Here is a 112,647-nt window from a genome sequence, read left to right as displayed (position 1 = left end):
GCACCGGACCGCGGCACGGACGAGCAGCAACCGACCGATCGTCCCGCCGACGGCGAGAAGCTCGACCAGGCCTGGCTGGATCATGTCCTGGGTCGGGATCCGTCGCGTGGCGCGCCGGCGCGGCCGCCGCGTGACCGACAGGCGCCACCGCCGTCAGATCGTCAGGATTCGCGCCCTACCCAGTGAAGCGCCGCGCCGTTCGCGCGCAGCCACGCATGCGAGCGCGCGGGATCGGTTTCGTCGAGCAGCGCGACGACCCTGTGAAACTGCGGCCCGTGGTTCATGTGCAGACGATGCGCGACCTCGTGCGCCACCGTCGACCGCCGAACGAACCGCGGCATCAGGATCAGGCGCCAGCTGTACCGGATCGTCCCGCTCGAGGCGCAACTTCCCCAGCGTGTCCTGGGATCCCCGACCGCCACCTTGGTGACGACGACACCCGCCCTGGCGGCAAATTCGGCTGTTTCCTCGCTCAGCACGCGAAGGGACTCGCGCTTCAGCCAGAGTTCGACCCGTCGTGACAGACCGTCGCGCGGACCGCCACACCGCAGCACCCCGCCGTCGCGGACGATCCGCCGGCTCGCGCCGTCCTGCCAGGCGATGGTCACCATGCCGTCATCGAATGGAAAGCTGGCGCCGGGCGCGAACGGCATGGGTTTTGGCAGGCGTTCGCGCTGCGCTGCGATCCAGTCGGACTTGCCGGCAGCCCAGGCCAGGGCCGTCTTCAGCGAAGCGCGTGGTGGCAACACCAGCCGCACCCGCCCGGTTGTGCTATCGACCGACAGACGCGCGCGACGCGCACGCGCGTTGCGGACGACCTCGGGCTGGTCGCTCACAGCTCGCGATCTACCAGATGATATTCCAGCTCGCCCGCATCGTCCTCGGAGATCGTCCATCCCCGCACCGACTGCCCTGCGCGATGGACCGCCTCGCGGTCGCCGCAGACGAGATAATGCCACGCGTGCAACGGCTCGTCCGCGGCGCGCAGCCGATAGGCGCAGGTCGAGGGCAGCCAGTCGATCGTACGCACGTTATCGCGGCTGAGCCGCACGCATTCGCTGACATAGGCATGGCGATGCTTGTAGTTCGAACACAGCGCCGTCGCCCGGTCGAGCAGGCGACAGGACACGTTGGTCGGCAGCAATTCGCCCGTCTCGTCATCCTCCAGCTTGTGGACGCAGCATTTGCCGCACCCGTCGCACAACGCTTCCCATTGTCCGCGGTCGAGCGTGTCGATCGGCTCTTCCCAAAACTTGCCGCTCATTTCACCCACCGTTCAAGCTCGGTTGCGACCGCCTGTGGGGTCTGGTCCTGTGGCAGCAGCGCCACGGGCTTGCCCGCCGGGTCCATCAAGAAGGCAAAACGCCCATGCGCGACGAGATATCCACCTTGCGCATTGGGCTTGTCCGCCTGGACCGCCACGCCATAGGCCTTGGCGAGCGCAAGCACGGCGGCAGGGTCGCCCGTCAATCCGACCATGCGCGGATGAAACGCCGTCACGAACGCCTTCAGTACGGCGGGCGTATCCCGCTTGGGGTCTACCGTGACGAAGATGGGCACGACCTTCGCGGCGCGCACGGCATTTTTTGCTTCAAACACCCGCAAGCCAGCGCCTATCGTCTGCATGTCGGTCGGGCAAACGTCGGGGCAGAAGGTATAACCGAAGTACATGATCCGATACCGCCCCGCGAAATCGCGGTCGCTGCGGGGCTTTCCGTCCTGATCGGTCAGCTGGAACGGTGCACCGATCCGAGCCCCGTCAAGCGGGGCGTGGTCGGTCGTTATGGGGCTGCTGCAGGCGATGGGAAGCGCGGCTAGCAGTAACGCGGACAGCGCGCGGGCGATCTGGTTCATGGCGCGGTCCGTCATGATCTGTTAGGGGGCAGGGCGCAAGCATTGCGCCGGTTTCGCCTTCTGTCAGGACATCTATCCGATGACTCTTCGCTCGTTCGCCACCATGCTCACGCTCGTCGCCGCCCCCTTCGCGCTGGTCGCGACCCCGGCGATCGCGCAGCTTGGACAGTCCGAGGGGTACAAGTTTCTGCAGGCGGTCAAGGACGGCAAGGGCGACGAGGTCACCAAGTTTCTCGACAAGCCGGGTGCCACGGTGATCAACACGCGCGATGTCACCAATGGCGATGGCGCACTGCATATCGTCGTTCGGCGCCAGGATTCGACCTATCTGAACTACTTGCTCGCACGAGGCGCCGATCCCAACCTCAAGAACAGCCGGGGCGAAACCCCGCTGCTGATCGCGTCGAGCCTCGGTGCGACCGACATGATCGAAAATCTTGCCAAGCACGGTGCGAACGTCAATCTCGGCAATGCGAGCGGCGAGACCGCGCTGATCCGTGCCGTGCAGCGTCGTGATGCGACGATGGTGCGCAGCCTGCTCGATCTCGGCGCCGATCCGGATCAGAAGGACCTGCTCCAGGGATCCTCGGCGCGCGACTATGCGCATCAGGACACGCGAACGCCCGCGATCGCGGCATTGATCGACGCTGCGCCCAAGAAGGTCCGCAAGGCCGTGTCGGGGCCCAAACTGTAAGACGGGGCCGCTGATCGCCGTCCTGCGCCTCAACCCGCGAAAGACAACCCGTCCGCTTCGGGATCGGTGAGCGCGATCATGCGCCGCGCCGCACGTCGCGCGAACGCGAGCGTAACGCGCTTCCGGGTCGCGGCTGACAACGGATCGGTATGCGCCTCCCGCAGGATCGCGGCGTCATACCGGTCGGCGACGATGATACCGGTCCGTGCGGGCAGGAACCCCTCGCGGTCGAGCGGGCTGGCATCGAACCCAGCCGGAACCGCCCAATAATAGCGGTCGCAACAGCCAAGATATTCGGTCCACTTGGCGTCACCGAGCAAGTCGGCACGTGACACCTTGATCTCCACGATGACGATCTGTCCGCGCGCGTCGATGGCCATCACGTCTGCGCGACGATTCCCGTCGAGGGGAACTTCTGTCAGCGCGACCAGATCGTGCCGCAGCAACATCCGGATCGTACCACGCGCGACGTCTGCCGCGCAAAGCGGGGAGCCGGGCGCGTCGACACAGGATTGCGGAGGGGTTTCGGGCGCATCGCGTAACATGCGCCGATCCTAGAACATTTCACGAACACGTCAAACCCGACGCGCCGCGATGCTCAGCGATAGAAGACGTGGTTGCCGATCGCGGCGACCTGCTGGCGATGCCAGCCCGGAGCTGCGCGCTTCGCATGGAAATACATCGCGTCGGCAGCGGGGCTGTCCCAGCTGTCGGCGAGGGCGACGCGGGCCACCGCTACGGCGGTGCGATACTGGCGGTTGTACGGGACTGCCGGAACGTGACCGCCGCGTACGAACGAAAACTGGCCGGGCTGGGTTACGACCGAGCAGACCGATTTCGGGAAGTGGCCGGATTTGGAACGGTTGAGGATGACTTCGGCAACGGCGAGCTGACCGCTGAGCGGTTCGCCCTTGGCTTCGAAGTAGATCGCGCCAGCCATGCACTGCAGCTCGTCACCCATTTCGTCAGGAACCGACTGTGCCGCGACCGCAGCGTCCAGCGTGCCGAAAGCCACGTCATCGCCATCCTGCAACTCGTCGCTGGCCATCGGCTCCTTGATATCCACTGCCTGGACGACACCCGCTTCGGGAACCGAAGCAACGACCGGGGCGTTGATGGCCCGGTCGAGTTGCTGAGCGAAGCCCGGCGTGCCCGCGCCGATGATGGCGGCAGCGGTAAGGATCATGGTCGCGCACGTGACGACCCGGTTGGCAAACGACATTCAAACTACAAAAATGCGGTTGGTGCGCGGACATAAACGACCTTGCGATCGTTCACCCGGACATCCCCCCGACTGCGTAACCTAACCGGATCGCACCCGGTACGGCACAACGCCTAAATCGATAAATTCGCTATCGAGGGGTCGAACCCAAGGGTCAACCGTCGAGGATTGTTTCTGCGGCGAATCGTTCCGGCGACGCGATGTCCAGTTCGATCACCCACAAATCCGGATCGCGCGACCGTCGCCGCCGCCAGTACGACTCGCGTGCCGGACCATCCGAGGCATCGGCTGGCCCGGCCGGAATCAGCGCGGTTTTGCCGCTGGGATCCAGGGCACGCTCGACCATGTGCGTGGATCCATTATTGTCATTCAAAATGAGTAATATGGCGCCTGAACTGGGCTCACCGCGAGCGCGGACCATGCCCATGCCCCCGGCATCATTGACGCGCTTGAGCAGGGCAGACACCAGCAATGCGGTCGGAAGCGCATGGCTCACGTCGGACGGTATCCCGGCAGCGTGGCGAGCGGCATCTGGGACCGCATGAACGTGCCGGTCCCCCGGGCTGCCTCGTCACCCGCCGCATCGACCAGCCGAGCCTCGGCGACGAACACCCGTCGGTGCCCGGAGACCCACCGGCCCTCGGCAATGACGGGTCCTTCCCGCAAGGGCTTGGTCAGCAACAGGTTGAAGGCGGTGGTCAGCAGGAAACGATCCGTCACCAGGCTGTTCGCGGCATAAAAGGCGGCATCGTCGAGCATCTTGAAATAGCTCGTGCCATGGGCCGCACCGCCGGCGTGAAAGACTTGTGGCGCGATCGTGAACCGAATTCGTGCGACCCCTGCTTCGGGGATTTCCAGCACTGAATCGAACAACTGGTTGATCGGCGCCGCCGCATACAGGTTTTCGAGTGCGCGGAAATGCGCTGCTTCGCCCGAGGGGGCGGGTTCAGGCGGCGTCACGCGCTTCATCCGCCATCAGGAGCGCAATCATCGCGTCGCGCGATCCGGCGCCCCGCAGCTTGTCGACGAAACTGGCATCGCGCAGCATCCGGGATACACGCGCCAAGGCCTTGAGATGTTCGGCTCCGGCGTCGGGCGGCGACAACAGCATGAAGACGATATCGACGGGAAGGTCATCGACCGCGGCAAAGTCGATCGGGTTGGCCAGACGGGCGAAGACCCCGCAAACCCTGGGAAGTCCGGCCAACCGCCCATGCGGCGTCGCGACGCCACGACCGAAACCGGTCGACCCGAGCTTCTCTCGCGCAACCAGCGCTTCCGCCGCGGCGGCGGCATCGATCCCGTAGACCTTGGCGGCGACGCCGGCGAGATGCTGGAACAACAGTTTGCGCGTGCCAGCGCTTTCGCGTTCGAGCACCGCGTCGGCGCTCAGAAGATCGTGCAAGTCAGTCATCGCAATCCTTGGGCCCGCGACAGGCACGGGTGCTTGCGCGGGCCCATAGCGCCGATCAGTGATCGGCGAAAGCGGAGCGAAACATTATGAAACGCGCTGTGGCTCCACCCAACCGATCGTACCGTCCCCGCGGCGGTACACCATGTTATAGGTACCCGAGCCCGAATTGCGGAACAGCAATGCAGTCGTGTTGCGCAAATCGAGCATCATCACTGCATCCGAAACGGTCGCATCGGGGATATCGACGCGCGTCTCGGCAACGATCAACGGGAAGTCCTCGACTTCTTCCTCGGCAGTATTTTCCTGGAACAGCGTGTAGCCGGCATCACCCGACGCCAGATCGGCCGCCGCACTGGATGCCGCGCTGTTCGCAACGGCGCTGCGATCCTTGAGACGGCGCATGTACCGGCGAAGCTGCTTTTCGATCTTGGTCGATGCCGAGTCGAACGCGGCGTGCGCGTCGGTAGCGTCGCCGCTGGCCTTCAGGATCAGGCCCTGCATGACGTGGCAGACGATGTCGCAGGTGAAGCGGTTGTCGTGCGGTCCCTTGCCGAAGGTCACCTGCGCCGAAATCGTCCGAGCGAAATATTTGGTCGCGATGCCCTGGAGCCGCTCGTCGACATGGGTCCTGAGCGCGTCGCCCGTTTCGACCTGGTGGCCGGAAACCCGAATATCCATGAGCACTTCTCCATACTGTATCGCCGGATCCCGCTTTTCGGGTCTTCCGGCTGGTAGATGACGTCTGTCGGACGCCTCGACCCCCCAATAGGTTGAATCAGTTGGCCGTCTCGCCTCCCCACAAAGGATTGACCACCGACTTCATAAACGCTGCGTGACGTACAAGATCCGCCTCCGGCACCGTAAAAACCCGCGGCGGGCGGGGCCTGGCGGGGGCTGCCGGAGCAGACGCCACCGCCACCTCGATCGCCTCGCTGACCAGACCAAGCCCGATCTGCCGACCACCGGTCAGCTCGACATAGACTTGCGCCAGCAGCTGGGCGTCCAGCAGAGCGCCGTGGAGCGTGCGGTGACTGCGATCGATGCCATAGCGGCTGCACAGCGCGTCGAGGCTATGCTTGGCCCCCGGGTGGCGTATGCGTGCCATCGCGACGGTATCGACCATTCTGTGCATTTTGATCGGCGTGCGGCTGCACCGGGTCAGCTCACCGTTGAGAAAGCCGAAATCGAAGCTCGCGTTGTGCGCGACGAGGGGGCTGTCTTCGAGAAATTCGAGAAGCGCTTCGGCGCCGTGGTGGAACAGGGGCTTGTCCGCGAGGAACGCGTCGCTGAGGCCGTGCACGCGCTGCGCCTCGGGCGGCATGGTGCGCTCGGGGTGGAAATAGGCGTGGAAGGTTCGACCGGTTTCGACCCGGTTGATCATCTCGACACATCCGATTTCGACCATCCGGTCGCCATCGGAAAAACTGAACCCCGTGGTCTCTGTGTCGAAGACGATCTCTCTCATAGACTCAGGATAGTGGGGTTTTGCGCGCTGCGAGGCAAGCGATGATGCGGTGCACCGCATCACGCGTCGTATCGAGCGAACCGCCTGTCGGAACGACGAAATCTGCACGTGCGGTCTTTTCTGCATCGGGCAGCTGCCGGCGCAGGATGGCATCGAGCTTGTCCGCCGTCATGCCAGCACGGGCGAGCACGCGCGCGCGTTGCACCGACTCGGGCGCAGAAACGACCACGACGGCATCGACGCGCGACTCGCCGTCGGTTTCGAACAACAAGGGAATGTCGAACACGACCATCGGCGCATCGGCGTTTTGCGCAAGAAACGCCGCGCGTTCGCTGCCGACGGCGGGATGGACGATCGCCTCGAGCCGCTTGAGCGCAACGGGGTCGCCGAGGACCATCGGCCCGAGCTTTGCGCGATCGACGCCGCCCGGGCCGGTCGATCCCGGGAAGGCCGCCTCGATGGCGGTCACCAGGGGACCGGCTGTGGCCTGTAACCGGTGCACCGTTGCATCCGCGTCGAAAACCGGCACGCCGGCATCGGCGAACATCGCCGCGACGGTCGACTTGCCCATGCCGATCGACCCCGTAAGGCCAATCGTGATCATGCGGTCAGCAGGGCGCGCAGTTTCAGGTCCTGTTCCTCGTCACGTGGCGGGGCGGCGCCAAAGAACAGCTCGAAGGCAAGCGCAGCCTGACCGATCAGCATGTCGAGACCGTCGATCGTATCGAGATCGCGCGCGCGTGCCGCGGCGAGCAGCGGCGTTTCGAGCGGTGCATAGACCACGTCATAGACCACAGCATCTTCGGGGAGCGGATCGAGATCGAGGTCGAGCGGCGGCTGCCCGGCCATGCCGAGCGCGCTTGCATTGACCACGAGCGCCGCCGGAGGGAGCGATGCCGTCAGCGGCAGCGCCTGGCCCTTCAGTCCGAAAGACGACAGGAGGGCGGCAGCCTTCAGCACGTTGCGGTTGAGGACGGTGACCGGGCCGACGCCGAGCTTCGCGAGCGCGAACAGCACGGCGCGCGCGGCGCCCCCGGCACCGATCACCACGACCGGCGCTCCGGTCAGGTCCATTCCGGCGAGCGGAGCGTAAAAGCCCGCTGCGTCGGTGTTGGTGCAAAGAAAGGCACCGTCCTCACCGCGAAACACGGTGTTCGCCGCGCCGATCGACCCGCGCACGCTACCCGGGTCGGCGATATGATCGAACACTGTTTGTTTGTGCGGCAAGGTGACATTGCACCCACGCCAGGCGGGATCGGCCGTCCGCTCGGCGAAATAGGCGTTCAGGCCCTCCGGCGCCACATGGCACGCGCGATAGCTGCCCTCCAAACGCAACGCTTCGAGCCAGAACTCGTGGATCAGCGGCGATTTGGAATGGGCGATCGGGTCGCCGATCACTTCTGCATACATCATGACGGCATCACTCCGCGAACCCGTAGATAGTCGAGTACCTGCAGCAGCGGCAGGCCGAGGACGGTGAACTGGCTTCCCTCGATCCGCGTGAACAGCTGCGCGCCAGGGCCCTCGATCCGATAGCACCCGACGCATCCCGCAATTTCGGGCCACTCGAGATCGAGGTAGGTTTCGATGAAAGCCTCGCTCAACGGGCGAACATGCATCCGCGCGCGATCGACCACGCGCCACACCGGCTGTCCGCCCTCGGCGATGACTGCACCGCTGATCAAATCGTGCCGTTTGCCCGACAGGCGCCGCAGATGGTCTGCCGCCTCATCGCGCGATCGCGGTTTGTCGAGCATCGATCCGTCCTCCAGCGCGACAACCGAATCACACCCCAGCACCAGCGCCTGGTCGTTCCCCGCCGATACCTTGACTGCTTTCAATTCAGCGAGCGCATCCGCGAGATCCCGCGGTCCCACGCCGTCGGCAAGAAGGGCGGCTTTCGCGGTATCCTCGTCCACCCCGGCCGATACCGCGCTGAAAGGAATACCCGCGGCGGCTAGCATTGCGCGCCGTGACGCACTTTGCGAAGCGAGGATCAGTCTCATGCTTCGCCCCGCTGCGCGCCGACGCGTTCGCCGACGAGCGCGATGATCGCCGCTGCTGTTTCCTCGATCGACCGTCGCGTGACGTCGATCACCGGCCAGCCGTTGTCCGCGAACATGCGCCGCGCAAAGGCGACCTCGCGCGTCACGGCTTCCTGATCGACATAGGCGGTCTCGGTCTTCTGGTTGAGCGACAGCAACCGATTGCGACGAACCTGGATCAACCGGTCAGCGCTCGTGGTAAGCCCGACGACGATCGGGTTCTTGAGTGCGAACAGGCTGCGGGGCGGCGGGCTTTCGATTACGATCGGGATGTTCGCGGTCTTGAACCCGCGATTGGCGAGATAGATCGACGTTGGGGTCTTGGACGACCGCGAAACCCCGGCGAGCACGATGTCGGCCTCTTCCCAATCCTCGGACAAGATGCCGTCGTCATGCGCGATGGTGAACTGGATTGCGTCGACACGCGCGAAATAGGCGGCATCAAGGACGTGCTGACGCCCCGGGCGCGCCTTGGCCGCCTGTCCAAGCAAACCCGACAGGGCACCGGTCACTCCGTCGAGCGGCGCGACCGCGGGCAAGCCGAGCGTACGGCACCGTGCCTCGAGCGTCTTGCGCGTCTCGCTGTTCACCAGCGTGAACAGCACGAGCCCCGGATTTTGCGAAATTTCCTGGAGGATCCGCTCGAGGTGCGCCTCGGTCCGCACCATCGGCCAGAAATGCCGGATCGTCTCGACGTCGTCATATTGCGCGAGCGCCGCCTTGGCGATGTTCTCGAGCGTCTCGCCGGTCGAATCCGACAGGAGGTGGAGGTGAAGCCGCATCAGCCGTGTTCCCGGGAAAGGCCTGTGGATAACATGGGGATAACCGCTAGCGTAACTTCGCAACCGCGCAAAGCCGCCCGGACCGGTGGAAAACGCCCGAGTTTTCCACAACCGCGTGCACAGCCGCCGGATTTATCCACAGGCTGTGAATCATGGGGATGGAATCGCCGATCGTCTCGGGGAATCGGCTCTGCGATTCAGCACGGAGTGTTGGCAATTCGGGGACAATTGCATAAGCCCCGGCTTCCACCGGCCAACAACTGCTAATACCTTTTAAGAATCTAGACTCTTATTGAAGAGGGGACAGCGATCCTGCCTGCATCGACTCCATCGGAACCCCTGTCTCAGGTACCGTTCAAACCGCTGCTCGCGACGCTGAAAGGCGCGCGCCAAGCCGTTCCGCCGATCTGGCTGATGCGCCAAGCCGGGCGGTACCTCCCCGAATACCGCGCGTTACGCGCCGAAAAGGGGGGGTTTCTGGCGCTGGTCAACGACAGTGACGCCGCCGCGGAAGTGACGATCCAGCCGATCCGCCGGTTCGGGTTCGATGGCGCGATCCTGTTTTCGGACATTCTGATGGTCCCGGCAGCCCTTGGGCAGGGCCTGACCTTCGGGGTCGGCGAGGGCCCCGCCCTGACGCCGCCGCTGGTCGACCACGCGCTTGGAGCGCTCGAACAGGCGCCAGAACGGCTGGAGCCGGTCTATGAGACCGTGCGGCGGGTCGCGACGCTGTTGCCTGCCCAGACAACCTTCCTCGGCTTTGCAGGGAGCCCCTGGACGGTTTCGACCTATATGGTCGCGGGCAAGGGCAGCCGTGATCAGAGCGAGACGCGTCGGTTCGCTTATGCCGACCCACAGGCCTTTGGCGCGATCATCGATGCGATCGTCGGCAGCACTATCGATTATCTGTCGAAGCAGATCGAGGCAGGGGTCGAAGCGGTGCAACTGTTCGACAGCTGGTCGGGCAGCCTCAGCCCCGCACAATTCGAGCGCTGGGTGATCGCCCCCAACGCGGCGATCGTCGCGGCGCTCCACGCGCGGCATCCAGGGGTGCCGGTCATCGGCTTTCCGAAAGGGGCGGGCGAGAAACTGCCGATCTACGCGCGCGAAACCGGGGTCGATGCGGTGGGCGTCGACGAGACGATCAACCCGGAATGGGCCGCGGCGAACCTCCCTGAAGGCATGCCGGTCCAGGGCAATCTCGACCCGCTCGCGCTGATTGCCGGCGGGGCCGACCTCGAAGCGGCAGCGGCGCGGATCCTTGCGGCGTTCGCTGGCCGTCCCCACGTCTTCAATCTCGGCCACGGCATCTTGCAGGACACGCCGATCGCGCATGTCGAGCAACTGCTGGCCTTCGTTCGGAACGCATGATGGCTGGAATGCTCGGCAACGCCTACCTCTGGGTCAAGGCAGCGCACGTGATCTTCGTGATCTTCTGGATGGCGGGACTGTTCATGCTGCCGCGCTATCTCGTCTATCATCAGGAGGCGCTTGCCGGGGCGGGGGGTGATGCCGCGCTGTGGGTCGAGCGAGAGGCGAAGATCCGCACCATCATCCTGACGCCGGCGATGATCGTCGTCTGGGTCCTCGGGTTGCTGTTGGCGGCGAACGCAGGCCTGTTCTCGGGTCAGGCGGGGCTTGGCTGGTTGCATCTCAAGCTGTTGCTCGTGGTCGTCCTCAGCGGGTATCATGGCTGGGCGGTCGGCTATGCACGCAAGCTCAAGGCAGGCAAACCAACCCTGACCGGGCGGCAGCTCCGCATGATCAATGAGGTTCCTGCGGTCCTGGTGACCTTCATCGTGATCCTGGCGATCGTCCAGCCGTTCTGAAGGACAGGCGCCGCGGCTACGTCGCCATCCCGGTACGCCACGCCTTGACGCGTTCAGGCGCGCGTCGTATCTGAGGCCGGTATTGTAGTGCGACGGCCTTGCGCCGTTCGGCTGCCTTATCCTTCCTCAAGCATCGTCGCGTACCCTTCGCCGACCGAAGCTCCTCCTCCGCATCTTCATGCCCCGGACGCCCGAAATGCATCTTAAAGATCTCAAGAACAAGAAACCGGCCGAGCTGGTCGCGATGGCCGAGGAGCTCGGGATCGAGAGCGCGTCGACGCTGCGCAAGCAGGACCTCATGTTCGCGATCCTCAAGGTCCAGGCCGAGCAGGGCGAGCAGATCATGGGGCTCGGCACGATCGAAGTGCTGCCCGACGGCTTCGGCTTCCTCCGCAGCCCCGAGGCGAACTATCTCGCGGGCCCCGACGACATCTACATTTCGCCCAACCAGGTCCGCAAGTTCGGCCTGCGCACCGGTGACACGGTCGAGGGCGAGATCCGCGGACCGAAGGATGGCGAACGTTATTTCGCGCTGGTGAAACTGACCGCTGTCAATTTCGACGATCCCGATGCGGTCCGCCACCGCGTCAATTTCGACAATCTGACGCCGCTGTATCCGGAAGAGAAGCTCACGCTCGATCCGTCCGACCCGACCGTCAAGGACAAGTCGGCGCGCGTCATCGACATCATCTCGCCACAGGGCAAGGGCCAGCGCACGTTGATCGTCGCGCCCCCGCGCGTCGGCAAGACGGTGATGCTCCAGAACATCGCCAAGGCAATCACCGACAATCACCCCGAGGTGTTCCTGATCGTCCTGCTGATCGACGAGCGCCCCGAGGAAGTCACCGACATGCAGCGCTCGGTCAAGGGCGAGGTGGTCAGCTCGACCTTCGACGAACCCGCGACGCGCCACGTCCAGGTCGCCGAAATGGTGATCGAAAAGGCCAAGCGCCTGGTCGAGCACAAGAAGGACGTGGTGATCCTGCTCGACTCGATCACGCGTCTCGGCCGCGCCTACAACACCGTCGTACCCTCGTCGGGCAAGGTGCTGACCGGCGGTGTCGACGCGAACGCGCTCCAGCGCCCGAAGCGCTTCTTCGGTGCCGCGCGCAACATCGAGGAGGGTGGGTCGCTCTCGATCATCGCGACCGCGCTGATCGATACCGGCAGCCGCATGGACGAAGTGATCTTCGAGGAATTCAAGGGCACGGGCAACTCGGAAATCGTGCTCGACCGCAAGGTCGCGGACAAGCGCATCTTCCCCGCGCTCGACGTCGGCAAGTCGGGCACGCGCAAGGAAGAGTTGCTGGTCGACCAGAGCAAGCTCTCCAAGATGTGGGTCCTTCGCCGCATCCTCATGCAGATGGGGACGATCGACTCGATGGAGTTCCTGCTCGACAAGATGAAGAATTCGAAGACCAACGAAGACTTCTTCGAAAGCATGAACCAGTAATAAAACTGACGGTGCAAGGTCTGGCGCGGAAACGCGATGATTGGGTTTGCGCAGAGTAACGCGGTTTGAAATGGCCGGGATGGGGGTGAAGCCCGATCCCGGCCATTGCCGTGCGGGGGTAGGACCATGTTCGATATAGCCGATGTCTTCACCGCCGCAGGGCTAGCCACGCTGGGCCAGGTGATCCTGATCGACCTGATCTTCTCTGGCGACAACGCGATGGTCCTCGGCACTCTCGCGGCGGGTCTCCCGGCGAAGCAGCGCAAGCAGGTCCTGGGCTTGGGGGTCATCATGGCCCTCGTCTGCCTGATCGGTTTCGCGCTGATCGCGACGCAATTGCTGCATGTCGTGGGTTTGCTCCTGGCCGGCGGGATCCTGCTGCTGTGGGTTGCATGGAAACTCTTCAGCGAGATCCGGTCGCACAATGCGCCCGCGCTCGACGCTACCGCAGGGCTGGCGCCCAAGGCGCAGAAGACGTTCGCCCAGGCGGCGGTTCAGGTCGCGATCACCAATCTGTCGCTGAGCCTGGACAACGTCCTGGCGGTTGCCGGTGCTGCGCGGGACCATCCGTCGGTATTGTTCTTCGGGTTGGCCCTGTCGGTGACGTTGATGGCGGTTGCGGCCAATTACATCGCACGGATCATCGGCAAGCACCGCTGGATCGCCTATGTCGGCCTGCTTGTCATCCTGTTCGTTGCCGGGCGGATGATTTACGACGGGATCATCGATCACGATGTCGGCGTTCTGACGCTGTTGCCCCACAAATAAGCTATAGAAGGCCGCGTCGGTCCCGCGCTTCGAAGTCGAGCAGCCATGCCTTGGTGCGACTGCCGGCGCCGGCGGAATAGGCGCCGAGCGTGCCGTCGGCGTTCGTGACGCGGTGGCAGGGGACGACGATCGGATAAGGGTTGCGCGCGCATGCCTGCCCGATGGCGCGGGCGCTGGATCCGGCAGCGGCGGCCAGCCGTCCATAGCTCCAGGCCGCGCCGTAAGGGATGGCGCACATTGCCGCGCGGAGCGCTCCCCCGCGGGGCGAGACGGCGGGCTGGAGCGGCAGATCGAAGTCTCGGCGCGTGCCGCCAAACCATTCCTCGAGCTGCACGGCGGCGGCGCGAACCGCGCGCGCTGATCCGCCATTCAGCGGGAGGTCGGCAGCATCGATCGTGATCGATTCCACGGCAACGTCGTCGCCCCACACCGTGACGGTGCCGACAGGCGTTGCGATCCTGGCCATATCGCGCGCATACATAGCGGCATCATGCAGCGCGGCGCCCGCCCGCTCAAGGGGAGAAGCCGCGATGAAAATCAACGTCGAAGTCGATTGCACGCCGGAAGAAGCACGCCGCTTCATGGGACTGCCCGACATGGCGCCCGTGCACGCGAAGTATCTGGCGATGCTGACCAATTCGATGGACGGATCGGTCGCGCCCGAGATGATGGAAACGGTGATGCGCAGCTGGATGCCGATGGGGGACGCCGGCATGGCAATGTGGCGGCAGATGTTCGACACCGCGAAGAAGTAAGCATGCCGCACCGCGACACCATCTACGCGACCTCCAGCGGCACTGCGCCAGCGGCGATCGCGATTGTCCGCGTCAGTGGCGCCGCGGCGCGCCGGGTGGTGGAGAGGCTGGCAGGGTCCGTTCCGGAAGCGCGCCGTGCATCGCTGCGCGCGTTGCGCCATCCGGCGACGGGTAGGCTGCTCGATCGGGCGGTCGTTCTGTTCTTCCCGGGACCTGCGACCGCGACCGGCGAGGATCTGGTCGAGTTTCACATCCACGGCGGACGAGCGGTGATAGCAGCGGTCGCGGCTGCGATCGGCTTAGTCCCCGAAACCCGGCTGGCGGAGGCGGGCGAGTTTACGCGACGGGCACTCGCCAACGGCCGGATCGACCTGACCGAGGCAGAAGGGCTGGGGGATCTCCTTGCGGCGCAGACCGAGACCCAGCGCAAGGCGGCACTGCGCGTGGCGGAGGGCGGGCTGCGCGCCGAACTCGATCGCTGGACCGATCAACTTGTCGCGGTCGCGGCGGAGATCGAGGCGGCGCTCGACTTTTCGGACGAGGACGATGTCAGCGAGCAGCCGATCGCAGCCGTCACTGCAAAGATTGCGAACGTTGCACAAGCGATCGATCGTCTGCTCGGCGAACCGCCGGTCGAGCGGCTTCACGATGGCATTCGGGTGGTGATCGCCGGGCCGCCCAACAGCGGGAAGTCGACGCTGCTGAATGCGCTGACCGGACGCGACGTTGCCATCGTATCGGCCATTTCGGGGACGACCCGGGATCGCATCGAGGCGACGGTGGTCCGGGGTGGGGTTGCCTATGTCCTGACCGACACCGCCGGTCTGACGGACCAGCCCGGCGACGAGATCGAGCAGATCGGGATCGACCGCGCGCGCTCCGCGATGGCCGGCGCCGACATCGTGCTTTGGCTCGACGATGCCGCACCGATCGACGATAGTTTTCTTGCCGTGCACGCGCGTGCCGATGTGGCGGGACGGGAAACACCGCCGACCGGCAGGACTGCCGTTGCCGCAAAGGATGGCCTTGGCATCGCGGCGCTGTGGGACCAGATCGATGCCCGGGCCAGGCGACTGCTTCCACAGGAAGACGCGCTCACGGTCAACAGTCGGCAACGCGGATTGCTCACGCAATGCGTCACCTATCTGCACGCGGCCCGGCACCATGACGATATGCTCGTCGTAGCGGAGGAGCTTCGCGGCGCTTTGCGTACGCTCGATGCGGTGGCTGGACGGAGCGGCATCGAGCATGTTCTCGGCTCGATCTTCGCGCGATTCTGCATCGGAAAATGATGTTCCACGTGGAACGTTTTGACAGGGTCGGCGTAGCGACCTAGCGGTATCCGCATGGAACAGTTCGATGTCATCGTCGTCGGCGGCGGTCACGCCGGCACCGAGGCGGCTGCCGCGTCGGCCCGTCGCGGCGCACAAACCGCGCTGATCAGCTTCGATCCGGACAAAATCGGCGCCATGTCCTGCAACCCCGCGATCGGTGGATTGGGGAAGGGGCATCTCGTCCGAGAGGTCGACGCGTTCGATGGCGTGATCGCGCGCGCAACGGATCGTGCCGGTATCCACTATCGGATGCTCAATCGCAGCAAGGGCGCAGCGGTCCAGGGGCCGCGGGTTCAGGCTGATCGCAAGCGTTATGCCGCTGCCATCCAGGATATGCTGCAGGAGCAGCCCAACCTCGATATCGTTGCGGGTGAGGTGGCTGCCCTCATTATCGACGAAGGGATCGTCACGGGCGTGGTCCTTGCGGATGGCCGGATGCTGCGGTCGCAGGCGGTGATCCTTGCGACGGGCACGTTCCTCGGCGCCCGGATGTTTTGTGGCGAGGAACGGAGCATCGGTGGACGACTGGGCGAGGCTGCGGCATCCGCGCTGGCGGCGCAGCTCTATGCGGCGAACCTGCCGATGGCGCGGCTCAAGACCGGAACGCCGCCACGGCTCGATGGACGAACGGTCGATTGGGCGATGCTCGCGCAACAGCCAAGCGACGAGGATCCCTGGACTATGTCCCCGTCGACCGTGGCCCGGATGCTGCCACAAGTACATTGTGCGATCACCCGCACGACGGCGGCGACGCATGACGCTATTCGCGCCGGGTTGGACCGATCGCCGCTTTTCGGGGGTGATATTGCGGGCCAGGGACCACGCTATTGCCCGTCGATCGAGGACAAGATCCATCGGTTCGGCGATCGCGACGGCCACCAGATCTTCCTCGAACCGGAAGGTCTCGACGATCACACCATCTATCCGAACGGGATTTCCACGTCGCTCCCGGTGGATGTCCAGCATGCGATGATCGCGTCGATCCCCGGGCTCGAGCAGGCCCGAATCCTGGCACCTGGCTATGCGGTGGAATATGACCATATCGATCCACGCGCGCTGGCGTCCACGCTGGAAGTGCGGGCGATGCCGGGCCTGTTTTGCTGCGGCCAGATCAACGGGACTACCGGTTACGAGGAAGCTGCCGGGCAGGGGTTGATCGCCGGGATCAACGCCGCGGCGCGGGCGCTTGGCGCGGACATCTTGGTGCTTGACCGCGCGTCCAGCTACCTGGGGGTGATGATCGATGACCTCGTACTACAAGGCATCACCGAGCCCTATCGCATGCTGACCGCTCGGGCAGAGTTCCGCTTGCGTCTCCGTGCGGACAACGCCGAGACGCGGCTCTCGCCGATCGCGGAACAGCTCGGCTGTCTCGGTCCGGACCGTCGTGCCCGGCTGGCGCGGCGAACGACGATGCTGGCGCAGGTCGCTGCAGCGCTGGAACAGCCTGTGTCCAGCGCAACCTTACGGGCACGCGGCGCGCCGATCGAGCCCGATCCGCATCCGCGCCCGGGTGCCGAATGGTTGCGGGTCGCGGGCGTGACGCTTGACATGGTCGCTCCGAAGCTCGCGACGACTATGGATCACGACGTATGCAGCGAGGGTGCGGAGGACGCGCGCTACGCACCCTATGTCGCCCGACAGGAAGACGAGGTTCGGGCGCTGCGTGCGAACGACACGATCCTCCTGCCGCCTGACGTGGCGTTCGATACGATTGCGGGGTTGTCGACCGAAATGATCGAGCGGTTGGACACCGCACGCCCACTAACCCTGGGCGCGGCTGGCCGGATACGCGGCATCACCCCGGCAGCCCTGACCGCCATCTTGTTACATGTGCGCCGGCGCGCCGCATGACCGAGGATGAGGCAAAGGCCTGGATCGCGGATCGCCATGGTGTTGCTGCGGTCGATCGTCTCGGTGTTCTGGTCGATCATGTCCGGTTCGAGGCGGTTCGGCAAAATCTGATTGCGCCTTCCACGATCGATCACATCTGGAATCGTCACATCGTCGACTCCGCCCAGTTGCTACAGCACGCCCCGGATGCCGGGCAGTGGCTCGACATCGGGAGCGGCGCGGGCTTTCCCGGAATGGTTCTCGCGTTGCTGGGCGCGCATCATATCAGTCTGGTCGAGCCACGCCGTCGTCGGGCCACGTTCCTCGCCGAACTGGGGGCGGCGCTGGCGGTATCGGAACGCGTGGACGTTCATTGCTCGCGCGTGGAGTCCGTAACGGTCATTGCCGACGTGATCACCGCGCGCGCGGTTGCGTCGCTGGACAATCTATTTGCCTGGAGCGCGCATACGGCGACCCCAGAGACGCGCTGGATCCTGCCAAAAGGGAAATCGGCGATGGAAGAGGTGGCCAGCGCCAAGCGGGCATGGCATGGTGTGTTTCACGTGGAACATAGCATCACCGACCCGGCGTCGATGATCATACTCGCATCAGGGGTGACACGTCGATGAACGTCATTGCGGTCGCGAATCAAAAAGGCGGCGTGGGCAAGACCACGACAGCGATCAATCTGGGAACCGCGCTTGCCGCAACGGGCCTGCGTGTGCTGCTGCTCGATCTCGATCCGCAGGGTAATGCCTCCACCGGTCTTGGGATCAGCCGTGCGGATCGCCTGCATTCGACCTACGACATCCTGTTGGGGGAAGTGACGATCGAAGCCGCGGCCGTGCCCACCTGTGTGCCGTCGCTCGATATCGTTCCGGCCACGGTCGACCTGTCCGGCGCCGAGATCGAGCTGGTCGAATATGAGGAGCGCACGCACCGCCTGTCGCGAGCGCTGGCCCGATCGGACCATCGCTGGGACGTCGTGCTGATCGATTGCCCGCCGTCGCTCGGCCTGTTGACCCTGAACGCGATGGTGGCGTCGAACGCGCTGCTCGTGCCACTGCAATGCGAGTTCTTTGCGCTCGAGGGCCTGAGCCAGTTGCTCAATACGGTCGAACGGATCCGTGAGCGCTTCAATCCCGGCCTGTCGATCATGGGCGTGGCATTGACCATGTATGACCGCCGCAACCGACTGACCGAGCAGGTTGCGAACGACGTGCGAGCCGTGTTGGGTCGCGTGGTGTTCGATACGGTGATCCCACGCAACGTCCGCTTGTCCGAGGCGCCGAGCCACGGGCTTCCGGCACTCATCTACGACCACAGGTGCCTTGGGTCGGAAGCGTATATCGCCCTGGCGCGTGAAATGATCGCGCGCCTGCCGACGACCTTAGCTCCCCAGCCAGCCAGAGCCGCATGACCGACGCCACCACCCCTTTAGCTCGTCCAAAACCCCGCTCTGGCCTCGGCAGGGGGCTGAACGCCCTGATGGGCGACCTTGCCCGCGAGGAGCCCGTCGGTGGTCCTCAGGCCGGCGCATCGCCTGGCATTCGATCGCTTCCGGTCGGATCGCTCACGCCGCATCCAGGCCAGCCACGGCGCCACTTTGACGAAGGCGCGCTCGAAGAGCTTGCGCAGTCGATCGCACAGCGCGGGTTGATCCAGCCGATCGTGGTGCGTCCGCACGGCACCGGCTACCAGATCGTTGCCGGCGAACGGCGCTGGCGTGCGGCCCAGCGCGCACGGCTCCACGAAGTCCCCGTGATCGTCCGCGATTTCGACGATACGCAGACGCTCGAAGTCGCGCTGGTCGAGAACATCCAGCGGCAGGATCTCAACGCGATCGAAGAGGCAGAGGCGTATCAGCGGCTGATCGAGGATTTCGGTCATACGCAGGAAGCGCTCGGCAAGCTGGTCCACAAATCGCGGAGCCATGTCGCCAATCTGTTGCGGTTGCTGGAATTGCCACGCCAGGTGCAGGAGCGCGTGCTTCATGGGTCGCTGACCATGGGGCATGCCCGGGCGCTGATCGGTGCGCCTGACGTCGAGGCGCTGGCGGACAGGATCGTCGATCGCGGGCTGTCGGTACGCGATACGGAGAAGCTGGTCCGCGCAGCCAAGCCCGCGCAGCGCAACCCCAGCGAAGGGAGCCATGGCCGCGACCCGGACCTTGCGGCACTCGAGCATCAATTGGGCGATCTGCTCGGGCTTGCGGTGAAGGTTCACTATGGTGCGAAGGGCGGGACGCTGACATTGAGCTATTCCACGCTCGATCAGCTCGACATGGTATGCCAGCGGCTTACGGGCGAGCGGATCTAGCTCGGCGCGCTGCCGTTATGGCGCGTGCCTAGCCGGCTTGCCGTGCTGCCAGCCGCGCTACCGCGACGATGGCGTGATCGGCGAGCACGCCGCCGGCATTGTTGGGTGCCATGGTGGCGCGTTCGGCGCGACGAACCCGGTCGATCGCTCCGCTGATCGCAGGCGCGGACCAGATCCGCAGGGCGCGGGTCGTCGCGGCGCGCTCGCGGAAGAAGACCCGTTCCATGATCGTGTTGGCGTTGGCGCCACCGTCGATTTCGGCCCGCAGCTCGGCCAGCGTCATCAACCGGCGGACCAGTTGGCGCAGCAGCGGAATCGGCGAGCTGCCGGCCACGCCGAGCCTGGCGAGTTCGTCCGCCAGACGGTCGGGACCACCATCGATGGCCGCCTCGATCGCACGCGACATTTCGGCATCGCCGAGATCCGCGCCGATCGCATCGAGCGCGGCATCGTCGAGCTCGCGCGGGCGTTCGGGCGCCGCATCGAGGAACAGCGCGATCTTTTCGAGCTCGCGGCTCATCACCGCGCGATCGCCGCCCGCCGCCGCGGCGATGCGCGCGGCGGTCGATCCGGTCGTGCGCAGACCCTGTTCACGCGCTATGCTGGTGGCGAGCTTGTCCGCCTCGCCGGCATCGGGAACGTAGAAGGCGCAAACCATCGCGCGCGGGTCGGCGGTCGCCAGCTTGACGAGGCCGGAGGAAGCCTTGGCGCCGGGGGCGATCACGACGACCGGGTTCCCGCTGCGCTCGGCCGCGAGCAACAGCGTACAGGCGGCGACGCTTTCCTCCCCCGCACTGGCGATGCGGATGTGCCGGGCGGTCCCGAACAGTGACAGCGAGGCCGCTTCGTCGGCCAGCAGTCCGGGGTTGGCCTTGAGTTGCCCCGGTTCCAGATCGACGCGTTCGGCATCGGGGCCAAGCGCGCGGGCGAGGCGATTGGCAATATCGCGCGCACCGGCCTCGTCGGGGCCGTAGAGGACATACAATCGCACGTCGGGGCTGACCGCGTCGATCGCGCGCGTCAGCTGGTTGACGTTGGCTTTCATGCGGGCGGCCGTGCGGCCGCGTCAGCGCGCCGGTTGATTGGAGCGGCTGACATAGGTGGCGACGCGCGTGACGATCTGGTCGGCGACGATGTCGGAAAGCCGTTCCAGCGCACTGTTTTCGGCGGCAATGGTGGCATATTCGGACTTTACGGCGTCGATCCCGGCATCGGACCCGGCTGCGGCATCGAGCAGAACCGACCCGTTGGTCAGATCGATCAACTGATACCGCGCGCGCAGCGTCCGGCGTTCGCGCGAGATGCTGTCGTCTCGGCGGATGCCGAGACCGATGATCTTGTCGTCGAGCTTGATCTCGAGCCGGTAACGCGCCGTGACGCCCTGGCCGGCGTGGAGTCGATCGCGCAGCGCATTGCCCATCAGCCAGCCAGCCTTGCCCTCGATCGGGCCGACATCGACCTGTGCCAGCGTCGTCGCGACCGTCCCCGAGCTCCCGCCCGAGTAGAGCGGATGCAGCCCGCATCCCGACACAGCGAGTGCCATGCCGGACATCAGGGCAGGGGCGACCAGCCGCTTCATGCGACGAGGTTCACGAGACGGTCGGGCACGACGATCACCTTTCGCGGCGGTTTGCCTTCGAGGATGCGGACGATCTTGTCCGAAGCGAGCGCGGCAGCCTCGACCGCTTCGCGAGGCGTACCCTTTGGCATGACGAGCGTGTCGCGTAGCTTGCCATTGATCTGGACGGCGATGGTGACCTCGTCCTCGACCAGCAACGCCGCGTTGACCTCGGGCCAAGGCGCGTCTGCGATCAAACCGTCGTTGCCCGCGGCGGCCCAGGCTTCCTCGGCAAGATGCGGCGCCATCGGGGCGACGAGCCGCATCAGCGTCGCGATCGCGGTGTCGCGTGATGCAGAGGGCGCGGCGCGTTCGATTGCGTTGACCAGCTCGAACAGCTTGGCGACCGCCTTGTTGAACGCCAGCGCCTCGATATCGACCGCGATGCCCGCGATCGTCTGGTGGAGCTTGCGGTCGAGCGGCGCGTCGACGGTGCCGGACTGGCCGCTCTTGTCGCCATCGAACAGCCGCCAGACGCGCTGGATGAAGCGCCACGAGCCTTCGATCCCGCTTTCGCTCCACGGCAAGTCGCGCTCGGGCGGGGAGTCGGACAGCATGAACCAGCGCGTCGCGTCCGCGCCGTACTGGTCGACGATGCCGGTCGGGTCGACGGTGTTCTTCTTCGACTTCGACATCTTCTCGATGCGGCCGACCGTGACCGCCTCGCCGGTCGCGCGCTCGACATAGCCGTCGCCGCTTTTGTCGATGTCGTCGAGCGACAGCCACAAGGGCTTGGTGATCGTGTCGGTGCCGTCAGTGCCAACCTCGGTCACCTGGCGGCTATAGGTCTCGTGCGTGACCATGCCCTGCGTGAACAGCCCCGCGAACGGCTCCGCCACGTCGAGCATCCCGATATGCCGCAGCGCGCGCGTCCAGAAGCGCGCGTAGAGCAAGTGGAGGATCGCATGTTCCACGCCGCCGATATATTGCGCGACCGGCAGCCATTGCTCGGCGACCGCGCGGTCGAACGGCTTGTCCTTGGGCTGGCTGGCGAAGCGAATGAAATACCAGGAGGAATCGACGAACGTATCGAGCGTGTCGGTCTCGCGCCGCGCGGCACCGCCGCAGGACGGGCAGGGGACGTGCTTCCACGTCGGATGCCGGTCGAGCGGGTTGCCGGGGATGTCGAAGCTGACGTCCTCGGGCAGCACGACCGGGAGCTGGTCCGCGGGGACCGGCACTGCGCCGCACGCATCGCAGTGGATGATCGGGATCGGCGTGCCCCAATAGCGCTGACGGCTGACGCCCCAGTCGCGCAGGCGGAACACGGTCGATCCGGTGCCCCAGCCGCCATCCTCGGCGCGGGTGATGATGGCGCGCTTGGCGTCCTCGATGTCCATGCCGTCGAGGAAGTGCGAATTCACCAGCGTGCCGGGGCCGGTGTACGCAGTGTTCCCGGTGAACAACGGATCGGTGACGTCGCCATCGGAGACGACGCGGCGGACCGGCAGATCGTACTTCCGCGCGAAATCGAGATCGCGCTGGTCGTGTGCGGGGACGCCGAACACCGCGCCGGTGCCATATTCCATCAGCACGAAGTTGGCGATGTAGACGGGGAGTTGCAGGCTGGCATCGAACGGATGCTGTGCGGTGAGCCCCGTGTCGAAGCCGAGCTTTTCTTGCGTATCCATTTCCGCAGCGGTGGTGCCGCCGCGCTTGCACAAGGCGATGAATTCCGCAGCCTCTGGGCTGCGCTCGGCAAGAGCCTGCGCGATCGGATGATCCGCCGCGACTGCGACGAAGCTCGACCCGAACATCGTGTCGGGGCGGGTGGTGAACACCTCGACCGACCCGCCATCCGACAGGTTGAACCGGAACTGCAACCCGCGGCTGCGCCCGATCCAGTTCTCCTGCATCAGCTTGACCTTGTCGGGCCAATGCTCGAGCGCGCCGAGGCCCTCAAGCAGCTCGTCCGCGAAATCGGTGATCTTCAAGAACCACTGCGACAGCTTGCGCCGCTCGACCAAAGCGCCCGAGCGCCAGCCGCGCCCGTCGATCACCTGTTCGTTGGCGAGCACGGTCATGTCGACCGGATCCCAATTGACCGAAGATTCCTTGCGATAGACGAGGCCGTGACGGAACAGCTCGAGGAACAGCGCCTGCTCGTGCCCGTAATACTCCGGCTCGCACGTCGCGAGCTCACGCGTCCAGTCGAGCGCGAAGCCCAGCCGCTTCAGCTGCGCCTTCATCGTCGCGATATTGTCGCGGGTCCAGCCGCCCGGGTGGACGCCTTTTTCCATCGCCGCATTCTCGGCGGGCATCCCGAACGCGTCCCAGCCCATCGGATGGAGGACTTCCATCCCCTGCATCCGGCGAAACCGCGCGAGCACGTCGCCCATCGTATAGTTGCGGACGTGCCCCATATGGATCTTCCCCGACGGATAGGGGAACATCTCGAGAACATAAGAACGCGGCTTGGGACTGTCGTCACGCGCGGCGAAGGTGCGGCGGTCGTCCCACACCTTCTGCCAAGCCGCGTCCGCCTTCAGCGCATTGAAGCGTGACGCCATCGGTCGGGTATTCCTATTTGGTAACGGCAGCGCGGCGCAGATCGCGAGCGCGCGTCAGGATGATGTCTTCGAGCTTCTGCACGGTCGCCGCCTGGACCGGGGCCGCGACCCACTGGCCGCCCTGGTTGACCTGGCGCAGCGACGCGACCCGCAGGCCGTCCGCGCGCAGATCCTGGTCGAGGATCGTCACGGTCACCTTGACGCGCTCGGTCGGTGCGGCGGGGTTGATGTACCAGTCGGTGACGATCACGCCGCCGTTGGAATCGGTCTGCAGCAACGGCATGAAGCTCAGCGTATCGAGGCTCGCACGCCACAGATAAGCGTTGACGCCGATCGTCGTGACCTTGGAGGCGGCGATGTCGGCATTCTGCGGGCGCGCGCCCTTATGCGCGCACGCGCCTAGCGTCAGCGGGGCGATGAGCGCGAGCGAAAGCAGAATCGCAGTGCGGGGGCGGCGGATCATCGGCTGTTCCTGAACAAATCGGAGTGTCGGGGGTTCGGCGATATCTATAGAATGTCCGGCGCTTGCCGCAAGCAGGGACCGAGCGCGTTCGACAGTGTGTCCTTGACGACACTGTCAGGGGAAAATGAGTCGGAATGGTGGCGGTACCGAATTGAATCGTGGTAGTCGTGTCGCAACATGATAGTGCCGGCCAGGTGCACGTGAAGGGGTCTGAAGTGTCGTTTGCTCGTTGGATGTCAGGGATTGCCATGGGGTCGCTCGTCGCCCTCGGCATCGCCGTGGCTCCGGCACTCGGCGCCAGTGACGCCCCCGCCCCGCGCATGATTGTGCGTCATAGCGTGCAGCTGGTGCGCGGCCTCGGATCGTTCACGCCGGCATCGGCCGATCCGCGACTCGCCGCCATGTTCGCGCGCGGTGGACTCGATACCAGCGGCTTCCGTTTCACGCCGTCCGATACCCGTCGCGAGGGTAGCCGCGCCGTGACCGTGGCCGTCCAGGGTCGTTCGGCCCGCGGCGTGATTGCGCGCGCGGATCGTGCTTCGCCGATCCCAGCATCGACGGTCGCGCTCACGCCTATCGCCTATAACCTCGGCGTTGCCGTGGGCTGGAAGCGGCTGGCGGTCTCGGGCGATGTCGCGAAGGTCGATCTCGCCGGCATCCCGGGCAGCCGCGAAGCGGCCGACATCGGCGTGAGCTATACCGGCAAGCGGTTTACCGGACGCGTCAACGCCGCGGCCGACCGCCCGCTGCCCAATGGTCCGACCCTGATCGAGGCCGCACCGGCCTATTCGCTCGACGTCGGCGGCTCCTATTCGCTGACTCGCCGTCTCGATGTCACGGCGGGCGTGCGCTACAAGACCGAGCGGGATCGCCTCACCCAGCAGCCGACCGAAGACCGTCGCGACAGCCAGGCCGTCTATATCGGGACCGCCTTCCGCTTCTGATCGTCGCAGCGTGGCGGCACCGTCACGCCGGCCGAAGCCGTCGGGTCCGACACGAAACCGTGGTTACGTGCGCGGACGTTGCGGCGCAGCACGGCATCTTGGTCTCGGAAAACATCGACTTATGTCTCGTGCGAGTCCTGGCCGCCCGTCTTCGCCGGGGCTACGGAAAGCGCGTCGATCGCGGCCCACCCGGCAAACCCCAGTGCCCGCAACCGCCTGAACCGTCGTGCGGTCATCCCGCCCAGCGCAATCGCGGGCAGGCCGACCGCGCGCGCGATCCGCGCCGCGCGAACCGGTCCCAGCGTTGGTGCTCCGGGATGCGTCCGGGTCGGATAGACCGGCGACACGAACACCAGCTCGGCCCCGGCGCGGCGCGCCGCCAGTCCCTCCCGCACCGAATGGGCCCGGCCGATCCGTACGGGTTGGCCATGCGACAATGCGTCGTCGACCAGCACCAGCCCGCGCCGCTTCGCGATTCTGGCGATTCGCCGTTTCAGCGCGGCGCGCGCCGTCGCCGGTGTCGCATGATGCCGCAGCACCACCCCGCTGCCACGCGGCAATCGATCGAGCGCGCGCCATAGCTGCGGCCCGATGCGCTCGTCCGTCATCAGCCAAAGTGCAGGAAGCGCACGGCGAAGCGCACGGCTGGGGTGACGAACGGCCATCGCACCGCCTATAGCGCGCGCAATGTCCAGCGACGACCCCACCGCCCGCCTCCATGCCGTCACCGCCAGCATCGCGCATGCCGCGGCGCTCGCCGACCGCAAACCCGACTCCGTCACGCTGATCGCGATCTCCAAGACCAGGACAGCGGCGGAGATCATGCCCCTGCTCGACGCCGGACACCGCGTGTTCGGGGAAAACCGGGTGCAGGAAACGCAGGGCAAGTGGCCCGCGTTGCGCGAGGCCTATCCGGAGGCCGCGGTGCATCTCGTCGGCCAGTTGCAATCGAACAAGGCCGAGGATGCGGTGGCGCTGTTCGACGCGATCCATTCGGTCGATCGGCTGTCGCTGGTCACCGCGCTTGGACGCGCGATCGACAAGGTCGGGCGCCGGCCTGCGTGCTTCCTTCAGGTCAATATCGGGGACGAGGACCAGAAGGGGGGCTGTGCGATCGCGGCGCTGCCCGACCTCATCACGGCGGCGCGGGACGTGGGCCTGCCGCTTGCCGGGTTGATGGCGGTGCCACCGGTTGACACCGAGGCGGCACCGTATTTCGCGCTGCTCGCCAAGCTGGCGCGCGATCACGGGCTCGACGGCCTCTCGATGGGGATGTCGGGCGATTATGAAATTGCGGTGATGCTGGGCGCGACACACGTCCGCGTCGGCACCGCGCTGTTCGGGGCACGCGCATGAACTTCGCCGGGTTGATCTTCGATTTCGACGGCGTGCTGATCGAGAGCGAGGCGGTCGGGAACCGTCATATCGCGGACTATCTGACCGGGATCGGGCATCCGACCACGCCGGAGGACAGCTACGCCAATTTCATGGGCCTGTCCGGGCAGCAGTTCATCGGGGCGCTCGAACGCTGGATCGACCGGCCGTTGCCCGAGGATTATTACCCGATGCGCGCAGCCGAGGATGCGCGCGCGATGCGCGAGGGGGTCGGTGCGGTCGCAGGAGCGGTGCGCTTCATCGAGCGGCTACCGGCGGATCTCCCCAAGGCGATCGCTTCGTCGAGTTCGACCGCATGGATCCGGCGGCATCTCGAGCATATCGGGCTCGCGGACGCGTTCGGCGACCATGTCTATTCGGGCAAGGAGCACGTCGCGAACGGAAAGCCCGCGCCGGACCTGTACTGGCATGCGGCCGCAGCGATCGGCGTGGATATCGCGCCGTGCGCGATCCTCGAGGATTCGCCGGTGGGCGCGACCGGCGCGGTTGCGTCGGGGGCGCATGTGATCGGGTTCGTCGGGGGCGCGCATTGCGGGCCCGACCATGCCGCGCGCCTCCGTGCGATCGGGGTACACGATATTGCGGAGGACTTCGACGCGGTGGCGCGCCTGCTGGGGTAGCGCGATTCGTTACCCCACCCCATTCCCGCGCTCCGCTAGAACTGGTGCCCGGTCCGGTCGCGCTTGGTCGCGAGATAGCGTTCGTTGTGGGGGTTCGCGGGCAGGATATGCGGCACGCGTTCCGACACCGCGATACCCGCGGCCTCCAGTTGCGCGACCTTCTGCGGATTGTTGGTCAGCAGCCGCACCCGCGTCTGCCCGAGCAACGCGAGCATCCGCCCCGCCACCGCGAAATTGCGCGAATCGACCGCGAAGCCGAGCCGGGTGTTGGCATCCACCGTGTCGAACCCCTGGTCCTGCAGCGCATAGGCGCGCAGCTTGTTGATCAGGCCGATCCCACGGCCTTCCTGGCGCAGGTACAGCAAGATTCCCCAGCCGCTCGCCCGGATCGCGCGGATCGCGCCGTCGAGTTGCGGGCCGCAATCGCATTTGAGGCTGCCGAGCACGTCGCCGGTCAAACATTCGCTGTGCAGCCGTACGAGCGGCGGGAGGCCATCGGGGGTGCCGATCAGCAGCGCGATATGCTCGCCCGGCATCTCCGGGGTGCGGAAGGCCACGATCTCGGCATCCTCGGCATCCGCGACCGGCAGATGCGCGCGCGTCGCGATCGCCAGACGCCCCGCGTCCTCGTGCGCGACGATGTCGGCCGGGGTCAGCACGAGCGCGGCCTGTTCGTCGGCCCGCGCGAAATAGGCGGGCAGGACCCCGCCGATCCGGGCCAGCTTCAGCGCGGCCGTGGCGGCGTCGTGCGCGGGGAGGGCGATCGCGCGAAACGGGCCCTTGAACGGCGTTTCGAGATCAAATTGCGGGTCGGACAGCGCGGTCGCCACCGCAAAGTCGACCCAGGGGGCGCGTTCGATCAGCACCGGAGCGTCGGGCTCGGCCGCGTCCCGCTGGTTGGCGAGCTTGAGCGTCGCGGCGCGCCCGGCGGACAAGAGCACCGGCGCGACCCCGGCCGGGTCGAATGCCGCGAGCCGCACCGGGTCCGCGGTCTCGATCGGCAACAGCGCGAGCGTGCCATCGCTCCCGGCGATCGCGATCGGCCAGCCGCGGCGCAGCGCGTCGATCGCGAGCGCGGTCTTGTGCGCGTCCCCGGTCGTGTGGGTCACAAGGCAAATTCGGTCATGATCGGCACATGGTCGGAGGGTTTCAGCCAGCTGCGGCATTCCTCATACACATGGTGCCGAACCGCCTTGGCCGCAACGTCCGCGGTCGCCCACATATGGTCGAGCCGCCGCCCGCGGTCGTTGACGGTCCAGTCGGCCGAGCGATAGCTCCACCAGGTGTGGAGTCTTGCGGGGGCCGGGTGGAAGTGCCGCCCGAGATCGACCCAGCTGTTCGATGCCTTGAGGCGGTCGAGCGCATCGACCTCGATCGGCGTATGGCTGACCACGCCGAGCAATTGCTTGTGCCCCCACACATCGGACGGGAGCGGCGCGATGTTGAGATCGCCGACCAGCAGCGTCGGTCCGTCGAGCGCTTCCGACCAGGCGATCATCCGGTCGAGGAAATCGAGCTTCTGGCCGAACTTGGGGTTCACCTCGCGGTCGGGCACGTCGCCGCCTGCAGGGACATAGACATTCTCGATCCGCATGCCGTTCTCGAGCCGGACACCGACGTGCCGCGCCTCGCGATTGGCCTGCCAGTCGAAACGGTCGTCCGCCGCCAGCGGGACACGCGACAGGATCGCGACCCCGTGGTGCATCCGCTGCCCATGCAGCACGATATGCCGGTACCCGAGCGCGCGGAAGGACGCGGTCGGGAAGTCCTTGTCGATCACCTTGGTCTCCTGGAGACACAGGATGTCGGGTTCGGCTTCGCGCAGGAAGCGCTCAACGATCTCGATGCGGAACCGCACGGAATTGATATTCCACGAAACGATCTTCAGGGCCGTCATCCGGATTGTGTAGCCGTGGGAACTGTCAAGCGCCAGACATGGAAAGGCCCCCGCTCCGGGGGCATGGAGCGAGGGCCGACCTAGCGTTCGTCACGCAGGCGGGAAGTGATGCCCTCGAGCAACAGGGGGAGAATCCCGAGAGGCTTCACATCCGCAGGTCCGCGTCTAGGCGCTCGAACCTGTCGCCAATATGAATGGGTTCATTTTTTCCCGGTGGCGCGGACCGGATCGTTCCAGCGAAACGCATTGTCCGCGACCGGATGGTTAAATTGCTGGTTGGACAGTTTGACCGTCGTGCGGTTGTTCTGCGAATCGAGCGTGACCCAGCCCTTGAGCATCAACCCGCTGGGTGCGGCGGGGTTGCGCTGGAACACCAGGCTGATCCGGCCATATTCGGGGTGCTTGGGATCGGCCGCATCGACCGCGACCAGATCCGGGCTGCCGCTCGGCACGACGGTCGCGATCTTGCTCATGTCGCGCGACGGATCGAGCAGGATGCCGAGCGGCGACCCGCCGATCGGCCAACGCTGCTTTTGGCCGACCGAGTAATCCAGGAACCATAGCGACTTGCCATCGGCAACCACGAGGATCGGGACACCCTTTTCATATTGGAAGCGGATCTTGCCGGGCTTCTTGAGGGTCAGCGTTCCGGTCAGCACCTTGCCCGAACGATCGGTCTGCGCGAACGCGGCCGTCATCGTCTCGACGCCCTGGAGGTGCTTCTGCACCATCGCCAGGTCGGCGGACGGCGCTGCCATGGCTATCGCGGGGGCGGCGAGGAAGGGAACGAGAAGGGCATGGCGAAACGACACGAAGGATTCTCCTGACACGGGGGCTGGGGCTCCCGGCTGATATAGAGGCGCTACCCCGGCGAAGGCCGGGGCCCAGCAGGACAGGCCAGGGTAACGCGCACAGCACCTGCTTCTATCCGCCCGCTCCTGGGCCCCGGCCTTCGCCGGGGTAGCGCACGCTTGTCAAAGCGCCCCCTTGCGAAACGATCTTCCCCTAAAGCCAGCGCACGCTTTAACACGCCGTGAACCGACCGCCGCACGCCCCTCAGACCGGGTGCCCGTCCCGGTCGCGCAACACCTCGCGCCGTCCGACATGGTCGGGCCGGCTGACCACGCCGTCCTTCTCCATCCGCTCGATCAGCCTTGCGGCGTTGTTATACCCCACGCGCAACTGCCGCTGGACCCACGAAGTCGACGCCTTCTGGCTCTCGCACACCAGCTGCACCGCGGCGCGATATTGCTGGTCTTCCTTGCTGTCCTCGCCGGTCGGCGCACCATCGAGCGCAAAGCTTTCCTCGGGCTCCTCGGTGACCGACTGAATGTAATCGGGCTGGCCCTGCGCGCGCCAGTGATCCGCCACCGCGCGGACTTCGTCGTCCGACACGAACGGGCCGTGGACTCGGACGATCCCCTTGCCGCCGGGCATGTAGAGCATGTCGCCCTTGCCGAGCAGCTGCTCCGCGCCCTGTTCGCCGAGGATGGTGCGCGAATCGATCTTGGAGGTAACGTGGAAGCTGATTCGCGTCGGCAAATTGGCCTTGATGACGCCGGTGATGACGTCGACCGACGGCCGCTGCGTCGCCATGATCAGATGAATCCCCGCCGCGCGCGCCTTTTGCGCGAGCCGCTGGATCAGGAATTCGACTTCCTTGCCCGCGGTCATCATCAGATCGGCGAGTTCGTCGACGATCACGACGATCTGCGGCAGGACCTGATAATCGAGCGTTTCTTCCTCGTAGATCGGCTGGCCGGTCTCGGAATAGCCGCACTGCACCTTGCGCCCGAGCGGCTGGCCCTTGGCCTTCGCCGTCTTCACCTTCTCGTTGAAGCTGGCGAGGCTGCGCACCCCCATCGACGACATCTGGCGATAGCGATCCTCCATCTGCTCGACCGCCCATTTGAGCGCGCGGACCGCCTTGGCGGGATCGGTCACGACCGGGGAGAGCAGATGCGGGATGTCGTCATACATGCTCAGTTCGAGCATCTTGGGATCGATCATGATCATTTTGCACTGGTCGGGCTTCAACCGGTACAGCAGCGACAGGATCATGCAGTTGAGCCCGACCGACTTGCCCGACCCGGTGGTCCCCGCGACGAGCAGATGCGGCATCGGCGCGAGATCCGCGATGACCGGATCGCCCGCGATGTTCTTGCCGAGCACCAGCGGCAGCGATGCGGACTGATCCTCGAACGTCTGCGACCCGATCAGTTCGTGCAGGCCGACCATCTCGCGGCGGACGTTGGGGAGTTCGATCCCGATCACGGTGCGCCCGGGAATCGTCGCGACGCGCGCCGACACCGCGGACATGTTGCGCGCGATATCGTCGGCAAGCTGTATCACGCGGCTCGCCTTGATCCCGCTCGCGGGTTCGAGTTCGTACATCGTGACGACCGGACCGGGGCGGACGTTGATGATCGAGCCCTTGACGTGGAAATCGTCGAGCACCGTCTCGAGCAGCCGCGCATTGCGCTCGAGTGCGGCCTTGTCGATCTGCCCGCCCGGCGCGGGCGGAGTCGGGATCAGCAGATCGAGCGGCGGAAGCTGCGTGTTGTCGCCGAGATCGAGCGAAGTCTGCTGCGTCCGCGGGCGTGGCGGCGATTGCGCGACCTGCCGGTCCGAGATGACCGGCCCGGGGCGCGGATCGGGTGCTGCGACCGCGCGCGGCATCGAGACCTTGCGCGCCGGGCGGGCGTCTTCGGCGGCATCGCCCTCGTCGTCGTCGATCGCGTCCGCGCGCATGCGTCGCGCTTCGGCGGTCCGCTTGGGAAGGCGCGGGATGCGCAATGTCCGCTCGGCCATGTCGATCGTGAAACTATAGGCCCACACCACCAGCGCGGCGATGCCAATGACCGCGGCGATCCCGCGCGTCGTCCACAGGATTGCGGCCGGATCGCCGATCAGCCCGATCGCGAGCCGCAGCACCCCCGATACGGCAAGCCCCACCACACCCCCATAGCCCGCGGGAAGCCAGGCAACGGCCCCCCCCGAGACGAGCGCGAACGTCGTTCCCGCGAGCATCGTGCCCAGCGTCGACGCACCCAGCATCCGCCGCCAGCGCCCGACCGGCACGTCGCGCCACAGGCGAAGCGCGACCAGCAACAGCGTCGGCAGCAGCATCACCACCGCGGGCCCGACGATCCAGAAGGCCGCATCCGCGACGAGTGCCCCCGGTCGCCCCAGCCAGTTGTGCGCAGGCCCTGCCGAGGCGGTGTTGAGCGACGGATCGCTCGCATGATAGCTCGCGATGACGATCACCATCAGCACGACGAGCGTGAGCAGCGTGAACGCGCCGAGCAGCGCGCCGCTGCGCACGGCGCCTGCCTTGACCGTCTCACGCCAGAGCGGTGGCTGCGCTTGGCTCGCCATGATGCAATGTCTTCCCGATGTTCGCTGTCTGTGCCCTCGGATTCATCGCTCGCCCACGCGGTCGCGTCAAGTTTTCCGCGATTGGCAGCGTCGCGCGAGAGGCTTACAGACCGGGCATGGATACAGCAGACGTCATCATTCTCGGCGGTGGACTCGTCGGCAGCGCGCTCGCAGTGGCGCTCGATGCGCACAACATGTCGGCGATCGTCATCGATATCGCGGATCCCGAAGTCATCCTCGCGGCAGGGTTCGACGGGCGCGCCTCGGCGATTGCGGGGGCACCGTGGCGGATGCTCGGCGCGATCGGCGTGGCGGACAAGCTTGCGGCGATCGCCTGCCCGATCAAGGGGATTCGCGTCAGCGACGGGCTCGAACCCGGCGCGCTCGATTTCGAACCCGATTCGGACGAGGAAGCGCTCGGCCATATGGTCGAGAACCGTCGGCTGCGCGCCGCGCTGTTCGAGACGGCATCGGCGGCGAAGAACGTCGACGTGCGGATGAAGACGCGTGCGGTGTCGGTCGATCGCGCAGCCTCGGGCGTCACCGTGACGCTCGATTCGGGCGCGGTGATCCGCGCGCCGCTGCTGATCGCGGCGGAAGGGCGCAATTCGCCGACGCGCGAGGCGGCGGGGCTCAACGTCGCGCGCTGGACCTATGACAATGCCGCGATCGTGACGTCGCTGCACCACGAACATTCCCACGAGAACATCGCGTTCGAGATCTTCTATCCCGACGGCCCGTTCGCGATCCTGCCGCTCAACGACGACGAGCAGGGGCATCGTTCGTGCATCGTCTGGTCGGTGACGCGCGATCAGGCACCGGGGATGATGAAGCTGTCCGACCGCGGCTGGCTCGCCGAGGCGGACAAGCGAATCGGTGGGTTCCTCGGCAAGCTCGGGCCTCTTGGCGCGCGGTCGAGCTATCCGCTCGGCTTCCATCATGCGGCGAAGATCGTGTCGGACCGGCTCGCACTGGTCGGCGATGCGGCGCACGGGATTCACCCGATCGCGGGGCAGGGGGTCAATGTCGGCTTCCGCGACGTGGCGACGCTGGTCGAGGTGCTGGTCGAGGGCAAGCGGACCGGGCTCGACCTCGGCGATCCGGCATTGCTGGCGCGCTATGACCGGTGGCGGAGCCTCGATACGCTGATGGTCTCGGTGGCGACCGACGGGCTGACCCGGCTGTTCGGCATCAAGGGCAAGACCGCCAATGCGGTGCGGCGCTTCGGGCTGTCCGCGGTGCAGAAGATGCCGCCTTTGAAGCGCCGTTTCATCGCGGAAGCGCGGGGCGAGAGTGGGGATGTGCCGAAGCTGCTGCAGGGGATGATGGTTTAAGGGGGGTAGCGCACCCTCCTGCCGTTCGTTTCGAGCGAAGTCGAGAAACCGTAATGCGCGTTGTGCCGGGTTTCTCGACTACGCTCGAAACGAACGGGAAAGGGTTATACCGGACTGCTTTCCTTACGTTACCCCGCCCGTTCGCCCTGAGCGAAGTCGAAGGGCCAGCGCTCCGCATGGGGCTTCGACTACGCTCAGCCCGAACGCTGGGGGGCGGTAGCAGCTACAAGCGGCGATAGCGCCGCTATTGCAGCGTCACCGAATCCTCGCCGTCGTGGCGTCCGAAAAACTGCATCAGCTGGATGATCAGCTCGGCGCGTTCCTCGATCCGCCCGGCCTCGAGCAGTGCTTGCTTGGCCGCGACGTCGAACGGTGCGATTTGCGCGATGCCGTTGACCAGCGCCTCGTCGTCGAGCCGCGTCACCGCATCCCAGTCGACCGCATAGCCTTGCGAATCGGCGAACGCCCGCGATTCGCTCTCCAGCGCAGCGCGCCGCGACAGCGACAGCACTTCGGGCGATTCGGGGGAGGCAATCAGCTCCGCCTCGACCTGACGGAAAGCGGTCGGGACATCGAGCTCGCGCACGATGCGGAACAGCGACAGCCCCTCGAGGATCAGATTGTAGCGCCCGTCCTCGCTCGCCTCAAACTCGGCGATCTTGCCGATGCAGCCGATGTCGAACAGCGGGGGCTTGTCGGGCCGCGCGGGCACGTTGGGGCGCGGCTGGACCATCCCGATCCGCCGGTCGCGCGCCATCGCGTCCGAAATCATCGCCCGATACCGCGGCTCGAAGATGTGGAGCGGCAGATGCATCCCCGGGAACAGCAACGCGCCCGGCAGCGGGAAGATCGAGAGGCGGGTGATCGTCATCCGAACAGGATCGCGGAAAGCTTGCGGCGTTGCGCCGAGACCCACGGGTCCTCGAGCCCGACCACCTCGAACAGCTTGAGCAACTGCGTGCGGGCGGCGCCTTCGTTCCAGGCGCGATCCTCGGCAATCATCGCGAGCAACGTCGTCGCGGCCGCATCGCGGTCGTTCGCCGCCATCTGGCCGTTGGCGAGTGCGAACCGCTTGTCGAAGTCGCCCGGGTTGGCGGCGACCTCGGCGGCGAGCCCGGCAAGGTCATCGACCGGCGTCGCATCCTGCGCCAGCGCCAGCGCGGCGCGCGCGCGTTCGATCTCGGGATGCTTGGCAGTGTCCTCGGGCATCGCCGCGAGGTGCTCCTGCGCCGCCTCGAGCTCGCCGGCCGCCACCAGCGCGCGAACGAAGCCCGCGTTGACCAGGGGGTGATCCGGCGCGACCTCGGCGATCTGGCGGAAGATCCCGGCGGCGCGATCGGCATCGCCCTCGGCCAGCGCTTCCTCGCCCATCGCGATCAGCGGCTCGATCTCGGCCTCGCCCTGCGCGGCTTCGGTCTCGATCGGCAATTGCTTGAGCAATTGATCGAGCATCGTCTTCAAGGCCGATTCGGTCCGTGCCGGGGTCAGGTCGGCAACGAGCTGGCCCTGGAACATCGCATAGACGGTCGGGATCGACTTGATTTGGAATTGCGCGGCGATGAACTGGTTCTTGTCGGTATCGACCTTGGCGAGCAGCACGCCCTTGTCGGCATAGGCGGCGCTGACCTTTTCCAGCACGGGCGTCAGCGCCTTGCACGGGCCGCACCATTCTGCCCAGAAATCGATGATCACCAGCTTGGTCATCGACGGTTCGACCACGTCGCGGCGGAATGCCTCCACCGCGTCGCGTTCGGCTGCGCTCATTCCCAGGGTCGCCAAGAGATGCTCCAATGTCTGCGGATCGTTGCGTCTTATGTGGGGGCGAGGGGCAACAAGCCAACCCTTTTCATCAAAGTGCGAAAAGAGGCTTGCCGACCTGCCGACCCGGTGTTAGAGGCCCCCCCCTACCCGCCGGGCTCTACAGTCCGGCACATGGCGCCAGAGCGGGCGTAGCTCAGGGGTAGAGCACAACCTTGCCAAGGTTGGGGTCGAGGGTTCGAATCCCTTCGCCCGCTCCAGTCTTTCCCGTGGAAAGTCTGCCACCTGCGACCGAGGTCGCACCATCCAGCCTAACGTTGATCACGGACGCCGCCGCTCGACGCCTGCGTCGCCCGGGGCATGTCTGCGGGCACTGCTGCCGTGTCGAGACGGGGCACGAGGACATGCACGATCGCCAGCGCGAGCAGATAAGCCGTGCCTGCCCAGACGAACACGGGCGTGTAGCTGCCCACCGTCTCCAGCACATGCCCGACATAGCGTGCCATGATCATCCCGCCGATCGCACCCGCCGCTCCGCCGATCCCCATCACCGAGGCGACGGCGCTCTTGGGGAAGGTGTCGGACACCATGGTGTAGAGATTGGAGGACCACCCCTGGTGCGCGGCGGCGGCGAGCCCGATGATGGCGACGGCGGCGGGCAGGCTGGACACGCTACTCGCGACCATGATGGGCAGCACGGCGACGGCACAGGCGAGCAATGCCAGCTTGCGCCCGGCGTTGATGCTGAAACCGCGCTGGATCAGCGCCGATGACAGCCATCCCCCGCCGATACTGCCGACGTCGGCGAGCAGATAGACCGCGATCAGCGGTGGCCCGAACGTCTTGAGGTCAAGCCCGTGCCGCTTGGCGAAGAAATCGGGCAGCCAGAACAGGAACAGATACCAGACCGGATCGGTCAGGAATTTCGCGCAGACGAACGACCAGGTCGCGCGATGCCGGAAAAGCCGCGCCCAGGAAATCGGCGCCGTGCCCGCCGTCGTCTCCTGGTCCGCGCCGATATAGGCCAGTTCCTGCGCAGAGACGTGCGGATGGCGGTGCGGCGCGCGATAGAAGACCAGCCATGCGGCGAGCCAGAGAAAGCCGAGCAGGCCTGTCCCGATGAAGGCCGCCTGCCATCCGTAGTGCAGCGCGATTCCCGGAACGATGATCGGCGTTGCGATCGCCCCCACGTTCGCGCCGGCGTTAAGGATTCCCGCGGCGAGCGCGCGCTCCCTCCTCGGGAACCATTCCGCCACCGATTTGATCGCCGCCGGGAAGTTCCCCGCTTCCCCAAGCCCCAACGCGAACCGCGCCATCGCGAACCCGCCGGGACTGCGCACCAGTGCATGGCCCAAGGCCGCAACGCTCCACACGGTGATCGCTGCGGCATAGCCAAGTCTGGAACCGATACGGTCGATCACCGGTCCACAGATCAGCAGGCCGACCGCATAGGCTGCCTGGAACCAGAAGACGATCATGCCATAATCGTCCTCCGACCATCCGAGATCCCCCTGCAACGTGGGCTTGAGGATGCGGATCACCTGCCGATCGATGTAGTTGATCGTCGTCGCAAAGAAGAGCAGCGCGCAGATCCCCCAGCGCACGGTGCCGCCCGATCGCGTGGGACCTGATCGCATGGGGTCCGGTCCCGCCGCTCCTGTCGCACCGTCCACGATCACTCTCCCCCAGGGTTGTCGTTTGGCGTGTCGTCTCGTTTGTCCGTCCGGCGATGGCGCCGGTTCGGTTCGACCGGCGCAGGAAAAACGGCGGTCCGGTGTCGGTCAGGGGCGGTTGGCGTCGGCGAAGGTACGCGTGGCATGCGCGATGCCCCGCTCCAGCCCGCGCAATTCGGCCAGACCGCGCATCCGGCCGAGCAGCGAATAGCCGGGCAGGGTCTGCTTGGTCAGGTCGTCCAGCATCTGGTGGCCGTGATCGGGGCGCATCGGGATCGAGCGGTCCTCGCGCGTCTGCAGCGCGTGGATCGCGGCGACCAGCGCCACCATGTCGGCGTTGCCTTCGAGATGCGCCGCCTCGTGGAAGGCATCGTCCGGCTCGCGCTGGACCGAGCGCAGATGCAGGAACCCGATCCGGTCCCCGAGCCGGTCGATCATCCCCGGCAGATCGTTATCCGCGCGGACGCCCAGCGACCCGGCGCAGAAGCATAGCCCGTTGGATCGATTGGGCACCAGCCGGAACAGCCGGGCAAGATCGTCCTCGGTACTGACCACGCGGGGCAGGCCGAACAGGGGGAAGGGCGGATCGTCGGGATGGACGACGAGCTGGATGCCGAGTTCGTCCGCCAGCGGACAGACCGCTTGCAGGAACGCGACATGATTGGCGCGCAGCGCATCGGCATCGACCCCGTCATACTGTCGCAGCGCGTCCCGGAAGCGATCGATCGTGAAGGTCTCCTCGCTGCCCGGCAGCCCGGCGATGATCGTCTGCTCGAGCTTCGCGCGCTCGGAATCGGTCATCTGTTCGAACCGGTGCGCGGCGGCGTCGCGCAACGCGCAGGTGTAATCGCGCTCCGCCCCGGGACGGCGCAGGATATGGAGGTCGAAGACCGCCGCGGCGGTCAGTTCGAAGCGCAGCGCGTGCGCGCCATCGGGCATTGCCCAGGCAAGGTCGGTTCGCGTCCAGTCGAGCAGGGGCATGAAATTGTAGGTCACGACGCCGATGCCGCACGCCGCGAGGTGGACGAGGCTTTCCCGATACCGGTCGATCAGGGCCTGCCAGTCGGGCCCGCGCGTCTTGATCGCATCATGGACGGGCAGGCTTTCCACCACTGACCAGACCAGCCCAGCGGCTTCGATCTCCTGCTGGCGCGCGATGATCGCTTCCTGCGGCCAGATGTCGCCGTTGGGGATGTCGTGGAGCGCGGTTACGATCCCGGTTGCGCCGGCTTGCCGGATATCCCGCAAGCGTACCGGGTCGGCCGCGCCGAACCAGCGCATCGTCTGCGTCATCAACACCGTCGCGCGTTCCTTTCGCCGTCGTGGCCCGTGCCGCGCCGTCGCGGCGGACGAGGTCTAGCAGCCTGTAAATTGATAGACCAGATGCTAGAGATTGGTAAGGCCACTCCGGACGGTTTCAGTCCAATGTTCCCGGGTGGCCCTCGTCACGTCGCCGATCGCGCGTCAGACCGACCGGCGTGCCAGAGCGCGGCGGCGCTGGCTCGTTTCCGCCCGCGCGCGCTCGACGGCTTCGGTCTCGGTGACATCCAGCAGATGATCGATCAACCGCGCGAGGTGATCGCGCATCGCGTTGCGCGCGTCGGTCGGGGATCGTGCCTCGAGCGCGCTCAGGATCCGGCCGTGTTCCGCCATGCGGTTGTCCGTCCCCAGGCTGCCCGCCTTCACCAGCACTTCGCGCGCCAGCGGCGATCGGAACCGCATGTCCCAGAAGTCGGTGACCGCGGAGATGATGACGGCGTTGCCGGTCGCTTCCGCGATCGCGATATGGAAACGGCGGTCGGCCGCTTCGGCGGCGGCGGTATCCTCCTGCGCCATCTGCGCGAGCAGGCCGCGCAATTCCTCGAGCTGCTCCTCGCCGATTTCGGTCGCGGCGACCGCGGCCACCTCCCCTTCGAGCAGGCGGCGCGCCTCGGTAATCTCGAATGCGCCGATGTCGAGTTCCTTGTCTTCGTCGACCGTCGACGACGCCAGCACGAACACCCCGGACCCCTTGCGCGCCTCGACCAGGCCCTTCATCTCGAGCGCGATCATCGCCTCGCGGATGGTCGGACGACTGACCTGAAAGCGGTCGGTCAGATCGCGCTCGGCTGGGAGCCGGGAGCCGACCGGGAAGGCCCCGCTCGCGATATCGGCGAGGATCGCCTGTACGATCTTGCGGTATAACTTCCCGCCGCCTTCAGCCACGCTCATCAACGTCCTCGTTTGCTTGTCCCGCGGGCGGATCCGTCCGCGATCCCCAGCGCATACCGCCCGTTCGCGCCGGGCGCACGCCAGTCGTTGTACAGGCGTGCGACCGTTGCGCAAACAAATGTCTTACAATAGCTTTGCCGGTGGCCCGACCACAATTTCACGTGCTCGATGGGCCTGCGTGGCGGACGCGATGCGGCAGGCGGCGATCCGTTCACATCGACGCGGTAAGGGCTCGCATCGTTGCAAGGTGCTTGCATTGGTGGCGGGCATTGGTGAACAAGGCCGTCGTGATGACCAGCCTGTTCCCTGTCGGTTGCCGTATGGGCATGGCCGCGACGTTTTTGCTGGCGCTGACCGCCCTTCCGGTGAGCCCCGCGCCGCTGTCCGCCAAGGTTTTGGTCCAGGCATCGGGGAAGGCCGCGACGCCATCGCAGCAACGCTCCGGCAAGGCTGCGCCCGCTGCAAGGACCGCAACCAAGCCAAAGGCAAAATCAAAGCCAAAGACGAAAACCGCCGTCGCGCCAAAACCCGCGGATGCGGTTCCGGTCCCCGACCCGGAGCGGTCCGAGGCGGCGCGGCGCGTGATCGCCTGGGTGGCGTCGGAGCATGACAATGGCGCGCTGCCCTATATCGTGATCGACAAGCAGGCAGCGTCGCTGTCGCTGTTCACGGCGGACGGCCAATTCATCGGGGAAACGCCGGTTCTGCTCGGTATCGGCGTGGGCGATGATTCGTCCCCCGGGGTGGGTGCCAAGAATCTGTCCGACATCGGACCTGCCGAACGGACCACGCCGGCCGGCCGGTTCGTCGCGAAATTCGGTCGCGCCTTCGGGCAGCAGCGCGTGCTGTGGGTCGATTATGCCAATTCGGTCGCGCTGCATGCGGTGATAACCACGCACAAGCAGGAACATCGCGTCGCGCGGCTGCTATCGCCGACCCCGGATGACAACCGGATCAGTTTCGGATGCATCAACGTGGGTACCCGCTTCTATACGAAACAATTGCGCCCGCTGCTCCTCAAGAAGGGCGGCGTGGTCTATATCCTTCCCGATTCCAAACCGCTCGACACCGTTTTCCCGCGCGTACGCCTGCTTCCGTATCTGAACGGTGCCGCCGCGGGGTGACGTTCGACCTAGAGACTGCACCCGCCCTATGACATCGACCGGCGCGACCTTGGACGAGCTCGGCTGGAACGCCCATTTCAGCGGCCAGACGACCGCGGCGGAGCTTTTGCACTATGAGCCCGTGCGCGTGATGGCGGTCCATCGCGGCAAGATCGCGGTTATGGGCCCCGCCGCGACGCAGTTCGTCACCCCGCACATCCCCGGCGCGACGCCGTCCGATGACCATCCGACGGTCGGCGACTGGCTGCTGATCGACCGGGAAACGGGGCTGCCGCATCGCGTCCTGCAACGGACCAACCTGTTCAAGCGGCGTGCGCCGGGCGATCCGACCCGGGAACAGATGATCGCCGCCAATGTCGATACGGTGTTTCTGGTCGCGTCCTGCAATCAGGACTTCAGCGTCGCGCGGCTCGAACGCTATCTGGTGCTCGCGCGCGAGGTGGGCGTCCCGGCGGTCGTGGTGCTGACCAAGGCCGATCTGGCAGAGGCGCCGGACGTCTTCGCCGACGCCGCGCGTGCGATCGAACCGGGCTTGCAGGTGGAAACGGTCAACGGTCGTGATCCGTCCGACGTGGCACGGCTGGCCAGATGGTGCGGCTTTGGCCGGACCGTTGCGCTGCTGGGATCCTCGGGCGTCGGCAAGTCGACGCTCGTCAACACGTTGCGCGGCTCCGACAGCATCGAGACCCAGGCGGTGCGGGCCGCCGACGGAACCGGCCGCCACACCACCACTGTCCGTGAGATTCACCGACTGGAGCGGGGAGGCTGGCTGCTCGACTTGCCCGGCATGCGCGAGCTGCAACTGGCCGAGGCGGCCGCGGGGATCGCCGAGGTCTTCGACGATTTTGCGGCTGCCGCGCAGGATTGCCGGTTCGCGGACTGCGCGCATGGGGTCGAACCCAACTGTGCGGTTCGTGCAGGGATCGCCGACGGAACGCTGACGGCGGAACGGTTCGCTAGCTGGCGCAAACTCGCGGCGGAGGAAAGCGCCAACGCCTCCCGGATGGCGAAGCGACGGCCGCGCTGAGGACCGTCGCCCGCCGGACTGCCGGTCAGCCCGTGGCGGCGATCTCGCGAATCGCGCGTTCAAAGGCTTCGGGGGGTTGGCCACCCGAGATCAGGTGGCGGTCGTTGATGACGATCGCCGGCACCGCGTGGATGCCGCGCGATTGCCACAGCTGCTCGGCGGCGCGGACCTCGGCGGCATAACGGTCGCTCGCCAGGATCTCGGCGGCCTGCACCGGGTCGAGGCCGACCGTCTCGGCCACCGCGACCAGCACCGCGGGGTCGGACGGATCTTGCTGGTTGGTGAAATAGGCGTCGAACAGCGCATGTTTCAGCGCAGCCTGCTTCCCCTCTTCCTCAGCCCAATGCAGCAGCCGATGTGCATCAAAGGTGTTGTAGATCCGGCTCGTGTCGGACATCGCCATGGTGAAGCCGAGATCGGCGGCGCGCTGGCGGATCGTGGCGCGGTTGGCGGCGGACTGTTCCGGCGTCGCGCCATATTTTTCGGCGATATGCTCGCCGATATTCTGGCCGGCCTTGCCCATTTGCGGGTTCAGCTCGAACGGCTGGAAAGTGATGTCGGCGTCGACCAGGTCGCGAGTCCGCTCGAGCGCCTGCTCCAGCCCGCGCAATCCGATGATGCACCACGGGCAGGAAACGTCGGAAACGAAATCGATCTTCATCGGCTTTGGCATGCTGCACCGCCCGGGGCTGTAGGGTTGTCGATGACCGATGTGGGGGCGGGTGGCGCCAAATGCACGGATAGGCCGGATTTTCCCCAGTAGCGGCGTCGCCATACGCAGCTTCGACGGCGCAACCGGCCGCTCGTCGCCGAAAGCGGACGGTGGGCCGCATTTTCCCGCGTTTTCGTGCCGGGTGTCGCGATCGACGGCACTCAACGGCGCCTGCTTCGTTACCCCCGCGATCGAGTCGACAACGCGAACGGTCACCCCCCTTTCCAGATGACGAGGTTTCCATGACCACGATGGCCAGCGGCTATGCCGCGCAATCGAGCGATACGCCGCTCGCGCCCTTCACCTTCGAGCGCCGCGATCCGCAGCCGAGCGACGTCGCGATCGACATCCTGTTCTGCGGCGTGTGCCATTCCGATCTCCACACCGCACGCGGCGAGTGGGACGGGACGCTCTATCCGTGCGTTCCCGGCCACGAGATCGTCGGGCGGGTCGCCGCGATCGGCACGGCGGTGACCAAGTTCGCGGTCGGCGACGTCGTCGGCGTCGGCTGCATGGTCGACAGTTGCGGCCATTGCCCGTCCTGCGCGGACGGCGAGGAGCAATATTGCGAGACCACCGGCTTCGTCGGGACCTACAACGGTCCAGACCCCGTGCTCGGCGGCCATACCTTCGGCGGCTATTCGGACCATATCGTCGTCGACAAGGGCTTCGTGCTGCGGATCGGCCATGACGAGAAGGATCTGGCCGCGGTGGCACCGCTGCTCTGTGCCGGCATCACCACCTATTCGCCGCTCAAGCACTGGAACGTCGGCCCGGGCCAGAAGGTCGGCATCGTCGGGCTCGGCGGCCTCGGCCACATGGGGGTCAAGATCGCGGCGGCGCTCGGCGCCGAGGTCTATGTCTTCTCGACCTCGCCCAACAAGCGCGAGGACGCCAAGCGGCTCGGCGCGACCGACCTGATCGTGTCGAAGGACGAAGCGGCGATGGCGGACCATGCCAACAGCTTCGACTTCATCCTCAACACGGTTGCGGCGAGCCACAATCTCGACGCGTTCACCGCGCTGCTCAAGCGCGACGGGACGATGACGCTGGTCGGCGTGCCGGAGCATCCGCACCCCTCGCCATCGGTCGGCAATCTGGTGTTCAAGCGCCGCTCGATCGCGGGCTCGCTGATCGGCGGGATCGCCGAGACGCAGGAGATGCTCGATTTCTGCCAGCAGCACGGGCTGACCGCCGATATCGAGATGATCGCCATGGCGGACATCGAGACGGGCTATGAGCGGATGGCGAAGAGCGACGTGAAGTATCGCTTCGTCATCGACATGGCGACGCTTCCCGCCGCCGCCTGAACGGCGCGATCGGGCGGGGCGGTCGGCGCATGCCGGCCGCCCCGCCCAAGCGCCGCTTCGGCAATGGCCGCTCCACCTCGAATGGCGGATTGCGGCGGGGATCACGTCGCGGTGAAGGGCGAGACGCGGTATATCCGGGCACCGCGCGACACCGTACATGGGCTCGCGCCGATCAGCTTCCGGTCGATCCGGATCCGCATGCCGAAGCAGGGGCTCAGCGGGCGAGCGCGATCAGCTGTGCGAGGCCGTTGACCCCGGTCTTCGCGATGATCGCCGCGCGATGATCCTCGATCGTCTTGGGGCTGAGGCCGAGTTGGGCGGCGACTTCCTTGTTCGAATGGCCGCGCGCCAGCCATTCGAACACGTCCCGCTCGCGGGGGGACAGCATCGCGGTCCGGTGCATCACCCGCCGTCGGCCGGCCGACCATACCACGCCCTCGGCGACCGCGGTCAGCAGGCGGGCCTCGTCGAGCGGCTTCTCGAGATAGTCGAGGCCGCCATAGCGCCGCACCGAATCGACCGCGTTGGCAGTGGTCGGCCAAGCGGTCATGAACACGATGGCGACGGCCGGATCGATCGCACGGACCCGGTCGGCAAAGGTGAAGCCATCCAGATCCCCCATCATCACGTCCGTGACGATGCAATGCGCCGGGGCGGCGGCGTAGACCTTCAACAGCAGCGCAGGATCGAGGAAGGGTTCCGCGGCAAAGCCATGGCGACCGAGCAGGCGCGCCACCGTCGCGCCCAGGTCGCGATCGTCATCGACGACATACACCAGGGGAGCGGGGTCGATCATAGGGGGTCTCCAGCAAGCGGCAGGATGATCTGGTGGCGGATGGTGCCGTCGCTGCCGTCGCGAACGAGCGTTCCGCCATGCGCCTCGACGATCGCGCGCGAGACGAGCAGGCCTACTCCCATCCCGTCATGCACGCGCGGCCCGGTTGCACACCGGTTGGTCACGCCGATGGCAACGCGGCCAGCCTGCGCGCTGCATGCAATGCGGACGATTCCATCGTCGCACGCCTGCAGGGCATTGCGCAGGAGATTGACGACCGCCTGCCCCAGCTCGACCTCTTGCGCCAGCACGAGCAGGTCCGGATCGCACGACGCCACCTCGAGGCGGATCCGTGCTGCCTTGGCCTCGGGACCGACCAGCTGGACGACATCCTCCAGCAATGCGGCAACCGGCAGCAGCGACGGTTCGTCCACCGCCCGTCCGCCGAATCGGCGCAACCGTCGCACCAGCAGCGACAGGGCGGCGGCCTTGCGGTCGATCAGGGCAGCTGTCTCGGCGATTTCGGGGGAGGCGTCCGCCGCAAGACCATGCAGGTGTCGCGCCTCGATCGCGAGCGTAGTGATCGGCTGGCTGATCTCGTGGATCACCGCGACGGACATGGCGCGCAGTGTCTTGAGCCGCTCGGCCTGGAACAGCAGCCGGTCGCGCCGCGCCAGGTCCGCCTGCGCCCGCAGCTGCGCCTCGGTGAAGCTCCCCGCCAGATAGCCGACCATCGTCACCGCTGCGAGCCCGAGATGGAGTTGCAGCCGCGCCGCGCCGGCAAGATCCCGCGCCGTCTGCGGCAGCACCAGCGCGGCGACGATCACGATCGCGCACCAGGCGGCACCACGGCCGAATCGCAATCCGATCCAGGCGACCGCCAGCAATAACGGCGTCGGTTGCAGTCCAAGCTCGGCGCGCGCCAGCAACAGCGCCATGGCGATGGCGCTTCCCAGCACCGCCACGGCTTCGGCCAACGCAGACATCCGGGGCAGGCGGGGCGATCGCAGCGTGCCGCGCAGCACGCCCAGGGCCCACAACAACGCCGGCGCAACGATCATCACCCCGAGCAGGTCGCCGACCGCAAACCCCGTGAGGGACAGCACGATCGAGCGCGTGTCGCCGACGCCCGACATGTCCGGGCGCAGCAACGACCAGGGCAAGGCGGCAACCGCGGCGGCGATCGGCGCGACGATCGCCGCGAGACCGAAGGGCATCGGCGGCGCGAGCACGGCCGCCCGCGCGCCACCGGCGAGCCATCGGATCGCCGCGATCGCGATGCCGTACGCCAGCGCCGGCCGAACCGCGCTGACGATGACGGTGATGGCATCCGCGCCGAACGGGTCGACCGCGCCGCTGAGAATGTCCGCCACCACTTCGACGACGGCGACCGCGGGGGTGATTCGTACGCCCCGGCGCCACAGCACCGCGAAGCGCACGCCGGCCGCGGGAAACCACAAGGAATAATAACCCGTCCCGCCCCATGGCAGCGCAGCGGCGTGCGCCAGCCAGAAGCCGACCCCGTACAGCAGGAGCACTCCCCAGTCCCGCCCGTGCGGCCACCAACGTGCGTCGCCCGATGGAGGCGTCGCGCTGTCGGTAGCGAGCGGGGCGACCAGGATGTTCATGCACGGTCCCATGACGCGGTAGGGCGGAACGCCAAACCCGGGAAATACCCGGAGAATGTCGAATGATCGGAAGGGGTAGGAGAAGCGTGGTACCGGATCGTGCTTCCGCGCACCGCGCGCCGGTCGGCACGGACGCTGCAGCCACGCACCACGCACCATGCTTCGGCTCAGCGGCGGTGGCACTCCGCATCGACTTGGGTCTGCACGATGATTCGCTGGCGCCTTCTGAAATACTGGAAATGCGCGGAATTCCAGCGCGCCGCGAGCACGATGGCCAGCGGGGGGAGGATCGTGATGGCCATGTCGATCAGCGTCGGCAACGGCGTCCACGGCCACCCCGAAACGTGATAGCGCGTGAAATCGGACGTCTCGTTCAGCAACTCCAGCGCAACCACGATCAGCAGCGGCAGCCAGGAGCCCAGCGGACGCCGCAAAATCCATCCGAACGCCAGCGTGAAACCGACCCCGAGGAGCAGGTGCAGGTCATGATGCGTGAGATGAACAGTGGTGGAAAGCCAGTCTTTGAAGGCTTCCCAGTCCAGCACGATCGAGAACATGCGGGCCGCTTGACCCGTCCGCGCAAGGGAGTCCATCGAAATCGGACGGACGGTTTGACCATCTGTCCCTTGCCGGTCGCGCTCATCCCGGGTTAAGCGCTTGTGGCATAGGTCAAGATCGCCACGACCGATCCGTGTGTACTGCATTTGGGCAATCGCCCCTATCATAAGGTCGCCTTGTGCTGATAACGAGTGATCACGGGCGGTCGACCCGGACGCGGCAACCGACGGTAGGTCGGTTCAGTCCGCTCCTGCTGATCGCGATGGCTGGCGGTATCGTGCCGCTCGGCGCACCGCTCGTGACCTTCGGTTCGCTGGCGCAGAACCTGCCGGGCACGATCAACACGCAACTCGGATCGTTGATCGCTGCGGTCATGGCTTTTCTCGTGCTTCGGCGCGTGACCGTCTATCCGGGTACCCGCGCCTTCAGCTTCATTCTCCCTGCTTTCTCCTCGACGTTCGGGCTCGCGGCAGCGGTGCTGCTCGCCGCGCGCCTGGATTACAGCGGGTCCATGCTGCTGACCGGCTATGTCGCGACGACCGGCAGCGCGTTTCTCCTCGGCTATGTCGAGCAGCGCGCCGCTGCGCGCCGGATGTATTACGTCCCGGTTGGCAACACCGGAATCGTCGAGGATACACCCCAGGTCGATTGGGTTCCGCTGGTCGCACCGGTCGTGCCGGATGATCCCACGGCATCGATCGTCGCCGATCTGCGCTCCGACCATTCCCCCGAATGGGAGCGGATGCTTGCGCAGGCGGCGATCGCGGGCATCCCGGTGTACCATACCAAGCAGCTGCGCGAATCGCTGACCGGCCGCGTGCAGATCGAACATCTGTCCGAGAACAGCTTCGGCTCGCTCCTTCCGGGGCTCGGGTATCGCGGCCTGAAGCGCGCGATCGATCTCCTCGCCAGCATCGTGGTGCTGCCGTTTCTGCTGATCCCGTTGATCATCGTCGCATTGCTGGTCCGCGCGAGCTCGTCCGGCCCGATCCTGTTCCGCCAGCGCCGCATGGGGTATCGCGGCATTCCGTTCGATATGCTGAAATTCCGAACCATGCTGGAGCGGCCGCTCGACGCCGATCGGGAATCGCGCGAATCGGCGATCACGCTGGACGGCGATGCGCGCGTGACCCGGGTCGGGCGATTTCTGCGCCGCTCGCGAATCGACGAATTGCCGCAGATCATCAACATCTTGCGGGGGGAGATGAGCTGGATCGGGCCGCGCCCCGAGGCGATGTCGCTGTCGGCCTGGTATGATAGCGAACTGCCGTTCTACACCTACCGGCACATCGTTCGTCCGGGGATCACCGGATGGGCGCAAGTCAACCAGGGGCACGTCGCCGGGCTCGACGACGTGCACGTCAAGCTCCACTACGATTTCTATTACATCAAGTTCTTCTCGTTCTGGCTGGATCTGCTCATTTCGCTGCGGACCGTCGGCATCATGCTGACGGGCTTTGGCGCCAAATGATCAGCCGAACTGCACCGCCGCCAACACGATAAGGCCCAGAAGCGCGGCAACGATCAGCCCCACACGCCAGCGACCGCGCCGGTAAACCCTAGGCGTCGGATGCGGGTGACGGCGATCATACCGCCATAGCCGGCGTTGGACCGCACGTTGCTGCGCCATGTGGAGCCGCCGGCTTTCATCGAGCATGCGATCGTGCAGCGCGCGGGCGTTGGTGTCGGACAGGCAGTGATAGGCCTGCTGTACGTCGTGCAGCCGTGATTGCAGCCCGCTTTCGCTTCCGGGCATGTCCGGGTGGTAGCGCTTGCTCAGCCGAACGAACGCCGCGCGGATCGCGTGCGGCGACGCGTTTTGGGTGACGCCCAGAATTTGATAGTAATCCCGCTGCATCACGGATGGCGATGCGCCGCTGCAACCGCCGCGATGGCCGCCAGCCGCTGTCCCGTTGGTTCATGCGATGCCAGCAACGCGATTCCCAGGTCGGCGCCGCCGAGTCGTTGCAGGATCGCGGCGCCGCGAACGGGATCGAGCCCGGCGTCGAGCATGATCGTCGCGCCGAGCGAATCGGCCTCGCTTTCGGTCCGCCGGATGATCGCGCCGCTTTTTCCGAAAGTTCGGCCAATGCCTTTGCCGACGGCGCCGCTGCGCATGAGGGCAGCGTGGCCAAGGATGTTGTGCGCCATCTCATGCGCGATGATGAACGCCAGCTCGTCGTCATTGTGCAGCAGGGACAGCAAGCCGGTCGTCAGGAAGACATGCCGCCCGTCGGCATAGGCATTGTGCTGTCCGGACCGCGCCAGATAGACCCGCGAGGGGCAGGCGAGCAGCGCGGCCATGCGCACGGCCACCGTACGGTTGTCCCGCAGCAGCATCAGCGTGAGCGGCTGGACCTGCGCCAACAGATCGTCGATCGCATCGGCACGATCATGCGCCCGGGTTGCGCTGAAGGGGGCGGCAAGCCCCGATTCGGCGGGGAGTGCGACACCGTCGATTGCCAGCAGGATGTCGCCGGGCTGAATGCCCGCCACCGCGGCTGGACTGCCCGGTACCAGCGCGATCACGCCCGGTCCGCGATCGAGCGGAATTGCAGCGATCACGCCGGCGCGATCGGCTTGGGCAAATTGGGAAAGATGCTGCAACACCAGGCCATGGATCGGCACTTGCGCCGTACAGCGGGAGCGACCGGCGAGCGCGAGTCGGAAGGCGAGCGTGGCCACCCTGCCATCCTGTTCCCGCCCGGCCAGCGCGAGCGTGGCCGCGGGGGGTGCCTGCACGGTCGTGCGATTCGCGCTCTGAAGGTCGCCGGGCGGCACGCTCCAGACAAGCGCGGTCAACAGGGCGGACGTCGGCAAGGGCATGGGTTTCTATTGAGCACAAAAGCCGTGCTCACAATAAAAAAGGGGCCGCCCGACAGTGTCGAGCGACCCCTTTTCTAGCTGAAAGCCGTAAGGCTTACGGGCTGGTGGGGCTGTCGTTGTTGCTTGCTGCAGCAACGATACCACCAGCAATCGCGCCAACGGCGAGGATTGCGATGATCAGGCTCGAACCGGCGAGGGCGTTGTCGCCGTCAACGGTTTCACCTGCCGGCTGCGTCAGTGGCGTAGCCACCGGAGCGGCCGCTGCCAACGTTGGCGCCGCGATCAGCGAGGCCGCCGCGAATGCCGTGTAGAGACCCTTAAATTTCATGTTCATCTCCCTCCAGAACCAACCAGTTCCGAACTTGTGAGCCGCTATAGTCACTGGACATGAATTGTCCAGTCCCCAAAAAACGACGTGTGACAACCGCGTGCTTCGACGACTGCCCGATCCCAGCTAACCCAATTAAGGGTATAGAGTTCCACACTTATTTTAACGAAGCGCGGCGGACGCAGGGGCCTCGGGCGCAAGGACGCCACTTTTTTCGCCCGGCGTTGCCGCGCTGCAACACTTCGTGGTCCTGATCACAGTCCGTGATACGCGCGATACCAGGCCACGAATCGGGGAACGCCTTCCACGATGGTGGTACGCGGTTCGTATCCGAGGTCGCGCTGGATCGCGCTGATGTCGGCGAACGTATCGCGCACGTCGCCGGGTTGCATCGGCAGCAGGCGGCGTTCCGCCGGCTTGCCGCAGGCCTGCTCGATCAGCGAGATCATCTCGCCCAGATCCTCCGACCGGCTGTTGCCGATATTGTAGATGCGGTGCGGGCTGATACTGCCGCCGGCCTTGACCATGCCGTCGTCGGCGGGCGGATTGTCGAGGCAGGCGACGATCCCGCTGACGATGTCGTCGATATAGGTGAAGTCGCGCCGCATCCGCCCCTCGCCGAACACGTCGATCGGGCGCCCCTCGTAGATCGCCTTGGTGAACAGCCACATCGCCATGTCGGGGCGGCCCCACGGGCCATAAACGGTGAAGAAGCGCAGCCCCGTCTGCGGCAGCCGGTAGAGGTGCGCATAGGTCTCGCTCATCAACTCGTCCGCCTTCTTGGTCGCGGCGTAGAGCGACAGCGGCTGGTCGACGCGGTCCTCGACGCGGAACGGGAGCGTGTCGTTGCCGCCATAGACCGAGGAGGAGGAGGCATAGACCATCTGCTCGACCTTCCGGTGCCGCGCGACCTCGAGCAGGTTGAGATGCCCCGCAAGGTTGGACTGCAGATAGGCGCGCGGATTCTCGATCGAGTAGCGCACCCCGGCCTGCGCGCCGAGATGGACGATGCGGTCGAACTGCTGGCCGTCCAGCGCACCGTCGAGCGCTTCATGATCGGAGAAGTCGACCTGCGCAAAGGTGAACGCCTCGCCGGATTCGGCCAGCAGCGCGAGCCGCGCGTGCTTGAGCGTAACGTCGTAATAGGCGTTGAGGCTGTCGATGCCGATCACGGTATCGCCGCGCGCGAGCAGCACCCGCGCGACGTTGAAACCGATGAACCCGGCGACGCCAGTGACGAGAATCCGCATGCGATCACTCCTGTTGATGCGGGGCCTCGTAGAGAAGGAGGGGGCGGGTCGGCAAGCGGATGGTGTTACGCCTTGTGGCGCAGCCACACGAACAGGTTCTTGGGATCGCGGCGCTGGTACAAGGGCCGCACGAGTTCCTTTGCAACCTTGCGTGGACGGGTGAGGGCCAAGGTGTTGCGATGGCGCAGGAACGCAAACAGGTGCCAGAGGCCGGGGGTAACGATCTCAAGACCTGCCGCCGCCGCCATGGCTTCCAACGACCCGTATGTATAAGTGTTGACATGTTCCAATGGCTGGACGGGAATGATGCTCGCATAGTCTCCCGCGTAGGTTCCCTGTTCCAGCGAGGTGATGATGGCATCGGCCGCGTCGCCGGATGGAACCGATATCTTCACGATTCCACCCGGCGACAGCGACTGTTTCAGCCGACGCAGCAGCGCAAGCGGTTCAATGACATGCTCGAATACCTGTTCGGTGTTGATGAAGTCGAATTGCAACGTCGAGATTTCATCGTCGGTGACGGATTTCACCTTATGGTGCCGAGCGAATTCCATGCGCGGTTCGGACAGGTCGCTGCCATAGGACTGGCAGCCCAACGCGACCGCGATACGCGGCCACAAGGCCCAGCCCATGCCGTAATCGAGGGTTCGCAGATCCTTCAGCGGTTTTCCGAGGAAAGAGGCCGCAGCCATGATTTCATGCGCATCGCGCGAGAGCGGGATGGCATTGATGTCTTCGCGATAGCTTGCGATGTCCTGATCCGGGTTGCCCGGTTCCTCGACCCAATAGGTGTAGAGATCGGAAAGCAGGGCATTGCCTCCGACATCTCCCTGAAAGGTCAGTCCGCAGGCCCGGCAGCGCTCAAGCCGATACCGACCGTCAGCCAGACGGAGCGGATCGACGCCGTAGTAATCCCGTACGAACGTTCCGATGCCGCCCTCGGAAAACGGCGTCTCGTACAATTTCCGCACGTCGGGTGATCCACAGCCAGGACAGGCGCCGCGCGTTACAAAATCATAGGTCGTCGGGCCGGTGTCCGTGATCATGCCGATTTCCTTTCGATCGGTGTCCGCCGATCATCCCACCCATAGACCGGGTTGCGCCTCGTAGAGAAGGAGAGAGCGGATCGGCAAGCGGGATGACGGCCCACACGGCATTCGCAGCGGCATCAACCCAGCATGGAGGGCTATCCGCCTGGATCTGCGCCCGATATCACAGCCGCACCATAGAACAGGAACGGACCCGGCGATGATGAAGCAAGACGCTGCACGGTCATCGTCCGGTTCTCGCGGTCTGCTGCGGCGACTGGCCATGATGGCGGCTGCGCTCGTGCTGCCGCAGCCTGCGCTCGCGCAGCTGGCGGGGCGCCACGGCGCGGACGATCTGGCGATCACGCATGACGGCACGGCGCTCGCGGTGATCGTGGTCGCGCCCGATGCAGGCCCGTGGGAGAAGCGCGCAGGCAGCGACCTGCAGAAATATATCGGCCTGATGACCGGTGCCATGCCGCAGATCGTCGCGACGCTCCCGGCGGGCGCGCACGACGGCGCGATCGTGCTTGGCAAGGCGGCGGTCGCGGCGGACCGGCGGGTCGCGGCCCGGCTCACCGCGACCGCAAAGCCGCATCCGCTCGTCCAGGGCGATGCGATCGTCGCGCTGCGCGCCGGCAACCGGTTGTATCTCGCGGGCAGCAATGACGAATCGAGCTATTTCGCGGCGTCCTGGCTGCTCCAGCAATGGGGCTGCCGCTGGTATCTGCCGACCGCGTTCGGCGAGGTCGTGCCGCAGCACCGCGACCTCAGCGTCGGCACGCTGTCCTTCGCTTACGCGCCGCCCTTCGAGATCCGCCATTACTGGACCGCGTGGAACGGCAGCGAGGACGGGGCGGAAGAGTTCCGGCACCGCAATTTCATGTCGCTCGCGCGCCTGCCCGGTAACGGGCAGGCGCTCGACGCCTATACCACGGACATTGCTCCGCCGGGCGGGACCGCGTTCAACGTGCCCTTCTCGGCGGAAGCGACCGCACGGCATATCGTCACGAAGATCGCGCCTTCGTACCGCAAGGGCACGTCGGTCTCGCTCGCGATCGCGGACGGGCGCTACCAGAATGACGACCCGGGCGACCGCGCGCTCGTCACCGAATACGACCGCTACATGCTGCGCCCGTCGCTGACCGATGCGATGATGACGCTCTACAACCGCGTCGCCGCGACGCTGCGGCACGACGCCCCCGACAGCAAGGCGCTGATCGGCGGGCTCGCCTATGTCAACGTGACGCTCCCGCCGCGGATCGTGACCAAGGCCGAGCCCAACCTCGCGATGTGGATCGCGCCGATCGACATCGACCCCAACCATGCGATCGACGACCCGCGTTCCCCGCCACGCCAGGCGTATGGCGCGATGGTCGATCGCTGGGCGAAGGTGATGGACGGGCGGCTGGCGATCTACGATTACGACCAGGGGATGCTGGTGTGGCGCGACCTGCCCGACCCGTCGCAGGACGTGTTCGCGCGCGACGTCCGGCATTACGCGAAGCTCGGGATCCTCGGGATCGGCACGGAGAGCCGGGGCGCCTATGCGACGACCTTCCTCAACCTGTTCTTCCGCGGGCAATTGATGTGGGACCCGAACGCCGACGTGGGCGCGATGCTCAAGGACTTCTACCCCGCCTTCTACGGCCCCGCCGCGCCCGCGATGGCGGACTATTGGGGGGCGATCTTCGCCGCGTGGCGCGACACCGGCGTCACCGAGCATGAGGCGATGGCCGCACCCGCGATCTACACCCCCGCGCTGGTCGCAAGACTTGCCCCCGCGCTCGACGCGGCCGAGGCGGCGTTCGCGACCGCCAGGGGGACGAGTGCCAAGGGGACAACGGGGCGCGACGCGGACGTGATCGCGCAGCGGCTGCGTTTCACCCGGCTGAGCTTCGAGGTGATCCGCAACTATGTCGCGATGATCGACGCAAGCGCGACCCGCGGCGATTATGCCGCGGCGGTCCGGGCGGGCGAACAGGCGCTCGCGGCGCGCCAGCAGCTCGCAACGCTGAGCCCGATCTTCACCACGCACGTTGTCGGGGTCGAGGCCGAGAAACCCGACGGCGGCCCGGCGTGGTTCCCGGGCGAGGTGGAGCAACTGAGGGGGCTCGCCGCGCTGACCGACGGGCGCAAGGGACAGCTGATCGCCAAACTGCCGCTCGCCTGGTCGTTCGCGCTGCGCGATCCCGTGCCGCCCGGGTGGCGCTATACCGGCGAAGTTGGTGGGGCGGGGCCGTGCCGTGGCGGGATCGCGCCGGAGCCCGCGCCGCGGATGGTGCGGAGCGACCTCTACCTCCAGGGGCAGGGGGTGCTGCGCCCGGGCGGGGCGAACGACCTCGGCTTCTATTGCGAGGCGACGCAGATCGATCTCGCCCCGGCGGACGTCGCGCGGAGTCTTCATTTGATGCTGCCGGGGCTGTTCAACGAGGCGTGGCTGTATGTCGACGGCAAGCTCGTCGCGCATCGTGGTTATTCGGAGCCATGGTGGAACGGCGATTACCGGCGTGACTGGGACGTCGACCTGTCGGGGCTGGTCGCGGCGGGGGGGCATACGATCACGATCGGCGGGTTCAACCCGGTGCATTTCGCGGGGCTGTTCCGCCGGCCGTTCCTGTATCGGCCGGTTGCGGGGTGAGGGGGTAAGCCGTTACCCCCCGGTTTCAGGAGGCCTGCTTCCAGTCGATCACCGCTGGGGTTTCCTGTTCGGCATGCCACGCCTGGAACATCAGCACCGCCCACAAGGCCGCCGTGGCATCGCGCCGACCCGACAGATGGTCGCGCCAGCGTGCCTGCACCGCAGTCGCATCGAAATAGCCCTCGGCAGCGAGCCGCGCCGGGGCGAGCAGCTCTTCTGCCCACGGTCGCAGCGGCCCGCGCAGCCAGCTGCCGATCGGGATCGCGAACCCGGCCTTCGGCCGTTCGAACAGCGCGCGCGGCGCATGGCGGTAGAGCAGCTCGCGCAGCACGTGCTTGCCGCGCCCGTCCTTGATCTTCATCGCCAGCGGAATGCGCGCGGCGACCGCGGCGACGCGGTGGTCGAGGAACGGCACGCGCGTCTCGAGGCTGACCGCCATCGCCGCGCGATCGACCTTCACCAGAATGTCGTCGGGCAGGTAGCTGGTCGCATCGCAATACATCATCCGCACCGCATCTGGCGCGCCCGGGAACACGTCCATGTCGAAACCGGCCGCACCGCGTGACCCCAGCACGGGCGACGGCTCGAAGCTCCATTCGTCGAGAAAGCTCGTATAGACGTCGTCGAAGCGCCGCGCGCCCCCGGCGACGCGCAACGCCTTCTGGATCTTCGCGCCGAAATGCGGGGGGCGGTTCCCCGGCAGCGCGTTCCACAGGCGCGGCGGAAGTCGGCTGAGCGGGGCGCTCGCCGCGGCGCGGAGCGGGCGCGGGAGGAGGCTCAGCCGATCCCACAGCTGCGGCGCGGCGAAATGGCGGTTGTAGCCCGCGAACAGCTCGTCCCCGCCATCGCCGGACAGCGCGACCGTGACCTGTTCCTTGGCGAACCGGCTGACCAGATGCGTCGGGATCTGCGAGGAATCGGCGAACGGTTCGTCATACATCGCGGGCAGCTGCGGGATGACGTCGCGCGTCTCCGCGACCGAGACGTAGCGCTCGTTGTGGATCGTGCCGAAATGCCGCGCGACCTCCTTGGCATATTCGGCCTCGTTGAAGCCGGCTTCCTCGAAGCCGATCGAGAAGGTCCGCACCGGGGTTGCCGAGTGGCGCTGGTACAAGGCGACGACGCTCGACGAATCGATCCCGCCCGACAGGAACGCGCCGACCGGGACGTCCGCCATCGCCTGTCCCGCGATCGCCGCGCCTAGCGCATCGTCGAGCGCGGTGATCGCGTCCTCCTCGGTGCCGATCGGATCGGCGGCGCCCGCCGCCAGCACGTCGCGATACGACCAGTAGCGCGTCAGGGTCAGCCCGCCGCTGCGCCCTTCCGCCGGCGGTGCGCCCGGCGCGACCCCCGCCGCCTCGGGCACGACCGACAGGATGCAGCCCTGTTCGAGCTTGTAGATGTCGCGGTAGATCGAGCGCGGGGCCGGCACGTAGGTGCGCGCCGCAAACGCGCCGAGCGCATCGCGGTCGACCGGATTGGCGAAGCGCGGGTGCGCGCGCAGCGCCTTGAGTTCGGATCCGAACAGGAAGTCGCCGCCAACCCAGCCGTAATACAGCGGCTTTTCACCGAACCGGTCGCGCGCGAGATGCAGCACGCGGTCGCGCCGGTCCCACAGCGCGATCGCGAACATGCCGACGCAGCGCGGCAGCGTCGCCTCCAGCCCCCAGGCGGCGATCGCGGCGACCAGCGTCTCGGTGTCGCTATGCCCGCGCCACTGCGCGCCGCGCCCGGCCGCGTCGAGCTCGGCGCGGATCGCACGGTGGTTGTAGATCTCGCCGTTGAACGCGATCATCCAGCGCCCGTCGTCCGACGCCATCGGCTGGTGGCCAAGCGGCGACAGGTCGACGATCGCGAGGCGGCGATGCCCGAGCACAATGCCGGCGTCGACATCCTCCCACCGCCCGGAATCGTCGGGGCCGCGATGCGCGAGCGGCCGCGTCATCAGCTCAACCGGGAAGCGAGCCGTCCTCGAACCGAAGATCGCTCCTGCGACGCCACACATGGTTATTCTCTGCTCGTGTCGGGAGCCCGTTCGCTTCGCATGTCGCGGCCCCGACCGCAATGGCGCAGGGGCATGGGGAAGGACACGAGCGGGTGTTCTTGTGCGTCTTCGCGATGACCGATAAGGGCAGCTTTCCGACCGTCAGGTCACGGGCAACGGCGGGGACCGTTCATGTCAGTTAGCTTGGCCGGTACAGGATGGAACATCCTTCGCGGCGTCTTCGTCATTACCCCTGCGGCGATGCTACCCGCGACCCGCGAGAGGGGGCCGCAGTGACGATGGACCCGGCGCAGCCGCTCGTCAGCGTGGTCATCCCCGCCTATAATCATCAGGATTTTGTCGAGCGGTCGATCCGTAGCGTGCTCGATCAGACCTACCATCCGGTCGAGTTGATCGTCGTGGACGACGGCTCGCCCGATGCCACGCTGGCAGTGATCGAACGTGTCCACCAGGAGACGGGGGGCGCGTTCACCATGCTGACCAAGCCGAACGGCGGGGTGGCGTCGACCCTCAACGAAGCTATTCGGCATGCGCACGGCAAATACATTGCCATCTTGGCGTCCGACGACCGTTTCCTGCCGGAAAAACTGGCGCGGCAGGTCGCCCTGTTCGAGCAAGGTCCACCGGAGGTAGGGGCAGTTCATTGCAACGGCTATGACGAGACGCTGGCCGGCGATGCGGTGCTTCTGACCGGTAGTTACGTGCCCGCCGAAGGGGCATGCCTGCGACAATTGATTGCGCGCGGCGTGACGGCAATCGCCTCCAGCGTGATGGTCAGGCGGGAAGCCTATGACCGAACGGGCGGCTTCGATGAAACCCTGGTTGGCGAGGATCTCGATTTCTACGCGGCGGTCGCAGCGCAAGGGTATGAGTTTCGGTACGACCCAAGTCCCCTGATGGTGAAGACGGCGGCGCCCGACAGCTTGGGCAGCAAGGTCGAACTGTTCTTCGATGACCCGTTCAAGACGCTCGCCAAGTATCGCGATCGGTTCACGCCCACCGAATATCGGGCGATGGAAGACGGGTTTTATGCGGGCATGGGGCGCGCAGCGGCGGGTGTTGGAAAACATCGCATGTCGTGGCGCGCGTACCGGACGCTTGCGCAGCGGCGCCGTAATCCCTCTCCCATGCTGGAGTTCGCCGTCCGCAATAGCCGTCACCTGGTGCTGTCGGCAATTCCGCAGTCGTGGCGCGCGCGGCTCAAGCAATGGAGGACCGACGTTCGTACGTCGCGCGCGGCGACCCGGTTACCGCCCGCTTCGATCCTGTAGCGGCGCTGCTGGATTGCCGATGACAACCGCGTCATCGGCGACGTCGCGCGTAACCACGGCACCGGCCCCGATCATCGCGCGTTCGCCGATGACCAGCCCGGGCAGAATGATCGCGCCCGCGCCGATGCTCGCCCCCCGCTTTACCACCGTTCGCGGATAAGATTCCGGATGAACTTTTGACCGGGGCCGTTTGTCGTTGGTGAAGGTCGCATTTGGGCCGCAGAAGACATCGTCCTCGAGGACGATGCCATCCCACACGTAGACGCCGCTTTTCAGCGTAACACGGTCACCCAGCACGGCGCCGCCCTCCACCAGCGTATGGGCGTTGAGATTGCAGTTACAGCCGATCCGGGCGCCGGCCAACACGACGGCGAACTGCCAAACGGTTGTGCCTTCCCCGATACTGCAGTCCTGAACACATGCGAGCGCGTGTATCACTGGGTCATTCCTCGTTGCCACATCATGCTTCATCCAAGGGACGGCGATTGTCCGCTGGTATGCTCTGAACCGCGGATGTCCCGCAGCACGCCAAGATAATCGCGCACGGCGCGATCCAGCGAGCAATGCTCGACTCCGATGCGCCGGGCCGTATCCCGCAGGGCGGATCGATCGGCGCGGACGCGGTCGATGACCCAGTCTGCGCCCGCGGCATTGCCAGCGGCACTGTCGAAGAAGACACCGGCGCTCGAGGCCGCGCGGTTGTCCCCGATTTCGGGATTGCCAATGACCGGCAGCCCGCACAGCAGATATTCGGCGACTTTGACGGGCGCCACTGCCTGCATGGAGAAGCTGGGCGTACGGAACGCGATACCGACATCTGCCGCCGCGAGATAGCGGGGTACATCGGCCGGCGCGCTTCGCATGATGGTAAAGGTCCCGTCCACGCATCCTGCCGCAGCCAGGGCGGACGCGGCGTCCGCCGGCGACCCGGACAGCACGAGCAGCCGCGCGGCGTGGTCACGCTGGCGAACGTGGCGGAGCAGGTCCGCCGCTTGGTCAAGTCGGTATTGTGGTCCGACCGACCCGGCGTAGACCAACACCGTTGCATCCGCGGGCAACCCCAGTTCGTCGCGAACGGCCAGGCGCGTCGTGGCATCGCCGGGGTGGAAGGCCGCGACGTCCCGCCCGTTCGTGACGATATGAAATCGTTGGCTTCCCACCGGCGGGCCGGCGCGGGCCAGGAGAATGTCGCACGCGCGGGGGGATCGCGCCAGCACCGCCGTCGAGCGCCTGATGATCTGCGCTTCCACATCGCGCAGGATCCGGTACACAGCACCCTCGGGCCTCAAACCGGCGAAATCGACGCGTTCGTCGGCCTGCAGGCCGTCGGCATCGAAAACGATCGGACGATCGAGCCCCCGGGCCGCAAGCGTTGCGAGCGCTGGCATCAAGCTGCGGGGCATGACGAGATCCGAGCCGAAATGGCGCGCCGCAGCGGTGATCGCCCGCCCGCCGGCAAGGGCCGTTGCAAAGGGGCCAAGGCCACCGACGCCACGCCAGATCGGTCGCGCGCGATACCCGATGCCGCTCGCCGTGCAGACGGACCGAACCTTTTCCTCCTGGGCAGCGTCACCCCACCGGAATTGGAGGATGTCCACCGGATAGCCGTGAGCGGCAAGGCCCTCGAAAATAGGTACGAAAAGACTTTCGACATAGCTAACCTGCGGGCCGTCCCAGGTTACGAACAAGGTTCTCATCGGGCTGGTCCGGTACGGACGAATTGCTGTCCACGGGCGATCGTTGCCCGCACCCCGGGGCTCAGCAGACGCACTGCGGCCCATTGCCGCATCCATGGCTGACGCGCACGCATCGTTGCAGCGAGTTTCGCGCGCCACCGTAGCGAGGACCAGGCCGCTTGCGCGTCATAGAAGGCAAGGTCGCGATCGACGATCGTCATTGCGACGGTGCCGGCATGGCCCGAGGCGACCACTTGATCCCTGAACGACTGCACCGCGTCCCGATAGAACGCCGCCCGTCGGTAGTTCTGCTGATCGGCCGCGATGACATCGGATTTCAGGACGCGGCTGCGCGTGCCATAGTTCGTGGCGGAGCCATCGTGCTGCCGATAGGATACGAGCGGTTGGTCGACATAGGCGATCGTCTGGCCCAACAGGGTCAGGATCAGGGTCAGCCACGTATCCTCGAACAGGACGCGGGTCGCCGGCCGCGGCAAGGCGAGCAACCGGTCGCGTTGATAGGCCGATGAAGCGCCATGGATCGACACGAGGTCTCGCCCGGGGAAATAATCGTGCAGCGGCAGCCAGGAATCGTCAAACCGGTGATGCGGATCGATGACCACGCCGTTGTCGTCGATGATTTGGTAGGCCGAAAAAACGGCGCTGCTCGGTGCGCGCTGCCATGTCCGCGCTAGCGTCTCGGCGCGTTCCGGCAGCGACATGTCGTCGCCGGCGGCCACGACCAACAAGGCGCCGGTTGCGAGCTCCGCAACATCGAACAGGTGATGCAGCGTCCCAAGATTGCGCGGGGTCTGGCGAACGATGACGCTGTGCGGTCCGCGGTACCGCGCCGCCACCGCGCGTGCGACGGCCAGCGTGTCGTCGCTCGAGCCATCGTCGCTGACGATGATCTCGATCGGATCCCCGGTCTGGCGCAAGGCGGCGTCGAGCGCGGCGCCGACATGCTGTTCCTGGTTGAAGCACAGGATGCACAGCGTCACGCTGGGCCGGGCGCGTTCCGCATCGGCCGTCATCGCACCGCTCCGGGGCGTAACCGGCGATCGAGCCAGGACGGCAAGGGCAATTCCATTCGGTGAACCTCACGCCATGCGATCGCCAGGGTCACGCCGCATGCCGCCAGGCTGGCGAGCATGCCCGCGGCCATCGACCAGTGCGAAACGACGACCAAGGCCGCCAGCCCGGCTGCCAGAACGATCGCCCAGACCAGGATATCCCGGTCGATCCGAATGCCGTGCCGCCCGACCAGGGTCGCCGAGACGGTGACGGCCAGAAGCTGGGCAATGACATACCCGATCCCTGCGCTTTCCAGGCCGAGGAGAGGGTAGAGGGCCCAGACCAGTCCCACGATCGAAAGATCAAACGCGAGACCGGCCAGGACGTATCCGCTCGTGGTATTGATGGCCAGGAGGACGAAACCGATCGCCCATGCATGCAGCTTGAAGACGTCGCCGACGATTTGCCATTGCAGGATCGACGCAGCGCCCGAAAAGCTGCTGCTGTACAAGACTAGGACGATCAGCGGGGCAAACCCTACCGCTAGCGTCAGAACCGGCCCAAGGAACAGCAAGCCGATCCGGATCTGCTGATTCATGATTTCGGCGATGGCTTGCGGAGACCGGATGACGGCGGTCAAACGGGGGTAATAGTCGACCACCATCGCCGACAATACGATCGTAAGGTTGACGTTCGACAGCGTCCAGGATGCCTGGAACAATCCCGCCGCCCCGAGTCCGTCCTGTGCCGTGATCACGGACCGAAGCGTCAACTGGCTGATGCTGGTAATGAAATTGGCGATGGCAAGTCCGAGCCCCATCACCACCAGACCGCGCCATTCCGTGAGGATCCAGCCGCCGAACCCTTGCCACGGCGACCGTTCCAGGCTGCGCGAGAAGAGGAGGGTCAGGGCAATTCCCGAGACGGGCACGGCCACTATGGCAACGTACAGGCCCAAGACACCCAGCATATAGACCGCGAGGATTGCGACGATCGCGGAAAGCATGGCCCCGAGCAGACGGATATAGGCGATCGCCCCAATTCGTCCGGAAACCTGGAGCAGGATCAGCTGAACGCTGTTCAAGGTATTGAGCGCGACGGCAAGCGCGATCCAGGGAAAGTCGAGCTCGTTCTTCAGCGCTGGCGTGGCGGGGACGTAATAGAAGCGCTCGAACGCCCAAAACACCGAACCGCCGACGATCGTCGCCAGCCATGCAAAGATCCACAAGGCAGTGACGGCGCGGGCGCGTTCGACACTGTCGGGCGGCGTCGATCCGACCTGACGGACGCCGCTTGCCCAGAGGTTCAGTCCGGCAATGGCGGTTCCGGTCATGAACAAGGTATTGAGCACCCCGAACAGGCCGATACCGGCGGGGCCTGCCAGAAGCGCGATCGCCTTGCTGCGCGCGAGGCCGAAGACCAGCGAGCCGACCGTCGCACCCCCGACGATCGACGTCGACTTCAGGATTTGACGATAGGAAGCCTTGGCGTCGCTCAAGCCGCGGACCAATCCCGGATCGCGGCGATGACCGTATCCACCTGCTCGAACGGCATGTGCGGCCCGATCGGCAAGCTCAGGATCTCGCCGGCCAGACGCTCGGCGATCGGCAGGTCCGCCTGCGCCGCCGCGCTGTCGGCATAGGCCTGCTGGCGATGCGGCGGGATCGGGTAATGGATCAGCGTCTGGATGCCCTGCGCGGCAAGATAGGCCTGCAAGCCGTCACGGTCCTGCGATCGCACGACGAACAGGTGCCAGACCGGGTCGGCCCAGTTCGGGACGTGCGGCAGGATCAGGCCGGTGTCGGCCAGCGCCGCCAGATACCGGGCCGCAATCGCGCGACGATGATCGTTCCACGCGTCGAGCAGCGGCAGCTTCACGGCGAGCGCGGCGGCATGAAGCGGATCGAGCCGCGAATTGACCCCACGCTCTGCGTTGACGTAGCGCCGCTCCGAACCGTAATTGCCGAGCGTACGAACGCGCGCCGCGAGTTGGGCATCGTTGCACGTCACCGCACCGCCATCTCCCAGCGCTCCGAGATTCTTGCTAGGGTAGAAGCTCCAGGCCACACCGTCGCCATGCCCGCCGATCGGGTGCCCCTTGTACCGGGCGCCATGCGCTTGCGCGGCATCCTCGAACAGTTTGATGCCATGCCGGCGACAGATTTCGAGCAGTGGATCGAGATCGGCTGGCTGGCCATACAGATGCGTGACGAGAACCGCGCGCGTACGTTCGGTGATCGCCCGCTCTACCCGGGCAACATCCAGATTGTGGGTCGCGGGATCGGGTTCCACCGCGACGATGGTCGCGCCCACCATGTCGACGGCCAACCAGGTCGCGATGAAGGTATTGCTCGCCACGATCACTTCGTCGCCCGGGCCGATTCCGGCGGCGCGCAGCAATAGGTGCAGCGCATCGAGGCCATTGCCGACCCCGACACAATGGTCCGCCTGGCACGCCGCCGCGAACATCCGTTCGAACCGCTCTACTTCAGGGCCGCCGATGAACCAGCCGGAATCGAGGATGCGGGCGACCGCTTCGTCCATTTCCGGTTTGACGCTGGTATAGGCCGCTGCGAGGTCGAGGAACGGAACGGTCATGACATGTCTCCGGATCCTCGCCCGACGATCTGGCGGAATGCCTGATAATCGCGGATATAGTCGGCTTCGTCATAGGGCTCGCTGGCCAGTACGAGCAGTACGCAGTCCGGGCTGAAATCATGCATCTCGCGCCAGATCGGCGAACCGATCTGCAAGCCGCGATCGGGTCGATCGAGCAAGACCTCGCAGCGCTGCGACCCGTCGTCGACGACCATCGTACACGATCCCGCCACGCAAATTGCGAGCTGTTGCAACGCATGATGCGCATGGAATCCGCGCGCCGTGTCTGCAACCGTTCCGTAGATATAATAAACCCGCTGGACCGCGAATGGCAATTCCGGTCCCTGTTCGATCGCGATCAGACTGCCCCGCGCATCGCCGCGCACCTTCAGGTCGATCAGCTTGCAGCTCTCCGGCAGAGCGGTCACGCGGCGGCTCCCGGAGCTACGGTCGGACTGCAGGCTTTGCCAGAGGCAGGTATGTCGCTGTCGAAAACCCCACACCCTGTCGGTCCGAAGTCGCTGTGTCCGACAGGGGTGAGCATTGCTATCACTTATGAAATTCCCGGGAGGTGCGCCTTTAGAGCAGCAGTCAAGCGAACACAACAATCGCTCGGCGCGCTCTATCGACGGCGCATGACGGCCTGTTCGAATACGTCGCGGACGCGCGGTTCCTGCGACGCCAGCGAATAGCGTTCGATCACGCGGCGGCGCCCGGCCTGCCCAAACCGCTGTCGTAAAGCCGCGTCGTCGAGCAAGCGTTGCAGCGCTGTCGTCCACTCTTCGGGGTCGACGGCGAGGAACCCGGTTTGGCCGGGTTCCACGATCTCGCTGTTGACCCCGACCGGGGACGCGATCGTAGGCAGACCGCAGGCCATGTACTGGATCAGCTTGTAGCCGCATTTGCCGCGTGCCCAGCGTTCGTCGGGCAAGGGCATGACGCCGATGTCCATATCCTGGACCGATGCCACTTCGCTGGCCTCGGTCCAGTTGCGGTTCTCGACTCCCTGCCAGCGGTCCCCTGCCGGCCCGGCCCCCACGGCGAGGAAGCGTGCGCCATTCTCGGCGATCTGGGGCAGGATCGTGGGCAGGATCTGCTCGGCGTAGCGCCACGTCGAAGGCGATCCGATCCAGCCGACCGTCAGCGGCCGTTCGATAGCGGGGGCGGCGGCGGGATGGGGAGCGGGACGATAGACGTCGGTGTTCACGACGGTTGGAACGATGGTGACGTTCGCATTCACGGCGCTGACGTAATTCGCCAGATACGCATTCCCAACGGTAACCGCCGCCGCGCGTTTCAGGAGGGGCAGCATCTTCCCGCCGAGCAGCGTTCGAACCGCGCTCCGCGCATTGTCGTCGTACATATGGAAGATCGCGTCGTCCAAGTCGACGATGATCGGCTTGCTGGATGCTGTCCAGAGGAGTTCCAGTGCGCCCGGCATGTAGGGCAGGATCTCATATTGTACCCACACCAGATCGAACGTGCCGAGCCGGAGCAGGGTCGCGAGCCGCCTGGCATAGGCACGCAGGATATCGGCCGGCCGGATCGGTTTGCCGATCGCCAGGCGCGCGACATGGTCGTCGTCGAAAAATGGTGCGGCCGTGACCGAAATTCCTGCCGCGGCGAGCACCGGCTCGAACTGCACCAGGCGCTGCCGCGTGCTGGCGGCCAGCGTGCCGTATTTGGTGAGGGCGAGGACGCGCATCAGGCCTGTTTCCTTCCGGTCGCGGTGTCCCCTGCAAGGCCTGGGCAAATGGTTTGCGGGTTGCCGTCCCTCGACCGGACGCGGCTGGCAGGACCAGGTCGCGCAGAAGAGAACCGTGTACGCAGCGATCCTGGGTCTGTCATGCACGCTAACTGGTTCAAGGGATGTCGATTGGCAATGATCCACCGGACTTTCGCGCGAGATCCCTGATGTCAGCGGTTTCAAACGCATATCGGATGCTCAAGTCGGCCTTTTGTTGCTGGTGATTCCTGGACGGGCTGCCGCTGCGCGGGAGTCAGGGGAGTGCGGAACACAGGTCCGTCACCGGGCGTGGCTGGCATCGGCGCGCTTGTGCAAATGCAACGCTTTGAAAGTTCAGTTGTCGATCGAACTTTCGAACGCTAAGGGCTGCCAGATAGCTTGAAATTGCGGGAAATTGGGCGACAGATGAAAGCAATTTTGCTCGCGGGCGGGTTGGGAACGCGTCTAGCCGAAGAAACCGGTTCACGCCCCAAACCGATGGTCGAGATCGGCGGTCGGCCGATCCTGTGGCACATCATGAAGTCCTATTCCCAGCACGGCATCGACGAATTCGTGATCTGCCTTGGGTACAAGGGCTATCTGATCAAGGAATACTTCGCCAACTACGCGCTTCACATGTCGGACGTCACGATCGACATGCGCGGCGGGGTGACCGAGGTTCACCGGAACATGGTGGAGGACTGGCGCGTCACGCTCGTCGATACCGGCGAAGCGACGATGACCGGCGGGCGACTCAAGCGCGCGATGCAGTATCTCGGCGATGACGACACCTTCTGCCTCACCTATGGTGACGGCGTCGGCAACGTCGACGTTTCCGCGTCGATCGCGGCGCATCGCCAGCACGGCAAGCTGGCGACGGTCACTGCGGTCCGTCCGCTCAGCCGGTTCGGCCAGCTCGACCTGGATGGCGATCGCGTCACCGATTTCGTCGAAAAGCCGGTCGAGGAAGGGGGCTGGATCAATGGCGGTTTCTTCGTGTTGAACCGCGGAGTCGAATCGTACATCGAGGGCGATGCCACCACATGGGAGCGGCAGCCGATGGAACGCCTCGCCCGCGAGGGGCAGTTGAACGCCTATTTCCACGACGGTTTCTGGCAGCCGATGGACACGCTGCGCGATCGCCAGCTGCTCGAGAGCCTGTGGGAAAAGAACGCCGCACCGTGGCGCACATGGGGCTGAACCGTTCGTTCTGGACGGGGCGGCGCGTCCTCGTCACCGGGCATACCGGGTTCAAGGGATCCTGGCTGACGCTCATGCTGCAGGCGCTGGGCGCGAAGGTCCACGGCCTTGCGCTGGATCCGCCGACCGCGCCGAGCATGTTCGATTTGCTCGGGCTGGCCTCGGTCTGCGACCACCGGGTCGGCGATATCCGCGACCTGGCGACGGTCGAGGCCGCCTTTGCGGCGGTCGACCCGGAGATCGTGATCCATATGGCCGCGCAGCCGCTGGTGCGCTTGTCCTATGACGATCCGGTCGGCACCTATGCCACCAACGTGATGGGCACGGTCCATGTGCTCGACGCCTGTCGGCGCGCGCCCAACCTGCGCGCGGCGGTGATGATCACCACCGACAAATGCTATCAGAACAACGGTTGGGTGTGGGGATATCGCGAAACCGACCGGTTGGGTGGCGCGGACCCCTATTCCAACAGCAAGGCGGCCTGCGAGCTGGTCGTCGACGCTTATCGCCAGAGCTATTTCGGCGCCGCCGCGCCCCACCGGGTGGCGCTCGCGTCCGCGCGCGCCGGCAACGTGATCGGGGGCGGGGACTTTGCGCTCGACCGGCTGGTCCCCGATGCGATGCGCGCGTTTGCGGCGGGCCAGTCGCTGATGATCCGCAATCCCCTGTCGGTCCGTCCCTGGCAGCATGTGCTCGAGCCGCTGGCAGGGTATCTGCGGCTGGCGGAGGTGCTGTGGGACAATCCGGATGCGGCGACCGGGTGGAACTTCGGCCCGCGTCCGGACGAAAGCGCATCGGTCGAGCGCGTCGTCGACGCGCTGGTCGGGTTGTGGGGAGAGGGCGCCGCCTGGGTGCAGGACGAGGCCGAGCATCCGCACGAGGCCGCCACGCTCAAGCTGGATTCCACCAAGGCCGCGATCGAGCTCGGATGGCAGCAGCGGCTCCCGCTCGAGGAGGCGTTGCGGCTGACCAGCGCGTGGTACGCCTGTTACCACCAGCATGGGGCGCTCGAGCGGCTGACCCGCGATCAGGTCGAGACCTATCTTGGCCTCGACTAGCCCGGCTGCCACCCCCTGGCTTGGCGCGGAGCGACGTCGCTTCCTCGTCTTCCTGGCGGTGGGGGGGCTCAATACACTCGTTGGCTACGGTCTGTTCGGCCTGTTCCTGTGGCTCGGGCTCGCGCCGATCGCGGCGCTTGCGGTGGCGACGGTCTGCGGAGTCCTGTTCAACTTCCAGTCGATCGGCCGCATCGTCTTTGCCGATGGGACGATGCGCCGGCTGCCGGCATTCATTGCCGTCTATACGGTCCAGTTCGCGGTGAATGCGGGCGCACTGACCCTTTTGCGGAGCGCGGGACTGAGCCCGATGCTGGCGCAGGCGGTGATGGTGCCGTTGCTCGCCGTCGGCAGTTTTTTCGCGATGCGCCGCTTTGTCTATGCCGGTGGTGCGTCGCGGGCGACAGATCGACAAGACGCGTCCGGCTGTTATGATCTGCCGTGAGAACGAACGGTCTGGCGCTTTGGCGTCGACCATGCGAGGCACTGAAAACCGTGTTTTCGGTGTGCTTTACAGGAACAGCATGTCGCATCCGGCATGCGCTGCCTTGGAATTCTGGCCCCTATGACGCAATCTCCTGCAACCGCCACGGGATCCGACTGGATCGCGGAATTCCTGCACCGCGTCGGGTCCGACCGGGTCTTCACGCTGACCGGGGGCGCTTGCGCCTTCATGATCGACGCGGTCGCTCGGCATCCCGCGCTGCATTATGACTGTTTCCAGCACGAGCAATCAGCCGCGATGGCCGCGGATGCCGTCTGGCGCGTGACCGGCAAGGTCGGGGTGACGATGGCGACGTCGGGCCCGGGCGCGACCAACCTCATCACCGGAATCGCGACGTCGTTTTTCGATTCGATCCCGACGCTGCACATCACCGGTCAGGTCAACCAGCGCGAAGGGTCCGCCTATCACGGCGCGAAGGTACGCCAGTCGGGTTTCCAGGAAACCGACATCGTCGCGATGGTCGCGCCGATTACCAAATACGCGGTCAAGATTACCTCGATCGAGGAGTTGCAGCGCGAATTGCCCAAGGCCTATGCGCTGGCGATGTCAGGGCGGCGCGGGCCGGTGCTGGTCGACGTGCCGATGGACATCCAGCAGGCCGAAGTCGAGATGGTGTTCGCCGAGCTGCCGACGTTTGTGCAGCCGGTCGCCGACGACGCGGCGGTCGAACGCCTCGCCAGCGCGCTGCGGACGGCGAAGCGTCCGGTCGTGCTGTGGGGCGGCGGGGTCGGGTTCGCCGGGGTCGAGCAGGCAACGGCCGCATGGCTGGCCAAGACCGGATTGCCGTTCGTGTCCAGCTGGGCCGGGCTGACCTATTTCGATCACGACCATCCTGGTTTCCTCGGCCAGATCGGGGTCTATGGCAATCGTGGCGCCAATTTCGCGCTGCAGAATGCCGATACCGTGATCGTTCTCGGCAGCCGGCTCGACAACCGCCAGCGCTCGGGCAATGCGGCCAATTGGGCGACCGGCGCGAAGGTGATCGTGGTCGACGTCGACGGCGAGGAGCTGAAGAAATACCAGCAGAACGGCTATGAGACCGTGCACATGGACCTGGCCGCCCTGCCGCCCGTGCTCGACCGGCTGCCGCAGCCGGCGGTCGCGCCCGAGTGGAGCGCCTATACCGCCGAAATGCGCGCACGCTATTTCGGACAGGAACGCAGCAGCTCCGCGGTCAAGCTCAACAGTCTGTCTCCCTATGACGTGGTGCGCCGGCTCAATGCGGCGATGGACGAGGATGCGATCGTCCCTAACGACACCGGTGCGGCGGTCTGCTGGGTGCACCAGGCGTTCAAGGTCAAGCGGCACCTGTTGTTCACCTCGGGCGGCAATTCCCCGATGGGCTATTCGCTGCCTGCCGCGATCGGCGCCAAGCTGGTCTGTCCCGATCGCCAGGTCGTGGCGTTCAACGGCGATGGCGGGATCCAGCTCAACCTGCAGGATCTCCAGACGATCGTCGCGCGCAAGCTCGACATCGCGCTCGTCATCATGAACAACCGCAGCTACGGGATCATCAAGCAATTCCAGGACAGCTATCTCGGGAGCCGCTACGACGCCTCCTACGAAGGCTATTCGACCCCCGATTTCGGACGGATCGCGGCCGCCTACGGCCTGGACTATGAGAAGGTCGAGGCGCTCGACCAGATCACGCCGGCGCTGTTCGGGCGTGGTCCGATCATCATCGACGTGATGCTGAGCGAACATACGCTGATCGAGCCCAAGCTCGAGATGGGGCGGCCGATCAACGACCAGTTTCCCTATCTGTCTGCGCAGGATTATGCCGCGGGCAATCGCTTCGTCGCCTATCCGCGACCCGATACGATCGCCGACCTGGCGGCCGACCAGGTCAGCGCCGACGACCAGGAAGCGGCCTGAGCCGGACGCGTCATGAAGATCATCGTAACAGGGGCGGGGGGCTTCCTCGGCGCGGCGGTGTGCCGGGCCGCGCTCGCGGCGGGGCATAGCGTCGTTGCGGTGGCCCGCCGGCCGGATCCCGAGCGGCTGCGTGGCTTGGGGGGGCGAGACGGTGCGCTGACGCAGTGCCTGCTGGACGTCACCGACAGCGCCGCGGTCGAGCACCTGTTCGGGCAGGAACGGCCCGATGTCGTCGTCCATGCCGCCTGGGCGGGGCTGTCACGGGCGGAGCGCGACGGTCCCGACCAGTTGCGCCAGCTGGAGGCATGGTGCCGGCTGATGCAGGCGGCCGCACGCGCGGGCGTCCGCAAGGTGGTCGGGATCGGCTCCCAGGCCGAATATGGGCAGACCGTCGGTCGGACGGACGAGGCGACCCTGCCCCAGCCCAATTCGATGTATGGCGCGACCAAGGTCTCCGCCGGATTGCTCGGGCAGCGGCTCGCGGCTGAGGCCGGGATCGGCTTTGCCTGGTTGCGGCTGTTCGCGATCTACGGGCCGGGGGACAATCCGAACTGGCTGATCCCGAGCATCCTCGCGACGCTGGCCCGCGGCGAGTCGCCGCGTCTCACCGCCGGGACGCAGTTGGTCGATTATCTGTACATCGACGACGCGGCCGAAGCGGTGCTGGCGGTCGCGACCCGTCCCGCGGCGACCGGCATCTTCAACCTCGCATCCGGCGCGCCCGTGTCGGTCCGCGCGATCGTCGAAGGGCTTCGCGATCACGTCCAGCCCGGGGCCACGCTGGACTTCGGCACGGTCCCCTTCGCGCCCGGCCAGCCGATGCATATCGAAGGCGCGGTCGACCGACTGTCCCAGGCAACGGGCTGGACGCCGCGCACGGCGCTCGCGGCCGGTCTGGCGCTGACCTTGGAGCATTTCGATGGCGCCTTAGCATCGCGGCGCGGCGATATCCGCGCTTCCGCCCGGCCCGTACGATCGATATAGCGCGGCACATCAGCACCGGACCGTGGCGCGGCCGATCGTCGGCCAGTCGCCCTTTCATTCCAACGTCGGCACGATGCCGGTTTCCAAGGTGAGCGACGCGAGATGAAGAAGATCACCGTCGTCTCGCCCTGCTTCAACGAAGAAGAGAATGTCGAGGCGTGCTATCGCGCGGTCCGCGACCTGTTCGACGGCCCGCTCGCGGGCTATGAGCGCGAGCATATTTTTGCCGACAATGCCTCGGCCGATGCCACGCCCGCCATCCTGCGCACGATCGCCACGGCCGACCCGTGCGTCAAGGTCGTCCTGAACGCCCGCAACTACGGCCCTTTCCGGTCGAATTTCAACGCCTTGCGTTATGCCACCGGCGATGCGGTGGTGGTCTTCCTCGCCGTCGATCTGCAAGACCCGCCCGAAGTGATCGTCGATTTCGTGCGGCATTGGGAAGCGGGCGCGGAAGTGGTCGCGGGGGCGCGCGTCAACCGGCAGGAAAGCCTGTTGCTGCGCACCTGTCGCGCGATCTTCTACCGTCTCGTCAAGGTGCTGTCGGAAATCGACATCCCGGTGAACGTCGGCGAATTCCAGCTGATCGACCGGAAGGTATGGTCCGCCGTCATCCAGCACAACGACCATTACCCCTATATTCGCGGCCTGATCGCATCGGTCGGGTTCAATCGGGTCATCATTCCCTACACCTGGAAGGCCCGCAAGTCGGGGATTTCCAAGAACAACGTGCTGCGCCTGGTCGACCAGGCGCTCAACGGGATCTTCTCGTTCACCAATGCGCCGCTGCGGATCTGTACCTTTCTGGGCTTCGGCCTGGCGGCCATCTGCATCCTCTACTCGCTGTTCGCGGTGATCTATTACCTGTTCGATCCGAGCATGGCGCCACGCGGCATCACGACGCTGATCGTATCGCTGTTCTTCCTGTCCGGCGTCCAGCTCGCGTTTATCGGGATGCTCGGGGAATATGTCACGTCGATCCATGCCCAGGTGCGTCGCGGCCCGATGGTCGTCGAACGCGAAACCATCAACCTCACCGCGCAAAAGCCCCAGGGCTCGAGCGCGCCGATCCTAGCAGAAGAGCCCTCATGACCGATCATCTCCGCGCCGACATCCTCCAGCGCGCGCGCGAATTCTTCGACGCGCAACCCGTTGCGCCGTTCGTCCCGGGCGAGACCTACATCCCGCCGTCGGGCAAGGTGATGGACGCGGAGGATTGCGCGCATCTCGTCGACGCCTCGCTCGACATGTGGCTGACCGCCGGCCGCTACGCCGAGCGGTTCGAGCGCGAGCTGGCCGAGCGGTTCGACCGCAAGTTCGCCAAGCTGACCGTCTCCGGGTCGGCCGCCAACCTGCTGGCGTTCGCGACGCTGACCTCCTGGAAGCTCGGCGACAAGGCGCTCAAGCCGGGCGACGAGGTGATCACCGTCGCGGCGGGCTTCCCGACGACCGTCACGCCGATCGTGCAATATGGCTGCATCCCGGTGTTCGTCGACGTCGATATCGAGACCCACAACGTCGATGTCGACCTGCTCGAGGCCGCGATCACCGACAAGACCCGCGCGGTGATGATCGCGCATTCGCTCGGCAACCCGTTCGACGTCGCGCGCGTGGCGGCGCTGTGCAAGCAGCACGGCCTGTATCTGATCGAGGATTGCTGCGACGCCTTCGGGGCGACCGTCGGCGGGCAGCATGTCGGCACGTTCGGCGACATCGCCACGGTCAGCTTCTACCCGGCGCACCACATCACGATGGGCGAGGGGGGCGGCGTGATGATGAATTCGCCGTTGCTCGCCAAGATCTGTGAATCGTTCCGCGACTGGGGGCGCGACTGCTATTGCGCGCCGGGCAAGGACAATACCTGCAACAAGCGGTTCAACTGGAACCTCGGCCAGCTGCCGCGCGGCTACGACCACAAATACACCTACAGCCATGTCGGCTACAATCTGAAGGTCAGCGACATGCAGGCCGCGGTCGGGGTCAGCCAGCTGACCAAGCTCGACCGTTTCATCGCGCGTCGGCGCGAGAATTTCGCGGAACTGGAACGGCGCCTGAAGGCGCGCGGGATGGACGCCTATTACCATCTTCCGGTCCCGACCAAGGGCACCGAGCCGAGCTGGTTCGGCTATCTGCTGACGATCCGCGACGGCAGCGGGATCGACCGCAACACGCTGACGCGGACGCTGGAGGAACGCAAGGTCGGCACCCGCCTGCTGTTCGCGGGCAATCTGACCAAGCAGCCGGCGTTCCGCGACGTCGCGTACCGCGTTCACGGCGACCTGACGCATACCGACAAGATCATGGAGGATTCGTTCTGGCTGGGCGTGTGGCCGGGGATCGACGCGCAGCGACTGGATTATATGGTCGATACGCTGGTCGAGCTGACGATGCAGGGATGTATCAAGCCGTAATTGATCGCATCCAGTTCCAGTGACTCCCCCTGCCCAGAGAGACCTCAGCCCAATGACTGAAGACGCCAGGGGTCCGGATCGGAAACCTTTTCCCGGAGCAGGCGCAGCCTGGTTCGGGGTATTTCGGGATGCCGCCCCGGCGCATCGCATGATGACCGTCATTGTGGTCGTCATGGTCTTGGCAAGTTGGTTTCTAGGGGAGCACGTCCCGGTGAGTGGCGGGCTAGGCTGGGACGGCGTGATTTATGCCGACCTTGTCCGAAACATGGGGCACTCCGGTTTCTCTAGCACTCTGGGAACCTATTATGCCCAGCGCATCCTTCCGTCATTCTTAGTCCGTCAAGGTCTGCTCTTATTCGGCAGCAACATGGCGAACAAGGACATCATCCTCGCCTTCGCCATATTGAACGGCATATTGTGCGTTGCCATGACAGAAGTGTGGCGCCAAATATCTAACCTTTTGAACTCCACAGTTCTCAGCAGATGGTTTGGATTTGCAGGATTGTTCATGAGCTTCGAGTTTTCGAAGCAAACCATGTTCTATCCCGTTTTGACGGACCCAGTTGCCTTGTTGTTGGCAGCAATGCTGCTGCTGTATTATCTGAGACGTTCGCGAATATTAATTTCGATCCTATCGATTATCGGCGCGTTCTGCTGGCCGACTCTTGCGGTAACCGGTGCCATTCTTTGCATATTCATGCCTGCTCGACCTCACGAGCCAACGACGGCTTCTACGCCGGAACCGAGCACGGACAATCAGGCTCTTAAAGTCACGCTGTGGATTATTGCCGGTATCGCCGTGGTCTCGGCGATCTGTGCTGTCCCGGCGGCGCATCAAGCATGTGTTGAGGCGTTGGGACCGGTCAATCTGGCAAAGTATATGCCGGCGTCGCTTGCGGCCAAGGCGCAGGCGAGCGAATCGCTAAAAGACCCTTGCCTGATCGGTCAAAAGCTCATCACGGCGGTTCCGTCATTTCTGATAATGCTACTGTCTATTATCCTGCTCGTCATGCCAATGGCACGTCGCGGTATGGTTTCAGTAAGAATAGATAAGTATCGAGTTGTATCCATATGCTGTGCCATATCTATCTTGATTGTGTCTTGGATAGGGGTGAGAGCTATATCCAATCCCCTGGTTTCCAATCCGAGTAATTTGCTCATTCTCATAAGCTTCTCGACGATGCCGGCGGTCGGCAAGATATTTCTACCGTTTGTGAGTCTAGGCGCATTCTGGGGGGCGTTGGCCGTCTTCAGTACCGTTGAATGGCCGAAAATTGCTTCGGAAGCGCGCAATATGGGAGCAGCAATCGTTGCGGTGCTGTGCTTCACTCTCCCGCTCGGTTTGGTTGGGGAGCCCCGTTTCCTGACGACGATATGGCCCATACTGGTGACGCTTGCAGCGATCGTCTTGGGCAAGGACGATCATAAAAGCCGCGACGTTGTGCTGTTGGTGGCGACGTTTGTCCTGGCTCAGTTCTGGCTTCCCTTGACGATCGTGCGTTGGTCAGCGGGCGCTTTCACGGGGCTCGACGACTTTCCGAAGCAGTTGTATTTCATGCATTATGGATGGCGGATGGGTTGGATTGGATATGGCATCCAAGCCGTAATTCTGGTCCTTGTCGCTTGGGCGCTGGCTCGCGCGGCAAAAGCTGATTTGGCTAGAAGGGCCAACATCGATCTATAGTACAGCACTTTCGGTACATTTAATTATGTGCATTGGATCGAGGTATTGTTCTGCGTTCAGTCGGGGGTGCATGTGATCCTAATGTTCGGCTTGCGTTGCGCAGTAATAGCTTTGGTGGAATATGTAAGGTAGGTGAACTGCCGCCTCTGACCGTTTCATAAGGCTACTTATTAGCAGTAGCGCAGATACCTTAAGAGCAATTGAAATAAGTTATTTAGGGAAGCAGAACGGAGTTGTATGGCAGCCACGATACGGCGTTGTCAGCGAAGTTTAGCCAGACAAACTGAACTGCAAAGCAGTAGGCAATTACTCCAAACAACACGGACAACACGGGCTTCCGTGCGTCCGCAAGCGCCTGTGGCAGTTGCGACAGCGCGACCATCTGCAGGGGGATGAGGAACAGGGATACGCGATCAACGCCAGACGAAGCGGACAGGTTCACCAGGGCGACGACCGATACGAAGGTGAGAAGTGCGTTCAACGTCCAGAAGCTTCGCTGGTACGGATTCAACGTCATGCGGTTGCGAAAGAGGAGAAACAGCACGCCTGCGACGACATTCATCGCGATGCGAACTGCCGCTCCCTGTGAATCGTAGTTGCTCTGCGCATAATTGGCGATGAGGTCGTCGGACTGACTTCGTAGCAGCAGGACGAACAGCGCTGCGAAAAGGATCACGCCGACGATCGTGGTCAGAATCTTGCGCAAGGCGATCGGGCCGAGCGCCAGCGGCAGCATCAGCAGCGCGGTCTTGTGGAACAGCGCAGCGACGCCGATCAGGATCACCGTCCGGATGATGGTGCGCTCGTTGGCATCCGCCACGGCGAAGCAGACGATGCCGATCGCGGCGGCCTGCCGGGTATATCCCATCGCCACGACGATGATGAAATACGGCACCGCAACCAGCATCGCGAGCCAGGGCTGGGGTTGCCGCGACGCAAGGCGGCCGACACCGCCGACGAAGAGAATGGCGCAGGAAAGGTTCACGAACCAGATGCCCGTGTCAGCCTGCGCCGCGAGCCAGTTGAGCAGGGCATAGCCCGGATCGCTCAGCCCAAGCGCGGGGATGAGCGGCTGGAAGTAAATGTTGTTGTAGATGCCGAGATACGGCTCCCAATCGCCGCCGACCTGATACCGCAACCCGATCATCAAGGCGGTCAGCACCGTTGCGACCACGAACGCATGCCGGCTGGAGGACGTTTGGGACGAACGCGTGAAGTTGAAGGTTCCCGCCAACCACAGTCCGAAAAGTAACCAATAGGGAAGCATGATCGCCGTTCACAGGTGCAGGAGGCCGCGTGGTCACGCGGAAGACGCTCGTCAAAAAGCCGCCTAGCCGATATGGCTCGCCCGGACAACGTCCTCAATCTTGGCACTTTGATGAACCAACCCATCGTTCTGTCGATCAATACGAGCTGGAACCTCGTCAATTTCCGTCGCAATCTGATCGTTCGGTTGCAGCAGGCCGGGTTCGAGGTCATCGCGCTGGCACCGCGTGACGCCCATAGCGACGCGCTCGTTGCGATGGGCGTGCGCCATATTCCCGTCGAGATCGACAGCAAGGGGCTGTCCCCGTTCAACGACCTGAAGCTGGCGGCGCAATACTGGCGAATCCTGCGCCGGATCCGGCCGGTCGCGTTTCTCGGCTGGACGATCAAGCCCAACGTCTATGGATCGCTGGCGGCGAACGCGCTGGGGATTCCGGTCATCAACAACATCTCGGGCCTTGGCACCGCCTTCATCAAGGTCGGGCTGCTGACGCGCGTGGTCGAAATGCTGTACCGGACCGCGCTCGCGCGATCCGCGACGGTCTTCTTCCAGAACCGGCACGATTGCGACCTGTTCGTTGCGCAACGCCTGGTACGGCGCGAGAAGGCGAAGCTGCTACCGGGGTCGGGGATCGATCTCGGCCAGTTCGTCCCCGGTCCAGCCGGCCAACCAAGTCATCCCGTTTTCCTGATGGTCGCGCGCCTCTTGCGCGACAAGGGGGTGGTAGAGTTCGCCGATGCCGCCCGGATCGTCCGTGCGTCCCGGCCGGACGCGCAGTTCCAGCTGCTCGGTTTTCTGGATGTGCAGAACCGCACGGCGATCGACCGGGCGATGGTCGATCGCTGGGAAGAGGAAGGAATCCTGCGCTATCTCGGCGAGGCTGCCGACGTGCGACCCTATCTGGCGAGCGCGACCGCCGTGGTGCTGCCCTCCTATCGCGAAGGCATGCCGCGCTCCTTGCTGGAAGGGGCGGCGATGGGGCGCCCGCTGATCGCCACGGACGTCCCCGGCTGCACGGAGATCGCCCGCGCCGGGGAGAATGCATTCCTGTGCGCGCCGCGCGACGCCCGGTTGCTGGCAGACGCGATGCTGGCATTGCTCGCGCTGGACCCGGCGGCGCTCGCGGCCATGGGACGTCGAAGCCGCGAGATCGCCGAACGCGAGTTCGACGTCTCCGTCGTCGAAGCGCGCTATCTCGATGCTATCGCGCGCGCGACGGAGCGGCCCGCGACGGCCTGACTATAGGCTCAGGTGCCGTGCGGTAGTCTCGACGCGTGCACGCCGCACATAGGGCCGTACGCCGGACATCAAACCAACGCAGATGGCGAATACCGCCGACAGCGCCGCAGTGCGCAGCGGGTAGTCGACCATGCTGTGCAGCAGCATGGCGGCGCTGGCGATCACTGCGGCCTGCGCGAAATAGTCGCGCTCTTCGGCCCGCCAGATGGTGCGCGCGCGAAGGATCCACCACAGCATAAACGCCACCGCCAGCGCGATGCCGACAACCCCCGTCTCGAGCAACAGCTCGATCCAGTCGCTATGGGCGTGATTCATGTACGTCGTGCTGACCGCTGAAAGTGGTTCCTGCGTATGATAGACCGGCTGGAAGCTCCCCACGCCAGATCCGATCGGCAGATAGCTCTGCGCCGCATGCAACGTCCGGGCAAACGACACCTGTCGCGACTGCTCGACATTGACCTGTTGCACGCCGACCAGGTTGTTGCCGAACGGCCCGACGACGATGACCGCCAGCGCGGCCAGGGAGACGAGTGTCGTCGCGACGACAAGGGCCTTTCGGATATTCGGACGCTGCCGCCCGAAGACGAGCCAACTGGCAAGGGCGACCGGAACACCGAGGCCAATGCCGGCCAGCGACATGTTTATCGCCAGTCCGACGACGATGATAGCAAACGCGCCGCCAGCCATCAGCCGGATGGCCGACCCACTCCGCGAACCGCTGCGCTTCAGCAGCGCGGCTTGAAGGGCTGCCAGAAAGGGAATGCACACCAGCATCAACGTGGCGGTATGGTTGCTGTTGGCAAAAAACCCGACGGCTTGGTTGGCATTGGTGATCTTGTAGAAGTAGAGGCCGCTGCCTGACCCGCCGATGACCTGGAGCGCGCCGACCGCGACCGACAGCATGGTCACCCCGACCAGCACCCCGGCAATCCAGCGCCCGCGAAACGCCCCCAGGGCCACGACCGCGAGAAAGCTCGCAAACGCCGGCAGCAGCCACAGGAGGTTCGCCACCGCGCCTTCGGGCGCGAGCGTCAGCGGCAGCCACGGCAACGGGAGGCCGAGCAGGCGATAGCCTTGCGCGACCGGGCCGCGCCCGGGCAGCAGCGTCCATATCTCTGGCGGCAACGGGACCAGCTGAAGCACCATCAGCAGCACCAATAGCCCGAGCAGCCCGATCGCCGCACGGCTCGAAGGGGCGGGGGCTTGCTGCAGCAATTGCCACAGCGACCAGCCTATCAGCGGGAGCGCCGCGATCTGGAGCAACAGGTTCGGCAGGAATCCCGCGGCATTGGCACCCCCCAGCACCAGGCAGGCGAGCAGATAGGCGGGAACGACGGCATGCCGGGTCATGAGGTGCTTTCCGACGTCGCGTGCAGGTCGAGATCGCGCAGCGTCGCGTTGATCGGGACGGGGAACTCACCCGCCTCGCCGATCAGCGCCAGCCGCTGCGCGGGGCAATTGGCGGGGACCGTGAAGCGCGCGGCGGCACGGTGCGGGGTACCGGTCCCGGCAAGCACCAGCTTGAGCAGCTGCGCCTTGCTGCCGGTCGCGCATTGCAGCGTCCACGCCAGCGACGATCCGGCCGCGGTCTTGCTGCCCTCGAGCGTGACGCCGAACTGATAGGATCCGGGGCGCAGCACGAGCAGCTGGTTCGCCAGCTCGCCGCTGTCGCGCCCGTAATAGTCGATGTTGAGCGCGCGGTTCTGCACGTCGGCCGCGCCGAGCGTACCGCTCGCGAGCGTCCAGTTGAACGGTGCCGATCCTGGAAGCTTCTGGAACGCCGGGTCGAAGACCGGCGTCGCGGCTTGCGCCGGGGACAGGCGATAGACGCGCTGCCACACCGCTCGCGCGTCGGCATAGCGATCCTGCTGCGCGAGCCGTGCGATCAGCGCGGGACCCCAGCTGTCGGACGTCCCGGCATCGCGCAGCGCGGCCGGGCTGGCGAGACCGAAGATGGTCGACGGGTCGGTCTTGGACCGTGCCATCGCCACCAGCACCCCGCGTTCGAGCCCGGGATCGGTTCTGAGCGTCTGGCGCACCGCGTCATGGGTAGCGGGATCGAGGCTCATCTGCGCCATGGCGGCGGCGATCTGTTCCCCCGCAGACCCGACCAGCCGCGCGGACACAGCGAACTGGGTCGCGGCCTTGTCGAACTGCCCGGTCCGCAGATAACGGTCGAGCAGCAGCAGGTGGATCACGCGCTGCCGCGGATCGAGCCGCTGCCCCGCCTCGAGCGTCGCGACCGCGCGTTGCGGTTGCCCATCCAGCAATTGCTGATGGCCGAGGATCAGATAGGGCCGCGCGTCCAGCGGCGCAGCCAGCGCGGCGCGGCGCACCGCGGCGAGCGTCTTCGCATCGAGGATGCCGCGCTGCTTGACCAGCGCCAGCGTCGCGCGCTGGAGCACGAGGTCCGGGTTGTGCGGCGCGAGCTGACGCACGACCGGCGTTTCGGGGGGGAGAATCCGCACGGCGGCGGTGCGCAGGCACAGCCCGGCCACCCACAGCCCCGCGCCCGCGAGCAGCACCGCGGAGGCGATCCCCCGGACGCGGTTCGTACGCTCAGTCGTCATTCTGGACGCTCAGCATGATCCGGCGCTTCTTGTTGTTGTCGTCCGCGACATAGCGATACTGGCTCTTTTCCTGGCCGTAGCCATAGCCATAGCCGTAACCATAGGACGCCTGCGGCTGGTAGCGCGTGAGGATCGCGCCGACCATGTGCGCCCCGGCGGTGCGCAGGCGGTTCTGCGCCTCGCTCGCCGCGCGGGTGCGGGTGCGTCCTGCCTCGATCACCATCAGCGTCGCCTGGACCAGCGACGACAACAGCGGCGCATCGGCCAGCCCGAGCACCGGCGGACCGTCGATCACGACGATGTCGAAGGTTGCGGCCGCATCGGCGAGCAGAGCGGCGAAGCGCGGCGAGGCGATCAGTTCGGGCGGGCTCGGCGGGATCGTGCCGGCGGGCATCATCCACAGATTCTCGACGTCGGACTGGAGCACATGGTCGCTGAGCGAGCTCGAGTCGGTCAGAAGATGCGACAGGCCGACATTCTCGCGTCCGGTCACGAAGGCCGGGCGGCGCATGTCCGCGTCGATCATCAGAACGCGCTTGCCGAGCCGCGTGAAGCTCTGTGCCAGGGCCCAGGCCGATGTCGACTTGCCCTCGGCGGGGCGCGTGCTGCTGACCAGCAGCGTCTTGGGCACTCCGCCCTCCGAGACGAACTGGAGCGCCGACGCGGTCGACAGATACGCTTCCGTCAGCGGCGACAGCGGATCCTTGAGGTCGTCGACCGGCTTGGCGCCCTTGGTGACGGGAATGCCCCCCAGGAACGGAAGCTGCAGCTTGTTGCGGACGTCGTCGGGGATCTTGATCGTGTCGTTGACGAACTCGAGCACGATCGCGGCGAGCATGCCCAGCACGAGGCCAAGCGCCGCGCCAATCGCGAGATTGAGATAGAGATTGGGCGAGAACGCGCCGCCTGGAATGACGCCCCGGTCGACGACCGAGGCGACCGCGGTTCCGATCCCGCCAGCGACGCCGATCTCCTTGTAGCGCTGCAACAGCGCGTCATACAGCGTGCGATTGGTATCCACGTCGCGCTGCAGGATGTTGTAGCGGATGCGGCGCCCGCGCTGGTCGAGCACCGAATGGCTCAGCCCCGCGACCTGCGCGCGCAGGCGATCCTCTTCGGCCCGCGCAGCCTGATAGTCCTGGCGGAGCGAGCCGGCACGATCGGCATTGGTGGTGCGCGTCTCGCTGACGACGGCGGCCTTGAGCGCATCGATCTGCGCGCGCAGCGCGACCATTTCCGGGTAATCCGGCCGGAAGGTCTGCAGCTTCTGTTGATATTGCGCATTGAGCGTGGCGATCTGTCCACGAAGGGGGGCAGCATTGGCACTCCCTTCGGTCGACGCGCCCCCGGCGACGGCTTCCCGATAGCGCTGCTCTGCCGCGATGCGGCGTGCCTGCGTGGTAGCGAGCGCATTGTTCAGCGAAACCAGCGTGCTTCCGGTCAGCGAGTTGGTGTCGCTGGCGCCCTCACCGGGACCGCCGGTCGTGCTGATCAGATTTTGCTGCTGCGCATAAGCGACGATCGCCCGTTCGGAGCGTTCGAGGTCCCGCCGTGTGGTGGCGATCTGCCGCTGCAGGAAGTCACGCGCGTAGGACGACGCCTGATAGCGGCGTTCGAGATTGGTCGCGATATAGGCGTCGGTGATCCCGTTGACGACCTTCGCCGCGAGCTGCGGGCTGCGGGCGACGAACGAGATGCTGACGATATCGCTCTGCGGCAGCAGACGAACCTTCGTGCCCGATTGCACCACGCCCGCCGCGATCTTGGTATTGGTCGCGCGATCGGTCCCTTCACCGACGACGGCAGGGTCGCTCGCAAGGTTGAGGTCCTGCGCCACGCGTTCGGCGAGGGCCTGGCTCTTCAGCAGGTTGAGCTGGGTGCCGGTGAAGTTGACGTCACCCGCGCCGCTGCCCTGCCGCGCCCCCTTGCCGCTCTGGTCGGTCATCACCTCGACTTCCGGCGGATTGAGTTCGATCGTCGCGGTGGATTGATATTTCAGCGGCGTGAGCAGCGTGATCAGCACCGCGGCGGCGATGCAGGTGCCGATCGCGGCCAGGATCAGCCAGCGCCATTCGACCGCAATCCGCCACAACAGCCCGAGCGACAGCTCCGGACCGCCACGCGCGGTGCCGTAGCTGCCGTAGCCACCCCCGAGCGGCACGGGCGCGAGTTCGCGGCCCTTCTCCGGATTGACCGCCAGATTGGTAGGACCTGGGGCCCCGATGCTTGCCATGTGAAAGTAACCCTATGTCGGCTCTATGACCGCGGCGTCAAAGCGCCATGAAGATGGAAGCAAGCGGCAAGGACTGGAGCAGGGTGCGCTGCGCCTTCTTGACGCCGGAGCCGTCGACGATGATCGTATCCCCGGCGTACACCGCCGGATCCTGCGTCGTGCCGCGGCGGATGCTGGTCAGGTCGAACGCCGCCGCCATCTTCTTGCCGTCGATGACGCGGAAGATCGCGACGCGGTGCGGGTTGGCGAGTTCGTCGGTGCCGCGCGCGAGTGCGATCGCCTGCAGCAGCGACAGCGACCCGATCGCCGGGAAGACGCCAGGCTGGCGCACCGAGCCGTCGACCGTGACGCGGCTGGAAGTTTCCTTCAGCGACACGGTGACGTTGGGGTTGCGCATGTATTTCTCGCCGAGCTTCTGCTCGATCGTCTTGCCGAGCTCGGTCGTGCTGAGCCCGACCGCGTCGATCCGCCCGACCAGCGGCATGGTGATGCGCCCGCTCTGGTCGACCGCGTAATCGCGGCTGAGATCCTGCGCCTGGAACACCGCGACCGTCACCGTGTCGAGCGGCGCCAGCTTGTAACTGTCGTCGACCGTCGCGAGCTTTGGCGCGTCGGGCGCGCCGAAATTGCTGACGTTATACGGCACGTTGCCGCCACGGCCGCTGGCACAAGCGGCCAGCAGGACTGCCAGACCGATCACCATCGCTCGGTACATCGACCTGTTCCGCATCATAATTTTATCCTGCATCAAAAACGCATCCCTGCTGATGCAGTCCACGACTCTATAGTCAAGGGCCGTCACTCGCAACCGACAGACGTGCTGCCGGTTGCCAGAAAGCGGATGTCGCTTCCCTCCACGACGAGCGCGGTCAAAACCCCGGTCCGATACGCGCCGGTATCGATTCCGATTCGATTCGCCCGCCGCTCGACGCCATCGCTGATCGTATGGCCGTGGACCACGACAAAGCCGTGGTCGTGCGTATCGCTCAGGAACGGCGCGCGGATCCAGCGCAGGTCCTGCGGTTGCTGTGCCTCGACCGGAATGCCCGGGCGGATCCCGGCGTGGACGAAGAGATAGTCGCCGAACCGGAAGGTGTCGCCAAAACTCTTGAGGAAGTCGACGTGCGCCGGGGGAATTGCGGCGGTCAGCACCTCGGCGATCCGTTCCTCGCTCATCGCCTGCAGTCCCGCAGCCGGGACGCCATAGCTTTCGGCGCAGGCATCCCCGCCGAAGCCGAGCCAGTCATACGCCAGGCCGGGTTCGCCGGCGAGCACGCGCAAGAGGATTTCCTCGTGGTTGCCGAGCAGGAACAGCGCCTTGGCAGGGAAGGCGTGGAGCGAGGAGAGCCGTGCGATGACTCCGGCGGAATCGGGGCCGCGATCGATCAGGTCGCCAAGAAACACCAGCCCGATGGTCTGAGCGGGCCGGTCCGCAATATCGTCCTCGATCTGGCCGAGCAGCGAGTCGAGCAGGTCCAGTCGCCCGTGAATATCGCCAACGGCATAGACACGCTGTCCATCGGGACCCGAAAAGTCACGGGCGGCGGCGATATTGGCGGAGACACGGCGGAACAGTTTCTGGAACAAGCCAACCTCAAGCGATACGGAACGGGGCGGAGATCGCTGTCATTACCATGTGTTCCGGTGGTTTACATCGTCCAGATTTTGGCGTCGCGCGGAAGCTGACCGGTGGTGGCCAGGACGTTCTTGAGATCGACGATCCCACCCGTATTGCCAAGAAGCCCTGCGAACTGCGCGAACCCCTCGACCAGCTCGCGGTGCGGCACCGCCAGCACGACCAGATCATAGGGCCCGGCCGGGGTCTCGACCAGGTCGAGGTCGTATTCGTGGCGCGCTTCCTCGGCCGAGACGAGCGGATCATGGACGTCGACTGCATGGCCGAGCCCGCGGAACGCCGCGACCAGATCGGCGACCTTGGAATTGCGCAGGTCCGGCACGTCCTGCTTGAACGCCAGCCCGAGTACGAGCACGCGCCCTGCCGCTGCGCCATGCCATGCATGCACTTCGTTCGCGACCCAGTCCGCCATCCCGTCGTTCATGTCGCGCCCGGCGAGGATGATGCGCGGGTCCAGGCCGAGTTCGGTCGCGCGGTGCGCGAGATAATAAGGATCGACCCCGATGCAGTGCCCGCCGACCATCCCGGGCTCGAACTTGAGGAAGTTCCACTTGGTCCCGGCCGCCGCGAGCACGTCCCACACCGACAGGCCCATCCTGGCGAAGATCTGGGTGATTTCGTTGACGAAGGCGATGTTGATGTCACGCTGCGCATTCTCGATCACCTTGGCCGCCTCGGCCGCCTTGATCGAGGCGGCGCGGAACACGCCCCCGGTCGTCACCTGGCCGTAGAGGTCGGCGACCGCGTCGAGCACTTCGGGGGTCTGGCCCGACACCACCTTGGTGATGCGGTCGACGGTATGCTCGCGGTCGCCCGGGTTGATCCGCTCGGGCGAATAGCCGAGGAAGAAATCGGTCCCGCATACGAGCCCGCTGATCCGCTCCAGCTCGGGCCCGCACATCTCCTCGGTGACGCCGGGATAGACCGTGCTTTCATACACCACGATCGAGCGGCGACCCGCGACGAGCATCTTCGCCACAGTGCGCGTCGCCGCCATGACGATCGACAGATCGGGGCGGTTGTCGGCATCGACCGGGGTCGGGACGGTGACGATGTAGAAATCGGCGTCAGGGCAGGCTGCGGGATCGGTCGTCAACCGCAGGCTCGACACGGCAAGGCGGTCGGCGTCGATCTCGCCGGTTCGGTCATGCCCGCGCTGCAGTTCGGCGATCCGCCCGGTGTCGACATCCAGGCCCCAGGCTTCGGTCGACTTGGCGAGCGCCACGGCGAGCGGCAGCCCGACATAGCCGAGCCCGATCACCACGACGCGCTTGTGTGCGAGCATTCCGCTATCCTTGGCATTCCGTCAGAGCGTGCTCCTTTAACGGTAACGCGCTGTACGGCAACCAATAGTGAAGCGGGGGTCCAGCCTTCTGGACAAGGGACGTCCGGTGCGAGGTTTCGTCCGCGCCATGCGTCGGCTAGCGTGACGAGCATGAACAACAGCGATATCCGAATCGGCATTGGCGGCTGGACCTATGGGCCGTGGCGCGGGACGTTCTTCCCGGACAAATGGCCACAGAAGCGCGAGCTGGACTATGCCGCCTCGAAACTGACCGCGATCGAGGTCAACGGAACCTATTATTCCTCGCAGAAGCCCGCGACCTTCGCGGCCTGGGCCAACGCGGTGCCCGACGGCTTCGTTTTCGCGCTCAAGGCATCGCGCTATTGCACCAATCGCAAGATCTTGGCCGAGGCCGGTGAATCCATTGCGCGCTTTACGAGTCAGGGGATTGTCGAGCTCGGCGACCGGCTCGGACCGATCCTGTGGCAGTTCATGGCCACCAAGCGTTTCGACCCGGAGGATTTCGGCGCGTTTCTGAAACTGCTGCCGGCCAGCCAGGACGGCATCACATTGCGCCATGCGGTCCAGGTCCGGCACGAAAGCTTTCTGGTTCCGGAATTCGTCGCTTTGGCGCGCGCGGCGGGGGTGGCGATCGTCTATGCGGATTCGACCGATTATCCCGCGATCGCGGATGTCAGCGGCACTTTCGTCTATGCCCGGCTTGAAGCCGCGGTCGAGGACGAACCCGCCGGATATGCCCCGCCGGCGCTCGACCGATGGGCGGAAGCTGCGCACGCCTGGGCGGCTGGTGGCGCGCCGGAGGATTTGCCGTATGTCGCCGATCCGGCACCGGTAACCCCGCGCGACACGTTCGTCTTCTTCATCAACGGCGCGAAAGTGCGCGCTCCGCACGGGGCGATGGCGCTGATCGAGCGGGTTTCGGGGTAAGAACCGGCGTGCCGGCCCCACGCCCCTAACGGACTCGCGCGCCAGGCGATCCGAGGCGTCGCCTGGATCTGCCATAGACCGGACGGGGTGCGAATCTGGCTTGCAGGGCGTCAGCCCGTTGTGTGTTCGCGTCGCGTCAAATCGCGGTTTGCGGTGCGGCGGCGGTCGGGCGCTGGTCGTTCGGAACGGGATCGGTCGCCGCCGGCGGGGCAGGCGAGGGTGTCGGCACGGCATTCGGCTGCGGATCGACCCCTGGGCTGAGGATCGCCGCACTTTCGATCGCGTCGAGCGCATGACGCGCGTTGATGTAGCGGCGGGCCGCATCGGTCCAGCGGGTTGCCCGGCTGGCCCCCGGTGTCCGCGACACTTCGGCCAGGGCGGCCTCGACCTGTCCGGCCTCCAGCAGCCGTTGCGCCCGCGCGACACGGTCGACCGGGAGTGGCGACTGCGTTCCCGCCTTGCGCAGTACGATGAGATTGCGGAATTCACGACCAAGGCTCTGCAGCCACCCGCTGCTCGCAACGCCGGTGACGAGTTCGGGCGCGACCCCGTCGAGCGCGGCCCGCAGATCCTCGAGCGTGACAGGGTTGCGTGCCGCCTGGGTAATCGTGGCAACCGCCACGCCCTGCGTCGTGCCGAACCGATTGCGCAATTGCTGTTCCAGGAACCCGAGGTTGAGCCCGCGATCCAGTGCACGCCGTGCGGCGAACGCGACCATCAGGCCTTCGCTCCGTGTCGCATAGGCGGCGGATTGCTGCGCATTGCGGTCGATCCCCGCTTCCCGCGCCTCGAGGTCCTCGAGCTTGTCGGCGAGTTCCACTTCGCGGTTGGTGAGGGCTGCGAGGTCGATTGCCGGGGCGGGCGCGCCCACCTTGCCGGGCAGGATGACCACCGGCGGCTGTCCGTTCGAAACGGGCAGCGTCATCGTCGCAACCTGTTTGCCATCAAGGGTCTTGCCGAAGCGCGGGATGATCAGCGCCGCCGCGGCGACGCCGATCAGAAAGGCGATCAGCCCGAGCGCGACGCCCGTGCGCCACCCCATGCCACGCCGGGCCACGATGGGGGGCGGCGGTGTATAGGGTGGGGGCGCAAAGGCCGGCCCGGGTCGCGCCTTTGGCGCTTCGACAATCGGTTCAGGCTGTGCGTGGCCCGGGGCCTGCGCCGGAAATTCGGTCTCGGGGACGGTGGGCGCGGTTTCGTCCATAGCGGTGCCTTATCATCGTCCTGACGCGAACGGTCAACGGCTCGTCGCCGGTAACGGCGCAAGGGCAGCGAACAATGCCGCGTCGTCGGGCGTGTCCGCGACCGCGATATCGGCCCAGCCGGACCCCGCAGCCGCGGCGATCGCCGGGCTGAACGCCGCAAGGGCGATCCCGCTGCGGTCGATCCCCGCGGCATCGACGAGTTCGCCGATCCGGCGTGCCGCGCGGGCGGAATGCAACAAGGCGGTCGCCCCGGAGAGCGAGGCCAGCGCGGTTGGATCGATCGCGAGTGCCCGGCTTCGATAGACGGGAATGAGCGAGGCGATCGCGCCACCGACCTCGAGCGTGCGATCGTGCCCGGTCAGATGCAGCGCGTAGGAGATACCGTAGCGATTGGCCAAGGCGAGGATCTGTCCGGCGTTCCCGGTCCCGGTCGCCACGACGTCAAACCCGTATTCGCGCGCCGCCGCCGCCGTATGCTGGCCGACCGCCAGCACCGGCAGCGCGCGCAAGGCGGCAAGCTCCGCCCCGCCGAACCGAAGGCTGTTGGCACTGGTGAGAAGGAGCGAGTCGTATTGGCGCGGGTCGGGCGCGGTCCAGTCCAGCGCCTCGACGACGAAGAACGCAAGCGCATCCGCGGTAAAGCCGGCGCTACGCGCGCGCGCGCGCGTTGCGGCATTGCCCGGCTCGGGGCGCAAGACCACCAACCGTCGCGTCATCCGGCGAACAAGCCCCGCACCGACGGCGGCGCACGGTCGAGCAGGTCCCGCGCCAGTAAGGCGGGTAGGAGTGGATCGCCAACGGCGCCGCTGAGCGTCCCCGCGACATGCGCACTGCCATCCTCTGCGAAGACTTCGGCGCGAAGCGTCACGGTCGTACCGTCGAGCGTCGCGAGGGCGGCGACCGGCGAATGGCAATCCGCCTGCAGCACCGCGAGCAGCCCGCGTTCGATCAGGACGCAGGCATGCGTCGGCTGATCATCGATGGCGGAGAGAAGCGCGCGGACCGCAGCGTCCTCGGTGCGGGCCTCGATGCCGACCGCGCCCTGCGCGGCGGCGGGAAGCATCACCTCGATCGGGATGCAGGTGCCGACCTCGACTCGTCCCAGGCGCTCCAGCCCGGCCGAGGCCAGCAAGGTCGCGTCGACCTCGCCTGCTGCCAGCTTGGCGAGTCGGGTGTCGACGTTGCCGCGCAACAGCATCGTGACGAGATCGGGCCGCAGCCGCTTCAACTGCGCGACCCGCCGGGGCGAACTGGTCCCGACCACCGCGCCGTCGCGCAGGGCGGCGACACTCTCGGCACCGATGATCCGGTCGCGTACGTCTGCGCGCGGGAGCATCGCGGCGATCGTGATTTCCGCGGGACGCCCGGTTTCGACGTCCTTCATCGAATGGACCGCGAAATCGATGTCACCGCCGCGCAGCGCGCGATCGAGCTCCTTGGTCCACAAGGCCTTGCCCCCGATTTCGGCGAGCGCGACGTCCTGGCGCCGGTCGCCGGTGGTCCGGATGACGACGATCTCGACCATCGCACGATCCCACGCGTGCGCGGCGCACAGCGCCTCGCGCACCATATTGGCCTGGACGAGCGCGAGCGGCGATCCGCGGGTTCCTAGCTTGAGCGGTGGTTGTGTCACGCGTCATCCCTTCGTCATGTGTCATGACGAAGGGGTTCGCCTTCGACAAGTGGGGGGCTTCGACAAGTGGCCGGCGAGACGATAGGGATGGCGCATGGCACTCATTCTCGGTCTCGAATCCAGCTGCGACGAAACCGCCGCGGCGCTCGTCACGTCCGACCGGCAGGTCCTGGCGCACCGGCTGGCGGGGCAGGAGGCGGCGCATCGCCCGTTTGGCGGGGTCGTTCCCGAAATCGCGGCGCGCGCGCATGTCGAGGTGCTCGCACCGCTGATCGAGGCGGCGCTCGCGGATGCCGGCGTCACGCTCGCCGAAGTCGACGCGATTGCCGCGACTGCGGGGCCGGGGTTGATCGGCGGCGTGATAGTCGGGCTGGTGACGGGCAAGGCGCTCGCGCATGCCGCGGGCAAGCCTTTGATCGCGGTCAATCATCTTGAGGGTCATGCGCTCAGCCCGCGACTGTCCGATCCCGACCTTGCGTTTCCGTATCTGCTGCTGCTCGTGTCCGGCGGGCACTGCCAGTTGCTGCTGGTCGAGGGGGTCAATCGCTACCGCCGGCTCGCGACGACGATCGACGATGCCGCGGGCGAGGCGTTCGACAAGACCGCCAAAGTTTTGGGGCTCGGCTTCCCCGGTGGTCCGGCGGTCGAGGTCGCGGCGCGCGCGGGCCGGGCGATCGTCCCGCTGCCGCGCCCGCTGAAAGGCTCGCCCGAGCCGCATTTCTCTTTTGCCGGACTGAAAAGCGCGGTCGTGCGCGCGCAGGCGGCGGGAACGTGGTCGGTCGAGGATATCGCCGCATCGTTCCAGCAGGCGGTGGTCGATTGTCTGATCGACCGAACGGTGCGCGCGCTGGGGCAGGCGCATCATGCGACTGCGCTGGTCGTCGCGGGCGGGGTCGCCGCGAATGGCGCGGTGCGGACTGCGCTGTCCGATCTGGCGGGGGCGCACGGGTTGCGCTTCGTGGCACCCCCTTTGTGGCTGTGTACCGACAACGCCGCGATGATCGGCTGGGCCGGGGCGGAACGCTTCGCCGCGGGGCTGACCGACCCGCTCGATGTCGCCGCGCGGCCGCGCTGGCCGCTCGACCCGGGCGCGGAAGCGGTGCGTGGCGCGGGCGTGAAAGCATGAAGATCGGGGTCATCGGCGGCGGCGCCTGGGGCACCGCGCTCGCACAAGTCGCGGCGCGCGGCGGCGAAGAGGTCCTGCTGTGGGCACGCGAGGCGGATGTCGTCGCGGGGGTGAACGCAACTCACCAGAATGCGCGTTTCCTGCCCGGGATCACGCTCCCCGAGACGATCGTCGCTACCGGATCGCTGGGCGCGCTGTCGGTCTGCGATGCGCTGCTCGTCGTCGTCCCCGCGCAGCATGTCCGCGCGGTGCTGGCGGAGACCGCGGTGGGGGCGACCCCGCTGGTGTTGTGCGCCAAGGGGATCGAGGCGGGAACGCAGATGCTCGTCGGCGAGGTCGCGCAGCAGGTTCACCCCGCCGCGCCGATCGCGGTGCTGTCCGGCCCGACTTTCGCGCATGAAGTCGCCGCGGGGCAACCGACCGCGGTGACGCTGGCGTGCGCCGACGAGGCGCTCGGCGCGGCCTTGGCGGACCGGCTCGCGGGGCCCGCGCTGCGGCCCTATGCGACGACCGACGTGACCGGCGCGGAGATCGGTGGCGCGGTCAAGAACGTGCTCGCGATCGCGTGTGGCGTGGTCGAGGGCGCGGGGCTCGGGCAGAATGCGCGCGCCGCGCTGATCGCGCGCGGCTTTGCCGAGATGGTCCGGTTCGGGCTGGCGCGCGGCGCGCAGGCGGAGACGTTGAGCGGCCTGTCGGGGCTGGGCGACCTGGTGCTGACCTGTTCGTCGACCGCGTCGCGCAATTTCTCGCTCGGGGTCGGGCTCGGGCAAGGGCGGCGCGCGGAGGAGTTGCTCGCGGACCGCGTGACGGTGGCGGAAGGTGCTGCGACCGCGCCGGTGCTGCGCGCGGCGGCGGCGGCGATAGGGGTCGAGATGCCGGTGGTCGAAGCGGTCTGCGCCTTACTTGAAGGCGCGGACGTCGGATCGGTGATCGAGGCACTGCTCGCGCGGCCATTGCGGCGCGAGGCGCGCTAGCGGTTTAGTGTCGGCGATCCGTTGCTGAACCCCGTGCTCCGGCGAAAGCCGGAGCCTAGTGTTTCACGAAAGGATCGTCGTTGTTCTGTCGGACTCTGGGTTCCTGCCTTCGCAGGAACACGGTGCGACGCTCTTCAGAAATCGATCGCGATGCCCTTGAGCTCCCAGTCGCCATAACGCGTCGGATCAAGCCCGAGATGGTCGCGCGCGTCGCGCGGCTCGGGTTTGGGGTCGGGCGCGGGGACCGGCGTATTCTTGCTGAGATAGGCAGGTGGCTTCACATGCGGCGGACGAGCGGCCATGAGGGACTTCCTTGCAGACGCATGAGATAAGGCGTCCCCCGTCAGTTGGCGGTCCTTTGCGTAGAGTTCAAGCCCGTGACCTTGCCACCCCCCCGCCGTTACATGCCCCGTCCAGAGCCCGTCGAGGCCCCCGGCGTGCCTGCACGCCGCGCCGCGCTCCGGATGCTCGACGCGGTGCTGCGCCAGGGTCTGCCGCTCGAAGCCGCGATCGGGCGCGCCACCGCGGGGATCGACCGCGCCGATGACCGCGCGCTGGCGCATGCGATCGCGGCGGAAGTGCTGCGGCGGCTGCCCGATCTGGATGCGCTGATCGACTCGGCGACCAAGACGCGGCTGCCCGACGATTCGAAGGCGCGCTTCGCCTTGCGGATCGCGCTGGCGCAGGCGCTGTCGCTCGGCACGCCGTCGCATGCCGCGATCGCGACCGTGCTGCCGCTGGTCGATGGCGGCCCGCGCAAGCTCGTCCACGGCGTGTTCGGGACGTTGTCGCGGAACGGCGACCACCTCCCCGAACTGCCGACGCTGCCCGATCCGGTTGCGCTGCGCTGGCATGCGGCGTGGGGGGATGACGGGATCCACGCCGCCGAGGAAGCGATGGCGGCCCCCCCGCCGCTCGACCTCACGCTTGCCGATCCTGCGGAGACCGCGCGGTTCGTCGAGGAACTGGGCGGCGTCTCGCTGCTGCCCGGGCATGTCCGGATCGATTCGGCGCATGTCCCCGAACTCCCCGGGTTCGAGGACGGCCGCTGGTGGGTGCAGGATATCGCCGCGTCGCTCCCCGCGCGGCTGTTGGGAAATGGAACCGGGACTGCGCTCGACCTGTGCGCTGCGCCTGGCGGCAAGACGATGCAGCTGGCAAGCGCAGGCTGGCGCGTGACGTCGGTCGATGCGTCGGAAAGTCGTCTCGCGCGACTTCGCGACAATCTCGAGCGGACCGGTCTGTCCGCGGACATCGTCGAGGCGGACGTACTCGAATGGACGCCGCCCGCGCCGGTTGATGCGGTGCTGCTCGATGCGCCGTGCAGCGCGACCGGGATCTTCCGCCGCCACCCCGACGTGCTCCACCGGGTGCGGCCATCGCAGATCACCGATCTCGCGGCGTTGCAGACGAGCTTGCTGACACGCGCGGCGGAATGGGTCAGGCCGGGCGGGACGCTCGTCTTCGCAACCTGCTCGCTCGAACCCGCCGAGGGCGAGAAGCAGCGCGAACGCTTTGCGGCGGCAAGGCCCGACTTCGCGCTGGTGCCGGTCGGGGTGGAGGAACTCCCCCCAGGGATCGTGCCCGACGCAATGGGATGCGTGCGGACCTTGCCCGGGATGGTCAAGCCCGGCGGCAACGACGGCTTCTTCATCGCGCGCTGGCAGCGACAGGGCTGACACCACGGTGCTTCCCCGGCGAAGGCCGGGGCCCAGTTGCGGAGGTTTTGACAACCGAGCGCAGCGGCCAGCATTCTTCGGTTCCGCGACTGGGCCCCGGCCTTCGCCGGGGAAGCGCGGGAACGGGTCGCTCGTTTCACCGCGGGCAACCGCTGCGGGTAGAAGCTGAAGGGATGATCGCGGCGCTAGTCCCAAATCTCCGGCGCTACAGGTTTCATGCATCATGTCCCATTGGCAGGGCTGACACCACGATACTTCCCCGGCGAAGGCCGGGGCCCAGTTGCGGAGGTTTTGCCAACCGAGCGCAGCGGCCGGCATTCTTCCGTTCCGCGACTGGGCCCCGGCCTTCGCCGGGGAAGCGCGGGAACAGGTCGCTCGTTTCACCGCGGGTAACCGCCGCGGGTAGGAGCTGGAGCGATCATTGCCCGCTTGTCCGGAATCCCTGGCGTGCTTCAGGCTTCAAGTATCATGTCCCATTGGCAGGGCTGAACTTTCAGATACTTCCCCGGCGAAGGCCGGGGCCCAGTTGCGGAGGTTTTGACAACCGAGCGCAGCGGCCAGCATTCTTCCGTTCCGCGACTGGGCCCCGGCCTTCGCCGGGGAAGCGCGGGAACGGGTCGCTCGTTTCACCGCGAGCAACCGCCCCGCGCGAAAGCTGGCGCGATGATCGCGGCGCTTGTCCCGTATCCCCGGCGTGCTAGAGGCTGAGCGCATCATGTCCCAGCGCCCCGTCCGCATCGCCCCGTCCATCCTCTCGGCCGATTTCGCCAAGCTCGGCGAGGAGGTCCGCGCGATCGACGCCGCCGGCGCGGACTGGATCCATGTCGATGTGATGGACGGGCATTTCGTCCCCAACATCTCGATCGGGCCGGGCGTGGTGAAGGCGATCCGCCCGCACACCGCCAAGCCGCTCGACGTCCACCTGATGATCGCGCCGGTCGACGCCTATCTCGAGGCGTTTGCGGAAGCGGGCGCGGACACGATCAGCATTCATGTCGAGGCGGGGCCGCACACGCATCGCAGCCTCCAGCACATCCGCAGCCTCGGCAAGCGTGCGGGTGTCGTGGTCACCCCGCAGACCCCGGCGAAGGCGCTCGATTATCTGCTCGACATGGCTGACCTCGTGCTGGTGATGAGCGTCAATCCGGGCTTCGGCGGGCAGGCGTTCATCGAGAGTTCGCTCCGCAAGATCGAGAGCATCCGCAAGATGATCGACCACGGCGGCTACGCTATCGATCTCGAGGTCGATGGCGGGATCGACCATGGCACCGCGCCGCGCGCGATTGCGGCAGGGGCGGATGCGCTGGTCGCGGGCACCGCGACCTTCCGCGGCGGGCCCGATGCCTATGCCGCCAACATCTCCGGCCTGCGCGGCTGAATGCGCGATCGGCCGACCCCCGAGCTCGACGCCAGGGATGGAATCGATGAGGGCAAGCGGCTGATCCGGCTTGGCGGGGACAAGGGCTTGTCATTGGCCGAACGTCTATCGGAACATTTCCACCGGCTGACGTGGCGCACCCCGATCCACGGGTTGCGGCTCAAGGGGCGGCATCCGCTCAAGCTGATCGCGGTCCCCGACGATCCGTTCCTCGGGGACGTCAAGCGCGGGCACGCACTGCTCGCGGGGATGCTGACATTTCGCGGCGAAGCGTACGACATCGAGACGCTCGAACTGGCGAGGCCCAATTTCTCGAAGGGCTATGCGGACTATCTCCACAGTTTCGCATGGCTGCGCGACCTGTCGACCGTCGCGACGCGCGCGCAAGCGACGCCGATCGCCGAACATCTGATGCGGCTGTGGCTCGTGCAGCACGCGGACACCGTTAGCGAACCGGCGTGGCGCGCGGACCTGTGGGGCCGCCGCATCCTCGCGTGGACCGCGCATGCGCCGCTGATCCTGTCGTCGGCGGATCTGGTCTATCGCAGCCGCGTCCTCAACACGCTCGCGCGCGGTGCGCGGCATATCGACCGGGGCGCGGACAAGGCACCACAGGGCGCGCCCCGCGTGGCCGCGCTGTGCGGAGTGGTCGCGGCGACCCTGCTGATCCCCGGCGGCGATCCGCGCCAGTCCGCGGTCGAGGCGGCGTTGCTGCGCGGGCTGCAGGCATCGATCTACGAGGATGGCGGCAACGTCGCGCGCTCGCCGGTCGCGCAGGTCGATCTCATCATGCTGCTGACCTGCTTGCGCGACGTCTATGACGCGCGCCGGCTCGAACCGCCGGCGTTCCTCGGCGAGACGCTTGGCAAGCTGATGCCCGCGTTGCTGGGTATCTGCCATACCGACCGTGACCTCAGCAGCTGGCAGGGGTGCGCGCCTTATGGCGTCGACGCGCTCGCGCAGGTGATCGAAGCGAGCGGGGTGCGCACGCGCCCGCTGCGGCAGGCACGTGACTGGGGGTATCAGCGGCTGGCGGCGGGGTCGGCGGTGCTGATCCTCGACGGCGCGCCGCCACCGGTCGCGCGGCTGGTCGAAGGCGGCTGCGCCTCGACGCTCGCGTTCGAGCTGTCCGACGGGCGCAACCGGATCATCGTCAATTGTGGTGGCGCGCGCGCCGGGATCGCGCAGCTTCCCGCCGATCTGGCGGAAGGCTTGCGCACCACCGCCGCGCATTCGACGCTGGTCGTCGGCGACAGCAATTCGACCGCGATCCATGCCGACGGCACGCTCGGGCGCGGCGTCGCGGAGGTCGAGCTGGTCCGGCAGGAAAGCGAGGCGTCGAGCCGGATCGAGGCAAGCCACGACGGCTATGCCCGCCGCTTCGGACTGATCCACCGCCGCCAGCTGGTGATGACCAACGACGGCAAGGAAATCCGTGGGGAAGACGTGCTGCTCCCCGCGCCCAAGCGCCGCAAGGTCCAGCCGTCGACGTTCGCGATCCGCTTTCACCTGGGGCTCGGCATCCAGGTGTCGCCGACCGCGGACGGGATGGCGGCGCTGTTGCGGTTGCCCGGCGGTGGGCTGTGGCAATTCCGTTGCCGCGGCGGGGCACTCGCGTTCGAGGACAGCCTGTGGATCGATGCCGAGGGGCGTCCACATGCGACGATGCAGCTCGTCGTGACGGGCGAGGCGCCCGCGGGCGGCGCGAATGTCGGCTGGGTGCTCAAGCGCGCGCATTGAATTTGACGGCCCGAGCGGGCAGGGGGTGCGCGACATTTCGCCCTCTTTCCCGCTGGAGCCTCCCCATGACCACCATCCCGATCCGCCGCGCGCTGTTGTCAGTCTCCGACAAGACCGGCATCGTCGAACTGGCGCAGGGGCTGGCGCAGAATGGCGTCGAGCTCGTCGCGACCGGGGGCACTGCCAAGGCGCTGCGCGATGCGGGGCTGGAGGTGCGCGACATTTCGGACCTGACCGGTTTCCCCGAGATGATGGACGGCCGCGTCAAGACGCTCCACCCGGTGGTCCACGGCGGGCTGCTCGCGGTGCGCGACGATGCGGCGCATGTCGCCTCGATGGAGGAACACGGGATCGGCGCGATCGATCTGGTCGTGGTCAACCTCTATCCGTTCGAGGCGACCGTCGCCAAGGGGGCGGAGCGCGACGAGATCATCGAGAATATCGACATCGGCGGTCCGTCGATGGTGCGCTCGGCGGCAAAGAACCACGCGTTCGTCGCGATCGTCACCGATCCGGCGGATTATGCGCTGGTTGCGGGCGGCAGCACGACGCTGGCGGATCGCCGCAAGTTCGCCGCCAAGGCCTATGCCGCGACCGCCGCGTATGACGGGATGATCGCGACGTGGTTCGGCCAGGTCGATCAGGGCGAAGCCTTCCCCCAGACGCTCGCGATCACGCTCCAGCGCGGGCAGTCGCTCCGCTACGGCGAGAATCCGCACCAGTCGGCGGCGTTCTACACCGCGGGCGGCACTGCGCCGCGTGGTATCGGCCAGGCGCGGCAGGTGCAGGGCAAGGAGCTCAGCTACAACAACCTCAACGACGCCGACGCCGCGCTCGACCTGATCAGCGAATATCGCGATGCCGCACCGACCTGCGTGATCGTCAAGCACGCCAACCCGTGCGGCGTCGCGACCGGCGAGACGCTCGAAGCGGCGTATGATGCTGCGTTCGCGTGCGATACGGTGTCGGCGTTTGGCGGGATCATCGCGCTCAACCGTCCGGTCGACGGCGCGACCGCGCGCGCGATCGCGGGGATCTTCACCGAGGTCGTGGTCGCGCCCGACGCGGATGACGAGGCGCTCGCGATCTTCGCCGCGAAGAAGAACCTGCGCTTGCTGCTGACCGGCGAACTCCCCGATCCGGCGCGGGCGGGTCTGCTCGCCAAGGCGATCACCGGCGGCTGGCTGGTGCAGAGCCGCGATGGCGAGTCCAACCCCGAGATGACGGTCGTCACCAAGCGCGCGCCGACCGAGCAGGAGCTCGCCGACTGCCGCTTCGCCTGGACCGTGGCCAAGCACGTCAAGTCGAACGCGATCGTCTATGCCAAGGGCGGCAGCACCGCCGGGATCGGCGCAGGGCAGATGAACCGGCTCGAATCCGCGCGGATCGCGGCATGGAAGGCGAAGGACGCCGCGGACAAGGCAGGCTGGGGGGAGCCGCGCACGATCGGCTCGGCGGTCGCGTCGGATGCGTTCTTCCCGTTCGCCGATGGCCTGATGGCGGCGGTCGAGGCGGGGGCGACCGCGGTGATCCAGCCGGGCGGCTCTATCCGCGACGACGAGGTGATCGCTGCGGCGGATGCCGCTAGGCTTGCAATGGTGTTCACCGGGGTGCGGCACTTCCGGCATTGATCGGGGGGGCGCTCTCCTCCACACCGTCATCCTTGCGCAGGCATGGTCTCTGTGAAACCCTGAATGTTCTCCCGCGAAAGCGGGAGTCCAGGAGTCGCGAGAACTGTAAGCCGTTGTTCTGCTTGGCTCTGGATTCCCGCCTTCGCGGGAAAACAGTAAAGGACGGGTTCGTAACCCAAGTTTCGCGGAGGCCATGCAAGGCGAGAATGGGGGAATCGGGGCTATGGCGGCAATAGCGCGCCCCGCCTACCCCGCCACCGCCGGTTTCCGCCGGATCAGCGCGCGGTCCTCGTCGCGGAACGCCCAGCGGTAGAGCACGTACAGATACACCGCCGCCATCAGCGGTTCGCCGATCGCGAGTTCGGCCCATTCGAACCGCTTGGGCAAGGCGGTGAACGCGCCCCCCACGACGCAGGTCGCGAGTACCGCCCACGCCATCGCCCAACGCCATCCCGCCACGGGCGCCTTGAGCAACCGCGACAGATAGGTCGACTTGATGATCGAGGTGATCGTCACCGACACGAACAGCGCCACCGCCGGCCCCGCCGCCTGGAACGCGACCGGCCAGCCGACCGACTGCATCGCGAAGATCAGACCGAAGCTGAGCGCCACCTGGAACAGCAGCATGCCGATCGAAATCGCCATGTTCTGCAACCGCGCGATGTAGACGAGCGCGGATTCGCACACCGCGCCGGTCGATGCGGCCGCCTCGGCGAACAGCAGGAACGCGAGCGCCGCGGTGCCCGAGACGAATTGCGGGCCGACCGTCCCCATCACCGCCTCGCCCGGGATCGACCCCATCAGCGCAAGCCCCGTCTGCGCGGCGAGAATCCAGAAGCCGACCTGCCGCACCTGCGCCGCGATCGCCCCCATGTCGCCGCGCGCAAGGCTGGTGGTGATGACCGGGCCGAGGATCGGGTCGAAGCTCGTCTTGAGCTTGCCCGGGATCGACGCGACCTGTTGCGCCATCCAGTAGATGCCGACGATCCGCGGCTCGAACATCACGAACAGGATCGAACGGTCGACGTTGCGCGTGCCCCATTCGAGCGCGTCCGCGCCAGCCAAAGGCGCGTTGCGGCGGATCAGCGCGATCGTCCGCCCCGGATGCAGCCGCCACCCGACCGGCGCGCCATAGCTTCGCCAGAACGGCACCAGCGATGCGACCAGCGCCGCGATCATCGACAGCATGTAGGCGATCACCAGCCCGTCATGCGGTGCGACCGGATACAGCACGCCCGCCGCGATCGAGATCGTCCACGGCTCGATCACCGCGCGCGCGGTGACGGTGGCTTTCACGTTGCGGCGATAGGCGAGCGCGGCGAGCGTTATGTCGGACCAGGCGGTAAAGACGATGATGCACGGCAGCAGCCGTTCGAGCCCGGTCGGTGCACTGCCGTGATACATCAGCTCGGGGACGAGTAGCAGGAACCCGCTCGCGACGAACGACGCAAGCGCCGCGACGACGAGGCAATCCCACACGATGTCGACATGCGGGCGATCCGAATCACTGATCGCGAGCGCAAGGCCGCGCTTGAGCCCGAAGGTCGCGAGCAGCGCCGCCACCTCGACGAACAGTACCGCGCGCGCGAAGGTGCCGAGCGTGTCGGGCCCGTACAGCCTTCCTGCGATGAACAGGAACGGGATCCGCGCAACGAGGCGCATCAGGAAGCCGAGGATGTTGGTCCGGCCACCCTTGGCCAGTGCGTTGATCTCGTCTTCCGTGCCCCCACGGTCGGTCGGTACGCCCCCCGTTACTGTCGTCAATGCGCAGCCCCCCAGCTCAGGCCGGTGCCGATCTCGATGCCGAGCGGCACGCTGAGCTGGACTGCGGGTTCGGCGGCGGTCGCCATCACGTGTTCGATCACTGGTCGCGCGGCAGCGACGTCGCCTTCGGGAAGTTCGAACACGAGTTCGTCATGCACCTGCAACAGCATCCGCACATCGGGCAGCCCCGCCTCGAGCAATGCCGGCCCCATCCGCACCATCGCGCGCTTGATGATGTCGGCGGAGGTCCCCTGGATCGGCGCGTTGATCGCGGCGCGCTCGGCCCCCTGGCGTTCGTGCTGGATCTTGGAGGAAATGCGCGGGAAGTGTGTCTTCCGCCCGAACAGCGTGGTGGTGTAGCCGCTCGCGCGGACCGTCTCGGTGGTCTGCGCGATATAGTTGCGGATGCCGGGGAAGCGATCGAAATAGCGGTCGATCATCGCCTGCGCCTCGTCCGCGGTCACGTCGAGCCGCCCCGCCAGACCCCAGCGGCTGATCCCGTAGAGGATCGCGAAGTTGATCGTCTTGGCGCGCCCGCGCGTGTCGCGGTTGACCTCGCCGAACAGTTCCTGCGCGGTCAGGCTGTGGATGTCGGCACCACTCGCGAACGCGTCGCGAAGCTGCGGCACGTCCGCCATATGCGCTGCGAGCCGCAGCTCGATCTGCGAGTAATCGGCGGCGAGCAGGACGTTGCCGGGCTCGGCCACGAACGCGTCGCGGATCTGGCGGCCGATCTCGGTGCGGATCGGGATGTTCTGCAAATTCGGGTCGGTCGACGACAGCCGCCCGGTCTGCGCGCCAGTCAGCGAATAGGACGTGTGGACACGCCCCGTCGCGGGATTGATCTGCGCCTGAAGCGCGTCAGTATAGGTCGACTTGAGCTTGGACAGCTGCCGCCATTCGAGCACCTTGGTCGCAATGTCCTTGCCCGGCGAATCCTTATCCGCAGCGATCCGCTCGAGTTCGGTCACGTCGGTCGAGTAAACCCCGGACTTGCCCTTGCGCCCGCCCTTGATCCCCATCCGTTCGAACAGCACGTCGCCCAGTTGCTTGGGGCTGCCGATCGTGAAGGCACCGCCCGCGAGCGCGTGGATGTCGACTTCGAGCGCGCCGATCTGCGTCGAGAATTCCCCCGACAGTTGCGCGAGCCGTTCGCGATCGACCTTGATGCCGTGGCGCTCCATCTGCGCGATGACGGGCGCGAGCGGACGATCGACCATCTCGTAGACCCGCGTTGCGCCCTCGGCGGCGAGGCGCGGCTTGAACCGCCGCCACAGCCGCAGCGTCACGTCGGCGTCTTCGGCGGCGTAGCGGGTTGCGGCGACGAGATCGATTTCGTTGAAGGTCCGCTGCGACTTGCCGACGCCGACCACGTCCTTGAACGCGATGCAGCTGTGCGACAGGTGGGTGGCGGCGAGCTCGTCCATGCTGTGGCCGTGGAGCCCCGCGTCGAGATCGAAGCTCATCAGGATCGTGTCGTCGAACGGCGCGACGCCGACGCCCAAGCGCCCGAGCACGATCATGTCATACTTCAGGTTATGCCCGATCTTGAGGACGGAAGGATCCTCGAACAGCGGCTTCAACTTCGCCAGCGCGACCTCGACCGTCAGCTGCTCGGGCTTTTCCGCGAACAGCCCGCTCCCGCCATGCGCGAGCGGGACATAGCAGGCGAGGTTGGGATGCAGCGCCATGCTGATCCCGACGAGGTCGGCGCGAGTCGCGTCAATCCCGGTCGTCTCGGTATCGATCGCGATCCAGCCCTGATGCCGGGCAAGCGTGATCCAGCGGTCGAGCGCGGCCTCGTCGACCACGGTCTCATACGAATCGACCTCGCACGGCGGGTCCTGCTCGGTCGGGACCGACTTGGGCGCGGGGACCGGCGCATCCGCGACCGCCGACAGCTTGGCGAGCAACGAGCGGAAGCCGTGATGTTCCAGGAACACCCGCAGCGGCGCATCTGGGATGCCCTTGAGTTCGAGATCTTCGAGCGGCTCGGGCAAGGCGACGTCGCATTTGAGCGTCACCAGCTCCTTCGACAACCGCGCCATGTCGGCATGTTCGATCAGATTGTCGCGCAGCTTGCCCTTCTTCATCCCCTCAGCGGCGGCGAGCACCGATTCGAGATCGCCATGTTCGAGGATCAATTTGGCGGCGGTCTTGGGGCCGACGCCGGGGACGCCCGGCACGTTGTCGACGCTGTCGCCCATCAGCGCGAGCACGTCACCGAGCTGCGCCGGGGTGATGCCGTGGAATTTCTCCGCGACATGCTCCGCGCCCAGGCGACGGTTGTTCATCGTATCGTACATGTCGAGCCCGGGCTCGATCAGCTGCATCAGATCCTTGTCCGACGACACGATCGTGACCGCCCACCCCTGCGCCAAGGCTGCGCGCGAATAGCAGGCGATGATGTCGTCCGCCTCAAGCCCCTCGGTCTCGATGCACGGCAGCGAGAAGGCGCGCGTCGCGTCGCGGATCATCGGGAACTGGGGTACGAGATCCTCGGGCGGCGGCGGGCGGTGCGCCTTATACTGGTCGTAAAGGTCGTTGCGGAAGGTCTTGCTCGACTTGTCGAGAATGACAGCCATGTGCGTCGGGCCGTCCGCGGCATGCACCTCGTCCGCGAGCTTCCACAGCATCGTGGTATAGCCATAGACCGCGCCGACCGGCTCGCCATGCTTGTTGGTGAGCGGGGGGAGGCGGTGATAGGCGCGGAAAATATATCCCGAGCCATCGACAAGATAGAGATGCGGCATCATGCGGCGATAGCAGCGCCTGCGCTGTAGCAGAAGCCCGCTTTGCGCTCAGCCGTTCGGGCGGCTCGTGTTGGCGCGATTGGCGGAAATCGTGCTCGCATGTGTCGCGACGACGCTCGAGACGACCGCCTGCATCAATTGCTGCCGCGCCGGGATCGGGCGGAGCGTGTCGCCGATCATCACCGCGATCGCATAGGTCCGGCCATCGGGCGCGATCAGCAGGCCGACGTCGTTATAGCCTGCGGTGCGGCCCGCGAAATCCTGCCCGGTCCCGGTCTTGTGCCCGAACGTCCAGCCCGGCGGCACCGCGCCGCGCAGCCGCATCTTGCCGGTGTGCGAGGATTGCATCGTCCCGATCAGATAGGAGGTCGAGGGGGCCGACAGGATCTCGCCACGCTTGAGCCGCGCGAGCGCGGTCGCGATCGCGGCGGGGGCAGCGCCGTCGGGCGGGGCTGCGACATAACGGTTGAACGCGGCAAGGCGATCGGCGCGGGTCAGCGCGTTGCGCGCGCGGTTGAAGCCGTCGTTGAACGCGTAGGACGGCTGCCACGTCAGCCCGGCGGTGTTCGCCTGCAACATCCGCTCGCCCGGGCCGAAGCCGATCGCGCCAAGCCCCTTGCGCGCGATGAACCCGCGCACCGCGGTCGGCCCGCCGACCAGACGGAGCAGCCGGTCGTTCGCGGTATTGTCGCTCATCGTCAGCGCGCGCTGGAGCAATTCGCCGACCGTCGTGCGATAGCCGGTATCGCCACGGATCAGCCCCGCGATCGGCTGGTGGAACAGCGTGATGTCGTCGCGGGTCAGCGTGATCGGATCGTCGAGCCGCAGTTTGCCCGCATCGCGCGCGGCAAGCACGGTCATCGCGACCCACAATTTGCTGACGCTCTGCTGCGGCAGGCGCTGGCTCCCGCCAGCGTTGATCATCCAGCCATCGTCGACGCTGCGCACCGCGACCCCGACCTTGCCGCTGAAGCTGCGCACCAGCTGCGTGATCGTTGCGGTCAGCATCGGCGGCTGCGGCAGGACGCGGTGACCGACCGGTGCCGGCCCCGAGCGCGGCGGGATCGCGACGACCAGCGGCGCCTGCGTCTGCACGCCACGCGCGCCCTGGAGCCGCGCGCCATAACCGCAGGCGCACAGCGCGGAGATGAGCAGCAGGGTGGCTGCGGGCTTCATGAGGTGCAGAGGTACAATATGCGCAACCACCGAATTTGTTTCCCGCCCGGCACCATGCCCTGAACTCTCGCGATAGGGCCAGATCTGGTTTGAGAAATGGGTACGATCGGAAGCTGCGACCAGACGCCTTCGCTTTACGACAGGACGGTACGGACTACGGAAACCCGCCAAAATTTCCCGTCACCCCGGCGAAGGCCGGGGCCGTCGCGTTGTTTTGCCGGCCGGCTGCCTGAAACGAGACGGCCCCGGCCTCCGCCGGGGTGACGGGCTCTACGGCACCAGAATCGTATCGCGCGCCTCGGGCAGCATGTCCGGATAATCGAGCGTGTAATGCAGCCCGCGCGATTCCTTGCGCGCCAGCGCCGAGCGCACGATCAGCTCGGCGGTCTGGAGCAGGTTGCGCAGCTCGATCAGATCGGGCGTGACGCGGAAGTGCCCGTAATAATCGTTCACTTCCTCGGTCAGCATCCGGATCCGGTGCTGCGCACGCTCGAGCCGCTTGGTCGTCCGCACGATCCCGACGTAATTCCACATGAACCGGCGGATCTCGGTCCAGTTCTGCTTGATCACGACTTCCTCGTCCGAATCCTCGACGCGGCTTTCGTCCCACGCGCGGATCGGCGGGGGCGCGGGGAGATCGTCCCAATGCTCGGCGATATGCTGCGCGCACGCCTCGCCGAACACGAAGCATTCGAGCAGCGAGTTGGACGCGAGCCGGTTCGCGCCGTGCAACCCGCTCTCGCTGCATTCGCCCGCCGCATAGAGGCCGGGCAAATCGGTGCGGCCATCCAGATCCACGACGATCCCGCCGCAGGTGTAATGTTGCGCGGGGACGACCGGGATCGGATCGGTCGTCATGTCGATCCCGAGCGTCAGCAGCTTCTCGTAGATGTTGGGGAAATGCTCGCGGATGAAGTCCGGCCCCTTGTGGCTGATGTCGAGGTGAACGTAATCGAGCCCGAGCCGTTTGATCTCATGATCGATCGCGCGCGCGACAATGTCGCGCGGCGCGAGTTCGGCGCGCGGATCGACCTCGGGCATGAAGCGATAGCCGTTTTCAGGCAGCAGCAAATGCCCGCCCTCGCCGCGCACTGCCTCGGTGATCAGGAAATTCTTGACGTCGAGATTGTAGAGGCAGGTAGGGTGGAACTGCATCATCTCCATGTTGGAGACGCGGCACCCCGCACGCCATGCCATCGCGATTCCGTCGCCGGTCGCGCCACGTGGTGCGGTCGAGAAGAGATAGGTCCGCCCGGCACCCCCGGTCGCGAGGATCGTCGCGCGCGCGGTGTGGAGCTCGACCCGTCCGGTCGCGCGGTTGACGGCATAGACGCCCCAGACATGCCCTGCGCCCGAATAGCGCTCCTCGTGGCGGCCCGTGGCCAGGTCGATCGCGACCATGTCGGGGATGAGCGTAATGTTGGGATGATCGGTCGCGGCGCGTTGCAACGCTTCCTGCACCGCCCAGCCGGTCGCGTCGGCGACATGGACGATCCGGCGGTTCGAATGCCCGCCCTCGCGCGTCAGATGGAGCCCGCCGCCATTGTCGGCGGTTTCGGTCGCGAACGGCACGCCAAGCTCGACCAGCCGCGCGATCGCGGCGGGGGCGCGTTCGACCACCATCTCGACCGTCGCGCGATCGTTGAGGCCCGCGCCCGCGATCATCGTGTCCTCGACATGGCTTTCGAACGTGTCGCCTTCCTCGAGCACCGCGGCGATCCCGCCTTGCGCCCAGGCGGTCGAGCCTTCGTTGAGTTGCCCCTTGGCGAGCACGGTGACCTTGAAGCGATCCGCCAGGTTGAGCGCGGCGGTCAGCCCGGCCGCGCCGGACCCGATGATGAGAACGTCGGACTGCATCGCTTCTCCACTTCCCGCTTTGGCCGGGTGCCGCGGCGGACCGACGTCACACGCCTGTCACAGCGGCTGGTATCGTGGATTGGCAGGCTTGCCTAGCGGTGTGGGCGGGTGGCAGCAGCGCTGCAACACCCCCCCCGCCACCCCGGCGAAGGCCGGGGCCGTCCCGTCTGGGGCAGCCGACGCACAAAGCAACGTGGCGGCCCCGGCCTCCGCCGGGGTGACGTTAGGGGACTTTCCCGCTAGCGGCGAGGTTCACGCGATACCGAGACTTGAACGATGACCCTCCACAATTGGTGGCTGTTTACCGGCGCGGTGTTCCTGCTGTGCGGGACGCCGGGGCCCAACATGCTCCACATCCTGTCGCGCAGCGTCGAGATGGGGCTGAAGCGCAGCGTCGCGGCGATGGCGGGATGCCTGCTCGCGCTGGTGCTGGTGCTGACCGCCTCGGCGGCGGGAGTGACGACGCTGTTGCTTGCGGTGCCGGGCGCGTTCGACGTGCTGCGTTACGCAGGGGTGGCGTATCTGATCTACCTCGGGATTAAGGCGTGGCGCAGTAACGGGGCGCCGATCGACGTGGCCGAGGGGGAATTGCCGCGCACGCTGTCGCTGCGCGCGCTGTTCCGCGGCGGGTTCGCGATCGGGATCAGCAATCCGAAGCTGATCTTGTTCGCAGCCGCCTTCTTCCCGCAATTCGTCGATCCTGCGTTCCCCAAGCCGCCGCAATTCGCGCTGCTGGTGGTGACGTTCGCGGTGCTGGAGAGCTTCTGGTACGGGGTCTATGCGCTGGGCGGGCGTTCGCTCGCGGGATATCTCGAGCGGCCCGCGGTCAAGCGGCTGTTCAACCGGGCGACGGGGGTGATCTTCATCGGCTTCGGGCTCGCGCTGCTGCGGACGCGGCATTCTTGAGGGAGACCTTGCCCCCCTTCCGTCATTCCCGCGGAGGCGAGAATCCATAGGCATCGTCCGTCATAGTCTGCGCCGTCAGCCAGTATGGATCCCCGCCTGCGCGAGACCTCTGCGAAAGCCGGGTTACGGACCCATCATTTGCTGCTTTCCCGCGAAGGCGGGAATCCAGAGCCACGCAGAACAACGAGTTAGAGTTCTCGCGACCCCTGGACTCCCGCCTTCGCGGGAGAACATCCATGGTTCGCAGAGGCCTCGCCTGCGCGGGGATGACGGAAATGGGGGAGGCCGTCCTTACGCGTTCGCAGCGCGTGTCAGGTTGAGGAACACGTCCTCCAGGTCCGCCTCGCGCGTCGACACGTCGACGATGCCATAGCCATCCGCCTGCACCGCCGCGAGCACTTCGCCCGCGTTGACCTTGTCCTTGGCATAGGTGATCGCGAGCGTCCGCGTGCCCTTCAGCTCGATCTTCTGGAAACAGGCGTTGGCGGGCGCGACCGCCACGTCGCGGTCGACCGTCACCTCGACCATCTTCTCGGTCGCCTTCGCCAGCAAGTCGCGCGTCGGTTCGTTCGCGATCACCTTGCCGTGGTTGATGATCGCGATCCGGTCGCACAATTCCTCGGCCTCCTCGAGGTAATGCGTCGTCAGCACCACCGTGACGCCCGCCTCGTTGAGCGAACGGACATAGGCCCAGAGTTGCTGGCGCAGCTCGATGTCGACGCCCGCGGTCGGCTCGTCGAGCACCAGCACGGGGGGCGAGTGGACCATCGCCTTGGCGACCATCAGGCGGCGCTTCATGCCCCCCGACAGCGTGCGCGCATAGGCGTTGGCCTTGTCCTCCAGATGCACCGCGCGGAGCAATTCCATCGAGCGGCGCTTGGCCTTGGGGACGCCGTACAGCCCGCCCTGGATCTCGAGCGTCTCGAACGGCGAGAAGAACGGGTCGAACAGGATCTCCTGATTGACGATCCCGATCGACACCTTGGCGTTGCGCGGGTGCTGATCGATGTCGAAACCCCAGATCGACGCGGTTCCGCCGGTCTTGTTGACCAGGCCCGCTAGGATGTTGATCAGCGTGGATTTTCCCGCGCCGTTGGGGCCCAGCAGCCCGAAGATCTGGCCGCGCGGCACGTCGAACGACACGTCGTCGAGCGCCTGCTTGCCGCCTTTGTAGGTCTTGCTCAAATTGGCGATGGAGATGGCAGCTTCCGTCATGAGTCGGCATTAGGCACGCGGGGCGTGCGCGGAAAGCCTAAATTGCGGTTCCGCTCGCTCGTGCTCCTGCGCAGGCAGGAGCCCAGGAGTTCCAAAGACCGCAAGCGGATACTTGTGTGGCTCTGGGTTCCTGCCTGCGCAGGAACACGGCGCAATGGCACACTAGCCTTCAAAACCCCCGACTTGATCATTGTCGCCAATAACCGACCTTGCTACACTCGCCCCCATGATCGCCCCGCCCGAAATCCTCCGCGTCACCCACGCCCGCAACATCTGCGACGGCGCGACCGACATTCCTGGCGGCGCGAGCCTTGGCCATCCGCGCGTGTTTCTCGAGATCGACGAGACCGGCTATGTCGATTGCGGCTATTGCGACCGCCGCTTCATCCTGATCGGCGGACCCGCCGATGGCGCGGACCAGGCGACGCTTCGCGATCATGGGGATGGCGCAGGCCGCTGAGCCTCCTATATTCGGGGGTATGACGAGTCCCGCAGACCCCCGCGCTTTCCTCTATCATGACGGACAGCTGTCCCCTGACGAGGCGCAGGCCCTCACCGCAGCCGCGCTCGGCAAGGCCGATGACGGCGAGCTTTACCTGCAATATCGCAAGTCCGAGGCGTTCGGCTTCGACGATGGCCGGCTGAAGACCGCGAGCTACGACACGCATTCGGGCTTTGGCCTGCGCGCGGTGTCGGGCGAGATGACCGCCTTCGCGCATGCCAACGAACTGAGCGCCGCCGCGATCAAGCGCGCGTCCGAGACGATGGCGCTGATCGATCCGTCCGCCACCCCCAAGGCCGCCCCGCCGCGCGCCACCAACCGGCACCTCTACACCGACGCCGATCCGCTCGACCTCATCCCCTTCGCCGACAAGGTAAATCTGTGCCAGACGATCGACGCCGCCGCCCGCGCGCGCGATCCGCGCGTGGCGCAGGTGTCGGTGTCGCTGATGGGCAATTGGAACGTGGTCGAGATCGTCCGCGCCGATGGCTTCATGGCGACCGACATCCGCCCGCTGGTGCGGCTCAACGTGTCGATCGTGGTCGAGCAGAATGGCCGCCGCGAGACCGGCAGCTTCGGGATCGGCGGGCGCTATCTCTACACCGACCTGATGGAGCCCGCGACGTGGAACCGCGCGATCGACGAGGCGCTGGCGCAAGCCGTCGTCAATCTCGACTCGGTCGCAGCACCTGCGGGTGAGATGACCGTGCTGCTCGGGCCGGGCTGGCCGGGAATTCTGCTGCACGAGGCGATCGGCCACGGGCTCGAGGGCGATTTCAACCGCAAGGGCACCAGCGCCTTTTCCGGGCGGATCGGCGAGCGCGTTGCGGCGCCGGGCGTGACGGTGGTCGACGACGGGTCGATCGCGGATCGCCGCGGGTCGCTGTCGATCGACGACGAGGGCACGCCGACGCAGGAGAACGTGCTGATCGAGGACGGGATTCTCAAGGGGTATATCCAGGACCGGCTCAACGCGCGGTTGATGGGCGTCGCGCCGACCGGCAACGGGCGTCGTGAGAGCTTCGCCCATGCGCCGATGCCGCGGATGACCAACACCTTCATGCGCGGCGGGAATGACGATCCGGCCGAGCTGCTGAGCCGAGTCAAGTCGGGCATCTTCGCCAAGGCGTTCGGCGGCGGGCAGGTCGACATCGTGTCGGGCAAGTTCGTCTTCTCGTGCACCGAGGCGTATCGCATCGAGAACGGCAAGATCGGCGCGCCGATCAAGGGCGCGACGCTGATCGGCGACGGGCCGTCGTGCCTGACCAAGGTCGAGGGCATCGGCAACGATTTCGCGCTCGACGAGGGCATCGGCATGTGCGGCAAGGGCGGGCAGAGCGTGCCGGCCGGCGTCGGGCAGCCGACGTTGCTGGTCGGCGGGCTGACCGTTGGCGGGACGGCGATGTAAGCACCGGCGGGCGTCGCCTCGTTGACGGTAATGTCGGCCGGTTCGCCTTGGTGTTCCTGCGCAGGCAGGAACCCAGAGCCAGGAACGTCCTGCTAAGTTGCTCTCGTAACCCCTGGACTCCTGCTTTCGCAGGAGAACAGCGACGACTATGGATGAAGGGTATCGCGCTAGCGGTAGGGCGACCCGGCCATCGCTGGCTCGACGGAAGGAGAGAGCAGGTTGACCGCACCGACGATCCCATCCTGGCCGGACCTCGACTGGCCCGCCTGGCGCGAAACCGCGATCGGCCTTCAGCTCCGCGCCCAGATCATTGGCAAGGTCCGGCTCGCGCTGACGCCGTGGCTCAACCATAGCTGGCACGTGCCGCTCTACGTCTCGGCACGCGGGCTTACCACCTCGGCCATCCCCGTCGGCGACCGCATCCTCGAGATCGAGTTCGACCTGCTCCACGACCGACTGGTGTTCATGACCAGCGATGGCCGCAGCCGCGGGATCGGTCTCAACTCCGGCAGTATCGCGCATTTTCACAAGACGGTCATCGCTTGCCTGACCGAGCTCGATGTACCCGCCATCTTCGACGGCACCCCGAGCGAAATGGCCGACATGCCCCCCTTCGCCGAAGATACCGCAGACCGCCCCTATGACGCCGATGCCGTGCGAGCGTTCTGGCGCGCTCTCATTCAGGTGGCGCGCGTATTCGGCGAGTTCCGCACCGGCTTCCTCGGCAAGGCGAGCCCGGTGCACTTCTTCTGGGGCAGCTTCGATCTCGCCGTCACGCGTTTCTCGGGCCGCGCTGCGCCGACCCATCCCGGCGGCTTCCCCGGCCTTCCCGATGCCGTGACGCGCGATGCGTACAGCCATGAGGAAGCCAGCATCGGTTTCTGGCCGGGCAGCGATGCGTATCCGAAAGCCGCGTTCTACGCCTACGCCTATCCCGCGCCCGAGGGGTATGCCGAAGCGAAGGTCGTTCCTGCGGCGGCAGAATGGAACGTCGCGCTGGGCGAATTCCTGCTGCCCTATGACGCGGTGCGCGCCGCGTCCGATCCGGATGCGGCGTTGCTGGCCTTTTGTCAGTCGACCTATGACGCCGCCGCCGATCTCGCACAGTGGGACCGCGCCGCGCTCGATTGCGGGACGGGGCGGCCAGGTGTGCCGCGCAGCGTCTGACCGCTTGCATCGGCGCGGCCTGGCTGCAACCATGGGCCGCGTTGAGAGGTCGCCGATCATGAAAAAGTTTCTTCCCGTTTTCATCACCTTGGCGATCTTCGCCGGTCCTGTGGAGGCGCAGTCGGGCGACCGTACCGAACGGCTCTTGAGCGCGCTTGCCGATGCGCCCGGCCCGTCGGGATTCGAGGAAGCGGTTCGCGCGATCATGGTGCACGAACTCAAGCCGATGGCCGACAAGCTCAGCTATGACGGCGTCGGCTCGGTGATCGCGCAGCACGGCACGAGTGGGCCCAGGATCATGCTCGACGCGCATATGGACGAGCTTGGCGGGGTGGTGCGGCGGGTGACGCCGACCGGCTATCTGTCGATGCAGATGCTCGGTGGCTGGCTCGACCAGTCGCTGCCCGACCAGCGCTGGATCATCATCGGCAAGAACGGGCCGGTCCATGCCGTGACCGGGATCCGCGACGTCCATGTCGTGCCGGCGGACGAACGCGGCAAGGTCTATCCGCGCGACTCGCTCTATCTCGATGTCGGCGCGAAGACGCCCGCCGAGGTTGCCGCGCTCGGCCTGTCGCCGGGTGATCCGGTCGTGCCCGATTCGCCGTTCGCGGTGATGGGCAAGGGGGATCGCTATCTCGGCAAGGCGTGGGACGACCGCGTCGGGCTCGCGGTGATCATCGAAGCACTGCGCCGTCTGCGCAGTACCGGACACCCCAACCAGCTGTTCGTCGTGGCGACCGTGCAGGAGGAAGTCGGGCTACGTGGCGCGCGCACCTCGGCGGACCTGATCAAGCCCGACGTCGGCATCGCGATCGAAGGCGGGATCGCGGGCGACAGTCCGGGGCGCAACCCGGAGGAAACGCAGGCCGTGCTGGGCGGCGGTCCGGGGATCTTCCTCTACGACTCGAGCACCTTGCCCAACCGCAAGTTCGTGCGGCTGGTCGACACGACGGCGGCGGGCGCACGCATCCCGCTGCAACACGATCTGGTCCAGGGGTATGGCGACGACAGCGCCGCGATCCAGGCGACCAACGGCGGGGTGCCGACGGTCAATCTCGTCGTGCCCGCGCGATATACGCATGCGCATAACGGCATCATCGACCGTGCCGATTTCGATCGCACCGTCGATCTCGTCGTCGCGCTGATCGGCAAGCTCGATGCCAGGACGGTCGCCGACCTGCGCGATTTCACGCCATGAGCCTGGTCGAGGTTGGACGGTTCGGGCGCAACGAGGCCTATATCGTGATCGGGCGGCTAGACTCCGAGGGGATCATGGCGATCGCGCTCGATGGGAATGCAAGCATCGCGGATGGGAGTCAGTTCTTCATTCCGGTCCGCGTGATGGTGGACGACGAGGACGCCGATACCGCCCGCGCCATCCTGGGGACGGCGGCGGGCTGAAGCGGCGCGCGGCGGAGCGGCTCTGTACTGTCGCCCGGCAGAACGTTCGCTCGCACGAGGGCAGCGCTCCAGCGAAGGTCAGGCGCACAAGGGTTCGCGGGCGAGCCCAACCCAACGATCCCACTGCCTGATTCTTAGGCAGCCATTCGCAACTGCACAAAAATTTACCTTTTGGTAATTGTTCCTGTCCCGAAAATACGCCGTAACGCGTCGATCGTGTCTTGGCATGGCGATTGCATGACATCCCCTCAGGACCAATAACCAGGGGGGTTCTTGCGTGAAGCTCGTCATAGCCATCATCAAACCATTCAAGCTCGACGACGTGCGCGAGGCACTGACCGAAATCGGCGTCGCAGGCATGACCGTGACGGAGGTCAAGGGGTTCGGGCGCCAGAAGGGCCAGACCGAGATCTACCGTGGCGCCGAGTACAGCACCAACATGGTCCCCAAGATCAAGATCGAGGTCGTGTGCGGTTCCGATGTCGCGGCCCGTGTGGTCGAGTCGATCCAGGCGTCGGCGAACACCGGGGCGATCGGTGATGGCAAGATCTTCGTGCTCGATGTGGGGCAAGCCGTTCGCATCCGCACCGGCGAAACAGACGAGACCGCGTTGTGAGGGGGGTAATGATGAAGCCAGGGATGAAAACGGGTTTGGCGGCGCTGGCGGGGGCCTCGTTCCTTGCGGCGTTACCCGCCTGGGCGCAGGCGCCCGCGCTGATCAAGGCGCCGACCGCCGCGCAGATGGCGACGATGGTCAACAAGGGCGATACCAGCTGGATGCTGGTTTCCTCGGCACTCGTGCTGATGATGTCGGTCCCGGGGCTGGCGCTGTTCTACGGCGGGCTGGTCCGCACCAAGAACATGCTGTCGGTGCTGATGCAGGTGCTGATGATCGTCTGCATCGCGTCGCTCGTCTGGGTGTCGTGGGGCTATTCGATGGCCTTTACCTCGGGCGGCGAAAACCATTTCTTCGGCGGGCTGTCCAAGGCGTTCTTGCGCGGCGTCGACGGCACCACGCTGGCGGCGACCTTCTCCAACAACGTCTACATTCCTGAATTCGCGTATGTCTGCTTCCAGATGACGTTCGCCTGCATCACGCCGGCGCTGATCATCGGGGCGTTTGCGGAACGCGTGAAGTTCACGCCCTTGATGATCTTCATGGTGGCGTGGAT

108 protein-coding genes and 1 tRNA gene (2 of these 109 running past the window's edge) are annotated in these 112,647 nt (G+C 66.2%); 47 read left to right on the top strand and 62 right to left on the bottom strand.

Annotated features, from left to right (window positions below; all coding sequences use genetic code 11):
* Positions 1 to 186: the final stretch of a PBP1A family penicillin-binding protein gene (locus tag L8G49_RS10430; RefSeq protein WP_242185750.1), read on the top strand. The gene continues 1,902 nt to the left of window position 1, outside the view; 186 of the gene's 2,088 nt are visible here — the last part of the coding sequence; its start codon lies beyond the left edge, outside the window; the stop codon is at positions 184 to 186.
* Here the strand turns inward: L8G49_RS10430 and L8G49_RS10425 are convergent.
* The 3 genes from L8G49_RS10425 to L8G49_RS10415 are packed head-to-tail and all read right to left on the bottom strand — an operon-like array spanning position 162 to position 1,854.
* A complete protein-coding gene (locus L8G49_RS10425; protein WP_242185391.1) occupies positions 162 to 836 on the bottom strand; it encodes a YgjP-like metallopeptidase domain-containing protein in 675 nt (224 codons plus the stop codon). The genes L8G49_RS10430 and L8G49_RS10425 overlap by 25 nt on opposite strands.
* Entirely contained in the window at positions 833 to 1,264 is a 432-nt protein-coding gene (locus L8G49_RS10420) for a YcgN family cysteine cluster protein (RefSeq protein ID WP_242138067.1), read from the bottom strand. The genes L8G49_RS10425 and L8G49_RS10420 overlap by 4 nt, the downstream gene beginning before the upstream one ends.
* Positions 1,261 to 1,854 carry an SCO family protein gene (locus L8G49_RS10415; protein WP_242185389.1) on the bottom strand — a complete coding sequence of 198 codons (594 nt, stop codon included), beginning with the start codon at positions 1,852 to 1,854 and terminating at the stop codon, positions 1,261 to 1,263. The genes L8G49_RS10420 and L8G49_RS10415 overlap by 4 nt, the downstream gene beginning before the upstream one ends.
* Before the next feature lie 79 nt (positions 1,855 to 1,933).
* On the opposite strand from L8G49_RS10415, the gene L8G49_RS10410 reads away from it, so the two are divergent.
* A complete protein-coding gene (locus L8G49_RS10410; RefSeq protein ID WP_242185387.1) occupies positions 1,934 to 2,548 on the top strand; it encodes an ankyrin repeat domain-containing protein in 615 nt (204 codons plus the stop codon).
* 29 nt (positions 2,549 to 2,577) lie between these two features.
* Here L8G49_RS10410 and L8G49_RS10405 read toward each other — a convergent pair whose 3' ends face one another.
* The 11 genes from L8G49_RS10405 to L8G49_RS10355 all read right to left on the bottom strand — a co-directional run bounded on the left by L8G49_RS10405 (position 2,578) and on the right by L8G49_RS10355 (position 9,479).
* Positions 2,578 to 3,093, bottom strand: a complete 516-nt coding sequence (locus L8G49_RS10405) for an MmcB family DNA repair protein (protein ID WP_242185378.1) — start codon at positions 3,091 to 3,093, stop codon at positions 2,578 to 2,580.
* Positions 3,094 to 3,146: 53 nt separating this feature from the next.
* Positions 3,147 to 3,734 carry a cell wall hydrolase gene (locus L8G49_RS10400; protein WP_242185376.1) on the bottom strand — a complete coding sequence of 196 codons (588 nt, stop codon included), beginning with the start codon at positions 3,732 to 3,734 and terminating at the stop codon, positions 3,147 to 3,149.
* A 190-nt stretch (positions 3,735 to 3,924) separates the two neighbouring features.
* Complete coding sequence (locus L8G49_RS10395; RefSeq protein ID WP_242138062.1) at positions 3,925 to 4,266, bottom strand: DUF1491 family protein; 342 nt, start codon at positions 4,264 to 4,266, stop codon at positions 3,925 to 3,927.
* Positions 4,263 to 4,739 carry a PaaI family thioesterase gene (locus tag L8G49_RS10390; RefSeq protein ID WP_242138061.1) on the bottom strand — a complete coding sequence of 159 codons (477 nt, stop codon included), beginning with the start codon at positions 4,737 to 4,739 and terminating at the stop codon, positions 4,263 to 4,265. The genes L8G49_RS10395 and L8G49_RS10390 overlap by 4 nt, the downstream gene beginning before the upstream one ends.
* Positions 4,717 to 5,184, bottom strand: a complete 468-nt coding sequence (locus L8G49_RS10385) for a PTS sugar transporter subunit IIA (protein WP_242138060.1) — start codon at positions 5,182 to 5,184, stop codon at positions 4,717 to 4,719. The genes L8G49_RS10390 and L8G49_RS10385 overlap by 23 nt, the downstream gene beginning before the upstream one ends.
* 84 nt (positions 5,185 to 5,268) lie before the next feature.
* Complete coding sequence (gene raiA, locus L8G49_RS10380; protein ID WP_242138059.1) at positions 5,269 to 5,862, bottom strand: ribosome-associated translation inhibitor RaiA; 594 nt, start codon at positions 5,860 to 5,862, stop codon at positions 5,269 to 5,271.
* 97 nt (positions 5,863 to 5,959) lie between these two features.
* Positions 5,960 to 6,649 carry a DNA polymerase III subunit epsilon gene (gene dnaQ, locus L8G49_RS10375; RefSeq protein ID WP_242185371.1) on the bottom strand — a complete coding sequence of 230 codons (690 nt, stop codon included), beginning with the start codon at positions 6,647 to 6,649 and terminating at the stop codon, positions 5,960 to 5,962.
* A 4-nt stretch (positions 6,650 to 6,653) separates the two neighbouring features.
* A complete protein-coding gene (gene coaE / locus L8G49_RS10370) occupies positions 6,654 to 7,253 on the bottom strand; it encodes a dephospho-CoA kinase (RefSeq protein ID WP_242185369.1) in 600 nt (199 codons plus the stop codon).
* The gene (locus tag L8G49_RS10365; protein ID WP_242185352.1) at positions 7,250 to 8,062 is read right to left on the bottom strand and encodes a shikimate dehydrogenase; all 813 of its coding nucleotides are present in this window, start codon (positions 8,060 to 8,062) and stop codon (positions 7,250 to 7,252) included. The genes coaE and L8G49_RS10365 overlap by 4 nt, the downstream gene beginning before the upstream one ends.
* Positions 8,059 to 8,655 carry a nucleoside triphosphate pyrophosphatase gene (locus L8G49_RS10360; protein ID WP_242138055.1) on the bottom strand — a complete coding sequence of 199 codons (597 nt, stop codon included), beginning with the start codon at positions 8,653 to 8,655 and terminating at the stop codon, positions 8,059 to 8,061. The genes L8G49_RS10365 and L8G49_RS10360 overlap by 4 nt, the downstream gene beginning before the upstream one ends.
* On the bottom strand, positions 8,652 to 9,479 hold the full coding sequence (locus L8G49_RS10355; protein WP_242185749.1) for a pyruvate, water dikinase regulatory protein: 828 nt from the start codon (positions 9,477 to 9,479) through the stop codon (positions 8,652 to 8,654). Before L8G49_RS10355 ends, L8G49_RS10360 begins: the two co-directional genes overlap by 4 nt.
* A gap of 336 nt (positions 9,480 to 9,815) precedes the next feature.
* Here L8G49_RS10355 and hemE point away from each other — a divergent pair, with 336 nt between their 5' ends.
* The 4 genes from hemE (at position 9,816) to L8G49_RS10335 (ending at position 13,526) form a co-directional block, all read left to right on the top strand.
* Positions 9,816 to 10,847 carry a uroporphyrinogen decarboxylase gene (hemE, locus tag L8G49_RS10350; protein WP_277923219.1) on the top strand — a complete coding sequence of 344 codons (1,032 nt, stop codon included), beginning with the start codon at positions 9,816 to 9,818 and terminating at the stop codon, positions 10,845 to 10,847.
* Positions 10,847 to 11,305 carry a CopD family protein gene (locus L8G49_RS10345; RefSeq protein ID WP_242138718.1) on the top strand — a complete coding sequence of 153 codons (459 nt, stop codon included), beginning with the start codon at positions 10,847 to 10,849 and terminating at the stop codon, positions 11,303 to 11,305. The genes hemE and L8G49_RS10345 overlap by 1 nt, the downstream gene beginning before the upstream one ends.
* Positions 11,306 to 11,501: 196 nt before the next feature.
* Positions 11,502 to 12,758, top strand: coding sequence for a transcription termination factor Rho (rho, locus tag L8G49_RS10340; protein ID WP_242138053.1), 1,257 nt, complete (start codon positions 11,502 to 11,504; stop codon positions 12,756 to 12,758).
* A 126-nt stretch (positions 12,759 to 12,884) separates the two neighbouring features.
* Positions 12,885 to 13,526, top strand: coding sequence for a YjbE family putative metal transport protein (locus L8G49_RS10335; protein ID WP_242185349.1), 642 nt, complete (start codon positions 12,885 to 12,887; stop codon positions 13,524 to 13,526).
* A 1-nt stretch (position 13,527) separates the two neighbouring features.
* Here L8G49_RS10335 and L8G49_RS10330 read toward each other — a convergent pair whose 3' ends face one another.
* A complete protein-coding gene (locus L8G49_RS10330) occupies positions 13,528 to 14,007 on the bottom strand; it encodes a methylated-DNA--[protein]-cysteine S-methyltransferase (protein ID WP_242185347.1) in 480 nt (159 codons plus the stop codon).
* 49 nt (positions 14,008 to 14,056) lie between these two features.
* Here L8G49_RS10330 and L8G49_RS10325 point away from each other — a divergent pair, with 49 nt between their 5' ends.
* From L8G49_RS10325 to L8G49_RS10300, 6 genes are read left to right on the top strand one after another with little or no spacing between them, the layout of a single operon-like run.
* Positions 14,057 to 14,281 carry a DUF6489 family protein gene (locus tag L8G49_RS10325; protein WP_242185345.1) on the top strand — a complete coding sequence of 75 codons (225 nt, stop codon included), beginning with the start codon at positions 14,057 to 14,059 and terminating at the stop codon, positions 14,279 to 14,281.
* 2 nt (positions 14,282 to 14,283) lie between these two features.
* Entirely contained in the window at positions 14,284 to 15,573 is a 1,290-nt protein-coding gene (gene mnmE / locus L8G49_RS10320) for a tRNA uridine-5-carboxymethylaminomethyl(34) synthesis GTPase MnmE (RefSeq protein WP_242185339.1), read from the top strand.
* 54 nt (positions 15,574 to 15,627) lie between these two features.
* Positions 15,628 to 17,469: a tRNA uridine-5-carboxymethylaminomethyl(34) synthesis enzyme MnmG gene (mnmG, locus tag L8G49_RS10315; RefSeq protein ID WP_242185336.1), complete on the top strand. Its 1,842-nt coding sequence runs from the start codon at positions 15,628 to 15,630 to the stop codon at positions 17,467 to 17,469.
* Positions 17,466 to 18,077, top strand: a complete 612-nt coding sequence (gene rsmG / locus L8G49_RS10310; RefSeq protein WP_242138047.1) for a 16S rRNA (guanine(527)-N(7))-methyltransferase RsmG — start codon at positions 17,466 to 17,468, stop codon at positions 18,075 to 18,077. The genes mnmG and rsmG overlap by 4 nt, the downstream gene beginning before the upstream one ends.
* Positions 18,074 to 18,868, top strand: coding sequence for a ParA family protein (locus tag L8G49_RS10305; protein WP_242138046.1), 795 nt, complete (start codon positions 18,074 to 18,076; stop codon positions 18,866 to 18,868). The genes rsmG and L8G49_RS10305 overlap by 4 nt, the downstream gene beginning before the upstream one ends.
* The gene (locus tag L8G49_RS10300; RefSeq protein WP_242138045.1) at positions 18,865 to 19,767 is read left to right on the top strand and encodes a ParB/RepB/Spo0J family partition protein; all 903 of its coding nucleotides are present in this window, start codon (positions 18,865 to 18,867) and stop codon (positions 19,765 to 19,767) included. The genes L8G49_RS10305 and L8G49_RS10300 overlap by 4 nt, the downstream gene beginning before the upstream one ends.
* 28 nt (positions 19,768 to 19,795) lie before the next feature.
* Here the strand turns inward: L8G49_RS10300 and L8G49_RS10295 are convergent, their stop codons facing one another.
* The 4 genes from L8G49_RS10295 to L8G49_RS10280 are packed head-to-tail and all read right to left on the bottom strand — an operon-like array spanning position 19,796 to position 24,358.
* Positions 19,796 to 20,812, bottom strand: coding sequence for a DNA polymerase III subunit delta (locus L8G49_RS10295; protein WP_242185286.1), 1,017 nt, complete (start codon positions 20,810 to 20,812; stop codon positions 19,796 to 19,798).
* Between the two features lie 21 nt (positions 20,813 to 20,833).
* Positions 20,834 to 21,346 (bottom strand): LPS assembly lipoprotein LptE, encoded by a 513-nt coding sequence (gene lptE, locus L8G49_RS10290; protein ID WP_242185284.1) that lies wholly within the window; start codon positions 21,344 to 21,346, stop codon positions 20,834 to 20,836.
* A complete protein-coding gene (leuS, locus tag L8G49_RS10285) occupies positions 21,343 to 23,895 on the bottom strand; it encodes a leucine--tRNA ligase (protein WP_242185282.1) in 2,553 nt (850 codons plus the stop codon). The genes lptE and leuS overlap by 4 nt, the downstream gene beginning before the upstream one ends.
* Positions 23,896 to 23,908: 13 nt before the next feature.
* Complete coding sequence (locus L8G49_RS10280; RefSeq protein ID WP_242138041.1) at positions 23,909 to 24,358, bottom strand: DUF3576 domain-containing protein; 450 nt, start codon at positions 24,356 to 24,358, stop codon at positions 23,909 to 23,911.
* Positions 24,359 to 24,606: 248 nt separating this feature from the next.
* Here L8G49_RS10280 and L8G49_RS10275 point away from each other — a divergent pair, with 248 nt between their 5' ends.
* A complete protein-coding gene (locus tag L8G49_RS10275) occupies positions 24,607 to 25,302 on the top strand; it encodes a hypothetical protein (RefSeq protein WP_242185279.1) in 696 nt (231 codons plus the stop codon).
* A gap of 119 nt (positions 25,303 to 25,421) precedes the next feature.
* On the opposite strand, the gene L8G49_RS10270 is transcribed toward L8G49_RS10275, so the two are convergent.
* Positions 25,422 to 25,910 (bottom strand): thiamine phosphate synthase, encoded by a 489-nt coding sequence (locus L8G49_RS10270; protein WP_242185277.1) that lies wholly within the window; start codon positions 25,908 to 25,910, stop codon positions 25,422 to 25,424.
* 79 nt (positions 25,911 to 25,989) lie between these two features.
* Here L8G49_RS10270 and L8G49_RS10265 point away from each other — a divergent pair, with 79 nt between their 5' ends.
* Positions 25,990 to 26,658 (top strand): YggS family pyridoxal phosphate-dependent enzyme, encoded by a 669-nt coding sequence (locus L8G49_RS10265; RefSeq protein ID WP_242185268.1) that lies wholly within the window; start codon positions 25,990 to 25,992, stop codon positions 26,656 to 26,658.
* Positions 26,655 to 27,317 carry an HAD family phosphatase gene (locus L8G49_RS10260; protein ID WP_242185267.1) on the top strand — a complete coding sequence of 221 codons (663 nt, stop codon included), beginning with the start codon at positions 26,655 to 26,657 and terminating at the stop codon, positions 27,315 to 27,317. Before L8G49_RS10265 ends, L8G49_RS10260 begins: the two co-directional genes overlap by 4 nt.
* A 35-nt stretch (positions 27,318 to 27,352) precedes the next feature.
* Here L8G49_RS10260 and ribA read toward each other — a convergent pair whose 3' ends face one another.
* The 4 genes from ribA to L8G49_RS10240 form a co-directional block, all read right to left on the bottom strand.
* On the bottom strand, positions 27,353 to 28,426 hold the full coding sequence (ribA, locus tag L8G49_RS10255) for a GTP cyclohydrolase II (protein ID WP_242185258.1): 1,074 nt from the start codon (positions 28,424 to 28,426) through the stop codon (positions 27,353 to 27,355).
* Positions 28,423 to 29,214, bottom strand: a complete 792-nt coding sequence (locus L8G49_RS10250) for an exodeoxyribonuclease III (protein WP_242138035.1) — start codon at positions 29,212 to 29,214, stop codon at positions 28,423 to 28,425. The genes ribA and L8G49_RS10250 overlap by 4 nt, the downstream gene beginning before the upstream one ends.
* A 200-nt stretch (positions 29,215 to 29,414) precedes the next feature.
* Entirely contained in the window at positions 29,415 to 30,026 is a 612-nt protein-coding gene (locus tag L8G49_RS10245; protein ID WP_242185256.1) for an outer membrane lipoprotein carrier protein LolA, read from the bottom strand.
* A 244-nt stretch (positions 30,027 to 30,270) separates the two neighbouring features.
* Positions 30,271 to 32,592: a DNA translocase FtsK gene (locus L8G49_RS10240; RefSeq protein ID WP_242185255.1), complete on the bottom strand. Its 2,322-nt coding sequence runs from the start codon at positions 32,590 to 32,592 to the stop codon at positions 30,271 to 30,273.
* A gap of 116 nt (positions 32,593 to 32,708) precedes the next feature.
* Between L8G49_RS10240 and L8G49_RS10235 the strand changes: the two genes are divergently transcribed.
* Positions 32,709 to 33,926: a UbiH/UbiF/VisC/COQ6 family ubiquinone biosynthesis hydroxylase gene (locus L8G49_RS10235; RefSeq protein WP_242185238.1), complete on the top strand. Its 1,218-nt coding sequence runs from the start codon at positions 32,709 to 32,711 to the stop codon at positions 33,924 to 33,926.
* A gap of 244 nt (positions 33,927 to 34,170) precedes the next feature.
* Here the strand turns inward: L8G49_RS10235 and L8G49_RS10230 are convergent, their stop codons facing one another.
* Together L8G49_RS10230 and L8G49_RS10225 are read right to left on the bottom strand one after the other, a co-directional pair.
* On the bottom strand, positions 34,171 to 34,797 hold the full coding sequence (locus L8G49_RS10230; RefSeq protein ID WP_242185237.1) for an LON peptidase substrate-binding domain-containing protein: 627 nt from the start codon (positions 34,795 to 34,797) through the stop codon (positions 34,171 to 34,173).
* Complete coding sequence (locus tag L8G49_RS10225; RefSeq protein WP_242185235.1) at positions 34,794 to 35,690, bottom strand: tetratricopeptide repeat protein; 897 nt, start codon at positions 35,688 to 35,690, stop codon at positions 34,794 to 34,796. Before L8G49_RS10225 ends, L8G49_RS10230 begins: the two co-directional genes overlap by 4 nt.
* A gap of 179 nt (positions 35,691 to 35,869) precedes the next feature.
* Here L8G49_RS10225 and L8G49_RS10220 point away from each other — a divergent pair.
* Positions 35,870 to 35,944, top strand: a tRNA-Gly gene (locus tag L8G49_RS10220).
* Positions 35,945 to 35,995: 51 nt separating this feature from the next.
* Here the strand turns inward: L8G49_RS10220 and L8G49_RS10215 are convergent.
* The 3 genes from L8G49_RS10215 to L8G49_RS10205 form a co-directional block, all read right to left on the bottom strand.
* On the bottom strand, positions 35,996 to 37,321 hold the full coding sequence (locus tag L8G49_RS10215) for an MFS transporter (protein WP_242185232.1): 1,326 nt from the start codon (positions 37,319 to 37,321) through the stop codon (positions 35,996 to 35,998).
* 144 nt (positions 37,322 to 37,465) lie between these two features.
* The gene (gene uxuA, locus L8G49_RS10210) at positions 37,466 to 38,650 is read right to left on the bottom strand and encodes a mannonate dehydratase (RefSeq protein ID WP_242185748.1); all 1,185 of its coding nucleotides are present in this window, start codon (positions 38,648 to 38,650) and stop codon (positions 37,466 to 37,468) included.
* A 171-nt stretch (positions 38,651 to 38,821) separates the two neighbouring features.
* Entirely contained in the window at positions 38,822 to 39,568 is a 747-nt protein-coding gene (locus L8G49_RS10205) for a FadR/GntR family transcriptional regulator (protein ID WP_242138027.1), read from the bottom strand.
* Positions 39,569 to 39,840: 272 nt separating this feature from the next.
* Here L8G49_RS10205 and L8G49_RS10200 point away from each other — a divergent pair, with 272 nt between their 5' ends.
* Positions 39,841 to 40,692 carry a hypothetical protein gene (locus L8G49_RS10200; protein ID WP_242185223.1) on the top strand — a complete coding sequence of 284 codons (852 nt, stop codon included), beginning with the start codon at positions 39,841 to 39,843 and terminating at the stop codon, positions 40,690 to 40,692.
* 28 nt (positions 40,693 to 40,720) lie between these two features.
* A complete protein-coding gene (gene rsgA / locus L8G49_RS10195) occupies positions 40,721 to 41,719 on the top strand; it encodes a ribosome small subunit-dependent GTPase A (protein WP_242185220.1) in 999 nt (332 codons plus the stop codon).
* A 25-nt stretch (positions 41,720 to 41,744) separates the two neighbouring features.
* Here rsgA and L8G49_RS10190 read toward each other — a convergent pair whose 3' ends face one another.
* The gene (locus L8G49_RS10190) at positions 41,745 to 42,392 is read right to left on the bottom strand and encodes a DsbA family oxidoreductase (RefSeq protein ID WP_242185209.1); all 648 of its coding nucleotides are present in this window, start codon (positions 42,390 to 42,392) and stop codon (positions 41,745 to 41,747) included.
* 281 nt (positions 42,393 to 42,673) lie between these two features.
* On the opposite strand from L8G49_RS10190, the gene L8G49_RS10185 reads away from it, so the two are divergent.
* A complete protein-coding gene (locus L8G49_RS10185) occupies positions 42,674 to 43,741 on the top strand; it encodes an NAD(P)-dependent alcohol dehydrogenase (RefSeq protein ID WP_277923205.1) in 1,068 nt (355 codons plus the stop codon).
* Between the two features lie 214 nt (positions 43,742 to 43,955).
* Here L8G49_RS10185 and L8G49_RS10180 read toward each other — a convergent pair whose 3' ends face one another.
* The 3 genes from L8G49_RS10180 to L8G49_RS10170 form a co-directional block, all read right to left on the bottom strand.
* The gene (locus L8G49_RS10180) at positions 43,956 to 44,537 is read right to left on the bottom strand and encodes a response regulator (RefSeq protein WP_242185200.1); all 582 of its coding nucleotides are present in this window, start codon (positions 44,535 to 44,537) and stop codon (positions 43,956 to 43,958) included.
* Positions 44,534 to 46,144 (bottom strand): ATP-binding protein, encoded by a 1,611-nt coding sequence (locus L8G49_RS10175; RefSeq protein WP_242185198.1) that lies wholly within the window; start codon positions 46,142 to 46,144, stop codon positions 44,534 to 44,536. Before L8G49_RS10175 ends, L8G49_RS10180 begins: the two co-directional genes overlap by 4 nt.
* Positions 46,145 to 46,311: 167 nt before the next feature.
* Positions 46,312 to 46,701 carry a hypothetical protein gene (locus L8G49_RS10170; protein ID WP_242138020.1) on the bottom strand — a complete coding sequence of 130 codons (390 nt, stop codon included), beginning with the start codon at positions 46,699 to 46,701 and terminating at the stop codon, positions 46,312 to 46,314.
* A gap of 179 nt (positions 46,702 to 46,880) precedes the next feature.
* Between L8G49_RS10170 and L8G49_RS10165 the strand changes: the two genes are divergently transcribed.
* Positions 46,881 to 48,173 (top strand): sugar transferase, encoded by a 1,293-nt coding sequence (locus tag L8G49_RS10165; RefSeq protein ID WP_242138019.1) that lies wholly within the window; start codon positions 46,881 to 46,883, stop codon positions 48,171 to 48,173.
* Here the strand turns inward: L8G49_RS10165 and L8G49_RS10160 are convergent, their stop codons facing one another.
* From L8G49_RS10160 to L8G49_RS10140, 5 genes are all read right to left on the bottom strand, one after another.
* Positions 48,174 to 48,560, bottom strand: a complete 387-nt coding sequence (locus L8G49_RS10160) for a DnaJ domain-containing protein (protein WP_242138018.1) — start codon at positions 48,558 to 48,560, stop codon at positions 48,174 to 48,176. It abuts the gene before it with no gap.
* On the bottom strand, positions 48,560 to 49,504 hold the full coding sequence (locus tag L8G49_RS10155) for a M48 family metalloprotease (protein ID WP_242185195.1): 945 nt from the start codon (positions 49,502 to 49,504) through the stop codon (positions 48,560 to 48,562). Before L8G49_RS10155 ends, L8G49_RS10160 begins: the two co-directional genes overlap by 1 nt.
* 118 nt (positions 49,505 to 49,622) lie before the next feature.
* Positions 49,623 to 49,856, bottom strand: a complete 234-nt coding sequence (locus L8G49_RS10150; RefSeq protein ID WP_242185193.1) for a hypothetical protein — start codon at positions 49,854 to 49,856, stop codon at positions 49,623 to 49,625.
* A gap of 254 nt (positions 49,857 to 50,110) precedes the next feature.
* Entirely contained in the window at positions 50,111 to 51,106 is a 996-nt protein-coding gene (locus L8G49_RS10145; protein ID WP_242185191.1) for an NAD-dependent epimerase/dehydratase family protein, read from the bottom strand.
* A gap of 65 nt (positions 51,107 to 51,171) precedes the next feature.
* A complete protein-coding gene (locus tag L8G49_RS10140) occupies positions 51,172 to 52,152 on the bottom strand; it encodes a class I SAM-dependent methyltransferase (RefSeq protein WP_242185189.1) in 981 nt (326 codons plus the stop codon).
* A gap of 202 nt (positions 52,153 to 52,354) precedes the next feature.
* Between L8G49_RS10140 and L8G49_RS10135 the strand changes: the two genes are divergently transcribed.
* The gene (locus L8G49_RS10135) at positions 52,355 to 54,775 is read left to right on the top strand and encodes a DUF4838 domain-containing protein (RefSeq protein ID WP_242185179.1); all 2,421 of its coding nucleotides are present in this window, start codon (positions 52,355 to 52,357) and stop codon (positions 54,773 to 54,775) included.
* Between the two features lie 25 nt (positions 54,776 to 54,800).
* Here L8G49_RS10135 and asnB read toward each other — a convergent pair whose 3' ends face one another.
* Positions 54,801 to 56,780 carry an asparagine synthase (glutamine-hydrolyzing) gene (gene asnB, locus L8G49_RS10130; RefSeq protein ID WP_277923204.1) on the bottom strand — a complete coding sequence of 660 codons (1,980 nt, stop codon included), beginning with the start codon at positions 56,778 to 56,780 and terminating at the stop codon, positions 54,801 to 54,803.
* Positions 56,781 to 57,058: 278 nt separating this feature from the next.
* Here asnB and L8G49_RS10125 point away from each other — a divergent pair, with 278 nt between their 5' ends.
* Positions 57,059 to 58,051: a glycosyltransferase family A protein gene (locus L8G49_RS10125; protein ID WP_242185168.1), complete on the top strand. Its 993-nt coding sequence runs from the start codon at positions 57,059 to 57,061 to the stop codon at positions 58,049 to 58,051.
* Here the strand turns inward: L8G49_RS10125 and L8G49_RS21000 are convergent.
* The 7 genes from L8G49_RS21000 to L8G49_RS10085 all read right to left on the bottom strand — a co-directional run bounded on the left by L8G49_RS21000 (position 58,028) and on the right by L8G49_RS10085 (position 65,044).
* Entirely contained in the window at positions 58,028 to 58,489 is a 462-nt protein-coding gene (locus L8G49_RS21000; protein ID WP_347272058.1) for an acyltransferase, read from the bottom strand. The two genes, L8G49_RS10125 and L8G49_RS21000, sit on opposite strands and share 24 nt — an antisense overlap.
* 29 nt (positions 58,490 to 58,518) lie before the next feature.
* The gene (locus tag L8G49_RS10110; RefSeq protein ID WP_242185163.1) at positions 58,519 to 59,748 is read right to left on the bottom strand and encodes a glycosyltransferase; all 1,230 of its coding nucleotides are present in this window, start codon (positions 59,746 to 59,748) and stop codon (positions 58,519 to 58,521) included.
* Positions 59,745 to 60,761 (bottom strand): glycosyltransferase family A protein, encoded by a 1,017-nt coding sequence (locus L8G49_RS10105; RefSeq protein WP_242185162.1) that lies wholly within the window; start codon positions 60,759 to 60,761, stop codon positions 59,745 to 59,747. Before L8G49_RS10105 ends, L8G49_RS10110 begins: the two co-directional genes overlap by 4 nt.
* On the bottom strand, positions 60,758 to 62,239 hold the full coding sequence (locus tag L8G49_RS10100) for an oligosaccharide flippase family protein (RefSeq protein WP_242185161.1): 1,482 nt from the start codon (positions 62,237 to 62,239) through the stop codon (positions 60,758 to 60,760). The genes L8G49_RS10105 and L8G49_RS10100 overlap by 4 nt, the downstream gene beginning before the upstream one ends.
* A complete protein-coding gene (locus L8G49_RS10095) occupies positions 62,236 to 63,339 on the bottom strand; it encodes a DegT/DnrJ/EryC1/StrS family aminotransferase (protein WP_242185160.1) in 1,104 nt (367 codons plus the stop codon). The genes L8G49_RS10100 and L8G49_RS10095 overlap by 4 nt, the downstream gene beginning before the upstream one ends.
* A complete protein-coding gene (locus L8G49_RS10090; RefSeq protein WP_242138007.1) occupies positions 63,336 to 63,767 on the bottom strand; it encodes an FdtA/QdtA family cupin domain-containing protein in 432 nt (143 codons plus the stop codon). Before L8G49_RS10090 ends, L8G49_RS10095 begins: the two co-directional genes overlap by 4 nt.
* 194 nt (positions 63,768 to 63,961) lie before the next feature.
* On the bottom strand, positions 63,962 to 65,044 hold the full coding sequence (locus tag L8G49_RS10085; RefSeq protein ID WP_242185159.1) for a glycosyltransferase family 4 protein: 1,083 nt from the start codon (positions 65,042 to 65,044) through the stop codon (positions 63,962 to 63,964).
* A gap of 447 nt (positions 65,045 to 65,491) precedes the next feature.
* Here L8G49_RS10085 and rfbF point away from each other — a divergent pair, with 447 nt between their 5' ends.
* From rfbF to L8G49_RS10045, 8 genes are all read left to right on the top strand, one after another.
* Positions 65,492 to 66,265: a glucose-1-phosphate cytidylyltransferase gene (rfbF, locus tag L8G49_RS10080; protein WP_242138006.1), complete on the top strand. Its 774-nt coding sequence runs from the start codon at positions 65,492 to 65,494 to the stop codon at positions 66,263 to 66,265.
* Positions 66,226 to 67,323, top strand: coding sequence for a CDP-glucose 4,6-dehydratase (gene rfbG / locus L8G49_RS10075; protein WP_242185158.1), 1,098 nt, complete (start codon positions 66,226 to 66,228; stop codon positions 67,321 to 67,323). Before rfbF ends, rfbG begins: the two co-directional genes overlap by 40 nt.
* Positions 67,310 to 67,765 (top strand): GtrA family protein, encoded by a 456-nt coding sequence (locus tag L8G49_RS10070; RefSeq protein WP_242185157.1) that lies wholly within the window; start codon positions 67,310 to 67,312, stop codon positions 67,763 to 67,765. Before rfbG ends, L8G49_RS10070 begins: the two co-directional genes overlap by 14 nt.
* Positions 67,766 to 67,885: 120 nt before the next feature.
* Positions 67,886 to 69,700 carry a thiamine pyrophosphate-binding protein gene (locus tag L8G49_RS10065; RefSeq protein WP_242185156.1) on the top strand — a complete coding sequence of 605 codons (1,815 nt, stop codon included), beginning with the start codon at positions 67,886 to 67,888 and terminating at the stop codon, positions 69,698 to 69,700.
* A 12-nt stretch (positions 69,701 to 69,712) separates the two neighbouring features.
* Entirely contained in the window at positions 69,713 to 70,684 is a 972-nt protein-coding gene (locus L8G49_RS10060) for an NAD(P)-dependent oxidoreductase (protein ID WP_242185155.1), read from the top strand.
* 102 nt (positions 70,685 to 70,786) lie between these two features.
* A complete protein-coding gene (locus tag L8G49_RS10055; RefSeq protein ID WP_242185154.1) occupies positions 70,787 to 71,776 on the top strand; it encodes a glycosyltransferase family 2 protein in 990 nt (329 codons plus the stop codon).
* On the top strand, positions 71,773 to 73,095 hold the full coding sequence (rfbH, locus tag L8G49_RS10050) for a lipopolysaccharide biosynthesis protein RfbH (protein ID WP_242138001.1): 1,323 nt from the start codon (positions 71,773 to 71,775) through the stop codon (positions 73,093 to 73,095). Before L8G49_RS10055 ends, rfbH begins: the two co-directional genes overlap by 4 nt.
* 148 nt (positions 73,096 to 73,243) lie before the next feature.
* Positions 73,244 to 74,779: a hypothetical protein gene (locus L8G49_RS10045; RefSeq protein ID WP_242185153.1), complete on the top strand. Its 1,536-nt coding sequence runs from the start codon at positions 73,244 to 73,246 to the stop codon at positions 74,777 to 74,779.
* A gap of 214 nt (positions 74,780 to 74,993) precedes the next feature.
* Here L8G49_RS10045 and L8G49_RS10040 read toward each other — a convergent pair whose 3' ends face one another.
* On the bottom strand, positions 74,994 to 76,046 hold the full coding sequence (locus L8G49_RS10040) for an EpsG family protein (RefSeq protein ID WP_242185152.1): 1,053 nt from the start codon (positions 76,044 to 76,046) through the stop codon (positions 74,994 to 74,996).
* A gap of 111 nt (positions 76,047 to 76,157) precedes the next feature.
* On the opposite strand from L8G49_RS10040, the gene L8G49_RS10035 reads away from it, so the two are divergent.
* Complete coding sequence (locus L8G49_RS10035) at positions 76,158 to 77,285, top strand: glycosyltransferase family 4 protein (RefSeq protein ID WP_242185151.1); 1,128 nt, start codon at positions 76,158 to 76,160, stop codon at positions 77,283 to 77,285.
* On the opposite strand, the gene L8G49_RS10030 is transcribed toward L8G49_RS10035, so the two are convergent.
* The 6 genes from L8G49_RS10030 to L8G49_RS10005 form a co-directional block, all read right to left on the bottom strand.
* Positions 77,286 to 78,635 (bottom strand): O-antigen ligase family protein, encoded by a 1,350-nt coding sequence (locus L8G49_RS10030; protein WP_242185145.1) that lies wholly within the window; start codon positions 78,633 to 78,635, stop codon positions 77,286 to 77,288. It abuts the gene before it with no gap.
* Positions 78,632 to 79,855 (bottom strand): hypothetical protein, encoded by a 1,224-nt coding sequence (locus tag L8G49_RS10025; RefSeq protein ID WP_242185143.1) that lies wholly within the window; start codon positions 79,853 to 79,855, stop codon positions 78,632 to 78,634. Before L8G49_RS10025 ends, L8G49_RS10030 begins: the two co-directional genes overlap by 4 nt.
* Positions 79,845 to 82,088: a polysaccharide biosynthesis tyrosine autokinase gene (locus L8G49_RS10020; protein ID WP_242137995.1), complete on the bottom strand. Its 2,244-nt coding sequence runs from the start codon at positions 82,086 to 82,088 to the stop codon at positions 79,845 to 79,847. The genes L8G49_RS10025 and L8G49_RS10020 overlap by 11 nt, the downstream gene beginning before the upstream one ends.
* 37 nt (positions 82,089 to 82,125) lie before the next feature.
* A complete protein-coding gene (locus L8G49_RS10015; RefSeq protein WP_242137994.1) occupies positions 82,126 to 82,821 on the bottom strand; it encodes a polysaccharide biosynthesis/export family protein in 696 nt (231 codons plus the stop codon).
* A gap of 65 nt (positions 82,822 to 82,886) precedes the next feature.
* On the bottom strand, positions 82,887 to 83,675 hold the full coding sequence (locus L8G49_RS10010) for a metallophosphoesterase family protein (RefSeq protein WP_242185141.1): 789 nt from the start codon (positions 83,673 to 83,675) through the stop codon (positions 82,887 to 82,889).
* Positions 83,676 to 83,737: 62 nt separating this feature from the next.
* A complete protein-coding gene (locus tag L8G49_RS10005; protein ID WP_242185140.1) occupies positions 83,738 to 85,009 on the bottom strand; it encodes a nucleotide sugar dehydrogenase in 1,272 nt (423 codons plus the stop codon).
* Between the two features lie 150 nt (positions 85,010 to 85,159).
* Here L8G49_RS10005 and L8G49_RS10000 point away from each other — a divergent pair, with 150 nt between their 5' ends.
* Positions 85,160 to 85,957, top strand: coding sequence for a DUF72 domain-containing protein (locus tag L8G49_RS10000; protein WP_242185139.1), 798 nt, complete (start codon positions 85,160 to 85,162; stop codon positions 85,955 to 85,957).
* Positions 85,958 to 86,093: 136 nt separating this feature from the next.
* Here L8G49_RS10000 and L8G49_RS09995 read toward each other — a convergent pair whose 3' ends face one another.
* From L8G49_RS09995 to hemC, 3 genes are all read right to left on the bottom strand, one after another.
* Positions 86,094 to 87,014 (bottom strand): hypothetical protein, encoded by a 921-nt coding sequence (locus tag L8G49_RS09995; protein WP_242185138.1) that lies wholly within the window; start codon positions 87,012 to 87,014, stop codon positions 86,094 to 86,096.
* Positions 87,015 to 87,194: 180 nt separating this feature from the next.
* The gene (locus L8G49_RS09990; RefSeq protein ID WP_242185137.1) at positions 87,195 to 87,878 is read right to left on the bottom strand and encodes a uroporphyrinogen-III synthase; all 684 of its coding nucleotides are present in this window, start codon (positions 87,876 to 87,878) and stop codon (positions 87,195 to 87,197) included.
* Positions 87,875 to 88,795, bottom strand: coding sequence for a hydroxymethylbilane synthase (hemC, locus tag L8G49_RS09985; RefSeq protein WP_242185136.1), 921 nt, complete (start codon positions 88,793 to 88,795; stop codon positions 87,875 to 87,877). Before hemC ends, L8G49_RS09990 begins: the two co-directional genes overlap by 4 nt.
* A gap of 94 nt (positions 88,796 to 88,889) precedes the next feature.
* On the opposite strand from hemC, the gene tsaD reads away from it, so the two are divergent.
* On the top strand, positions 88,890 to 89,921 hold the full coding sequence (tsaD, locus tag L8G49_RS09980) for a tRNA (adenosine(37)-N6)-threonylcarbamoyltransferase complex transferase subunit TsaD (protein WP_242185135.1): 1,032 nt from the start codon (positions 88,890 to 88,892) through the stop codon (positions 89,919 to 89,921).
* On the top strand, positions 89,918 to 90,895 hold the full coding sequence (locus tag L8G49_RS09975) for an NAD(P)H-dependent glycerol-3-phosphate dehydrogenase (protein ID WP_242185134.1): 978 nt from the start codon (positions 89,918 to 89,920) through the stop codon (positions 90,893 to 90,895). Before tsaD ends, L8G49_RS09975 begins: the two co-directional genes overlap by 4 nt.
* A 134-nt stretch (positions 90,896 to 91,029) precedes the next feature.
* On the opposite strand, the gene L8G49_RS09970 is transcribed toward L8G49_RS09975, so the two are convergent.
* Positions 91,030 to 91,197, bottom strand: a complete 168-nt coding sequence (locus tag L8G49_RS09970; RefSeq protein ID WP_242137985.1) for a DUF1674 domain-containing protein — start codon at positions 91,195 to 91,197, stop codon at positions 91,030 to 91,032.
* A gap of 102 nt (positions 91,198 to 91,299) precedes the next feature.
* Between L8G49_RS09970 and L8G49_RS09965 the strand changes: the two genes are divergently transcribed.
* From L8G49_RS09965 to purH, 4 genes are all read left to right on the top strand, one after another.
* Positions 91,300 to 92,574, top strand: coding sequence for an RsmB/NOP family class I SAM-dependent RNA methyltransferase (locus L8G49_RS09965; RefSeq protein ID WP_242185131.1), 1,275 nt, complete (start codon positions 91,300 to 91,302; stop codon positions 92,572 to 92,574).
* Between the two features lie 715 nt (positions 92,575 to 93,289).
* Positions 93,290 to 93,952, top strand: coding sequence for a ribulose-phosphate 3-epimerase (rpe, locus tag L8G49_RS09960; protein WP_242185129.1), 663 nt, complete (start codon positions 93,290 to 93,292; stop codon positions 93,950 to 93,952).
* Positions 93,953 to 95,692, top strand: a complete 1,740-nt coding sequence (locus tag L8G49_RS09955; protein ID WP_242185083.1) for a heparinase II/III family protein — start codon at positions 93,953 to 93,955, stop codon at positions 95,690 to 95,692.
* A gap of 65 nt (positions 95,693 to 95,757) precedes the next feature.
* Entirely contained in the window at positions 95,758 to 97,323 is a 1,566-nt protein-coding gene (gene purH, locus L8G49_RS09950; protein WP_242185064.1) for a bifunctional phosphoribosylaminoimidazolecarboxamide formyltransferase/IMP cyclohydrolase, read from the top strand.
* Between the two features lie 246 nt (positions 97,324 to 97,569).
* Here purH and L8G49_RS09945 read toward each other — a convergent pair whose 3' ends face one another.
* From L8G49_RS09945 to nadB, 4 genes are all read right to left on the bottom strand, one after another.
* Entirely contained in the window at positions 97,570 to 98,985 is a 1,416-nt protein-coding gene (locus L8G49_RS09945) for an oligosaccharide flippase family protein (RefSeq protein WP_242185745.1), read from the bottom strand.
* 98 nt (positions 98,986 to 99,083) lie between these two features.
* Positions 99,084 to 101,840 (bottom strand): DNA polymerase I, encoded by a 2,757-nt coding sequence (gene polA / locus L8G49_RS09940; protein WP_242185744.1) that lies wholly within the window; start codon positions 101,838 to 101,840, stop codon positions 99,084 to 99,086.
* A gap of 48 nt (positions 101,841 to 101,888) precedes the next feature.
* Positions 101,889 to 103,016, bottom strand: coding sequence for a serine hydrolase (locus tag L8G49_RS09935; RefSeq protein WP_242185062.1), 1,128 nt, complete (start codon positions 103,014 to 103,016; stop codon positions 101,889 to 101,891).
* 270 nt (positions 103,017 to 103,286) lie between these two features.
* Complete coding sequence (nadB, locus tag L8G49_RS09930) at positions 103,287 to 104,873, bottom strand: L-aspartate oxidase (protein WP_242185060.1); 1,587 nt, start codon at positions 104,871 to 104,873, stop codon at positions 103,287 to 103,289.
* Positions 104,874 to 105,149: 276 nt separating this feature from the next.
* On the opposite strand from nadB, the gene L8G49_RS09925 reads away from it, so the two are divergent.
* On the top strand, positions 105,150 to 105,779 hold the full coding sequence (locus L8G49_RS09925; RefSeq protein WP_242185058.1) for a LysE family translocator: 630 nt from the start codon (positions 105,150 to 105,152) through the stop codon (positions 105,777 to 105,779).
* Between the two features lie 291 nt (positions 105,780 to 106,070).
* Here L8G49_RS09925 and L8G49_RS09920 read toward each other — a convergent pair whose 3' ends face one another.
* Positions 106,071 to 106,994 carry an ABC transporter ATP-binding protein gene (locus tag L8G49_RS09920; protein WP_242137979.1) on the bottom strand — a complete coding sequence of 308 codons (924 nt, stop codon included), beginning with the start codon at positions 106,992 to 106,994 and terminating at the stop codon, positions 106,071 to 106,073.
* Between the two features lie 226 nt (positions 106,995 to 107,220).
* Between L8G49_RS09920 and L8G49_RS09915 the strand changes: the two genes are divergently transcribed.
* The 7 genes from L8G49_RS09915 to L8G49_RS09885 form a co-directional block, all read left to right on the top strand.
* Positions 107,221 to 107,454, top strand: a complete 234-nt coding sequence (locus tag L8G49_RS09915) for a zinc-finger domain-containing protein (protein ID WP_242137978.1) — start codon at positions 107,221 to 107,223, stop codon at positions 107,452 to 107,454.
* A gap of 19 nt (positions 107,455 to 107,473) precedes the next feature.
* Positions 107,474 to 108,904, top strand: coding sequence for a metalloprotease TldD (gene tldD / locus L8G49_RS09910; RefSeq protein ID WP_242185048.1), 1,431 nt, complete (start codon positions 107,474 to 107,476; stop codon positions 108,902 to 108,904).
* A 219-nt stretch (positions 108,905 to 109,123) separates the two neighbouring features.
* On the top strand, positions 109,124 to 110,071 hold the full coding sequence (locus tag L8G49_RS09905) for a DUF5996 family protein (RefSeq protein WP_242185038.1): 948 nt from the start codon (positions 109,124 to 109,126) through the stop codon (positions 110,069 to 110,071).
* Between the two features lie 58 nt (positions 110,072 to 110,129).
* Positions 110,130 to 111,272 (top strand): M42 family metallopeptidase, encoded by a 1,143-nt coding sequence (locus L8G49_RS09900; RefSeq protein ID WP_242185035.1) that lies wholly within the window; start codon positions 110,130 to 110,132, stop codon positions 111,270 to 111,272.
* Positions 111,269 to 111,475: a DUF2007 domain-containing protein gene (locus tag L8G49_RS09895; RefSeq protein WP_242185033.1), complete on the top strand. Its 207-nt coding sequence runs from the start codon at positions 111,269 to 111,271 to the stop codon at positions 111,473 to 111,475. The genes L8G49_RS09900 and L8G49_RS09895 overlap by 4 nt, the downstream gene beginning before the upstream one ends.
* A 277-nt stretch (positions 111,476 to 111,752) precedes the next feature.
* Positions 111,753 to 112,091 carry a P-II family nitrogen regulator gene (locus L8G49_RS09890; protein ID WP_242137973.1) on the top strand — a complete coding sequence of 113 codons (339 nt, stop codon included), beginning with the start codon at positions 111,753 to 111,755 and terminating at the stop codon, positions 112,089 to 112,091.
* Positions 112,092 to 112,102: 11 nt separating this feature from the next.
* Positions 112,103 to 112,647, top strand: the 5' portion of a protein-coding gene (locus tag L8G49_RS09885; RefSeq protein WP_242185743.1) for an ammonium transporter. The gene runs 889 nt beyond the window's last position; the window shows 545 of its 1,434 coding nt (coding positions 1-545); the start codon lies at positions 112,103 to 112,105; its stop codon lies off the right edge, out of view.

The organism is Sphingomonas sp. CARO-RG-8B-R24-01, from assembly GCF_022662295.1.
Classification (GTDB): Bacteria; Pseudomonadota; Alphaproteobacteria; order Sphingomonadales; family Sphingomonadaceae; genus Sphingomonas.
The sequence above is the reverse complement of the archived record's forward strand: the minus strand, read 5'-3'. Positions and strand labels throughout refer to the sequence as shown.

Coding starts and splice junctions, on each gene's coding strand:
- L8G49_RS10035 (WP_242185151.1), top strand. CDS start 76,158: ATGAACCAACCCATCGTTCTGTCGATCAATACGAGCTGGAACCTCGTC.
- L8G49_RS10145 (WP_242185191.1), bottom strand. CDS start 51,106: ATGCGGATTCTCGTCACTGGCGTCGCCGGGTTCATCGGTTTCAACGTC.
- L8G49_RS10150 (WP_242185193.1), bottom strand. CDS start 49,856: ATGAAATTTAAGGGTCTCTACACGGCATTCGCGGCGGCCTCGCTGATC.
- L8G49_RS10190 (WP_242185209.1), bottom strand. CDS start 42,392: ATGCCAAAGCCGATGAAGATCGATTTCGTTTCCGACGTTTCCTGCCCG.
- L8G49_RS10345 (WP_242138718.1), top strand. CDS start 10,847: ATGGCTGGAATGCTCGGCAACGCCTACCTCTGGGTCAAGGCAGCGCAC.
- lptE (WP_242185284.1), bottom strand. CDS start 21,346: ATGAAGCGGCTGGTCGCCCCTGCCCTGATGTCCGGCATGGCACTCGCT.
- L8G49_RS10390 (WP_242138061.1), bottom strand. CDS start 4,739: ATGAAGCGCGTGACGCCGCCTGAACCCGCCCCCTCGGGCGAAGCAGCG.
- rsgA (WP_242185220.1), top strand. CDS start 40,721: ATGACATCGACCGGCGCGACCTTGGACGAGCTCGGCTGGAACGCCCAT.
- L8G49_RS09975 (WP_242185134.1), top strand. CDS start 89,918: ATGAAGATCGGGGTCATCGGCGGCGGCGCCTGGGGCACCGCGCTCGCA.
- L8G49_RS10140 (WP_242185189.1), bottom strand. CDS start 52,152: ATGATCACGGACACCGGCCCGACGACCTATGATTTTGTAACGCGCGGC.
- L8G49_RS09990 (WP_242185137.1), bottom strand. CDS start 87,878: ATGACGCGACGGTTGGTGGTCTTGCGCCCCGAGCCGGGCAATGCCGCA.
- L8G49_RS10230 (WP_242185237.1), bottom strand. CDS start 34,797: ATGACGATCACCCGCCTCTCGATCTTCCCGCTGCCGGGCGCGTTGCTG.
- L8G49_RS10415 (WP_242185389.1), bottom strand. CDS start 1,854: ATGAACCAGATCGCCCGCGCGCTGTCCGCGTTACTGCTAGCCGCGCTT.
- mnmE (WP_242185339.1), top strand. CDS start 14,284: ATGCCGCACCGCGACACCATCTACGCGACCTCCAGCGGCACTGCGCCA.
- L8G49_RS10305 (WP_242138046.1), top strand. CDS start 18,074: ATGAACGTCATTGCGGTCGCGAATCAAAAAGGCGGCGTGGGCAAGACC.
- L8G49_RS10225 (WP_242185235.1), bottom strand. CDS start 35,690: ATGAGCGCAGCCGAACGCGACGCGGTGGAGGCATTCCGCCGCGACGTG.
- L8G49_RS10410 (WP_242185387.1), top strand. CDS start 1,934: ATGACTCTTCGCTCGTTCGCCACCATGCTCACGCTCGTCGCCGCCCCC.
- L8G49_RS10135 (WP_242185179.1), top strand. CDS start 52,355: ATGATGAAGCAAGACGCTGCACGGTCATCGTCCGGTTCTCGCGGTCTG.
- L8G49_RS09920 (WP_242137979.1), bottom strand. CDS start 106,994: ATGACGGAAGCTGCCATCTCCATCGCCAATTTGAGCAAGACCTACAAA.
- dnaQ (WP_242185371.1), bottom strand. CDS start 6,649: ATGAGAGAGATCGTCTTCGACACAGAGACCACGGGGTTCAGTTTTTCC.
- L8G49_RS10000 (WP_242185139.1), top strand. CDS start 85,160: ATGAACAACAGCGATATCCGAATCGGCATTGGCGGCTGGACCTATGGG.
- rsmG (WP_242138047.1), top strand. CDS start 17,466: ATGACCGAGGATGAGGCAAAGGCCTGGATCGCGGATCGCCATGGTGTT.
- L8G49_RS10400 (WP_242185376.1), bottom strand. CDS start 3,734: ATGATCCTTACCGCTGCCGCCATCATCGGCGCGGGCACGCCGGGCTTC.
- L8G49_RS10275 (WP_242185279.1), top strand. CDS start 24,607: ATGGGGTCGCTCGTCGCCCTCGGCATCGCCGTGGCTCCGGCACTCGGC.
- L8G49_RS10060 (WP_242185155.1), top strand. CDS start 69,713: ATGAAGATCATCGTAACAGGGGCGGGGGGCTTCCTCGGCGCGGCGGTG.
- L8G49_RS10160 (WP_242138018.1), bottom strand. CDS start 48,560: ATGCAGCGGGATTACTATCAAATTCTGGGCGTCACCCAAAACGCGTCG.
- L8G49_RS10330 (WP_242185347.1), bottom strand. CDS start 14,007: ATGTATGCGCGCGATATGGCCAGGATCGCAACGCCTGTCGGCACCGTC.
- L8G49_RS10405 (WP_242185378.1), bottom strand. CDS start 3,093: ATGTTACGCGATGCGCCCGAAACCCCTCCGCAATCCTGTGTCGACGCG.
- L8G49_RS10065 (WP_242185156.1), top strand. CDS start 67,886: ATGACGCAATCTCCTGCAACCGCCACGGGATCCGACTGGATCGCGGAA.
- L8G49_RS10040 (WP_242185152.1), bottom strand. CDS start 76,046: ATGCTTCCCTATTGGTTACTTTTCGGACTGTGGTTGGCGGGAACCTTC.
- L8G49_RS09895 (WP_242185033.1), top strand. CDS start 111,269: ATGAGCCTGGTCGAGGTTGGACGGTTCGGGCGCAACGAGGCCTATATC.
- L8G49_RS10260 (WP_242185267.1), top strand. CDS start 26,655: ATGAACTTCGCCGGGTTGATCTTCGATTTCGACGGCGTGCTGATCGAG.
- L8G49_RS10005 (WP_242185140.1), bottom strand. CDS start 85,009: ATGCTCGCACACAAGCGCGTCGTGGTGATCGGGCTCGGCTATGTCGGG.
- L8G49_RS10125 (WP_242185168.1), top strand. CDS start 57,059: ATGGACCCGGCGCAGCCGCTCGTCAGCGTGGTCATCCCCGCCTATAAT.
- L8G49_RS10205 (WP_242138027.1), bottom strand. CDS start 39,568: ATGAGCGTGGCTGAAGGCGGCGGGAAGTTATACCGCAAGATCGTACAG.
- L8G49_RS09900 (WP_242185035.1), top strand. CDS start 110,130: ATGAAAAAGTTTCTTCCCGTTTTCATCACCTTGGCGATCTTCGCCGGT.
- rfbF (WP_242138006.1), top strand. CDS start 65,492: ATGAAAGCAATTTTGCTCGCGGGCGGGTTGGGAACGCGTCTAGCCGAA.
- rfbH (WP_242138001.1), top strand. CDS start 71,773: ATGACCGATCATCTCCGCGCCGACATCCTCCAGCGCGCGCGCGAATTC.
- nadB (WP_242185060.1), bottom strand. CDS start 104,873: ATGCAGTCCGACGTTCTCATCATCGGGTCCGGCGCGGCCGGGCTGACC.
- mnmG (WP_242185336.1), top strand. CDS start 15,628: ATGGAACAGTTCGATGTCATCGTCGTCGGCGGCGGTCACGCCGGCACC.
- rho (WP_242138053.1), top strand. CDS start 11,502: ATGCATCTTAAAGATCTCAAGAACAAGAAACCGGCCGAGCTGGTCGCG.
- L8G49_RS10170 (WP_242138020.1), bottom strand. CDS start 46,701: ATGTTCTCGATCGTGCTGGACTGGGAAGCCTTCAAAGACTGGCTTTCC.
- L8G49_RS09965 (WP_242185131.1), top strand. CDS start 91,300: ATGCCCCGTCCAGAGCCCGTCGAGGCCCCCGGCGTGCCTGCACGCCGC.
- L8G49_RS10095 (WP_242185160.1), bottom strand. CDS start 63,339: ATGACCGTTCCGTTCCTCGACCTCGCAGCGGCCTATACCAGCGTCAAA.
- L8G49_RS10015 (WP_242137994.1), bottom strand. CDS start 82,821: ATGATGCGGAACAGGTCGATGTACCGAGCGATGGTGATCGGTCTGGCA.
- purH (WP_242185064.1), top strand. CDS start 95,758: ATGACCACCATCCCGATCCGCCGCGCGCTGTTGTCAGTCTCCGACAAG.
- tsaD (WP_242185135.1), top strand. CDS start 88,890: ATGGCACTCATTCTCGGTCTCGAATCCAGCTGCGACGAAACCGCCGCG.
- L8G49_RS10085 (WP_242185159.1), bottom strand. CDS start 65,044: ATGCGCGTCCTCGCCCTCACCAAATACGGCACGCTGGCCGCCAGCACG.
- L8G49_RS10295 (WP_242185286.1), bottom strand. CDS start 20,812: ATGAAAGCCAACGTCAACCAGCTGACGCGCGCGATCGACGCGGTCAGC.
- L8G49_RS10105 (WP_242185162.1), bottom strand. CDS start 60,761: ATGACGGCCGATGCGGAACGCGCCCGGCCCAGCGTGACGCTGTGCATC.
- L8G49_RS10270 (WP_242185277.1), bottom strand. CDS start 25,910: ATGACGGACGAGCGCATCGGGCCGCAGCTATGGCGCGCGCTCGATCGA.
- L8G49_RS10360 (WP_242138055.1), bottom strand. CDS start 8,655: ATGAGACTGATCCTCGCTTCGCAAAGTGCGTCACGGCGCGCAATGCTA.
- L8G49_RS10180 (WP_242185200.1), bottom strand. CDS start 44,537: ATGATCGACCCCGCTCCCCTGGTGTATGTCGTCGATGACGATCGCGAC.
- L8G49_RS10420 (WP_242138067.1), bottom strand. CDS start 1,264: ATGAGCGGCAAGTTTTGGGAAGAGCCGATCGACACGCTCGACCGCGGA.
- polA (WP_242185744.1), bottom strand. CDS start 101,840: ATGCCGCATCTCTATCTTGTCGATGGCTCGGGATATATTTTCCGCGCC.
- L8G49_RS10265 (WP_242185268.1), top strand. CDS start 25,990: ATGTCCAGCGACGACCCCACCGCCCGCCTCCATGCCGTCACCGCCAGC.
- coaE (WP_242185369.1), bottom strand. CDS start 7,253: ATGATCACGATTGGCCTTACGGGGTCGATCGGCATGGGCAAGTCGACC.
- L8G49_RS10055 (WP_242185154.1), top strand. CDS start 70,787: ATGAAGAAGATCACCGTCGTCTCGCCCTGCTTCAACGAAGAAGAGAAT.
- L8G49_RS10385 (WP_242138060.1), bottom strand. CDS start 5,184: ATGACTGACTTGCACGATCTTCTGAGCGCCGACGCGGTGCTCGAACGC.
- L8G49_RS09935 (WP_242185062.1), bottom strand. CDS start 103,016: ATGAAGCCCGCAGCCACCCTGCTGCTCATCTCCGCGCTGTGCGCCTGC.
- L8G49_RS10025 (WP_242185143.1), bottom strand. CDS start 79,855: ATGACGACTGAGCGTACGAACCGCGTCCGGGGGATCGCCTCCGCGGTG.
- L8G49_RS09945 (WP_242185745.1), bottom strand. CDS start 98,985: ATGCGCCTCGTTGCGCGGATCCCGTTCCTGTTCATCGCAGGAAGGCTG.
- L8G49_RS10280 (WP_242138041.1), bottom strand. CDS start 24,358: ATGATCCGCCGCCCCCGCACTGCGATTCTGCTTTCGCTCGCGCTCATC.
- L8G49_RS09970 (WP_242137985.1), bottom strand. CDS start 91,197: ATGGCCGCTCGTCCGCCGCATGTGAAGCCACCTGCCTATCTCAGCAAG.
- L8G49_RS10185 (WP_277923205.1), top strand. CDS start 42,674: ATGACCACGATGGCCAGCGGCTATGCCGCGCAATCGAGCGATACGCCG.
- L8G49_RS09925 (WP_242185058.1), top strand. CDS start 105,150: ATGACCCTCCACAATTGGTGGCTGTTTACCGGCGCGGTGTTCCTGCTG.
- L8G49_RS10020 (WP_242137995.1), bottom strand. CDS start 82,088: ATGGCAAGCATCGGGGCCCCAGGTCCTACCAATCTGGCGGTCAATCCG.
- L8G49_RS10325 (WP_242185345.1), top strand. CDS start 14,057: ATGAAAATCAACGTCGAAGTCGATTGCACGCCGGAAGAAGCACGCCGC.
- uxuA (WP_242185748.1), bottom strand. CDS start 38,650: ATGACGCAGACGATGCGCTGGTTCGGCGCGGCCGACCCGGTACGCTTG.
- asnB (WP_277923204.1), bottom strand. CDS start 56,780: ATGTGTGGCGTCGCAGGAGCGATCTTCGGTTCGAGGACGGCTCGCTTC.
- L8G49_RS10045 (WP_242185153.1), top strand. CDS start 73,244: ATGATGACCGTCATTGTGGTCGTCATGGTCTTGGCAAGTTGGTTTCTA.
- L8G49_RS09915 (WP_242137978.1), top strand. CDS start 107,221: ATGATCGCCCCGCCCGAAATCCTCCGCGTCACCCACGCCCGCAACATC.
- leuS (WP_242185282.1), bottom strand. CDS start 23,895: ATGGCGTCACGCTTCAATGCGCTGAAGGCGGACGCGGCTTGGCAGAAG.
- L8G49_RS10175 (WP_242185198.1), bottom strand. CDS start 46,144: ATGAACATCCTGGTCGCCCCGCTCGCTACCGACAGCGCGACGCCTCCA.
- raiA (WP_242138059.1), bottom strand. CDS start 5,862: ATGGATATTCGGGTTTCCGGCCACCAGGTCGAAACGGGCGACGCGCTC.
- L8G49_RS10240 (WP_242185255.1), bottom strand. CDS start 32,592: ATGGCGAGCCAAGCGCAGCCACCGCTCTGGCGTGAGACGGTCAAGGCA.
- L8G49_RS10300 (WP_242138045.1), top strand. CDS start 18,865: ATGACCGACGCCACCACCCCTTTAGCTCGTCCAAAACCCCGCTCTGGC.
- L8G49_RS10235 (WP_242185238.1), top strand. CDS start 32,709: ATGGATACAGCAGACGTCATCATTCTCGGCGGTGGACTCGTCGGCAGC.
- L8G49_RS10365 (WP_242185352.1), bottom strand. CDS start 8,062: ATGATGTATGCAGAAGTGATCGGCGACCCGATCGCCCATTCCAAATCG.
- L8G49_RS10030 (WP_242185145.1), bottom strand. CDS start 78,635: ATGACCCGGCATGCCGTCGTTCCCGCCTATCTGCTCGCCTGCCTGGTG.
- L8G49_RS10215 (WP_242185232.1), bottom strand. CDS start 37,321: ATGCGATCAGGTCCCACGCGATCGGGCGGCACCGTGCGCTGGGGGATC.
- L8G49_RS10110 (WP_242185163.1), bottom strand. CDS start 59,748: ATGAGAACCTTGTTCGTAACCTGGGACGGCCCGCAGGTTAGCTATGTC.
- L8G49_RS09955 (WP_242185083.1), top strand. CDS start 93,953: ATGCGCGATCGGCCGACCCCCGAGCTCGACGCCAGGGATGGAATCGAT.
- rpe (WP_242185129.1), top strand. CDS start 93,290: ATGTCCCAGCGCCCCGTCCGCATCGCCCCGTCCATCCTCTCGGCCGAT.
- L8G49_RS10250 (WP_242138035.1), bottom strand. CDS start 29,214: ATGACGGCCCTGAAGATCGTTTCGTGGAATATCAATTCCGTGCGGTTC.
- L8G49_RS10335 (WP_242185349.1), top strand. CDS start 12,885: ATGTTCGATATAGCCGATGTCTTCACCGCCGCAGGGCTAGCCACGCTG.
- tldD (WP_242185048.1), top strand. CDS start 107,474: ATGACGAGTCCCGCAGACCCCCGCGCTTTCCTCTATCATGACGGACAG.